This is a genomic window from Methanomassiliicoccales archaeon (assembly GCA_038740345.1).
Classification (GTDB): domain Archaea; phylum Thermoplasmatota; class Thermoplasmata; order Methanomassiliicoccales; family UBA472; genus JAJRAN01.
Window position 1 is genome coordinate 1 of the sequence record JAVYMA010000005.1, and the last position, 87157, is coordinate 87157.

Annotated in this window: 85 protein-coding genes and 1 tRNA gene; 43 read left to right on the forward strand and 43 right to left on the reverse strand. The window is 52.1% G+C overall.

Going from position 1 to position 87157, the window contains the following annotated elements:
- On the reverse strand, positions 1 to 1025 hold a 1025-nt coding region (locus QW520_02600; GenBank protein MEM0448693.1), incomplete at its 3' end, for a hypothetical protein.
- Positions 1026 to 1456: 431 nt separating this feature from the next.
- Between QW520_02600 and QW520_02605 the strand changes: the two genes are divergently transcribed.
- From QW520_02605 to QW520_02640, 8 genes are all read left to right on the forward strand, one after another.
- Entirely contained in the window at positions 1457 to 2419 is a 963-nt protein-coding gene (locus QW520_02605) for a transketolase (protein ID MEM0448694.1), read from the forward strand.
- Positions 2416 to 3357, forward strand: a complete 942-nt coding sequence (locus QW520_02610) for a transketolase family protein (GenBank protein MEM0448695.1) — start codon at positions 2416 to 2418, stop codon at positions 3355 to 3357. The genes QW520_02605 and QW520_02610 overlap by 4 nt, the downstream gene beginning before the upstream one ends.
- Positions 3358 to 3359: 2 nt before the next feature.
- The gene (gene fsa / locus QW520_02615; protein ID MEM0448696.1) at positions 3360 to 4007 is read left to right on the forward strand and encodes a fructose-6-phosphate aldolase; all 648 of its coding nucleotides are present in this window, start codon (positions 3360 to 3362) and stop codon (positions 4005 to 4007) included.
- A 345-nt stretch (positions 4008 to 4352) separates the two neighbouring features.
- Positions 4353 to 4913 (forward strand): hypothetical protein, encoded by a 561-nt coding sequence (locus tag QW520_02620; protein MEM0448697.1) that lies wholly within the window; start codon positions 4353 to 4355, stop codon positions 4911 to 4913.
- A gap of 315 nt (positions 4914 to 5228) precedes the next feature.
- A complete protein-coding gene (locus QW520_02625; GenBank protein MEM0448698.1) occupies positions 5229 to 5360 on the forward strand; it encodes a hypothetical protein in 132 nt (43 codons plus the stop codon).
- A gap of 108 nt (positions 5361 to 5468) precedes the next feature.
- The gene (locus QW520_02630; GenBank protein ID MEM0448699.1) at positions 5469 to 5660 is read left to right on the forward strand and encodes a hypothetical protein; all 192 of its coding nucleotides are present in this window, start codon (positions 5469 to 5471) and stop codon (positions 5658 to 5660) included.
- Positions 5661 to 5920: 260 nt separating this feature from the next.
- Positions 5921 to 7153 (forward strand): NAD(P)/FAD-dependent oxidoreductase, encoded by a 1233-nt coding sequence (locus QW520_02635; protein ID MEM0448700.1) that lies wholly within the window; start codon positions 5921 to 5923, stop codon positions 7151 to 7153.
- The gene (locus QW520_02640; GenBank protein ID MEM0448701.1) at positions 7140 to 8162 is read left to right on the forward strand and encodes a class I SAM-dependent methyltransferase family protein; all 1023 of its coding nucleotides are present in this window, start codon (positions 7140 to 7142) and stop codon (positions 8160 to 8162) included. Before QW520_02635 ends, QW520_02640 begins: the two co-directional genes overlap by 14 nt.
- Here the strand turns inward: QW520_02640 and QW520_02645 are convergent, their stop codons facing one another.
- A complete protein-coding gene (locus QW520_02645; GenBank protein ID MEM0448702.1) occupies positions 8163 to 9695 on the reverse strand; it encodes a hypothetical protein in 1533 nt (510 codons plus the stop codon). It abuts the gene before it with no gap.
- Positions 9696 to 9755: 60 nt separating this feature from the next.
- Between QW520_02645 and QW520_02650 the strand changes: the two genes are divergently transcribed.
- Positions 9756 to 10523: a DUF835 domain-containing protein gene (locus tag QW520_02650; protein ID MEM0448703.1), complete on the forward strand. Its 768-nt coding sequence runs from the start codon at positions 9756 to 9758 to the stop codon at positions 10521 to 10523.
- A gap of 63 nt (positions 10524 to 10586) precedes the next feature.
- Here the strand turns inward: QW520_02650 and albA are convergent, their stop codons facing one another.
- Positions 10587 to 10895 carry a DNA-binding protein Alba gene (gene albA, locus QW520_02655; protein MEM0448704.1) on the reverse strand — a complete coding sequence of 103 codons (309 nt, stop codon included), beginning with the start codon at positions 10893 to 10895 and terminating at the stop codon, positions 10587 to 10589.
- Between the two features lie 236 nt (positions 10896 to 11131).
- Between albA and polX the strand changes: the two genes are divergently transcribed.
- The 4 genes from polX (at position 11132) to QW520_02675 (ending at position 16723) form a co-directional block, all read left to right on the forward strand.
- Entirely contained in the window at positions 11132 to 12841 is a 1710-nt protein-coding gene (gene polX / locus QW520_02660) for a DNA polymerase/3'-5' exonuclease PolX (GenBank protein MEM0448705.1), read from the forward strand.
- 165 nt (positions 12842 to 13006) lie between these two features.
- Complete coding sequence (locus QW520_02665) at positions 13007 to 13936, forward strand: ribose 1,5-bisphosphate isomerase (protein ID MEM0448706.1); 930 nt, start codon at positions 13007 to 13009, stop codon at positions 13934 to 13936.
- Positions 13937 to 13946: 10 nt separating this feature from the next.
- Positions 13947 to 15206, forward strand: a complete 1260-nt coding sequence (locus QW520_02670) for a RuBisCO large subunit C-terminal-like domain-containing protein (protein ID MEM0448707.1) — start codon at positions 13947 to 13949, stop codon at positions 15204 to 15206.
- Positions 15203 to 16723 carry an AMP phosphorylase gene (locus QW520_02675; protein ID MEM0448708.1) on the forward strand — a complete coding sequence of 507 codons (1521 nt, stop codon included), beginning with the start codon at positions 15203 to 15205 and terminating at the stop codon, positions 16721 to 16723. Before QW520_02670 ends, QW520_02675 begins: the two co-directional genes overlap by 4 nt.
- On the opposite strand, the gene QW520_02680 is transcribed toward QW520_02675, so the two are convergent.
- Both QW520_02680 and QW520_02685 read right to left on the reverse strand, forming a co-directional pair.
- Positions 16704 to 17468, reverse strand: coding sequence for a hypothetical protein (locus QW520_02680; GenBank protein MEM0448709.1), 765 nt, complete (start codon positions 17466 to 17468; stop codon positions 16704 to 16706). The genes QW520_02675 and QW520_02680 overlap by 20 nt on opposite strands.
- A gap of 359 nt (positions 17469 to 17827) precedes the next feature.
- On the reverse strand, positions 17828 to 19066 hold the full coding sequence (locus QW520_02685; GenBank protein ID MEM0448710.1) for an MFS transporter: 1239 nt from the start codon (positions 19064 to 19066) through the stop codon (positions 17828 to 17830).
- Between the two features lie 237 nt (positions 19067 to 19303).
- On the opposite strand from QW520_02685, the gene QW520_02690 reads away from it, so the two are divergent.
- From QW520_02690 to QW520_02700, 3 genes are read left to right on the forward strand one after another with little or no spacing between them, the layout of a single operon-like run.
- Positions 19304 to 19915, forward strand: coding sequence for a B12-binding domain-containing protein (locus QW520_02690; protein MEM0448711.1), 612 nt, complete (start codon positions 19304 to 19306; stop codon positions 19913 to 19915).
- Positions 19916 to 20941: a uroporphyrinogen decarboxylase family protein gene (locus tag QW520_02695; protein ID MEM0448712.1), complete on the forward strand. Its 1026-nt coding sequence runs from the start codon at positions 19916 to 19918 to the stop codon at positions 20939 to 20941. It abuts the gene before it with no gap.
- A gap of 9 nt (positions 20942 to 20950) precedes the next feature.
- Entirely contained in the window at positions 20951 to 23140 is a 2190-nt protein-coding gene (locus tag QW520_02700; protein MEM0448713.1) for a GAF domain-containing sensor histidine kinase, read from the forward strand.
- Between the two features lie 3 nt (positions 23141 to 23143).
- Here QW520_02700 and QW520_02705 read toward each other — a convergent pair whose 3' ends face one another.
- The 6 genes from QW520_02705 to QW520_02730 all read right to left on the reverse strand — a co-directional run bounded on the left by QW520_02705 (position 23144) and on the right by QW520_02730 (position 30082).
- On the reverse strand, positions 23144 to 24349 hold the full coding sequence (locus tag QW520_02705; protein ID MEM0448714.1) for an MFS transporter: 1206 nt from the start codon (positions 24347 to 24349) through the stop codon (positions 23144 to 23146).
- A gap of 84 nt (positions 24350 to 24433) precedes the next feature.
- Positions 24434 to 25570: a molecular chaperone DnaJ gene (gene dnaJ / locus QW520_02710; GenBank protein MEM0448715.1), complete on the reverse strand. Its 1137-nt coding sequence runs from the start codon at positions 25568 to 25570 to the stop codon at positions 24434 to 24436.
- Positions 25571 to 25578: 8 nt separating this feature from the next.
- A complete protein-coding gene (dnaK, locus tag QW520_02715; protein ID MEM0448716.1) occupies positions 25579 to 27453 on the reverse strand; it encodes a molecular chaperone DnaK in 1875 nt (624 codons plus the stop codon).
- Positions 27431 to 28099 carry a nucleotide exchange factor GrpE gene (gene grpE, locus QW520_02720; protein ID MEM0448717.1) on the reverse strand — a complete coding sequence of 223 codons (669 nt, stop codon included), beginning with the start codon at positions 28097 to 28099 and terminating at the stop codon, positions 27431 to 27433. The genes dnaK and grpE overlap by 23 nt, the downstream gene beginning before the upstream one ends.
- Positions 28100 to 28193: 94 nt before the next feature.
- Positions 28194 to 29843: a thermosome subunit beta gene (thsB, locus tag QW520_02725; GenBank protein ID MEM0448718.1), complete on the reverse strand. Its 1650-nt coding sequence runs from the start codon at positions 29841 to 29843 to the stop codon at positions 28194 to 28196.
- Between the two features lie 89 nt (positions 29844 to 29932).
- Positions 29933 to 30082, reverse strand: a complete 150-nt coding sequence (locus tag QW520_02730; protein ID MEM0448719.1) for a hypothetical protein — start codon at positions 30080 to 30082, stop codon at positions 29933 to 29935.
- A 19-nt stretch (positions 30083 to 30101) separates the two neighbouring features.
- Here QW520_02730 and QW520_02735 point away from each other — a divergent pair, with 19 nt between their 5' ends.
- Positions 30102 to 30572 carry a DUF2240 family protein gene (locus QW520_02735; protein ID MEM0448720.1) on the forward strand — a complete coding sequence of 157 codons (471 nt, stop codon included), beginning with the start codon at positions 30102 to 30104 and terminating at the stop codon, positions 30570 to 30572.
- A 12-nt stretch (positions 30573 to 30584) separates the two neighbouring features.
- Here the strand turns inward: QW520_02735 and QW520_02740 are convergent, their stop codons facing one another.
- Entirely contained in the window at positions 30585 to 31085 is a 501-nt protein-coding gene (locus QW520_02740; protein ID MEM0448721.1) for a multiprotein bridging factor aMBF1, read from the reverse strand.
- Positions 31086 to 31418: 333 nt separating this feature from the next.
- Between QW520_02740 and QW520_02745 the strand changes: the two genes are divergently transcribed.
- Positions 31419 to 32636: a proteasome-activating nucleotidase gene (locus QW520_02745; protein MEM0448722.1), complete on the forward strand. Its 1218-nt coding sequence runs from the start codon at positions 31419 to 31421 to the stop codon at positions 32634 to 32636.
- Between the two features lie 56 nt (positions 32637 to 32692).
- On the opposite strand, the gene QW520_02750 is transcribed toward QW520_02745, so the two are convergent.
- The 5 genes from QW520_02750 to QW520_02770 form a co-directional block, all read right to left on the reverse strand.
- Positions 32693 to 32947 (reverse strand): hypothetical protein, encoded by a 255-nt coding sequence (locus QW520_02750; GenBank protein ID MEM0448723.1) that lies wholly within the window; start codon positions 32945 to 32947, stop codon positions 32693 to 32695.
- A 29-nt stretch (positions 32948 to 32976) separates the two neighbouring features.
- A complete protein-coding gene (locus QW520_02755) occupies positions 32977 to 33738 on the reverse strand; it encodes an ATP/GTP-binding protein (GenBank protein MEM0448724.1) in 762 nt (253 codons plus the stop codon).
- Positions 33739 to 34123: 385 nt separating this feature from the next.
- Positions 34124 to 36772 (reverse strand): hypothetical protein, encoded by a 2649-nt coding sequence (locus QW520_02760; protein MEM0448725.1) that lies wholly within the window; start codon positions 36770 to 36772, stop codon positions 34124 to 34126.
- A 207-nt stretch (positions 36773 to 36979) separates the two neighbouring features.
- Positions 36980 to 37053 (reverse strand) — tRNA-Lys (locus QW520_02765).
- Between the two features lie 77 nt (positions 37054 to 37130).
- A complete protein-coding gene (locus QW520_02770; GenBank protein ID MEM0448726.1) occupies positions 37131 to 37961 on the reverse strand; it encodes a hypothetical protein in 831 nt (276 codons plus the stop codon).
- 61 nt (positions 37962 to 38022) lie between these two features.
- On the opposite strand from QW520_02770, the gene QW520_02775 reads away from it, so the two are divergent.
- The 9 genes from QW520_02775 (at position 38023) to QW520_02815 (ending at position 48007) form a co-directional block, all read left to right on the forward strand.
- Entirely contained in the window at positions 38023 to 38376 is a 354-nt protein-coding gene (locus tag QW520_02775) for a DUF167 domain-containing protein (protein MEM0448727.1), read from the forward strand.
- A 625-nt stretch (positions 38377 to 39001) separates the two neighbouring features.
- Positions 39002 to 41176 (forward strand): catalase/peroxidase HPI, encoded by a 2175-nt coding sequence (gene katG / locus QW520_02780; GenBank protein ID MEM0448728.1) that lies wholly within the window; start codon positions 39002 to 39004, stop codon positions 41174 to 41176.
- Between the two features lie 168 nt (positions 41177 to 41344).
- Positions 41345 to 41836: a Toprim subdomain protein gene (locus QW520_02785; GenBank protein MEM0448729.1), complete on the forward strand. Its 492-nt coding sequence runs from the start codon at positions 41345 to 41347 to the stop codon at positions 41834 to 41836.
- Positions 41837 to 41890: 54 nt separating this feature from the next.
- Entirely contained in the window at positions 41891 to 43213 is a 1323-nt protein-coding gene (gene gcvPA / locus QW520_02790) for an aminomethyl-transferring glycine dehydrogenase subunit GcvPA (protein ID MEM0448730.1), read from the forward strand.
- Positions 43213 to 44697, forward strand: coding sequence for an aminomethyl-transferring glycine dehydrogenase subunit GcvPB (gcvPB, locus tag QW520_02795; GenBank protein MEM0448731.1), 1485 nt, complete (start codon positions 43213 to 43215; stop codon positions 44695 to 44697). Before gcvPA ends, gcvPB begins: the two co-directional genes overlap by 1 nt.
- Positions 44698 to 44739: 42 nt before the next feature.
- Positions 44740 to 45414: a dTMP kinase gene (gene tmk / locus QW520_02800; GenBank protein MEM0448732.1), complete on the forward strand. Its 675-nt coding sequence runs from the start codon at positions 44740 to 44742 to the stop codon at positions 45412 to 45414.
- Between the two features lie 24 nt (positions 45415 to 45438).
- Positions 45439 to 46644 (forward strand): bifunctional phosphopantothenoylcysteine decarboxylase/phosphopantothenate--cysteine ligase CoaBC, encoded by a 1206-nt coding sequence (gene coaBC, locus QW520_02805; GenBank protein ID MEM0448733.1) that lies wholly within the window; start codon positions 45439 to 45441, stop codon positions 46642 to 46644.
- A gap of 1 nt (position 46645) precedes the next feature.
- Positions 46646 to 47524, forward strand: a complete 879-nt coding sequence (locus tag QW520_02810) for a pantoate kinase (GenBank protein MEM0448734.1) — start codon at positions 46646 to 46648, stop codon at positions 47522 to 47524.
- Between the two features lie 36 nt (positions 47525 to 47560).
- Positions 47561 to 48007 (forward strand): hypothetical protein, encoded by a 447-nt coding sequence (locus tag QW520_02815; GenBank protein ID MEM0448735.1) that lies wholly within the window; start codon positions 47561 to 47563, stop codon positions 48005 to 48007.
- A 14-nt stretch (positions 48008 to 48021) separates the two neighbouring features.
- Here QW520_02815 and QW520_02820 read toward each other — a convergent pair whose 3' ends face one another.
- The 3 genes from QW520_02820 to QW520_02830 all read right to left on the reverse strand — a co-directional run bounded on the left by QW520_02820 (position 48022) and on the right by QW520_02830 (position 50390).
- Positions 48022 to 48315: a DUF357 domain-containing protein gene (locus QW520_02820; protein MEM0448736.1), complete on the reverse strand. Its 294-nt coding sequence runs from the start codon at positions 48313 to 48315 to the stop codon at positions 48022 to 48024.
- Positions 48316 to 48317: 2 nt separating this feature from the next.
- Complete coding sequence (locus QW520_02825; protein MEM0448737.1) at positions 48318 to 49895, reverse strand: ATP-binding protein; 1578 nt, start codon at positions 49893 to 49895, stop codon at positions 48318 to 48320.
- Between the two features lie 357 nt (positions 49896 to 50252).
- Entirely contained in the window at positions 50253 to 50390 is a 138-nt protein-coding gene (locus QW520_02830; protein MEM0448738.1) for a hypothetical protein, read from the reverse strand.
- Between QW520_02830 and QW520_02835 the strand changes: the two genes are divergently transcribed.
- A complete protein-coding gene (locus tag QW520_02835) occupies positions 50389 to 51237 on the forward strand; it encodes a ribose-phosphate diphosphokinase (protein ID MEM0448739.1) in 849 nt (282 codons plus the stop codon). The genes QW520_02830 and QW520_02835 overlap by 2 nt on opposite strands.
- 28 nt (positions 51238 to 51265) lie before the next feature.
- Complete coding sequence (gene proS / locus QW520_02840) at positions 51266 to 52741, forward strand: proline--tRNA ligase (GenBank protein ID MEM0448740.1); 1476 nt, start codon at positions 51266 to 51268, stop codon at positions 52739 to 52741.
- 24 nt (positions 52742 to 52765) lie between these two features.
- On the opposite strand, the gene QW520_02845 is transcribed toward proS, so the two are convergent.
- The gene (locus QW520_02845; GenBank protein MEM0448741.1) at positions 52766 to 52972 is read right to left on the reverse strand and encodes a hypothetical protein; all 207 of its coding nucleotides are present in this window, start codon (positions 52970 to 52972) and stop codon (positions 52766 to 52768) included.
- A gap of 210 nt (positions 52973 to 53182) precedes the next feature.
- Here QW520_02845 and QW520_02850 point away from each other — a divergent pair, with 210 nt between their 5' ends.
- The 8 genes from QW520_02850 to purQ all read left to right on the forward strand — a co-directional run bounded on the left by QW520_02850 (position 53183) and on the right by purQ (position 63533).
- Positions 53183 to 53386 carry a hypothetical protein gene (locus QW520_02850; protein ID MEM0448742.1) on the forward strand — a complete coding sequence of 68 codons (204 nt, stop codon included), beginning with the start codon at positions 53183 to 53185 and terminating at the stop codon, positions 53384 to 53386.
- A gap of 499 nt (positions 53387 to 53885) precedes the next feature.
- Entirely contained in the window at positions 53886 to 57650 is a 3765-nt protein-coding gene (locus tag QW520_02855; protein MEM0448743.1) for an AAA domain-containing protein, read from the forward strand.
- Positions 57651 to 57906: 256 nt separating this feature from the next.
- Positions 57907 to 58296 (forward strand): hypothetical protein, encoded by a 390-nt coding sequence (locus QW520_02860; GenBank protein ID MEM0448744.1) that lies wholly within the window; start codon positions 57907 to 57909, stop codon positions 58294 to 58296.
- Between the two features lie 310 nt (positions 58297 to 58606).
- On the forward strand, positions 58607 to 59380 hold the full coding sequence (locus QW520_02865; protein MEM0448745.1) for a tRNA (adenine-N1)-methyltransferase: 774 nt from the start codon (positions 58607 to 58609) through the stop codon (positions 59378 to 59380).
- Positions 59381 to 59407: 27 nt separating this feature from the next.
- Positions 59408 to 60067, forward strand: coding sequence for a MarC family protein (locus QW520_02870; protein MEM0448746.1), 660 nt, complete (start codon positions 59408 to 59410; stop codon positions 60065 to 60067).
- A gap of 60 nt (positions 60068 to 60127) precedes the next feature.
- Positions 60128 to 60367, forward strand: a complete 240-nt coding sequence (gene purS / locus QW520_02875; protein MEM0448747.1) for a phosphoribosylformylglycinamidine synthase subunit PurS — start codon at positions 60128 to 60130, stop codon at positions 60365 to 60367.
- 23 nt (positions 60368 to 60390) lie between these two features.
- Positions 60391 to 62703 (forward strand): phosphoribosylformylglycinamidine synthase subunit PurL, encoded by a 2313-nt coding sequence (gene purL, locus QW520_02880; protein MEM0448748.1) that lies wholly within the window; start codon positions 60391 to 60393, stop codon positions 62701 to 62703.
- A complete protein-coding gene (gene purQ / locus QW520_02885; protein MEM0448749.1) occupies positions 62670 to 63533 on the forward strand; it encodes a phosphoribosylformylglycinamidine synthase subunit PurQ in 864 nt (287 codons plus the stop codon). Before purL ends, purQ begins: the two co-directional genes overlap by 34 nt.
- On the opposite strand, the gene QW520_02890 is transcribed toward purQ, so the two are convergent.
- A complete protein-coding gene (locus tag QW520_02890; protein ID MEM0448750.1) occupies positions 63534 to 64205 on the reverse strand; it encodes a DUF120 domain-containing protein in 672 nt (223 codons plus the stop codon).
- Between the two features lie 266 nt (positions 64206 to 64471).
- Here QW520_02890 and QW520_02895 point away from each other — a divergent pair, with 266 nt between their 5' ends.
- Positions 64472 to 65299 (forward strand): DUF2099 family protein, encoded by an 828-nt coding sequence (locus tag QW520_02895; protein MEM0448751.1) that lies wholly within the window; start codon positions 64472 to 64474, stop codon positions 65297 to 65299.
- A gap of 24 nt (positions 65300 to 65323) precedes the next feature.
- On the opposite strand, the gene QW520_02900 is transcribed toward QW520_02895, so the two are convergent.
- Genes QW520_02900 through QW520_02910 form a run of 3 tightly spaced genes read right to left on the reverse strand, consistent with a single transcriptional unit; the run spans position 65324 to position 67317 of the window.
- Positions 65324 to 65683, reverse strand: coding sequence for a twitching motility protein PilT (locus QW520_02900; GenBank protein ID MEM0448752.1), 360 nt, complete (start codon positions 65681 to 65683; stop codon positions 65324 to 65326).
- Positions 65684 to 65689: 6 nt separating this feature from the next.
- Entirely contained in the window at positions 65690 to 66922 is a 1233-nt protein-coding gene (locus QW520_02905; GenBank protein ID MEM0448753.1) for a translation initiation factor IF-2 subunit gamma, read from the reverse strand.
- Complete coding sequence (locus tag QW520_02910) at positions 66922 to 67317, reverse strand: 30S ribosomal protein S6e (GenBank protein MEM0448754.1); 396 nt, start codon at positions 67315 to 67317, stop codon at positions 66922 to 66924. The genes QW520_02905 and QW520_02910 overlap by 1 nt, the downstream gene beginning before the upstream one ends.
- A gap of 197 nt (positions 67318 to 67514) precedes the next feature.
- Between QW520_02910 and QW520_02915 the strand changes: the two genes are divergently transcribed.
- Both QW520_02915 and QW520_02920 read left to right on the forward strand, forming a co-directional pair.
- Entirely contained in the window at positions 67515 to 68189 is a 675-nt protein-coding gene (locus tag QW520_02915) for a hypothetical protein (GenBank protein ID MEM0448755.1), read from the forward strand.
- Between the two features lie 129 nt (positions 68190 to 68318).
- On the forward strand, positions 68319 to 68987 hold the full coding sequence (locus QW520_02920; protein ID MEM0448756.1) for a hypothetical protein: 669 nt from the start codon (positions 68319 to 68321) through the stop codon (positions 68985 to 68987).
- Between the two features lie 334 nt (positions 68988 to 69321).
- Here the strand turns inward: QW520_02920 and infB are convergent, their stop codons facing one another.
- The 11 genes from infB to QW520_02975 form a co-directional block, all read right to left on the reverse strand.
- Entirely contained in the window at positions 69322 to 71070 is a 1749-nt protein-coding gene (gene infB, locus QW520_02925) for a translation initiation factor IF-2 (GenBank protein MEM0448757.1), read from the reverse strand.
- Positions 71071 to 71460: 390 nt separating this feature from the next.
- Positions 71461 to 71919, reverse strand: a complete 459-nt coding sequence (gene ndk / locus QW520_02930; protein ID MEM0448758.1) for a nucleoside-diphosphate kinase — start codon at positions 71917 to 71919, stop codon at positions 71461 to 71463.
- Entirely contained in the window at positions 71919 to 72338 is a 420-nt protein-coding gene (locus QW520_02935; protein ID MEM0448759.1) for a 50S ribosomal protein L24e, read from the reverse strand. Before QW520_02935 ends, ndk begins: the two co-directional genes overlap by 1 nt.
- A 24-nt stretch (positions 72339 to 72362) precedes the next feature.
- A complete protein-coding gene (locus QW520_02940) occupies positions 72363 to 72578 on the reverse strand; it encodes a 30S ribosomal protein S28e (protein ID MEM0448760.1) in 216 nt (71 codons plus the stop codon).
- Positions 72579 to 72594: 16 nt separating this feature from the next.
- Entirely contained in the window at positions 72595 to 72966 is a 372-nt protein-coding gene (rpl7ae, locus tag QW520_02945) for a 50S ribosomal protein L7Ae (protein MEM0448761.1), read from the reverse strand.
- 165 nt (positions 72967 to 73131) lie between these two features.
- Positions 73132 to 74469 (reverse strand): radical SAM protein, encoded by a 1338-nt coding sequence (locus tag QW520_02950; GenBank protein ID MEM0448762.1) that lies wholly within the window; start codon positions 74467 to 74469, stop codon positions 73132 to 73134.
- 44 nt (positions 74470 to 74513) lie between these two features.
- Complete coding sequence (locus tag QW520_02955; protein ID MEM0448763.1) at positions 74514 to 75317, reverse strand: sugar phosphate isomerase/epimerase family protein; 804 nt, start codon at positions 75315 to 75317, stop codon at positions 74514 to 74516.
- An 18-nt stretch (positions 75318 to 75335) separates the two neighbouring features.
- Complete coding sequence (locus QW520_02960) at positions 75336 to 77030, reverse strand: glutamate--tRNA ligase (GenBank protein MEM0448764.1); 1695 nt, start codon at positions 77028 to 77030, stop codon at positions 75336 to 75338.
- Between the two features lie 200 nt (positions 77031 to 77230).
- Positions 77231 to 78208 carry a thiamine pyrophosphate-dependent enzyme gene (locus QW520_02965; GenBank protein ID MEM0448765.1) on the reverse strand — a complete coding sequence of 326 codons (978 nt, stop codon included), beginning with the start codon at positions 78206 to 78208 and terminating at the stop codon, positions 77231 to 77233.
- On the reverse strand, positions 78205 to 79374 hold the full coding sequence (locus tag QW520_02970; GenBank protein ID MEM0448766.1) for a hypothetical protein: 1170 nt from the start codon (positions 79372 to 79374) through the stop codon (positions 78205 to 78207). Before QW520_02970 ends, QW520_02965 begins: the two co-directional genes overlap by 4 nt.
- On the reverse strand, positions 79368 to 80282 hold the full coding sequence (locus tag QW520_02975) for a 2-oxoacid:acceptor oxidoreductase family protein (protein ID MEM0448767.1): 915 nt from the start codon (positions 80280 to 80282) through the stop codon (positions 79368 to 79370). The genes QW520_02970 and QW520_02975 overlap by 7 nt, the downstream gene beginning before the upstream one ends.
- 464 nt (positions 80283 to 80746) lie before the next feature.
- On the opposite strand from QW520_02975, the gene QW520_02980 reads away from it, so the two are divergent.
- Positions 80747 to 81019 (forward strand): hypothetical protein, encoded by a 273-nt coding sequence (locus QW520_02980; protein ID MEM0448768.1) that lies wholly within the window; start codon positions 80747 to 80749, stop codon positions 81017 to 81019.
- Between the two features lie 98 nt (positions 81020 to 81117).
- Here QW520_02980 and QW520_02985 read toward each other — a convergent pair whose 3' ends face one another.
- The gene (locus QW520_02985) at positions 81118 to 82032 is read right to left on the reverse strand and encodes a branched-chain amino acid transaminase (GenBank protein MEM0448769.1); all 915 of its coding nucleotides are present in this window, start codon (positions 82030 to 82032) and stop codon (positions 81118 to 81120) included.
- A gap of 53 nt (positions 82033 to 82085) precedes the next feature.
- Entirely contained in the window at positions 82086 to 82448 is a 363-nt protein-coding gene (locus QW520_02990) for an ACT domain-containing protein (GenBank protein MEM0448770.1), read from the reverse strand.
- 17 nt (positions 82449 to 82465) lie between these two features.
- On the opposite strand from QW520_02990, the gene QW520_02995 reads away from it, so the two are divergent.
- Positions 82466 to 82642, forward strand: a complete 177-nt coding sequence (locus QW520_02995) for a hypothetical protein (protein MEM0448771.1) — start codon at positions 82466 to 82468, stop codon at positions 82640 to 82642.
- A gap of 78 nt (positions 82643 to 82720) precedes the next feature.
- On the opposite strand, the gene QW520_03000 is transcribed toward QW520_02995, so the two are convergent.
- From QW520_03000 to QW520_03020, 5 genes are all read right to left on the reverse strand, one after another.
- Entirely contained in the window at positions 82721 to 83512 is a 792-nt protein-coding gene (locus QW520_03000) for an amino acid ABC transporter ATP-binding protein (GenBank protein MEM0448772.1), read from the reverse strand.
- On the reverse strand, positions 83512 to 84183 hold the full coding sequence (locus QW520_03005) for an amino acid ABC transporter permease (GenBank protein ID MEM0448773.1): 672 nt from the start codon (positions 84181 to 84183) through the stop codon (positions 83512 to 83514). Before QW520_03005 ends, QW520_03000 begins: the two co-directional genes overlap by 1 nt.
- An 84-nt stretch (positions 84184 to 84267) precedes the next feature.
- Positions 84268 to 85119, reverse strand: coding sequence for a basic amino acid ABC transporter substrate-binding protein (locus tag QW520_03010; protein MEM0448774.1), 852 nt, complete (start codon positions 85117 to 85119; stop codon positions 84268 to 84270).
- A 116-nt stretch (positions 85120 to 85235) separates the two neighbouring features.
- Entirely contained in the window at positions 85236 to 85784 is a 549-nt protein-coding gene (locus QW520_03015) for a helix-turn-helix domain-containing protein (GenBank protein ID MEM0448775.1), read from the reverse strand.
- A 6-nt stretch (positions 85785 to 85790) separates the two neighbouring features.
- The gene (locus tag QW520_03020) at positions 85791 to 86060 is read right to left on the reverse strand and encodes a hypothetical protein (GenBank protein ID MEM0448776.1); all 270 of its coding nucleotides are present in this window, start codon (positions 86058 to 86060) and stop codon (positions 85791 to 85793) included.
- Positions 86061 to 86224: 164 nt separating this feature from the next.
- Between QW520_03020 and QW520_03025 the strand changes: the two genes are divergently transcribed.
- Positions 86225 to 87157, forward strand: a 933-nt coding sequence (locus QW520_03025) for a hypothetical protein (GenBank protein ID MEM0448777.1), incomplete at its 3' end; no start/stop codon positions are given.

The window sequence follows — 87157 nt, forward strand, 5'->3', positions numbered from 1 at the left end:
GAAACGGCCCCGTTATGGACATCAGAATTCTCATGCGGAGGTATTGTTCCTGTGAAGGGATAGCCCGGTGTACCCCGTAGCACCATGTTGCACCAGGCGAATGCTTTCTGCTCCAATAACCTTTCTTCGAACCACGCCCATCTCTGAAGAGGATAGACGTCATTCTTCGCCACCTCCCCCCAATGGAGGGGTTTGCCCACATAAGCGCTCCAATTGAGAGGATCTGTTATGAGATAAGTTTTCTCAACGCTGGCATACAAATGCAGATGACAGGTATCGAAACCTGTAAGACCGGTAATATTAAGGAAAGAGCCGAGGCCCCATTCTGACCAAAGTCCACCTGCACCAGCATATCCAGCCGTTCCCATCTCCACCATATTTTCGGTCAGAGGGCAGAGGGTAGAAGAGATATTCTCGGCCCAGTGCCTGAATTTCATCTGATCTCCTTTCCAATGAGCCTTATTAACTGAGAGGTGATCAGGCTCGTTCCAGCAATCGTAGGAGAAGATCGCTCGTGAATAATCGCTAGTGTCCATTACGGACATTATCGCTGCGCAGTATTCGATATAATTCACATAGGCCTCCGAGCCCACTTCGAAGACTGAGCCCTCCCCTCTAAAATTGTAAGCAGGATATTCTTGGCTCCCTGCGAGTACCAAGCAAACCCAAACTCCATGCTCGTTGGCCTGGCGAAGCATTTCATTGAGAACTTCATAGAAGCTTGACGTGCGGTCCCTCCACGCCTCGAACAGAACTTTTGTGCCCCACATGTCCGAGGCCCCCAATCGCACCAGGTTTAGACCATAGTAATTGCACAGCCAGAAATATTGGTGCCATAAATCTGCCAGAGAACCGCATTTCAAAACCTCGTCATCCGGGGAAGGGAAATTCATGTTCTTCCCCCAAAAGCTCGATTCTTCATAACAGTGAGCCAGCACGGCAAAGACCAATACTGTAGTATCGTCTACTCCAACGAAAGGCATAGACATAATGACTGAATTTTCTTTATCATCTTCGATTGCCATAGTACTCGCTTGAGCTAAGGATGAAAATACGATTAATAGCACCATTGAGAGTGCCGAGACCGATTCAGCGAGTCTGCTGGACAATTTATCTGTTGAACATATTATCTTGAATGATAAAGTCTTCGCATCCACTATTATAGAGGTAGCTCGCGTGGATGGGTTCCGTTTTTATCTAATGGAGCGTACGATATAAACTGGACTGCATTCGAATCCTAGGCTAACATCCCTTCATCTCATTCGCAGGATGCGATTTGTCTAAATTATTGGAAAATGACATACTTTCAGCTGTATTGAATTTGAATGCAAGAGCAGAGCTCTCCTAATCAGCGAACATGGGCATTCTCTTCCTTCCTCATAATCAAATTTCGTGCAGATCTCAGTACCTTAAGATGGCTCGCTTTAGACTAAGCCGCTTTCTGAGTGCAACGCTCATGCGATTCCTTGAGGAATCTTCGCTGGGCATCCTGGCATTTCCCGGTTCCCTAAATGGGAATGTGCCAAAAGGTTTAAACTGGTATCCTTATTATTCCCCACTCCTTGCCTTTGAGGTGCTTAGATTGACCGCCTACCCTGATGACGTCATCGCTGAGCTGGAGCGTAGAGCCAACCTTATTCGGCGGCACATCATCAGGATGACAAGGGCGGCCGGATCAGGACATCCCGGCGGTTCTTTATCCTCCGCGGATATCCTCTCCGCCTTATTCTTTAAGGTCATGCGCCATCGGCCAACTGACCCTAATTGGGAAGATCGCGATCGCTTCGTCCTTTCGAAAGGACATGCCGCACCCGCCTACTATGCAGCTTTAGCGGAGAGCGGTTATTTTCCGGTGGAGGAGTTGCTCACCTTGCGAAAGCTCGGAAGTCGCTTGCAGGGTCATCCCAGCAAAGGAAAGCTACCAGGGGTGGAGATGTCCACTGGTTCTCTAGGTCAGGGCCTGAGCGTAGCCAATGGAATGGCCTTAGCAGCGAAGCTGGATCGTAAATCATACCGCATTTATTGCTTGTGTGGTGATGGAGAGATGCAGAGTGGTCAGATATGGGAGGCAGCCATGTTGGGGGCTCATTATGAGCTGGATAATCTGACTGCATTCCTGGACCGCAATAAACTGCAGATAGACGGCCCCACCGAGAAAGTCATGTCCTTGGAGCCTTTGGCGGATAAATGGAGAGCCTTCGGCTGGAACGTCATCGAGATCGACGGTCATAACATGCGCGAGATCTTGGATGCGTGCGACAAAGCCAAGGAGGTGCGGAACAAGCCCACCATGATCCTGGCTCATACTGTCAAGGGAAAGGGTGTTAGCTTCATGGAGAATGCTCTCTCCTTTCACGGCAAGGCACCTAATGATGAGGAGATGAGGAAGGCGCTAAGGGAGCTGGGGGAGAAAATATGAAGTGGTCTTATGCCTCCCAAAGGAAGGAGTATGGGCGTGCTCTAGTAGAGCTAGGCAAGTCCCGTAAAGACGTGGTGGTATTGGATGCCGACTTGAGCAGTTCCACGCGCACCGCTGACTTCGCCAAGGAATTCCCTGAGCACTTCTTCAACTGCGGCATCGCCGAGCAGAACATGATGGGCGTGGCCGCCGGCCTTGCTGCCTCGGGTAAGGTCGTCTTCGCATCCACTTTCGCTGTGTTCGCTACTGGTCGATGCTGGGACCAGATAAGGCAATCCATCGCTTATCCTAACCTGAATGTCAAGATCTGCGCTACCCACGCTGGAATCACCGTGGGCGGGGACGGCGCATCGCACCAAACGGGAGAGGATGTGGCGCTCATGCGTACCCTGCCAAATTTCACCGTCGGAGTGCCCGCGGATGCCATAGAGACATACAAGATGACCAAGGCTTTCGCAGAATGGAGGGGGCCCTGCTACATGCGCATGGGACGGGTCGACTTCCCCAACGTTACGGAATGGGAGGATCCTTTCCAAATCGGCAAGGGAAGCATCCTTCGCGAAGGTGAAGATGTGACGCTCATGGGATGCGGGATAATGGTCTCTCGCTGCCTAGAGGCGGCCGAGCTGCTGGAGAAACGCAATGTTTCGGCAAAGGTCGTCAATATGAGCGCAATCAAGCCATTGGACGAGGCGCTGGTGGAAGATGCGGTAAGGAGCACAGGCTGCATCGTTACAGCAGAGGAGCATAATGTGCTCTCAGGTCTAGGTTCTGCGGTTGCAACTTTTCTGGTAGAACACCAACCGGTACCCTTGCGCAGGGTCGGTCTGATGGACACCTTCGGTGAGTCAGGGGAAGGGGAGGAGCTGATGCGCAAATATGGCCTGACAGCGGAGAGGATCGTGGAAGCGGCCGAAGAGGTAATGAGGAGGAGATAAGAATGAAAATATTCATAGACACAGCCAACTTGGAGCAAATCAAGGAAGTAGACAGCTGGGGAATATTGGACGGGGTGACCACCAACCCGACCTTGGTAGCTAAAGAAAAAGGGGATTTTAAGACCATCATCCGCCGCATATGCGAGATCGTGGGAGGCCCGGTGTCAGTTGAGGCTATGAGCGCCAAAGCAGAAGATATCGTAAAAGAGGCCAGAGAGCTCTCGAGGATACACGATAACATCGTCATAAAGATCGCTATGACCGAGGATGGCCTTAAGGCCACCAAGGCTTTGTCCAAAGAAGGAATAAAGGTTAACATGACTCTCATCTTCAGCGCCAACCAGGCGCTGCTGGCCGCCAAAGCGGGAGCAGCCTATGTATCACCCTTTGTCGGCCGTCTTGATGACGTGGGGCAGAATGGCATGGAGCTCATTGCAGAAATATTGGACATTTTCGATAATTATGATTTCGATACTGAGGTCATAGTGGCATCAGTGCGACATCCTATTCATGTGGAACAGGCAGCCAGGATGGGAGCTCACATCGCCACTGTTCCCTATGACGTGCTTAAAAAGATGTTCCATCATCCACTGACCGATGTCGGAATAGAACGTTTCCAGAAAGATTGGGAAAAGGTCATCAAAGGATGAGTCTAGATGGAGAATCTTTCATTCGACGAATAAGGGGCGCGTCCTCAATCATCAATTAGATTCGGCTCCTCGAAGTTAAATATGTACTCTCTTTCGAAACTCAGCCAAACTCTCCTCCCCTCTTGAGAAGGAATCTAACAGAACAGTGAAAGCGAGGATGATCGCATCCTTCCTCACATCTATTGACATAGAGGGAATGGAATCGGCTGTACTTCTGGCTTTTGGAGCGCATGTTGCCTGAGAATCAGAAGTGAAGCCTTAATTTAGGATACGTTGCTGTGAAGAAAGCATTTAGCCCGGGCCGGCGCACGTTGGATGTTGAGGAGGGGATTTCAGTTTTAAGAAGTGGAGCGCAGATTCCGGGACACTGCCGATGCTTCAAGTCCTACTGCCAAAGGATTGAAAGAGAACACATTGGCCGGGATGCTAGGCCAAAAGAGGGATGAGAAGAAGTTCCTGCTGCGCAGCCTAAGTGGTGGGATGCGCAACGGAGCCAGCGAAAGCATGCTGATAGAAGCCCTCGCCTTGGCCTGGGGAGCCTTGGGTGACGAGATTGGGGCGGCTCGAATGCGGAGAGGCGATTTAGCAGAGCTATGCCAGGAGCCTATGAAACTCGCAAAGTCAGTTTTGGCAAAAAATTCAATGGTCCGCATACTCACTCCTCTTCGTCCTATGCTAGCAGATGTGTGCTCTTCTCTGGTTGAGGCCATTATCCTCCTCAAAGGGACGATCTTGGAGTTCAAATGGGACGATGCAAGGTTACAGATTCACAGGATAGGGCAGGAGATTCGGGTTTTCTCAGGCAAGCTCATGGATAGGACATCCTGCGTAACAGAGATAGTGGATTTGACCAGAGAACTTCCCAGTGACCACGAACTCATAGTGGAGGGGGGTATATTTGCCTAATCCCATCGACCCTCCTCCCTTGCAGTAAGTAATTAGGGGGTAAATGCGAGTCCATCATATCCAGGTCACATATTAGAGCGTGTCCCTTCGTCTTTTCCTTTTCGATGCTCTCATCCGCGAGGACCAAAAAATCTATCCCCTACCTTATAGAAAGAGGTGGGAGGTACTGGAAGAGATCACTCCCCAAGAGCTTCTGGTGCTTCGATTAATCATCCATAGCCCGGGAATTTTACCACAGTTCTTTAGCAGAGGGGCATAAAGGCTTGATGGTCAAGGATCCTGCGAGTCCTAATTTGGCGGGAAGAGGGGAAAGCATTGGCTGAAGATAAGCCCTGCCACACTCTGGATGTAGTGATTCTTGGCGCGGTTGGGGGTATGCACGCAGAGAAGGATGGCTCAACGATTATTAACTTGGAACTAGGACAGAATCGGGATTCGAATGGGTAGGAAAGACTTTAAAGGGCCTCCCCGACCGGCAGTTTGAAGAGAGGACGAAGAAGCTGCTCTCGCTGGGGACATCGGAGAGCGGCTGGAAAATACAGGTCAGGCCTGAGGATGGTGGTAGAAGTGGCCTTCGATGAGGTGCAGTGTAGCTCAACATATCCATGCAAGCTTACGCTACGGTTCGGGCGTATTAAGGATTTGAGAGAGGACGAGCTGGCTCAGGAGGCGGATAGTGCCGATAGCGTATGGAGGATGTTGGAGGATGAGTTTGGCTTCAAGGCACGTCTTGATTTAGAGTGCTAGCTCTGATGCCCTTCGATCCTGCGCGCAGGATGACCTTGAACTCTAACTTCATATCAATTCAAAATTCAATATCGTTGATCGCTATCGACAATTTTGCGAAATAGAGACTTCCGCACATCCATGATAATGGTGGCCCCTCCCGGTTAAGGAAAGCCACAGGAAATTAGAAGTCTAACTAAAAAGGGAAATGAAAGAATATACGATGCGCCTACTACCTTGCATGCCAAATTTCCAAATAGCCATGCGTGCTACACCGTGATGTGAAGGAGTGCGATTTCCTAGTGGTTGGCGGAGGGCCAGTAGGCACGACCTTCGCTTCTGAAACTGCCTCCCGAGCCAAGGTGGTCATCGTGGAGGAGCATGAGGAGGTGGGCCTTCCTGTTCAATGCACCGGCTTGGTCACGCCACGGGTGGTGGAGATGGCCCAGGCCCAGGACACAATCATAAATCAGATCAGAGGCGCCTATTTCCATTTTCCTGGCGGCGAGACGGTAGAGGTGCGCTCCCGAGAGGTCAAGGCAGTGGTGATAGATCGAGCTGCCTTCGACCGCCGCAGGGCTGAATTCGCCATTGACAAAGGAGCGGAGCTGCATCTGGGCACGAGGTTCCTTTCGCATGAGCAGAGTGGCTGCGTATTGGTACGCTGCAGATTTAAAGGGCACATTCAGGAGTTCAAGGCCAAGCTGCTCGTGGGGGCGGATGGTTACAAGTCCAATGTGGCTCATTCCGCAGGCCTTTTTCCACCAGAGGATTTGGTAAGAGGACTTCAGATGGATCTAGCATATAGAGAGGAAGAGCAAGATATGCTTTTTGTCTACTTGGGAAGAGAAGTTGCGCCTGGCTTCTTCGCCTGGCGCATACCGTGCGGGGAAATGACGCGTGTGGGCCTGTGCGTTTCCATGAATCATAAGTCTCCCATGAGATACCTCACCAGCTTGCTGAAGCGAGTAGGACTCCAAGATAAGAGAAGGGTGCGAGTCATATCGGGCATGATACCTTTAGGCCCTGCCCCGAGGACATACGCTGATCGCCTAATGCTCATCGGAGACGCGGCAGGACAGGCTAAGCCCCTGAGCGGTGGAGGCTTATATACTGGAATGGTAGCAGCGCATTGCGCCGCTGAGACTTCGTTGATATGCCTCTCTCGGGATGATTACAGCGGAAGGACGCTATCTGAGTATCAAGAGAAGTGGAAAAGCCTCATAGGCAAAGAGCTGGAGAGAGGAATGCTGCTACGTCGCGCCTTCATCAGGCTAAGCGATGAGAAGCTTAAAGAAATTGGGCGCATCCTTTCCCGACCCGAGGTGGAATCTGTGCTTAACCAAGGCGATATCGATTACCCTATGGAACTGGCACCATACGTCCTCCGGGCCGCTCCCTCATTACTTAAATTCACGCCTTCCTTCCTAGGCACTTTCTTCTATCAACCAAGACAGAATTCCAGAAACGAGAGGATGTCTTCTTCAAGCGGGGGCCGAGATGAAGCTGGCTAAAGTCCCTAAAGAGAGGGCGGAGAGGGTGCGCAGGCGCATTGCTGCACTAGGCGCGCTGCGCCGGGATTACCGCATTTACGAGGAAGGCGGATATGTTCTCATTCCAGTGGAAGAGAAGAGGTTGCAAGGCATGGATACGCTCCTCGACCTGGAAATAGTGGAGGGTGAGCCATGCCCCCGGCCTTATTACGTTCCTCCAAGCGAGCAGGTGCGAAGGATGCTGACCCTGCCTACAGAACTGGAGAAGCATCTGCCTCAGAAATGGGAGCTTTTAGGCGATGTGCTGATAATTCGCATTCCTGAGGAGCTTTACCATATGAAAGGCGAGATCGCGCAGGCTTACGCCAAAGTGCTTCGTGCACGCACTGTCTGCCATGAGCGAGGACCTATATCAGGCCTGCATCGCACTCCCGACCTGGAGGTGATATGGGGTGAGGGCACAGAAACAGTGCATAAGGAGAACGGCATATTTTATAAGCTGGATACGGCAAGGATAATGTTCTCTTCAGGCAATTTCCCGGAGAAGGAGAGAATGTCCCGACTAGATTGCCGAGGGGAGACGGTAGTGGACATGTTCGCGGGCATAGGATACTTCACTCTTCCCTTGGCGAAGCATGCTCGCGCCCTGAAGGTGGTGGCCTGCGAGATAAACCCCTTAGCCCACAGATACCTGCTGGAGAACGTGCGGCTGAATGGATTGCAGGGAGTGGTGGAACCTTTCCTAGGGGACAACCGCGACCTACCCGGGGAGGGATTCGCCCATCGAGTGGTGATGGGCTATCTGGGGACCACTCACGAATTCCTGCCCAAAGCCTTCTCGTTAGTCAGGGCAGGAGGTATAATCCACTATCATGAGACCTGCCCCATAGACCAATGGCCACATCGCCCCCTGCGACGCATCGAGGAGGCTGCAGAGGGGCGAGATTGGGAAATCATCTACAAAGGAGAGGTCAAGTCCTTCGCCCCCTCCATATCCCATTATGTCCTGGACATAAAGGTACGAGGTTGATCATCTCTCAGCTTTCTGGAGCGTTTCGGATGCTCCGCAGGCCATGAGCACATTCCGTAGCGCCTCGTCGTATGCCTTTCCCTCGCTCTCGAGAAGTGTCCTGATGAACTCCGCCAAGTACTTCCCGAAATCCTTCTCCTCCGCCGTGAACTGCCAAGCACGCGAATCCGCCTCTCCTATAGCCATCAAGAATCCATAGACCACCGCCTTTGCCCTATGCTCCCTCGCAGGATAGCGGTCTATGGCGCGCACCATGCCGCTTCTTCCTTCGGTCTTGAATGCGCGCGCTAGATCATCGGTCATACTGCCGATGGGGCCTCTGAAAGTGTATTGCGGCAGCCTATCAATTATTCCCCGGCTCCTTTGCAATCTATAAGCTTCCTGCACCATCTGGCCGGGTGGCATGGAAGGGGCCTGTTGCAGCAGCGGCCTCCAAATTTCCTCCACGGACACCTGGCTAAGAAGGTTTTCTTTATGCTCTTGCCAAATATCAGCGATCACTTTGGAGGTCTGATCAGAGGAAGATAGGATCACCATGGGCTTGGCTCTCACCAAGCCAGATATAGCTTTGATCTCGCCCTCGCTACCCTTCAACGCAGCGATGAAGGCTTCCTTGTCGCTCCCATAGCACATGCTGCCAAGGATGTAGAGCTCACGGGAGGACTTGCGAAGGTTCGACTCGCGCTCGGCCAAATAGCGCTCCATAAGGGAAACGTCGTCAATCTCTCCTTTGCGATATCTCTCTCTCAGTGCCTGGCTCATGGAAAAGGGAGTTCTGGTAGGACAGACGGAGTGGGAGACGCAGAGGGGAGAATAGCGCACCTCCAGGGAGAAATCGTCCGTGGGGTCTCTAGCGGCGATCCTCGAGGTAAGCTCCTGCAGCAAGTTGACGCGCTCAGCGCAATCTGAGCAGATGGTGATGGTTATCCCAGCGGAGGCCCATGCCACCCGTAGGGTCAAAGGCGCATCACGATGTCCGCAGGAGTGCTGCTGATCAAGCTCGTAGGTAATGCTTTCCAAGGTCTCTTTGACGAAGGAGGGGGGTGCTTTTGCGGCTTCGGAGCATCTCAGCCCCTCCGTCTCAGAATATATATGCACATCCTCCTGCCTCGCTATGTCCCAAAATGCCAGGAGCCTCAAGTCTGGATCGTCGAAATGTTGCACTCCGATGAGCTTCTCCGCCTCCACCTTGCCTCGGACGGCGTAGGACACGTCTCCTATGGGAAGTTTGCGCACGGTCAAAAAAGGTATCTTCCCCGAAGCCTGGAGGGAGATGGTGGCAGCATAGGCTCGAACTAACTGATCGCCATGGCTTGCCAAGGATATTAGATACTCGGCATCCTCCTTATATCTCTGCACCTTTTCCATTTTTTTAAGCAGCTTATCGAAAGGACAGCGTCGGCAGCCCTGTTCACACTTGGGTATAAGGAGAGAGGGGTCCTCTGCCAAGCGGCGTGACCTTTCAAGCAGGTCCTTCTCCAATCCCTTAGGCGTGGCCTTTACTCCGCGGAAGCGTACCCGCCGTCCTTGCATGCGACGACCAAGTATGCGACAGCGATAAGTATCTTTCCTAAATAGGGAGGAGGAGAAGTTTTGTGTATTGGCAGGTTGCTTCTCTCCATGAAGGGGGATGCCATGGCACAGCGGAATTCCTATGCGGAAGCCTACATCAAAGGCTATGAGGATGGCCTTAGGGAGGCCTGGGAGGAGTTCCTCTCTTTGACCAGTAAGGGATTCAACAGCAGAGAAATGCAGATTCTTGTCAAAGGGCAGCGCATGGCGATAAAAGAGAAGGTGGAGAATAAAAGACGCCGGATGCCAGCTGAGGCGGACCTCTTGGAACAAGCCGATTTAGAAAGCAAACCCTCTCCCAAAACACCGCAAGAACCTAGGTTGGAAGCGAGACCCGCTAACCTCTATTTAATAAAGGACCGCGATCTGAACGGACCCATGGACCATCTTAAGAGACATTTGGCCTCGGGGGGGAAGGCCCTCTGCATCCTTCGCACTCCTCCAGATTCGGTGCGCCAACGCTTTGGCGTGGATTGTCAGACGGTCTGGCTAACCAAGACGGAGGTTTTGAGGCAGGAAGAAGGACTGACATGTGAGCTCGTTTCCCCCACGGACCTCCCACGCCTTAACACCATGATAAAGACCTTTCTGAGCGAGAACAAGGGAGGACACATAATCCTAGAGGGTATGGAATATCTTATCACGCAAAACGATTTCAAGAATGTGCTAAAATTCATCCAGGGAGTGCGTGATCAAGTAATACTAGCCAAAGGAATGATGATGATCCCAGTGGATCCTGGAGCTCTGGAGGAGCGAGAGCTCAAGGCCTTGGAGCGCGAGGTCGCTTAAAAGCTTCGCATGGGTAAATCAGTCAACCTAGACCGTTAAATTGGGTTCCGTAAGGCATCCTGGTCATTTGCTCATATATATCTCGATAGAGGAGACGTTTGCTTGAGCTCCTCCCTCTCCCTTGAGCGTCTCAGTATCTATTTTGATGTCCTTGATGGTTACCTCTTGAATGAAACGGTGCCTCACTATCTCAGCCACATCCACCGCCCGACTTATGGCACGCCCTCGAGCCTTTATGGTTACATGATTGCTTCCATTGTTGAACTGGGTGACCACAGCCAGCACATAGTTCATGGTGGGCTTGTTCCCGATGTAAACCGTATTCTCTTCAGCCACTGATCCTAGCCCTCCTTGACTGCCCTTCCTTATCATACAGAAGTTCAATATATAAATCTGTTGTCCAGCCTCTAATTATAACCTCCATCCACTACGAGATGCCATCAAAATCGTTATAAAATAGAGATGGAAGCTAGCTTCTTCGCTTAAATTAATCAAGCTTCATATATCCTTGAGAATCCACATTGTTGATCATTAGATGTAGTTTCTTGGACATCAAAAAAATCCTGACATTCATTTATAGTTAATAGAGGACTATTCCTTCATCTAAGATGCGGAATTCCGAGGTGGCCGCGGTCCTGTATGAGGTGGCGGATCTTCTGGAGCTGAAGGGGGTTCCCTTCAAGCCTAATGCATACCGTAGGGCAGCCCGCAGTGTTGAGACCCTCAAGCAAGAGCTGATGGAATATCGCAAGAGCCATAACCTAAGGGACATACCAGGGGTGGGAGAGGCCATCGCCAAGAAGATAGAGGAGCTTCTGGATACTGGCAAATTACGATATTTGGAAGAGCTTAGGGAAGAGTTGCCACCAGGCCTCCTGCAGATCATGCGCGTGCCTGACATAGGGCCTAAGACGGCAATGACGCTGTACCGCGAGCTCAGGATCTCCTCTCTTGAAGAATTGAAGCAGGCGGCAGAATCACATAGGATAAGGGAATTGAAAGGATTTGGTCCTAAATCCGAGGAGCGCATTCTTCAAGGCTTGTTACTAATGAGAAGAAGGAGCGGCCGGATGCTCTTGGGCTATGCATATCCTATGGCGGAGAGGATAAGGGAGCATATCACCAGCACCGCCGGAACAAGGCTCGTCAGCCTTGGCGGATCTTTGCGCAGGATGAAGGAGACCATTGGTGACATAGATCTGCTTGCGGCAACGGACCAGCCTGATAAGGTGATGGATGCCTTCGCTTCCTTCCCAGAGGTAGAAGAGGTGGTGGAGAGGGGCCCGACAAAATCAGTGGTAAGGCTAAAGGACGGCACGCAGGTGGATTTGAGAGTAGTGAAGGAGCGGGAGTTCGGAGCGGCCCTTCAGTATTTTACTGGCAGTAAGGAGCATAACGTTGCCTTACGCTCCTTAGCCATTGATAAGGGGATGAAGTTGAATGAATACGGTCTTTTCAGCAAGGGTGGCGAGCTTGTGGCCAGCGAGCGAGAGGAGGATATATATCGCGCCCTAGGGCTGGAGATCATGGCACCAGAGCTGCGAGAGAACAGAGGAGAAATTGAGGCCGCGATGTACGGCCGCCTGCCCCGGATAATAGAGCTAAGAGAGATCAAAGGTGATTTTCACGTGCATTCTCTAGCTAGTGATGGCTCAGCCAGCATAGAGGAGATCGCTTACGCCTGCAAGAGAAAAGGGTATGAATATGTGGGAATCACGGACCACTCTCAAAGCCTGAAGGTGGCCAATGGACTTAGCGTCGAGAGGCTCCGGAGCAATATCGACGTCGCACATAATGTATCGCAGCGGGTGGAGGGAGTCAAAATACTGATCGGGGCGGAGGTGGACATACTGGAAAATGGTGATCCTGATTATCCTGAGGATGTGATGAAGGAACTGGATTATGTCATTGGAGCCGTGCACTCCAGATTCAAGATGGGAGAGAGGGAGATGACAGAGCGAGTAGTAAGGGCTCTATCGAGCGGCTGGATGGATATATTGGCACACCCCACAGGCCGCCTGCTCGAGCAGAGGGAGCCTTATGCCATTGACATGGAGAAGGTCCTAGATGCCGCTAAGGAGAATGAAGTCTGCTTAGAACTGAATGCCGACCCCAATCGACTCGACCTTAGCGACTTAAACTGCATGAAGGCTCGAGAGAGAGGTGTCATGATCGCCATAGGCACAGATGCGCATTCCCTTTCCCAATTGGACAACATGGTGTATGGTGTGGCAACAGCTAGAAGAGGATGGCTGGAATCCAAGCATCTGCTGAACTCTCTTGGCGTGCAGGATCTGGTCGAAATTTTCAGCAAATAAAGCCTATACTTTCCCCTCTCGCTCTCCACCGAGGCTCGAATTCGTGTGATATCGGCGAACTAGCGTTGCTTAGCATGAATGGAGAGGACATTATCATTTCTTCTTCATAGCCCTCATCTCAGCCAATGTTTTATCATCGGCGAGCAAGATATGCCGTGATGGTGCGTGAGATTGAGCGTTTTGAGTACAGCTGCGGCCATAAGGTCTATGGAGATAAGAGGAGCCGCGGAAATTGCCAGGAAGGCGGCTGAGGCTCTGCGAGAGGAAGCCCAATCCTATGCCGGGAACAATCCTAAGGAGCTCTGGGGTCTGCTAGAGGAGGCTAAGTCGTCTCTATTAGCGTCAAGGCCCACCGCGGTATCGCTTTGGAATGGGGTACAGTCGGTATTCAGGAACGTGACAGTGGATATGAGCGTGGAAGAGATACGCTCCAAGATAGTCTCCAATGCCGAGGCATTCATCAAACGCTCCAAGGAGGCTGTGGATCTGATCGGCCGAATGGGGGCGAGGAGGATCCGCGATGGGGACGTGGTGCTGACCCACTGTAACTCCAAGGCGGCCCTCAGCATCATCATCCAAGCGCACAAGGAGGGGAAGAGGATCGAGGCCTTCGCCACCGAGTCCCGCCCTTGGCGACAAGGACTGTTGACTGTCCGCGATCTTTCCTATGCCGGAATCAAGCCTACTCTGATCGTTGACTCCGCCGTTAGGTGGCTCATGAAAGACGTGGATTTGGTGGTGGTGGGAGCCGATACTATATGCTCTAATGGGGCTCTCATCAACAAGATAGGCACGTCTCAGATTGCCCTAGCGGCCCATGAGGCTAGGGTACCTTTTATTGTCGCAGCCGAGACTTTTAAGTTCTCCCCCCGCACCATTTACGGGGAATTGGTGGAGATAGAGGAGAGGGATTCCTCAGAAGTGGTTAAGCCAGGAGAGGTCCCTGAGGACACGAAGATCTTAAACCCTGTGTTCGATGCCACGCCTCCCGACTACATCGACGCCATTGTGACTGAGGTGGGCGTAGTTCCTCCCTATGCCGCCTATGAGATCATCGTCAAGGAATTAGGGCATGAGTTCATATTTCGTGAATGAGCACAGGTAAATGAGCAAAGGTGAGAGCATGGAATATTCTGATAAGTACCTACATTTGGGAGAAAAAATAGACCTGGACGCGCATGTGGTATGTGTCTACAAGGTAAAGACGGAGCTGCCGATGAAGGTCGCAGCCGCGGCCATCGCCACCGAGCAATCCACAGGCACGTGGACAGACATCAGTACCTTAGACGAGAGGATATTTGAAGCCTACAGCGGGAAGGTTATCGACATCAAGAAGAACATCTGCACCATCGCCTTTCCCCTGGATGACTTCTCATTGGATATCGGAGGCGTGCCCCAGACTATGAGCGTAATATGTGGCAATCTCTTCGGATTAGAGGCTCTTCAGGGGGTGCGTTTGGAAGATTGTATCTTCCCCAAGTCGATGATTAAGGAGTTCAAGGGGCCAAAATTCGGCATCGCCGGAATGAGAAAGATATTAAAACGGCCAGAGAAACCCCTGGTAGGCACAATAGTGAAACCGAAGATCGGACTCCCTCCACAGGGTTACGGTGATTACATCTATGAGGCAGGGATGGGAGGCCTTACCAACGGCAAGGATGACGAGACGCTGACTAATCAGAAGTTCTGTCCATTGGAGGAAAGAGTGGTAGCAATCGCCGAGGCCATAGATCGAGTGAAAGAGGAAACAGGTCATCGAATGATGCATGCCATCAATGTCACCACTAGAGGCGAGAAGGTGCTGGAAGTAGCTGAGAGAGCACAGGAATTAGGGGCGACGGAGCTGATGGTGGACGTCTTGACAGCAGGATTCGCCGCCGTCCAGGTGTTGGCAGAGGATCCTTCCATCAAGCTTCCCATTCATGTGCATCGCACTTTCCATGCCGCATTTACCCGCAACCCAGACCATGGGGTAGCGTGGAGCGTTTTCGCCAAACTATCGCGCATGTGCGGTGGAGATGCAATTCACATAGGAACCTTCGGCGTGGGAAAGATGCACGGTGAGGCAAAGGAGGACCTGGCTTCCCAGAGAGCCTGCGTGGAGAAGATGGGATCGTTGAAGCCTGCACTTCCTGTTTGCTCCGGCGGTGTACATCCTGGGTTGGTAGAGAAACTGGTGAAGATAGGAGGAAAGGACCTCCAAATACAGGCTGGAGGCGGCGTCTCAGGTCATCCTCAAGGGGTGCGCGGAGGAGCACGAGCGCTTTCCCAAGCCGTGGACGCGGCCTCAGAAGGCATACCGGTGAAAAAATACGCCAAAGACCATGAGGAGTTGCGCCTGGCTCTGGAGAAGTGGATGAAATGAAGCTTAGGGCGAAATACATTGATATGGACACCGGAGAGCTCACAGCCCTCCTCCACACCACGGACGCGCTGGAGCTGGGGGTCAGGGAGCAGGACCGGATAAAACTCAAGCATGAAAACGACACCGTGACTGCCATTGTGCACACCACTGAGCGATACCTCAAGCCTGGAGAGGTCGGCTTGCTGGGAAAGGCATTCCAATATATCGGCCCTGAGGTGGGAGAGGTCCTGGAGGTGCTCCCTACTGGGAAGCCAGAATCGGTGGAGTACATAAAAAAGAAAATGGACGGCATGGAGCTCAGCACGGCGGAGATACGCGCCCTGATTCAAGACATCTCCTCTCACAATCTTTCACAGGTCGAGCTGGCTGCTTATGTCACCGCTTTGCACATAAACGGGATGAACATCCGCGAAACCGTGGACCTGACCATGGCCATGGTCGAAACGGGTGAGACCATTGAGTTCGATAGAGGCCCAGTCTTCGACTTCCATTCCGTTGGGGGCGTTCCTGGAAATAAAGTCACGCTCCTTATAGTCCCTATAGTGGCGGCGGCGGGACTGCTGATACCTAAGACGTCCTCCCGCGCCATAAGTTCGGCGGCAGGGACTGCGGACATCGTAGAGGTATTCGCCAACGTGAACTTCGACGCCAAGAGGCTCAAGAGCATAGCCGAATCGGTGGGAGGCATAATGGCCTGGGGAGGTGGGTTGAATCTCGCACCAGCTGATGACATAATCATCAGGGTGGAGTATCCTTTAGGAATCGACCCCCACGCTCAGCTCTTGGCCAGCGTAATGTCCAAGAAGAAGGCTGTGGGAGCCGACCACCTGCTCATCGACATCCCCATGGGCATGGGTACCAAGGTCCCCACCATGGATATGGCCAAGCAGTACGCCCGCGATTTCATTGAGCTAGGAGAGAAGCTAGGGATGAGGGTAGAGTGCGCAGTGACGTATGGTGGGCAACCAGTCGGCCGTGCTATAGGACCGGCCTTGGAGGCTCGTGAAGCAATCTCCATATTAGAGGGGGCCAAGTCGCCAAATAGTGTTATAGAGAAGACACTAACACTAGCTGGCATCATCCTCGAGATGGGCGGAATAGCTAGAGGCTACGACCGAGCCAGAGAGATATTGGAATCGGGGAAAGCGCTTGAGAAGTTCCGGGAGATCGTGCAGGCACAAGGAGGCAATCCCTCCATTAAATCAGAGGATATCCCCATAGGGAAGTATAGCGCTGATGTGCTGGCGAAGAAGTCGGGATATGTCGGAGCCATACATAACAAGCTTTTGGTGAAAATCGCCAGGGCTGCAGGCTCCCCTAAGGATAAAGGCGCGGGCTTGCTCATTTCCAAGAAGGCAGGCAGCAAGGTGGACGCGGGAGAGCCTCTCTACACCATTTATGCTGACAATGAGAACAAACTAGCCGAAGCCGTTGCCCTGTCAAAGAAGCTGGAACCAGTGGTGGTGGAAGGAATGGTGCTAGCTCGCATGCCTGGCATTACTCGCTTCCAGGTCTGATTCTGCGCTCACTGCGCCTCTGTTCAGCTATAGCCTGAGTTAAAGTAAGCTCTCCTAAGGCTACGGAGCGCGCCAGCCGAGAGGAGATGGTTACGCTCCCTTGGCTCTCCAAGCGGGAAAGGCGCTTAAGATCTTTTAGCTCTCCCGGTGTGGGCTCAATCTTTGGTGGCTCGACGAGGAGCTCTCCCTTGGTCATAGCGATACGTTTAGCCGCCTCAGCGTCAGGCTCCTCCGACCTGATGGTAGTGCCAGTTTCATCCACCAACTCTATCTCATCAAACATATCCCAGATTTCACGAATTATGAGGTTACCCTTGGTAGGATCACCGTGTCCTACCCTGGCAATGGCCTTGGAGAAGGTCAGGCATCTCAATATCTTGGCCACGGCCTTGGGGACCTCTGCCGGGGTGCGCACCGTCTCCGATGCTAGCATCCTGCCTTCACCGAAAACGGCCAGGCCCACATTCTTCCCAGGGTCGATTCCCACCACTACGGTATGGAAGCGGATGCCGCCTGCTAGCATGCACTTTGCCATGCTCACGGCCTCCTCCGGATCCTCTAACACCACGACATGCTCAAAGTCAACTTTTTTCCGCTCAGCCTCAGTGGTGATCACCACCCCCACGGTGGAGGGTACCTTGCCCTCTCTTCCCAAGGAGATGAAAGGCTCTCCTTTTTTCTTAAGTAGGCGCACCAGTTGGTAGAATCTCTGGAAATCCTCGGTATAAAGGCCTATCACCTTCACGAACCATCATTGAGCCTCTAGCCCTTAATTATTGTCAAAAGAGCATCATTGTTTTAGAACTTGATTGGATCTTAAAATTCGCCGAGGCCAGAGGATAGCTTTCAATTCGGTTTAGCCGTGAAGATGGGAGGGAGAAATGGAAATCTTCCTACATATCCCGACATATCCAGAAGGTTCATTTCTTTCCTAGATCGCTTCAGCATAAAATTGAGCTGGGACTTGATTCATTCTCCTCACTCAACCCTCATCTCGGCTACCTCCTTCTACTCCGTAGAAATCAGTTTATCTTCTTTTCACACTGGACTTTCTGATACATTAAAGTCCAATGAGCCAGCATACAGGACCATAAATTCTCCGCTCTAGGCCCGGCTACGGGCCCCTACCCTGTCCACGTTCTCACTGATTATGGTTTTGAGAGACAGGTATCCTAGAGCGCTAAATATGGCGAAAGATGCCACTCCTCCCCACAGTAAAAGGGGTTTCGAGCTGAAGGCATCATAGAGAACGCCTCCCACCGACGGTCCTAATGACCATCCTGTGGAGGTGAAAAGGCCGAAAAGGCCCATGTATCTGCCCCTCTCACTTTCGGGGGACATATTAGCTACCAGATTCATCGAGGAAGGTGAGGTTATGATCTCACCCATGGTTATGACCACCATGCTGCCTGCTAAGGCCCAGAAGTCCACAGCCAAGGCCACGGAGAGGTATCCTAAGGCATAAATGAGGGCTCCTGCCGCTGTCACGGTGCTCATGCGGAAGCGCACAATATAATGGGCTATGGGCAGCTGGATGAGTACTACCATTATACCGTTGAGGGCATAGAGATAGCCCACTTCCGTTACAGATATGCCTACCTTTCCCACAGCGAAAACCGAATACACGGAGGACATCTGAGCCATGACCAGCCATAGGAATATGGAGAAGAAGCTGAAGAGCAGGAAAGGAGTGGCCTGATTCCTGAGCTCCTTGATGTCCTTCAAGGATATGCGCCTGCGCTGCAGATCGCGACGGGAAGATTCCCTAACAAAAAGGGCCACCAGCATGGCCACCGCGGCGCAGCAAAGGGCAGTGAGCAGATAAAGGGTACTGTATCCCCAAAGAGCGAGGATCCCTCCGAGAAGAGGGCCTAGTGTCCATCCCACGTTCTGACCGATACGCATGAGGCCGTAGGCCTCCAATCTCCTGCTCGGCTCCACCACATCGGCCACCATGGCATTGCTAGCCGGCTCGAAGAGTGAGCCAACAAAGGAGGAGCAGGTAACCAGGGCCGCGATGCTAAGAAAATCATTACTCATCGCGATGATGATGCTTATGCCTAGAAAGATGGCGGCGCGAGAGGCCATGGCCAGTATCATAATCCTTCTGCGTCCATAGCGGTCCGCCACCTCTCCTCCCAATATCTGGCCAATGGCACCAGCTCCCGTGGATACTAAGAATACTAGCCCCACCGTGGTCATGGGCACGCCCAGCTCGTAATGGAAGTATATGCTCAGAAAAGGAATCACAATGGAGAAGCCGGTGGCAGATATAATACGGCCTAAGAACAGCGCCCATATCCTTTTATCGAACTGCCTAAGGTATTTGCTTCCGCCATCCATGAGCATTCCTTTTAATGAGAGTATAGCCGGGCCCAGCTTTTGGTCTCTAATAAAGTTATGCCTGTACCATGAAATATCATGACAAGCGAAGAATAGGGTTTAATCAAACGATCGAAGTCGCACACCCAGCGAGCAGATAATATGAAAGAATGATAGCGAAGAAGTCATGTATATATTGTAAAATCATCAATAATCTGACTGGGGTCTGATCGTATACACGCTAGAGAACTAGTTGATGTGCTGGAAAATGATCTGTTGACCCTCGATAGACAGGGAGTTGTGAATCTCGTCGAGAAAGCCTTTTCGGACATGACGCCCTTGGAGGTGGCCGAGCATGTAGTGGCTCCTGCCTTGCGCCGCATCGGTCAAGGATGGCAGGAGGGCAAGGTCGCCTTGGCACAGGTTTACATGGCGGGAAGCATTTGCGACGAAATTATCTCGAACGCCCTGCCCAAAACCACACCGATTGAGCACCAGGAGCCAAGATTGGCAGTCGCCAATTTGGAGGACTACCACAGCCTGGGGTTGAAGATAGTGACCTCCATGCTCCGCGCTACTGGCTTCCACGTCAAGGAATATGGGAGACAGGATGTGCGCTCGCTAGGAGAGTTGGTCAAGAGAGACCAGATAAACATCCTCTTTGTCTCCACCCTCATGCTGCGCTCCGCGCTGCGCGTCAAGGAGTTGCGCCGCTATCTCAAAAGTTTGGGATGCGAGCTGAAACTGGTGGTCGGAGGAGCGCCTTTCCTATTCGACCCTGTCCTTTATGAGAAAGTGGGCGCGGACCTCATGGGAAAGGATGCGTCTGAGGCTGTGACCATAGCCTTTTCCCTCAGTGGAGGTGATTGAATGGAGATGTCATCTTTGGAGCGTACTCTAACGGCTATGTCCTTCAAGGAACCGGATCGTGTGCCTATCTTCCTCCTCTTCACCATGCATGGAGCAAAGTTATTGCATATTCCTTTGAAAAGATACCTCACTAGCGCAGAGAGCATGGCCAAGGCTCAACTGCGTTTGCAGGAGATGTTCGGGCATGACTGTTTGTACAACTTGAGTTATGCTGCAGCGGAAGCAGAGGCCTTTGGGGGAGAGGTGATATTCTTCAACGATGGCCCTCCCAATGTCGCGAGGCCGGTGCTGACCAAAAGAGAGGATATCGATAGGCTAGAGCCCCCTGAGATAAGCCAGTGCATCTCTATGCAGCAGACGCTAAAATGCACTCGTTATCTAAAACAAAGCGCGGAAGGAGAAGTGGCTATAGTGGGAGTGGTGATGTCTCCTTTTTCGCTTCCTGTGATGCAGATGGGTTTCCAGGCTTATCTTGATCTACTACTACAGGATAGAGACCGATTCTGGTCCTTGATGAAGGTAAACAAACAGTTCTGCATCGAATGGGCTAATCTCCAACTTGAAGCTGGGGCTAATGCCATCGCCTACTTCGACCCTATGGCCTCCACCACAATAATTCCCAAGTGGCTCTATCTCGAAACGGGCCAAAAGGTAGCCAAAGAGACCTTGTCCTCAATCAAAGGACCTTGCGTGACCCACATGGGCTCGGGAAGATGCTCAGGTTTGGTGCAAGAGATTGCTGAGACCGGCTCGGTGGGCTTAGGAGTAAGCGCCTTGGAAGACTTAGCGCAATTGAAGCAGGAATGCTATGGCCGAATGACAGTCATTGGGAACCTGAACGGTATAGAGATGGTGCGCTGGACGAGGAAGATGACGGAGGAAAGAGTGAGACAGGCGATATCCAGTGCTTCCGCAGGAGGGGGTTTCATCCTATCAGATAATCATGGGGAGTTGCCGTTCCAAGTCCCTTGGGCGGTGATTAAATGGGTCATGGATGCCGCATTAAGATACGGTAATTACTCTTGAGGAAGGGGTATGGGCGGTACGAAAGTCTTCGTTGGCGATGTTCTGCGTCAAGAGGTGACATCAGCCCTTAAGTTGGAAAATAGGAAGGAGGTAGAAGTCATTGCCTACCCTACATGGCCCCCCGTCCCTTGTAGCCCGATGGAGGCGCTCCAGGCTGAACTTGATAAGTTGAAGGATGATGCTGAGGTGGTGATCTTGGGCTCTGAGTTTCTCACCGCTGCTCCCCCAAATATCCCTTCGCATTGGATCTTCGTCGCCGTGGGTGAGTGTGCGGAGCTCTTGCTCGGCCCCCATCGACTGAAAGAGCTGAGGAGAAAGGCAGCAGCCCTACTCACCCCAGGAATGCTGTCAAAGTGGAAGGAGAGCGGTGCGATGGCACCTCCATGGCTCCTGCATGAGGATGATGATGCAGCGGATAGGGAGACCATAGTGCTCGATACAGGAACTCATGAGGACCTTGTGAACGAGCTAAAAGATGTAAAGACATTGTCTCGTTCGCCGATATACCTCATCCCCTGCGATCTGGATTACCTGCGGTTGCAGCTCTCCCGAGCCCTCATGGAAACGGCTCTACTGGGACAACTGGAAAGGGCTCGTCTGGAAGCAAAAGCTCAAGCACGTCTGCGCTCTGACTACGCCCTGGCTCTTGATCTGCTGCAGAAGATGAGTCATAGCAATAACGAATCCGAGGTGATAGGCTCTATCATGGATGTGTTGAGTATGCTCTTCTCCCCCGCAGAGGCAGATTATTACTCTATCACGGAGGAAGGTGAGGTGTTGGTCTTCGATTATGCCGAGGGGGAACTGATGAAGGTAGAAGATTTGACCCCCGAGGACGTTCTTTCCCATGCCGGCGAGTGGGACGAGGCCAGCGAGGGATTCAAGCTCAAAATAGAGGATAAGAATCAAGCCGTTGGTGTGGCTTGTCTGCGCCATCTAGCCGCTCCAGAATTCCATAAAAGTTATCTGGAGTTAGCTTGGCAATTGTCCACTATCTTCGGTTTGGCCGTGGCCAACGCCAGGACTTATCAATCTCTGAGAGAGGCCGAACGAGAGATGGAGAGAGCTTTCGCTTTGGAGAGGACCATGCTAGAGATTTCCCAAGGACTATTCGCTCGTCAGGAATTCGATAAAGGCGTGCATGATGCCCTAGGACGTGCGGCAGAGGCCATGGGTGCATCACGAGCTCTGCTCTTCAGATTCTCCCGCGACATGACCAAGTTATGCGTGACGCATGAATGGCATTCCCCCGAAATCCCCTCCGCCAAGGAATTTTTCTCACAGATTGCCATAACAAAGAGAGGGTGGCTTAATGAAAGCTTGCAAGCCGAGGGCACAGTGCGCTTGATGGACCTGGATAGTACAGACCAAGGCCTAGGGCCGGAAATTGAACCTTTCCGTCGAGCAGGCGCGCGCAGCATGGCGCTTACCTCTTTGGCCGGGGACGGGAAGCAGCAGGGACTGGTATGCATGATGCACACGCGCCCCTCGCAGAACTTTGAAGCGGATGAGGCCAATCTCCTTCGCTTCCTGGGACAGACCATCAGCCTTGCGCTGCAGAAAAAAAAGAATCAGGAGGATTTGGCAGATATGGCCGAGGCGGTGAGCATGAGTAACAAGGTCCTTCGCCACGACATACGCAATGAGCTCATGGTGCTGACAGGTTCTTTACAGATTTATGAAATGAAGAGAGATAATAAACACTTAGAGAGAGCCAAGCGCTCCGCGGCGCGATTGGTGGAGATCCTGGAACATTTCAAAGAGCTGGACCTCTTCCTTCAGTCCAGCAAAGGATTGTTCGCGGTGGAGCTAGAGGAGGCCATCAAAGAGGCCATGGCCCATCATCAGATCAATTACAACATTAAAGGAAAGGGGAAAGTGCTGGCGGATTACGCCATCAATTCTATATTCGATAATCTGGCGAGAAATTCAGTTAAGCATGGGGAGGCCAAGAACCTGGACTTCATCATAGGACAGCAAGGACCATTCGTGGAGCTGTTGATTTCCGATGATGGACGTGGCATACCGCCTGAGATCAGACCACGCCTATTCCAAGAGGGGTTCAGCTATGGTCAGGTGCGGGGCACGGGCCTGGGGCTTTTCTGGATAAAGAGAACGATGGAACGCTATGGTGGCTGGGCCCGCTTCGTAGAGTCTGAGCGTGGGGCGACGTTCTCCCTTGGATTCCTCCCTGCCTGATTCTCAAACATTATCGCCGCTTGGAATTGGCTGGCGTAGACGAAGCAATGCCATTCCCGCTGCTGATACCACTCCCAAGGAGGCCAAGGCACCCCACAGCATGATGCTTGATTCCAGATTATCATAGAGCACTCCTCCCACCAAGGAGGATGAGAACCATCCCATCGAGGCTATGAGACCAAAGATGCCCATGTGCCTCCCACGATCCTCGGCATGAGAGTAGGCCGCAGTGAGGCTGGTGGAGACGGGAGTGACCACCATCTCACCCAGTGTGATGACGATCATGCTCGCTGCCAGCCCCCATTCCTCCCAGATGAAGGCTAGACTGAGGAAGCCTACGGCATATATCAACGTCCCGAAGAACATGGAACCGAACATATTGTAGCGCGAGAGCCATCTGGCCAGAGGCATCTGCAGGAGCGCCACCATCAACCCGTTCAGGGCGAAGACCAGGCCGATAGCGAATTGGCCTATTCCCAGCCTATCATTAGCAAATACTGGGAAGGTGGTACCGAATTGGCCCGCCATTACGAAGAGGGGGACGCAGAGAGCGCAGAAGGTGAGGAAAGAGAGGCTTATTCCGCTAAAGTCCAGGCTCAAGCGCTTCCGCTCTGCCTTAGATACCAGCATGTTGCTTTCGCTCAGATAGAGCATGACGATGAGCGCGGCCAACAAAGACACGAAGGCAGAAGATAAGAAGGCGAGTTCGTAGGAAAGCGAGGTTAATAAGCCACCGATGGCTGGGCCCGCTGCGAACCCTAGATTCCAGGCCACGCGCATGAGGCCATAAGCCTCTAGCTGCCTTGCCGGTTCCACCACATCGGCCACCATGGCATTGCTAGCAGGCTCGAAGGTCCCCCCAAGGAAGAAATTGAATGCCAAGAGTACAGAAACGAGCATCAGATCAGGAAATAAGGCCACGGAGAGAGCTATTAAAAGAAAGGTGAGGGTGCGCGTGATCATCGAAACCACCATCACCTTGCGTCGGCCATACGCGTCCGCCCATACTCCTCCCGCCAAACTTCCGGCTGCCCCCGCCACACCTGCCACGAGAAGCACCACCCCTACCAAGGTCATGGATGCGCCGAGCTGCTGATTCATATAGAGCGCTAAGAAAGGATAGACTATAGAGAAGCCAGCTCCATCTATCAATCGGGACCAGAATAGGACCCAAATCCTGCGATCGAAGCCGATTCTGATGCGGGGCATGCTCCTCACCTCCACATTGAGATGGAGAAGCGAAGCTGTGGCCCTTGATAACAATTTCCTGCCGCATGATATCAATTAAACTGCCTAACTCTTCTTGAGGCGGTCGAGAAAGCTCTTCTTAGGCTCCTGCTCCGCCAATTTGCGCAACAGAGCCCTCTGCTCCGAGGTGAGCTTGCGCGGGACTTTGATGCTTATGCGCACGAATTGATCCCCCTTCCCCCGTCCATCTAGACGCGGTAATCCGTTGCCCTTCATGCGAAAGACTGTTCCATCTTGAGTCCCAGCAGGGATGGACAGCATTGCCTTCCCTTCTAAGGTAGGCACCTCTACCTCTGCTCCCAGAGCTGCCTCCCAGTATTCCACAGGCATATCCAGCCAGAGATCGGCTCCATCACGCTTGAAATGCTCGTGCTCCTTGACATGTACCACCACATACAGATCACCTGGTGGCCCGCCATCCGGGGAGGCATCGCCCGCGCCCGCCAAGCGAAGACGCATACCTGAATCCACGCCTGGCGGAATCTCTATCTTTAACTTAGAGGTGGATAGTTTCATCCCTCTGCCATCGCACACAGGACACCTATGCTCGAACACCTTCCCGCTGCCACGACATCTCTGACAAGGGGTTATGGATACGAAGCGCTGATAGCCGCGCTGCTGCACGTTCTGGATCTGGCCTCGACCACCGCAGGAAGGGCAGCTCTGCACCTTTCCATCTTTGGCCCCGGTTCCCCTGCAGGCCTCACAACTCACAGTGCGAGGGACGGATATCTCCCTCTCACCTCCACTGGCCGCCTCTTCCAGGCTGATCTCGATGTCGTAGCGCAGGGATTGGCCCTTATGAGGCCCGGAGGCTCCTCGGCCTCCACCGAAGAACATATCAAAGATGCTGCCCCCAAAGCCAAAGGAGCCGAGGTCTCCGAATATGTCCCTAAGGTCGGAGGCGTGAGTGAAATCGCTCCACTGGAAGCCCCCATTGGAGAACTGACCGCTCAAACCCTGATGGCCATATTGATCATAGAGCTTGCGCTTCTCCGGGTCCGCCAGCACTTCATATGCCTCGGATATCTCTTTGAAGCGCTCCTCGGCCTGAGCCTTATCCTCTTTAGTCACGTCTGGATGGTATTTCCTTGCCAGCTCTCGATACGCCTTCTTAAGCTGTTCTAGGGTGGCGTTCCTGGGTACCCCTAGGACCTCATAGTAATCGCGCTTCTCGGCCATGGAAGGGGCTACTTATCCTCATCGACTATTTTATAGTCAGCGTCCATATAGCCGCCCTTGCCTCCTTGCCCGCCATCACCCGGTGGCGGGGAGCCGGCGCCGGGCCCGGCGCCTTGCTGGCCCTCGTCCTTCTTGGAACTCGCGGCATAGATGCGCGCCGATACCGCGTACATCTCTTTCATGACCGCATCCATTTTAGCCTTGATGTTGGCCACGTCCCCTCCCTTGACCGCCTCTTTGAGTTCCGCGATGGCCTTCTGAATCTTCTCCCTTTCCTCGGAGGACACTTTATCCGCGTGCTCCACGAGGGTCTTCTCGGTGTTGTAAATGAGGGAGTCGGCTTGGTTTATGGTCTCCACCTTTTCCCTCCTCTTCTTGTCCTCCTCGGCGAATCTCTCCGCCTCCTTTATGGCACGCTCCACCTCTTCCTTGGTCATTTTCTTAGCGGAGGTAATGGTAATCTTCTGCTCCTTACCCGTGCCCAGGTCCTTGGCGCTCACGTTTACGATGCCGTTGGCATCGATATCGAAGGTGACCTCTATCTGAGGCACTCCTCTCGGGGCCGGCAGGATGCCAGTGAGTTGGAACTTGCCTAAGGAGACATTATCCGCGGCCATCTCTCTCTCCCCCTGCACCACATGTATCTCCACCGCTGGCTGGTTGTCCACCGCAGTGGTGAATATCTGTGATTTCCTAGTGGGGATGGTGGTGTTGCGCTCGATGAGCTTGGTGGTCACGCCTCCAAGGGTCTCTATGCCCAGGGAAAGTGGCGTCACGTCGAGGAGCAGGACGTCCTTGACCTCGCCAGATAGCACTGCGCCTTGAATCGCAGCCCCCATAGCCACGCACTCCATGGGATCGACGCCTCTCTGAATCTTCTTGCCTACGATAGATTCCACGAAGCGCTGTATTATCGGCATGCGGGTGGGGCCTCCCACCAAGATTACGGCATCAATCTTATCCGCCGTCAGCTTGGCATCCCTCAAGGCGTTCTCCATGGGACCGCGGCACCTCTCCACTATAGGGGTCACCAGCTCCTCCAGCTTCGCCCTGGTTATGTTCATAGAGAGGTGCTTGGGACCGCTGGCATCGGCGCTGATGAAGGGGAGGTTGATCTCGGTGGTAAGGGTGGAGGAGAGCTCAATCTTGGCCTTCTCGCATGCCTCTCGCACCCTCCACATGGCCATTTTATCCTTAGTGAGGTCGACGCCAGTCTCATTCTGGAACTGCTTGACCACATATTTCACCAAAGCCTCGTCCATGTCTGTTCCACCTAGCTGAGTGTCGCCTGAGGTGGACAGCACTTCGAACACTCCGTGAGCGAATTCCATGATGGTGACGTCCAGCGTCCCTCCACCAAGGTCAAAGACCATTATCTTCTGCTCCTTATCGCCCTTATCCAGGCCGAAGGCTAGAGCGGCGGCGGTAGGCTCGTTAATGATGCGCACAACCTCTAAGCCAGCGATAGTACCTGCGTCCTTTGTCGCCTGTCTTTGGTTATCGTTAAAATAAGCAGGAACGGTTATAACCGCCTTGGACACCGTCTCCCCTAAATAAGCCTCAGCGTCCCTCTTTATCTTTTGCAAAATGAAGGCGGAAATCTGCTGTGGTGTATACTCCTTTCCAAACACCCGTACCTTGTAATCCGTCCCCATTTTCCTCTTGATAGCGGAGATCGTCCCTTCCGGATTGGAGACCGCCTGGCGTTTGGCCGGTTCTCCCACAAGGAGCTGGCCGTCCTTAGTGAAGGCCACATATGATGGGAAGGCCTTCCCTCCCAGACTGGTCCCCTCTGCGCTAGGTATGATGGTCGGCCTGCCGCCCTCCATGACTGCGGCGGCAGAGTTGCTGGTTCCTAGATCAATCCCTATTATCTTGGACATTTTGATCACCTTCCTGTTTGGCCTTGCCTACCTTCACCTTGGCGTGCCTTATTACGCGATCTCCCATGAAATAGCCCTTCTGATAGGTCTCATAAATCACTCCCTCCTCCCCCTCGCACGTTGCGAAGGCCTCATGGAAGGAGGGATTGAACTTGCAATCCATAGGCATCTCTCTTAAGCCATACGAGCGCAAAACGGAGAGAAGGTTGCATTGAATCTGTTTGATGCCTTGACGTAAATCCTCTTCATTTACATTAGAGGACAGAGCTCTTTCCAAATCATCTAAGGTGCCCAATAAATCGCACACCAGGCGATCATTGGAGGTCTTGATGCATTCCTCCTTCTCGCGCTTCACCCTTTTCTTGTAGTTATCGAATTCCGCCTGTATGCGTTTCGCTAGGTTCTCCCATTCCGCGCTGAGAGTCTTCTCTGATTCCAAGAGGGCGCGGAGGGACTCTACCTCCTTCTTAAGGTCCTCTAGCTCTGCCTGTGCGCTCTTCGCTAGGTTCTCCCACTCCTTGCTACGGGATTTCTCTGATTCCAAGAGGGCGCGGAGGGACTCTACCTCCTTCTTAAGGTCCTCTAAGCATCGACCGACTTCCGATTTCTCATTTTGCTTTACGAGTTCCGCTGCGCCCTCGGACATGAATCTCGACCCCAGGATGCATTCATGTTGAACGTCAGAATGTGAATTTAATGGTGTTAGGAGGGGGCTTGCGCCCCCTCAAAGAGATTGGCCCTCAGTCCATGTCGCCCAAGCCCTCATCCGAGCCTGGCATTCCGCCCTTACCGCCCGGACCGCCAGCTGGGGCACCGCCCTTGGCAGCGATCACGTCGTCGATCCTCAGGATCATGATGGCGGCGTCGGTGGCTGAGTTGATGGCCTGCTTGCCCACGCGCAAGGGCTCCAGCACATTCAGCTTGAGCATGTCGTCCACTTTGCCCTCGTAGACGTTCAAGCCAGCGTGCTTCTTGCCGTTCTTGTGCGCCTTGCGCATCTCGATGAGGATGTCAATGGGGTCCAGGCCTGCGTTCTCCGCTAGAGCGGTGGGGATGACCTCCAGGGCAGAGGCATAGGCATCGATGGCGATCTGCTCGCGGCCTCCCACTGAGGCGGAGTACTCCCGCAGCCTAAGCGCTATCTCCACCGCGGTGCTACCACCTCCGGTGATCATCTTGCCGTCCTCAATGGCTACGGCCACGACCGAGGTAGCGTCCTCCAGGGAGCGCTCGATCTCATCCACCACATGCTCGGTACCTCCGCGGATGAGAATGCTTACGGCCTTGGGGTTCTTGCATCCAGTGACGAAGGTCATCTCCTCCTCCTGGATCTTGCGCACCTCCACCAGCTCGGCGTTGCCTAGGTCATCGGAGTCAAGCTCATCCAGCTTGGTGACTATGTTAGCGCCAGTGGCTTTAGCGAGCTTCTCCATGTCGCTCTTCTTCACGCGCCTGGCGGCATAGATCTGCTCCTTGGCCAAGAAGTGCTGCACCAAGTCGTCGATGCCCTTCTGGCAGAATACCACGTTGGCACCTGACTTCTTGATCTTGGCCACCATGTCCTTGAGCATGCGCTCTTCCTCTTGGAGGAAGGCGGCCATCTGCGAGGGGTCTGTAATCTCGATCTTAGCGTCAATCTCCGTCTTCTTGATCTCCAAAGCTGCATCCAGGAGCAGAATCTTCGCCTTGGTCACCTTCTTCGGCATGGCTGGGTGAACTGGCTCCTTGTCCACTATGATGCCTTCGATTAGCATGGTGTCGTCCATGGAGCCGCCCTGCTTCTTGACCACCTGGATGTTGTCAGTGTCCACCACCCACTTGCCGTTGGTCTTCTCCGCCACTTTCAGGACTGCGCCCACAGCTACATCTGCCATGTGCTCCCTGCTTCCCACTACTGACTTGGACATCATAGAGGTCATCGCGATCTTTCTCAGGGTCTCCTTGTCCTTGACATCCACGTCTTCGGCTACCTCCTCCATGACCTCCAAGGCCTTATTGGCAGCCATGCGGTAGCCAGCGCTGATAATGGTTGGGTGGACATTAGCATCAATGAGATCCACGGCCTTCTTGAGCAATTCGCCGGCCAATATAACGGCGGTGGTGGTGCCGTCGCCGCACTCCTCGTCCTGTGTCTTAGCGACCTCGACCAGCATCTTGGCCGCTGGGTGCTCCACGTCGATCTCCTTCAGGATGGTAACGCCATCGTTGGTGATGACGACATCTCCCAGGCTGTCGACGAGCATCTTGTCCATCCCACGGGGGCCGAGGGTGCTGCGGACCGCATCAGCGATGGCTCGCGCCGCCATGATATTGTTGTACTGAGCGTCCTTGCCCTTGTCCCTCTTGGTCCCTTCCTTGAGGATGAGTATCGGTGTCTGACCCATTCCCATGTCACTACCTCCAGTTATTTTTACAAATATGTTATATCTAGCTCCTAGCTAGCGGGCAGTAGGATGTTTGTTCTTCTATATAATCATTTCTACAAAGATGAGAAAGGACAGGACTCCAGAATCTCCGAACTAGCCCTGATGTCAATAGGCCAAGCCATCCCAGCCTCTTGATTTCTGGTGAGGTAAATGATGGCGAATGAATCTGCGAAAAAGGGATAGTTCTTTATCAGGTCTGTCATTCTCCCATATTGGATATATATGGGAGACCTCGAGACCTGCCTTGCGTTGCTTTTCAAGCGCAAGGGGAAGCAGATTCTCTCCGAAAAGGAATTCGTTTTCTCGGCTAGCATGGACTTTCGCTGGTTCTCGCCCAAGGAGGCACAGACTTTGCTGGAAATAGGCGTCAAGCGAGGCCTGTTGGAGCGATCCGAGGGGATGGTTAAACCGACCTTCGATTACAAGAACATAGAGGTCCCCATCAACTACCGCCCCTGCAAGGATATTTTGAAAGATGTTCAGCCAGACGTCTCACTGTTCGGCCAGATATTGGACTCCATGGCCATCTCTACAGGGCTAAAAAAGCGCGATCTGGTAGCTCGAGTCAATAAGCTCCAAGATAGGTTAGGAGTTGATATAGAAGTGGCGGCCCTAGCGTTGGCCAAGGACCTGGGAATCGATATCATGCCTTTCATAGATAGAGTAAAGGCAGAGATCCTGAACCGAGGATGACTTCAGTTATTCTCATTCCTTCTTCTTGGCCTGCTTAAGGATGTGTTCGATGGTGAGTCCTCCTCCATAAGCTGGGCTTTTGGCCTCCGGTTTTATCATCGGCACCTTCTCGATTAGAACGATGTTTAGCTCCTTTTCCAACTTGGCTACCAGCGCATCGTCTGGCTTCAGATTGCCAGATTCCACCTTAGAGAGAGTGGAAGCCTTCTCGTTTATCTTGGCAGCGAGCTGGTCCGTCTTCCAACCTCTGGCGTTGCGAGCGTTCCGGATGCGGCCGGCATAGTCGTCCACCAGCTCATAGACCTCCTCCTCCTTGTAAATGTCCTTGGGTCGCATGCGGCGCTCACGTTGCTCCAGGCGGGAGGCGATGACAACTTTAGTCGGTGATGGTTTCGGTCCAACCTTGGCCTTGTCACCGAATCGCTGGCATTCCTTGCAGACCTTCATCTGCGCCCCTTCTATCCAAGTGGACCTGGTCTCCTGCACCTCCTTGCCGCAAAGCTCGCATATCATCCTAATCGCCTCTACTCAATTCCAAGTCCATAGATAATAGTTGCTGAAATAATTGCTGATGTACACATATGAAATCAAGATATTATATGAAATCAGGATATGCGGTAAACTCGATTGAGATTGGGACCGACCCCTCGCAGCCTCTAGAACTCCTAAATAATTATCCTATTTGATAATATAAAATTTATTCTCAAAACTAAACAAAACCACAATGCCAGGTGTCATTCTCACAGTTCGTTATCCTTATCGATAGGGATGCTGGTTAAGGAGGCTCTTTTAGAAGATTTCAAATAGCAGCCCTCTTTATATTGAGAAGTAAAATCATACGTTGAGGTGAAGCACACGAAGGAGCCCCAGGTTGAAGAACTCCTGAATGAGATGCGCGAGAAGATAGAGGTCCTGGAGCGAAGGAATACCGAGCTTCTCGATGAGATCAGGCGCGTTGAGGGGGAGAAGCGCTATGTCGAGAGCGAGCTGTTCCGCCTTCAGAAAGAGCTCAAAAGAATGCGTTCTGAGATGGAGCGCCTTAAATCGCCCCCCCTGATCATCGGCGCCATTAAGGATATTTTGGCGGATGGGCGGGTTATAGTGAAGAGCTCAACTGGCCCAGATTTCATTGTTTCCACGTCGGAGTACGTCCCGCCCGAGGAGCTTGAGGTGGGGGCAAGGGTGGCGCTCAACAAGCAAACGCTGGCGGTAATGGGCGTTTTGCCACCCTCCCTTGATCCCATCGTGATCGGTGCCGAGATAATTGAAAAGCCGTCTATATCCTATAAGGACATAGGTGGCCTGGATGAACAGATCCTGGAGGTGCGGGAGGCCGTGGAAGACCCCCTGCTCAGACCAGAACTCTATAAGAAGGTGGGCATAGAGCCTCCCAAGGGTGTGCTGTTGGTAGGACCTCCAGGAACAGGAAAGACTCTGATCGCTAAAGCGGTAGCTCACCAGACGAACGCCACCTTTATCAGGTTCGTGGGAAGCGAGCTGGTGCAGAAATACATCGGTGAGGGGGCGCGTTTGGTGAGGGAGCTGTTCGAGCTGGCCAAGGAGAAGGCTCCAAGCATCGTATTCATAGATGAGCTGGATTCCATAGGGGCCAAGCGGTTGGAGGTAGCGACCTCAGGTGACCGAGAGGTACAGCGCACACTGATGCAGCTGCTGGCCGAGCTGGATGGCTTCAATCCCATCAGTGATGTGAAGATCATAGGCGCCACCAACAGACCGGACATTCTGGATGAGGCTCTCCTACGCCCTGGGCGATTCGATCGCATAATCGAGGTGCCGATTCCCAATTATGAGGGCAGGAAGGAAATATTCCGCATCCATATGTCCAAGATGGCCATAGACCCCAACGTGAACCCTGCTGATCTGGCCCTTAAGACAGAGGGTGCCACCGGAGCCGATATCAAGGCCATTTGTACCGAAGCTGGAATGTTCGCCATTCGTGACAATCGCGAATCGGTAAGCATGTGCGATTTCGAGAGGGCCATCGCCAAGGTGCTGGAGATAGAGGAACCTAAATGCACCGAGTCGGGCGTCATGTTCGCCTGATCTCGGGCCTCAAATTTTTTTACCTAACCACATTTTTCATTTCTTTGGGGTGCATATCATTTCTTAAAACGCCCGAAAAATCTTCTGCGACTATTGGCTCTGTTACCCTCCTCGTCCTTTTTCCCCAAAACTTTTCTTGCTTCTTCCAATTCCTTGACCTCTTGTTCATTGAGCTCCGTTTCGATTATCACAGGCCCTATGTAATCGCAATCATGGCAACGATAAACCCTTCCGGTCAAGCCACCTAAATCATAGAAAACGTTCGTGCTCTTGCACTGAGGGCATTGCTGTACTACTACCATACGTGCCATATCGCAAAAATAAAGTTCTTATTACTATTTCAATCCGGTCTCAAATCCTCTCCACCCTGCGAATACTGCTGCACAGCGTTATAAATATCCTCCATTCCGAAGGGAGTCTCAGCGGACACGGGAGTGAGCTCACGATATACTCCCACGCTCTCCATAGCCCTCAAGAACTCGATGCTTTGGATGTTGCGAGCACTGAAATCCCCTTGGGTCAGGGCGGCGAAGAGCGACTCCGGCTCATTCGCCCATTCCTCCAGCTGCCTTAATTGCTCTTCTTCCAGGGTATCAGCCTTAGACAGAACGTTCAGGAAGGGGATGCTAAATCTGAACTGGACGGTGGCGCCGAGCATGAGGGTGGAGACGAAGCCATTGGGTGTTTTGGCGAGTGCAGGGTCGGAGAGGAAAACCAGGAAAGATTCCTCTCGGCCCAAGGCATCCACTATCACCTGACTAGACTGCCTGAAGGCAAAGAGCTCCATCTGCCCTGGCGTATCTATGAGTACATAAGGGACCTTGAAACCCTCTATAACCTCGGCCAACTCCTTTACGTTCAGAGCCATCATGTCAGCGCAGACGATTTGAGCACCGTTGGGGCCGAGGGCATATTCCTTCATCACCTCCTCTACCCGCACCCAATCGCGAATGTCGACGTCTGGGTCGTAGGGTATGTATTCAGCTCCAGGATCTAGGTTGACAGTTATGCAATCCAAACCCTGCAGGGTCATCCATTCCTTGAAGGCCCATACAAGGGAGGATTTGCCGCTTCCCGCTGTTCCTATGAAGTAGATATTCATCTTTTGCCTCCAAAGGGTCTACGAAGCTCCATGAGGGATTCAGGCTAAAAAGGTTAAGCGTAAAACGATAGGCATTAGTAGGTAAGCAAAGCCTTTTCTCATTATGAAGGCGATTGAATTACTTTTTGCTGTAATTTGTGCATTCCTTTGACCAGAAGTTACGACACAGATGTAGACTTGTAAAATCTTCCAGTTTTATAAGGATTGTAACTTCTTTAATTCTTTAACTCTATTAAAATTAACATATCTTATAAAAATTCAAAAATGAATCGCATATCAAACAAAATTTTTAGACTGCTTCAATGGACACTTCCTTCGCTTGTTTTATACTCTCTCATAAATTGCTACTGATTAAGCTAAGAAAAAGGTTTGGAGCTTTAATGGATTAAAAAACGAAAATGGACATCAGAAAGAATATAGCTAAAAGAGGAAGGAAAATAGCCACCCACAGCAATTTCTTCCATTTCAATACCTGCCTTCCATCCATAGGCTCAAAAGGCATGAAACTGTATACTGCAGATAAAAGGTTCATGGAGCATGCCAGTATGGCAATAGGGAGGAACCAGCCTCCCAAAGGAATGAATAACAGGAAGATGCTGAAGACGCCTAGACTCACGAGTGGGCCAGCTCCGAACACTATGGCCTGCTGTTTGGGAGTGAGTTTTTTCGGATCGTTTATGACCGTCTTGGCAGGATAAGCATATACCAGACCGAAGAAAAATGAGGTGATCACCATCAGCACCATGCCTAATCCCCAGAATCTGTATTCCGCCACTGCGCCATACCTAGAGGCAACGTACCTGTGCGTCAGATCATGTAATAGAATAGCGAAACCAGCCACGAGGACAAAGACCAATATGGTATTGGGATCCAACAGATCCTTCCGCTTCGCTATCATATAAGCGAAGCCCAGTAGGATAGAGGCCACAGCCACGACCATGATCTCCCTGAGTGAGAAGCCCATTAGGAAAGGAGGCCTATGCTGCGCTAATTGCTTCCTGTATTTGCTCTCCGCTTTCATGAGATAAGCACGAGATTGGAATCGTGCATAACCCTCCACGAAATCCTCAATCTTATCGAGGGGGAGCAGTTTTTTCGAGCCGGCAGCGATCTTTCCCAGCCACCGTGAAGTTGCCGAGGAATGAGTGGAACCTGCGGCGGAGCCGCTTGCATAACTAGAGGCAGAGCCTGCAGCAGCTGCCGCAAGCAGTCCGACAGTTGACCCCACCACCACCGCACCGACCGTGCCAATAACTTGTTGGCTAGCATCTCTACGAGATGGAATCGGGATTTCACCTAATGCGCCCCTTATACACATAACGAAAACATCGTCTGAGCCACTCGCATAAGTGTTGGTGTGGCCCACTGCTAAATAGCTCCCGTCCGATCTCTGGACCGCCACAGAGCCCGAGACCGGGAGTCCGGGCATTCCGAAGCTAGCCTCCCATGCCTTCTCTCCTTGCCCATCCACTCCAACCAGGTAGATGCTAGATAAGCCAAATGAGGTGGTCGAGCCGCCCAGCACGAAGCCGTCTGCCGCTTTGAAGAGGGAGGATCCTAGCTCCTCGCCTTGGCCTCCATAAGCCCTTTCCCACACTATTTCTCCTTGAGTCGTTGTTCTTACTACATAGAGGTCATTGCCTCCGCTTCCCATCCCATCTGTATGTCCAGAAACAATGAAGCCCCCATCCGTTAGCTCCATAACATCATAAGCATAGGTCGATCCCGGGCCGAAATACCTCTGCCATAGAAGAGTTCCGTTAGCTGTTGTCCTGATAAGATAAGCCTTAGGCAAGTTAGCTCGAGATGTGTCAGAAAATGATTGCGTCCAACCTGATATGGCATAGCCCCCATCCGATGTCTGTATAACTTTCTTCCCCCAATCTCTCCCCGCGCCACCAAACGTCCTCTCCCATTCTACTATCCCAATATCATTGGTTTTTATAAGATAGAGATCTGAGCTACTCCTATATCCCGTAACAGCGAAGCCGCCATCAGAAGTCTGGACAACACTAAAGGCGACGTCATTGATCCCTGTCCCTAAGGTCCTGCTCCATAGCATGGCGCCATCAATGGTCGTCTTGAAAAGCCAAATTCTGTACTGCTGCAAGTCGCTGCTCCAAGAGGCCCCAGCCACCACAAATCCTCCATCCGACGTCCTGGTCAAGCCATAGGTATAATCGCCTCCCCCATTGTCATACGTCTGAGCCCAAAGCACATTGCCAGAGTGGTCATATTTTATCAAATAAGTGTCATACTGATTCAGATTCGAACCTACTGGCTTTGTAATACCAAGAACCAAATATCCTCCATCCTCTGTGGCCAAGGCATTGAAACCCGCATCGCTATCTGGACCACCGACCACACTCCTCCAGGACGCCCAAGTGGAGCTCGCACTGTCCTTCTTCACTTCCTCGAAATGATAATAGTCGTATTGGGTTGTGGATAGCCAGGGGGATACTGAGTCCATGCCGATCGCCTGGGAAGGCGCATCGGTCTCAATGTAAGTTTCAATAAGAACCCCGTCGAGATAAAGGGAGAGGACGTTTTCAACCATGGTCATGGTCATGGTGTACCAGCGGTAGCGTTCTAAGACCACCTGGCCCCAGCGCATCACTACTGAGTTGTCCCTATACAAAGCGAAATTGCTATAATATCCATCGAGTGCCCAGCCGTAGTTATGGCCCTCTGTTACAACATTTATGCCTATGGCTCCTTTTCCAGGACCGAACTGTTCAATCCACATCCCTCTGACCTCGGCCATCCATTCAAAAATGCCAGGAGGGAACAATCTATGAGAGATGTAGGTAGGGGGCTCTGCAGTCATCTCCAAGACCACACAACTATGATTTAGGTAGGTATGTTGAGGGACGCCTACAGTCCAGCCAGAGGCCTCCATCTCCTCAAATGTAAAGTAGTCCATGTGATCCGTCCAAGAATACGCTGCCGATTCCGCTTTCACTTGTGGCAAGTCGATGACCGAAACTAAGACCAGCCAAGCAAGGAATACCGTGATAAGGAGCTGTTTTCTCAACTAGGCCCCTCCCCCTGAAATAAGAATAGAATCCAAGTGAATAATAGCATTATCGATTGAGAGAATGCTCGAATTTCATTTTGGGTTCAGTCATTAAGGTTCTGGATTATTTGTGAGATTGAAATACGCTCGATTCACGAAGACAGGAAAACTCATATAATTCCGAATTCGGCACTAAAAAATAAGATGACAGGGTATTTCTTAGAGCGGGCCCGGTGGGATTCGAACCCACGGCCCATCGGTTAAGAGCCGATTGCTCTACCTAGCTGAGCTACGGGCCCGTGCTTGCGCCAAATAGGATTGCCGTTAATAAAGATATCGTATTAGTTGTGATGTGATCATGAATTCGCCTGGACAATTATCCTTTATCAATTATTATCTCTTGTGCCTTGCCTCTTTTGATCAAGGCCTTCGCTATCTTGCTTGGAAGGGTGATGATGTCCTCTTTGCTCAACTCATATACCCCTGAGGTGGTCGTGAAAGGGGGAATGTTCTCCAACACGCGAACCAGGACCTCATCGGAATTTCGGCCTAAAGGCATGGAAGCTTTTGCTGACAAGCCTGATGCTTCCAATACCTCTTTTCTAGCATCGATGTTTTCTATGCTCAAAGGTTTTGCTTCATCCATCTCAGGAGGAGGGCTTTCCTTCAGCATGACCTCCACCTGTTCGGAGGGCGAAGGAGAGGGGATGGTTGGTTGAGAGCCTTTTTTAGGCTCTTCCGTTCTTATGTTTTGGACCTTGTCTTCACTTACTTGAGATGTCTGTGCTGAGCGAGAGAGGGGGATATAGGCAGGTCGGGGAAGATCCAAGAGACCGTTTCGCATCCCTTGCACCTGTGCCAAAGCGGTCTCGAACAACCTTCTTTCCTCATCTGTCAGGCGCGCTTGCTCCACCTTACCGCCAGCAGCAGCCAAGACGGCCATGTGCATGATCTTATCAGCCCTGATATCGAATATTTGCAAGGCTTTCTCTCGTACTTTGGAGATCATCTGACTGAGTTGTCTTGCCTTGGCTCCGTAAGAATCTATTGCCGCCTCTTTCTCGTATTCCCGCCGCAACTGTTCCATTAGCGTTCTCAGCGCTGAGTAGAAGTCCTGCCTTAGCGAGGTCAGACTGGCTGACTTCTTCTCCTCCCTATAAACGTTGGTCACGTCCTCATAGGTGAGTGGTTCCAGAGGCGGTGGCATTAAAGACACATTTGAATGAGGATATTTGATGGTTTAGGGTTTGTTTTATTCGTTTGTGCATATGAAACGGAAAACCTATTTCCCCGCATACTCCTTCTATGATTCCGTGGACGCTCATTCCATTCTCAGAGAAAAAGAGTCAGGAGTAGAGCTCGATATTATCGTCTCCCCCTCAAGCGCTAGGAGCGAGATTGTAGGTATTGATGAGTGGAGAAAGAGATTGTTAGTGAGGGTTTGCTCTCCCCCAGAAAAGGGACAGGCGAATCAGGAGCTGGTGTCACTATTGAGCAGGCTCTTCTCAACACCTGTGGAGATTGTGCGAGGACATTCCTCTAGGCAAAAAACCGTATTCATATCGACTTCGGTGGAAAAGGCAATGAGGATGGTCGAGGCGCTTTCGACAAAAAAGAGTTAGACCGCCTTCTGAAAAATTTTTCCTGGACTTAGGCTATTATAGATTCAAACCTCAATTAACGCTCAATATGTTGCAAATAGGAATGATTTGCCAGAACTCAAAACACATTTAATCGTTAGATGGTGAAAATACACTCAGAGACTGAGATGACCTTCCAAGTCTGTCCTACATCAACCTTTTCATCTACAAACTCCATCAAACCCCCATCCAGTAATGTCATTTCCTAATGGACTCATGTTTGAGTCAAAACGATATTGTCTTTGGGGATAGTTTGTCTTCTTGAGCATTACCGTATCTTTCTGGCACCTCGGAGGTATTAAACAATGCCACCCTGCAATTAGTTAGATGTGCATTTATGTCTATTTGAAAATTTACTTAGGTAGAAATGCTTATCTTGCCGCCGAGAAGGACTTGATAGGTAGCGACTTTTTCTATGTGGTCCTAAATATGAAGCTTTGAACAAGATTTTAAACGCTAAAGCTCCCGATTACGATTCTTTTGAGGTTTCCATTTTCAATAATAATAATTGTTAAATAATGCCGTTTCGCAATGATATCACGACCGCAGAAAATCGTTTTCAATCTTAATGAACGAGCTGTTGTCAAATATCTGGAGCAGTATGGAAATGAGAGAGGAGAATACACCTATTGAGAAGCCGAAGAGATCGAATCGAGACTGGTGGCCTAATCAGCTGGACATCAGCATCTTGCATAAGCCCTGTCCCTTGTCCAACCCCATGGGCAAGGATTTCTGCTACGCTGAGGAGTTCAAGAAGCTCGACCTGAAGGCATTGAAAGAAGATCTCTATACGTTGATGACCGAATCCCAAGATTGGTGGCCCGCTGACTATGGACATTATGGCGGATTGTTCATCCGCATGGCCTGGCATAGCGCGGGCACTTACCGTAGGGGTGATGGCAGAGGGGGCGCGGGCTCAGGGCAGCAGCGTTTTCCTCCGCTCAATAGCTGGCCAGATAACATTAACTTGGACAAAGCAAGGCGCTTGCTCTGGCCTATCAAGCAGAAATATGGGAGGAGGATCTCTTGGGCCGATCTCATGATCCTCGCTGGCAACTGCGCCCTTGAATCGATGGGCTTCAAGACCTTCGGCTTCGGAGGAGGACGCGAGGACGCGTGGGAGCCTGAAGAAGTCTATTGGGGTAGCGAGAGTAAATGGCTAGAGGAGAAGAGGTACAGCGGCGAGAGAGAGCTCGAGAACCCTCTAGCCGCGGTCCAGATGGGGCTTATCTATGTCAATCCAGAGGGACCCAATGGCGTCCCAGACCCGGTGGCCTCAGGTCGCGATGTGCGGGAGACCTTCAAGCGCATGGGGATGACGGAAGAGGAGACTGTGGCTCTCATAGCCGGCGGGCATACCTTCGGTAAATGTCATGGAGCGGGCCCTCCATCCCACGTAGGACCCGAGCCCGAGGCCGCGGGCATAGAAGAGCAAGGTTTGGGCTGGAAGAGCAGCTTCAGGAGCGGGAAGGGTGCAGACACCATCAGCAGTGGCCTGGAGGGGGCTTGGAAGCCTAACCCCACGAGATGGGACATGGGATATCTGAACACATTGTTCAAGTATGATTGGAAGTTGGTGAAGAGCCCGGCCGGCGCATATCAATGGATACCCACCGATCCCGCGGCGGCCTCCACCGTTCAGGACGCTCACGATCCTTCCAAGAGGCATTCCCCCATGATGACCACTGCCGACCTATCGCTAAAGATGGACCCCGTACTCTCTCCCATAGCCAAGAGGTTCCGTGATAACCCAGAGGAGTTCGCCGAGGCCTTCGCACGTGCCTGGTTCAAGCTCACCCATCGCGATATGGGACCTCGCACGCGTTATCTCGGCCCAGAGGTTCCGGCTGAGGATCTGATATGGCAGGATCCGATACCCCCAGTCGACCACGAGTTGATTACTGAGGAGGACGTGGAATTTCTGAAAAGTAAGATCATGACCTCAGGACTGTCCATTTCCAGATTGGTGTATACCGCTTGGTCCTCAGCCTCGACCTTCCGCGGATCCGACAAGCGCGGGGGCGCCAATGGAGCACGAATCCGCCTCGCACCGCAGAAGGACTGGGCCGTGAACGAGCCTGAGCAATTGAGCAGGGTGCTGCAGATTCTTATCCAGATACAAAGGGAATTCAACCACGCGCAGAAGGGGGAGAAGAAGGTTTCTCTGGCAGACCTGATCGTCCTAGCGGGGTGCGCAGCTGTGGAGCAGGCAGCTAAGAAGGCAGGTCACGATGTGAAAGTCCCGTTCACTGCGGGACGCATGGACGCTTTGCCGGAACAGACCGATGTCGAATCCTTCAGTGTGCTGGAGCCTGCCGCGGATGGCTTCCGCAACTATCAACGGGCTAGGTTCTCAGTCCCAGCAGAGGCCCTTCTAGTGGACAAAGCACAGCTGCTGACCTTGACCGCTCCAGAGATGACGGTGCTTATAGGAGGAATGCGCGCCCTGAACGCTAACTATGGAAATTCCCAGCATGGCGTTTTCACCAAGAGACCGGAAACGCTAGCGAATGATTTCTTCGTGAACCTTCTAGATATGAGGACAGAATGGAGGCCTTCAGCCAAGGAGCCCGATACATTCGAGGGCCGAGACCGGAAAACAGGGGAGCTGAAATGGATTGGTACGCGTGTAGACTTGATTTTCGGTTCTCATTCCCAGCTCCGTGCCATAGCCGAGGTCTATGCCTGCCATGATTCCCAAGAGAAGTTCGTAGCGGATTTTGTGGCGGCTTGGGATAAGGTCATGAGCCTGGATAGGTTCGATCTCCCCCGCCCGAGGTGAGCCCATAGATACCCCTAGCGGTGTTCCCCTTCAAACAACCTCAAACTGGAAAAGGCCTCTCCTTCCTTTGGCCAGGGCCCTGGCACGAATCGACCGCAGCAGGAGGTCTATACAGCCGATCACTCAATTAATATTCCGTCATCATTTACTAAACGGTAGGAGTTTTTCATGAGAGACCCCGAGGACACCTTAGAGGAGCTAACTTCCATCCTCGATGAACTGAGGGAAAGAAGCCACAGCATGGTGGTCCTGGTGGAGGGGCAAAAGGACAGGGCTGCCATGTCCTTGCTCGGTGTGGATGGTGAGGTTTGGCAGGTTCAGGGACCAAATGGCATATTTTCCACCGCGGAGAGGCTAGCCAAGGAGCGAAAGGGAGCCATCATTCTAACTGATTGGGATCGGAAGGGGGGCCAGCTGGCCCGCATGCTAAGGGAGGCTTTGAAGGCCAATGCCGTGCCCTATGACGACCAGATTCGAATGCGTCTCGTGATCCTGGTGAAGACAGAGATAAAGGATATCGAGTCTCTTCCTGCCTTCTTTACCAGATTGGTGTCTCTGTCCCAAGCTCAAGTCTTGGAAGTGCAAATCGAGGATCAGAGGGTGAGCGGGTCGACCAGTAAGCGATTATCTGGTTCTGGCAGAAAGGGTAGCAAGGAATAGGAATGCATCATCAGCAATATTTTTAATTTCGTATTGGGTAGCGAGGATGTTAACATGAAGCGCGCTGGAGAGATGCTTTCCGAGCTGGGGTTGACCAGCATCGACCAGTTGTTCGAGGATATACCGCCTGAAGTGCGCATCAACGGCCTACATCTACCAGCAGGGATTTCGGAGGCCGAGGTGCTGCGAGAGATCAGAACCATGATGGCCATGAATCTGGATGCAGAAGGGCGTCCCTGTTTCCTAGGCGCGGGCATATATAACCATTTCATCCCCTCGGCGGTAAAGACCATCGTAACCAGATCGGAATTCATCACTTCCTACACACCTTATCAGCCTGAGATCAGCCAGGGATTGTTGCAAGCGCTTTTCGAATACCAGAGTTACATTGCCGAGCTCACTGGCCTGGAAGCGGTGAACTCCAGCAACTATGATGCCTCGACCGCGCTGGGAGAGGCGGCTACCATGTGCATGCGCCTCAACGAGCGCAAACGCTTCCTGATCCCTGAGGCCATGAACTGGGAGAAGAAGTCCGTGCTTCAGAATTACTGCTCTGGTCCAGGTATAGAAGTGGTAGAGTATTCCTATGACCCTTACACGGGAGAATTGGACCTGGAGGATTTGCGCGCGAAGGTTACACCGGATACGTCTGGCATATATGTCGAGGTTCCGAATTTCTTCGGTGTCATCGATTCCCATGCTCCTCTCCTAAAAAAGGAATTCCCCGAAGCTGCTCTGGTGGTGGGGGTCAACCCCATCTCCTTGGGGATCCTAAAGGCACCTGGCGATTATGGAGCCGACATATGCATCGGGGAGGGACAACCTTTGGGCATACCCATGAACTTCGGTGGACCGCTCCTAGGTATATTCGCCTGCCGTCAGGAGCACGTGCGCAAGATGCCGGGACGTGTCATAGGCATGACCAAGGACGCAGAGGGGGAGAGGGCGTTCTGCATGACCTTGCAGACCAGGGAGCAGCATATCCGGCGCTCCAAGGCCACGTCCAACATATGCACTAATGAGGCTCTCTTGGCGGTGGCAGCGGCTGCTTACCTGGGCATATTGGGGAGGGAAGGATTGCGCACCCTGGCCAAGATAAACATATCACGCGCTCGTAAGCTGCAAGCTCTAATCGACCAATTGGACGGCTTTGACTCGCCCATCTTCGACTCCTACCATTTCAATGAGTTCGTGATCCGGACACCGCTGAGACCGGAGAAGCTGAACAAGCTGTTGCTTAGGAAGGGCATCCTAGGAGGACTACCTCTTCACCGCCATATTCGCCAACTTCCAGACCACATGCTGCTTTGCGCCACCGAGCTCACCTCCGATGAGGATATGGAGCGCTTGATAAGCGCGCTAAAGGAGGTGGTCTGATGTACCGCCAGGCCAGGCATGACAGACGCCTGATATTCGAGTTGGACGGTAAATCTGAGATCGACCTTCCTCATTCCGATGAGGTAGAAAGGCTGGAGGACTTGGCCCCCCCCGAGCTCCTAAGGGAATCCCTGGACCTCCCCTCCCTGCCGGAGAGGGAGGTGGTGAGGCATTACGTCAATCTCAGCCAGATGAATTTCGGAGTGGACAACGGCATTTATCCATTGGGATCCTGCACGATGAAGTACAATCCCAAATACGGGGATGTCCTGTCCTCGCTGCCAGGCGTAGCCAGCATACATCCCTATCAAGAGGAGGAGTCGATACAGGGTGCCTTGCGCCTGATGTACGAGCTGGAAAAGGCGCTGTGCGAGATATCGGGGATGGACGCGGTGACGCTGCAGCCCGCCGCCGGTGCGCACGGAGAGTTCACCGGGATGCTCCTGGCCAAAGCCTATCATGCCAAAAAGGGGGAGCAAAGAACGCAGGTGGTGGTGCCTGATTCCGCGCATGGGACTAATCCAGCTAGCGCGGCTATGGCCGGGTTCGAGGTCATAGAGATTCCTTCAGGACCAGACGGCTGCGTGGACTTAGAGGCTTTGGATGCGGCGGTGAGCGAGAGGACCGCAGCCTTCATGATCACAAACCCCAACACCTTAGGCATCTTCGAAGCGCGAATCAGGGATATTGCCAGGATAGTGCATGAGGCGGGAGCGTTGCTGTATTATGACGGGGCCAATCTCAACGCAGTCATGGGGAAGACCTCTCCTGGCATCATGGACTTTGACATCGTCCACTTCAACCTTCACAAGACCTTCGCCACTCCTCATGGCGGAGGGGGTCCAGGCGCAGGCCCAGTGGGCGTAAAGAAGAAACTGGAGCCTTTCCTCCCCGTTCCGAGGATAGTCCTGCGTGAAGGTCGCTATCATTTGGAATATGATATGCCGGATTCTATTGGCAAGGTGAGAGCCTTCTACGGCAACTTCGCCGTGTTAGTGCGCGCCTATGCCTACATTTTGAGACAGGGCGGGAACGGGCTTAAGGAGGCTTCAGAGAGAGCAGTGCTCAATGCCAACTATCTGAAGCACCGATTAGCCTCAGTCTATCCTGCACCATATAAAGAGCTAAGGAAGCATGAGTTCGTGGTCTCATGCAAGAAATTGAAAGAAGAGAAAGGTATAAGAGCGCTGGATGTGGCGAAGAGATTGCTGGACTACGGTATGCATGCCCCCACGGTATATTTCCCTTCTCTGGTAGAAGAGGCGTTGATGATCGAGCCTACCGAGTCTGAGACCAAGGGTACGCTGGACCGATTTGCTGAGGCTCTGCTGCGCATAGCCTCCGAAGACCCCCAGCTAGTCAAGTCCTCTCCCCACAATACCTCAGTCAAGCGTGTGGACGAGGTTCAAGCAGCAAAAGAAGCCATACTCTCATACCGCGCCTATCGGCGCAGGATGATGAGGGGAGCTGAAAAAGGGAGCTAAAGCAAGGAGAATTATTTTCTCAAAGAAGTCAATGGCTGGGATATGATGGCATCGACGGAGTGGGTAGAGGAGGCGAGGCAGGAGGCGGCCTCAGCGGAGCGACCGTACCATGGTCTTTTTGTGGTATTCGAGGGCATCGATGGCTCGGGAAAGACGACAGTGTCGAAGATTGTCTTCGAGGCCCTGTCTGCCTCCATGCCTGAGAGGGTTCTGCTCACCTCCGAGCCGACTCATTCCTTCATCGGGGAGGCGGTTCGCCGCGCCAATACCATGGACGTTGATCTTGTGGCTGAAGCCCTGCTATTCGTTGCCGACCGAGCAGAGCATACCCGCCAGATCGTACGATGGCTGCAGCAAGGGAAGCTGGTGATATGCGATAGATACTATGCCAGCACTATTGCTTATCAAGGAGCTTTACTCCCTTCTCGCTTAGGAGGTAGAGGAAGGGCAGTAGAATGGCTCAAATTGGTCAACGAACCTGCCATCGTGAAGCCTGACCTCACTCTGCTTCTCTCCCTGCCTGTGCCCTTGGCCTTGGAGAGGTTGAGCGGCAGGAGGGGGCTAACCAAATTCGAGTACGAACACTACCTGCGCGAAGTCGAGGTCATCTATCGCCAGTTGGCCGCAGAGGACAGTTCTTTCGTCTCCTTGGACGCCTCCAGATCAGTGGAAGAGGTGGCGCGAGAGGCATTGCGACATATAAGAAGCAAGATTTAAGCAAATCATCGGGGATGGCTCCTCATGCACCCAAGCGAGATGCTGCGTGGAACGGCCTCAAAGGATTTGGATGGTAAACGGATAGTACTGGGCGTGACCGGCAGCATCGCAGCCATAGAGAGTTTCGGATTGGCGCGCGAGCTCGTGCGCCATGGCGCGCATGTGCAGGCGGTGCTGACCCCAGACGCGGCCAAGCTGGTCACTCCTTGGGCCTTGGAGTTCGCCACAGGCAATCCAGTGATAGAGGTGATAGACAGTAGAGTGCAGCACGTAGCACTCCTGGGAGACGTTCCGGACCACGCCGATCTGCTGCTTATCGCCCCTTGCACTGCCAACACCATCTCCAAGATCGCCAGCGGAATAGATGATACCCCCGTAACTACCATGGCCAGCACTGCCCTAGGATCCAATATACCTGTCATGGTAGCCCCGGCCATGCACCTGACGATGTATCAGAATCCCTTCGTGGCCAAGAATCTTAAAGCTCTGGAAAGCGAGGGCGTGGAGATCGTAGGGCCTAGGGTGGAGGGAGGGAAGGCCAAGATAGCGGAGATGGAAGAGATAGTGGCCAGGGTGATTAGACGAATCGGCCGTAGAGACTATCTAGGGAAGAAGGTGCTGGTCATAGGTGGTGCAAGCGAGGAGCCAATTGATGATGTGCGCGTGATCACCAATCGCAGCACAGGCGAGACTGCGGTGCTCTTGGCCAAGGCCGCTTTCCGACGGGGGGCTGAGATCGAGCTGTGGATGGGCAGGAGCTCAGTGCAGGTGCCTTCCTATATCACAACGAGACGCTTCTCCAGCGTAGATGAGCTGATAGCCTTGAGTCAAGAAGCATCCCATGACCTGATAATCGTACCTGCAGCACTGGGCGATTATGCCACGACAAAGGTGGAGGGGAAGATTCCTTCCGGGAGGGAAGAGCTAGTGCTACGGCTTAGGCCCCTACCCAAGGTTCTTAAAGCGCTTCGTCCCAAAGCCAGAACGCTTATAGGATTCAAGGCCGAGCATGCTGCGGAGCGCGAGCACCTCCTTTCCCGCGCCTCTTCACGGCTGAAAGAGATACCTCTGGACCTCATAGTGGCCAACGATCTGCGGGATGTATTGCCGGGAGAGACCAAAGCCATAATCCTGGATGCCGAGGGTGTTAGGATGGAGTTTAAGGGCAGTAAGAGAGAGTTGGCAGACCGCATCTTGGACGAGGCGAGGATGTTAGGGAGAAGGGCATAGGATGAGAGCCAAAGCCTTCTGCCCCGCTCATGTGACAGGCTTCTTCCAAATCTGCGAGCACCGCGACCCCATGCGTTCCGGATCTAAGGGCGCGGGGATGTGCCTCAGTCTTGGCGCAACCTCCACGGTCCGGATAGAGGAAGGCAATGGAGAGGTCATCGTGCGCATCGATGGGAAAGAGGCAAGGGCGCCAGTGACTGAGGCGGCGGTAAGCAATGTGATTCTGGAGCGGAAAGTGGATGTCTATGTGGATATCGTCCAGGACCTGCCCTGCGGCCAAGGTTTCGGCATGAGCGCAGCGGGAGCGCTTTCTGCGGCGCATGCCACCTGCGACATTCTAGGCCTGCCCTTCCGAGCGGCCCTGCGAGCGGCGCATGAGGCCGAGCTGTCCCACCGCACTGGCCTAGGGGATGTGGCGGCCATGTCCCGGGGAGGCATCACCTTCAGGCGCAAGGAGGGGCTTCCTCCCTATGGTGTGATAGACCGCATCAACGCTGAGCCAGAGGTGGTGCTCTGCGTGGTAGGCGGACCCTTGGCAACCTCATCCATCCTCTCAGACCCGGGGAAAAGAAAAGTGGTGAACGAGGTGGGCAAAGATTGCGTTAAGCGCATGTCTCTTTCTCCTACCCTAGCGACGCTGATGCGACTCTCAAGGGAGTTCATGAGTCGAACTGGGCTAGCGACTCAAGAGGTGGAGCAGGCGGTCCAGGCTGCAGAGGAGTTTGGTCCCGCCAGCATGGCCATGCTAGGTAACTCCATCTTCGCTGTAGGACATGTGCCAGACCAGGACCGCTTGCTATCGGAGCGGGGCACAACGTACCGCTGCAGGGTGGATTGGAGAGGGCCGCGGATCATAGATTCCTCTAAGGATGAAGAGTAAGCTCTTTTATGAGTTCGTAACTCTTCAATCACTTGCATGCAGGTGGATCAGGACGGGCCAGCGGGTCGGCTGGCATGGAGATTGGGGGGCAGCCTCTTCCTCGGAGCCCTGTGGCTCTCGTTGATTATCATATGGCTTTACTTCATGGCAGGCCAGTTCAGCGTATACCAGAACTTGGCCGTAATTCTGCTCTCCCTAACCCTGGTCGCGGCCCTACTCCTGATTTTATGGGGCAGGTATGGCATTAACCTTGCTCGGCAGATAGAAAAAATCGAGATAGATTGGAAGGGCAAGAGCGGATTTTCAAGAGGGCGGCTCTCGATCACCTTGCTAATATGGGGTACCTGGATGGCATCAGTGATAGCTTGGCTGTGGCTGTTCGCCGAGGGGTATAATGCCTATCAAAGCCTAGCAGTGATCCTAGTTTCTCTCATCATAGCAGGTGGCGCGGTTGCTATGCTATGGACCGTGGTGAAGGGATGATTATCGCCCCCTCATCATTCGAATAAGGTGAATAGCTGATCATCTTCACCCACATCGAAGAGACCGATGCGCGCTCCCGCATCAAGCCATGCATGCGCATAGTTGACGCAGGCAAAGGCGTTCACATAATCCCCTTTCTGAGAGAAGTGTTGAGCATCCTCAAAATAGGACTTTGCCATATCCAAGAATGATTCTGCCAGCCTGCGATTGAAGGAGCGGGGAGGAGCTGCTATCCTGGCCTTGGAAAGAGCTCTTTTAGTCTTATCCAAATAATTAGATAGCTTCTCTTCCGTGATCCGGTCCTGCATCTCTACCTCTTGGTGGGGATTATTTCCACCGACTCTCCTCCATGCCTGGATTCGCGCGGGCGAACTTCTACGAACAGAGGCATCTGGATGTTACCTCCGATGATTAGAGCTACACCCACAGGCAGGCGCTGTATCTCTTCCTCCATGCCCTCTGAGAGACCCTCGAGGGAATTGGAGATGGCTTTTAGGTCATTGGGATTGGTGACCTTGAGAATCATCTGGGTGTTGCACTGTGAGAGGACGTTTTTATCTATCTTCGCCGCCCTCTGGGATATCACTGTCAAGCCTAATCCGAATTTTCGCCCCTCTGAGGCTATGGTGCGGAAGATCTTGGAGGAAGCTGCCAGGCCCTGCTGAGGACAGTAATTATGAGCCTCCTCACAGACTATCATCATGGGCGGTATCTTATTGGCCTTGCGCAGCTCGAAACAGGCGGTGGCTATGCGACTGACCACTAGTTCCTGTATGTCTGGTGGCGTGCCTTTGAAATTGATTATGGTGGTCTTACCTTTGACTATCAACTCGTCGAACCTAGTGCCCTGAGGGGCGAAGATGTTGATCTCGTTCAGATATTCCAGCTCAGCGATGAGCGCGTTGTTTTGCCCCTCTTCATCCCCCTCCAGCACCCTGATGATGTCCTTCAGGGAGTACTCCTTCTTGGCGGTGCGAACCGCATCGATGGCCTCGCGCAAGGCCTTCAGATACGTGGCTCCCTTCTTTATGTTAGTCAGTTCCAGAAGATCTCTGGCCTCGAGATTGGCCAAGGTGAAGCGTAGAGGCTTGGCCTGTGGATTGATAGTAGTATCCGTGGCGAACTCGATGATTTGCTCCGCGTAACCTCTCGGGGTCACGTTGAAGCAGCGGTGCGTGGAGGGTTGAGGGCCTTTCTCCCTCATCGCCCCATACTCACCATGGGGGTCGAAGATCAAGGTGGTGACCCCATGCTTCATCAGCTCCTCGATGAGATCCCCGCAGAGGAAGCTCTTGCCTCCTCCCGTCTTTGCCAGTATGCAGACGTGCTTCTGTACCATAGCGTTTATATCTATCTCCACCCGGATGTCGTGACCGTAAAGCAGACCGACATAGGCCCCTGTCTCCATGTTCTCCTTGATGCCTATCACTTTCTTGATCAGCTCATCCGTGGCCTTGTACACGTGATCTCCCGCCCTAAAGGGAGTGCGAGGCACTTGTAAAAGTCCTCGATCGTCGCGAAAGCCTACTATGTCCACCTTGGCTATGACCTCCTCGTCGATCTGCACCTCCTCCCCGTCCTGGATCATCTTAGCACGGTCTAGAGAGAGATTCGTCTTTCTCTCCATGGAAGAGACCCGGCCCAGAACCCAGCCCTCATGCTGATGCTCTACCTGCACATATTCCATGGTTTCGATATCCCCGAAGACCCGGCAATGGAACTCACAGGTGCCGACGTTGCCGAAGATTATGCCCACATGGGAAAGCCCTTCCTTCTTTGGTCGCTTACCTTGATTGATAGGGGCTATAGGCGAAGCTGGTTCGAGGTGCATCTCGGCCGTGCTGGAAGAGGGCGGAGTCCCCATGGTAGAATCTATTTGCATTCCCATCCCAGCGGATGATATCCAGCGTTTGGGATAAATATATTGCGACTTATATGAAGGATTGCGACGGAGAGGCTTTTGACATCGAGAGCTAATTAGCTTATTTATTATAATTTATTTAAAAAAATTTATCATACATACATTTTCACACGAACCAGGCTATAATCAGCATTTTTAACACTGCTGTCTTTCGTGGAAGATGGAAATCATGCCCCCTGCTAGCCATTAACGGTCCTAACATCACCTGACTCGCAAGTTCATGATGGCCTTAGCTTGGTTCAACATGTTTTCTTTTCGCGCAAAATGCGATATATTCACTTCGAGGCCAGGACAATCTCAACGAGCCTATTCCTTCCTCTTCGTTCAAGCTACGCTTTCCATAGCCAATTGTGCTGGGTCTTGCCGAGGAGCAGACCTTCTACAATTTAATAATGCATCAAGGAGCATGGGCTTACTGCACCCCCAATCCTTTAATTCCATTATCGGGATTCCCTCTGCCATGATAATTCTCTGCGGCTCGACCTCAAGATCCTTGGCCCAGGACCTTTCTGCTATGTTAGGGGTAGAGTTCGTCCAGGCAATAACCAAGAGGTTTCCTGACGGCGAGGCCTATGTCCGCATTGAGCGCCCCGCTTTGGAGAAGGAAGTAGTGGTGGTTCAGAACACCTATCCAGATAACAACCTGGTGGAATTGCTGCTGCTCCTGGACGCCGCCCGAGGTCTAGGTGCAGAGAAGATCACCTGTGTCATTCCCTATTTCGGCTATGCCCGCCAGGATAGGAGATTCAATCCTGGTGAGGCGCTGAGCGCCAAGGTTATGCTACGCCATTTAGAGATGGAGATGGACCGCCTGATCACCATCGATCTGCATAAGCCTGATGTCTTGGAGTGGTTCGCCCGCGCTCCTGCCCAAGATCTTAAGGCTGCTCCCGCGATAGGAGAGTACTTCTCATCTTGTGGAATAGATTTAGTCCTGGGACCAGATGCAGGGGCGGCACAAAGAGCCAGGGAGACGGCCAAGGTGATAGGCTGTGAGAGCGATCATCTGTTGAAGACGCGCATCAGCGGCACGGAAGTCAGGATCACGCCCAGCCATGTTGACGCCCGCGATAAGACGGTATTGATAGTAGATGACATAATCTCCACTGGAGGGACCATAATCGCAGCCACCAATGAGCTAAGAAGGCTCGGGGCTAAGAAGGTCTATGCCTCCTGCACGCACGGCCTTTTCACTGGCGGTGCGGTTCCCAAGCTTCAGCAGGTATGCGATAGAATCGTATCTACCAATACCTTAGAAAGCGAGGTCTCGGAGATATCCGTGGCCAAGGTAGTTAGTAAGGCTCTCTGATCTTATTTTCCCTTCTGATGCGTCTCTATTGACTGAGAAGCCTCTCCTTCCAAAGCATATAAAAGCGGAAGCACATTCCCACTTCGCCTTGGTGCAGACAATGGTGGTCAAGAAGTCCGAGGATTTCAGCGAATGGTACAACGAGATCGTAGAACTCGCGGGGCTGACTGATAAGCGCTACCCTATCAAGGGCATGAATGTTTGGAGACCTTATGGATGGAAGATAATGCGCCTCATCGATGAGTACATTCGACGCGAATTCGACGCCACCGGCCATGATGAGGTCTGCTTTCCCCTCCTGATACCGGAGACGGAATTCAAGAAGGAGAAGGAGCATATCAAGGGCTTCGATTCCGAGGTGTATTGGGTCACGCATGCCGGCCTTAACCAATTGGACATCCGTATGTGCCTGCGCCCCACTTCGGAAACGGCTATGTATCCTATTTTCGCACTCTGGATCCGTTCCCATTCCGACCTTCCGTTGAAGACCTATCAAATCGTGAACACTTTCCGCTATGAGACGAAGATGACGAGGGCTTTCATCCGGGTGCGAGAGATACACTTCTTCGAATCTCACACCTGCCATACCACCGAGGAGGATGCGCAGCGACAGGTGGAGGAGGACTTCGTTATCCTTGAGAAACTGATGAGACGTCTAGCCCTTCCCTATTTCCTACTGGTGCGCACGGAATGGGATAAGTTCCCCGGTGCCTACTATACCGTGGGTGTGGATTGTCCCTTGCTTGAAGGCAGATCTTTGCAACTTGGCTCCATACATCACTATCGCGAAAATTTTTCTCGCCCCTTTGAAATAAAGTATGAGGACGTTGATGGCACGCTCAAATATGTGCATCAGACGACTTTTGGCATGAGCGAGAGGTTAGTCGGATGCATCGTAGCTTTTCATGGCGACGATAAGGGCCTGGTCCTTCCACCAGATGTGGCTCCCTATCAAGTAGTGATCGTGCCCATCTTGGCCAAGGGTAAAGTAGAGGAGGTTACGACCGCTGCTAGGACATTGAGGGATGAGCTGCTGAAAGATGGTATTAGGGCTCATTTAGATGAGAGGGATGAGCGCCCCGGTAGCAAATTCTATGATTGGGAGATGAGAGGGGTGCCGCTACGTTTGGAGCTCGGTCCCAAAGATATCTCTGAGGGGAAAGTAAGCTATGCCGTGCGCCACGATGGCTCCAAGGGTTGGTTCCCTAGAGGGACGATATCTCAGGAAGTCAAGGTGATGCTGCAAAAGATAATGGAGGATATGAATGCCTCAGCCTGGACAAGGTTAGCCAACGCCGTGGCCACTATCGACACCCTGGAGAACCCGCCTAAGAAGATACTCAGGTTCGGATGGTGCGGTGCGGAGCAATGTGGCCGCGAGATAGAGACCAGAACCGAACTTAAGATACTTGGAACTCCCTACATCAAAGAGGATTTTCGAGCTAGATGTTTGGTGTGCGGCAAGGAGACCGAGCGAGCTACATATGCTGCGCGCGCCATGTGAGCTTAAACTACGCCTTCGAGGCTTTCATCTCTGCTTCCAAACGAGAAGCAGCCCGAGCATCCCCAGACCTAATAGAGTTACCACGATGGCGTACACTCCCATGCTCTCCCTCTCGAAAATATTCCAGGTGCCATACATCAGGCCCCACCCCCACCACATGGCGAATCCCCCTAGGATAAGGAGGAGGGATAGCCATAATTTCGCTTTTTTAGGGAAGACGTTCTCTGCCATCGGCAGCGCTCAATGCCATGAGCATATAACTATTTTGCTGCTTTAATTGGAATAGCGAGTGACATACACAGCTGCATAAAGCCAATTGGGACTTAACCGCCTCCTAACCGAATTCTTCTATTTTTGGCTGATAAGATGACGAAACCTATATCCTAAGGTGGATGCCATAATATTTAACATGGCCCGCTTGGGCCGAGTGGAGGGGTTGAAATGACCAAGAAAAAAGGCGAGAAGTACGAATGCCCAGAATGCGGGCTCGTAGTAGTCATCGAGGACGATGGATGCGAGTGCGGCGAATGCGATGTCATCTGCTGCGACGTGCCCATGGAATTGGTGGTGGAAGAAAAGCCAAAAAAAGCAAAAGGGAAGGCGTCGAAGAGTACGGCGAAAAAGAGCAATGCTACTAAAAAATGAGAGTAAAGACGGACGATTTGAAAATGCGCTTTTCGTGAAACTCGTTACCAACCACCTTTTTCTCTGCATAACTTCTCTGCCAAGGGAGAAATATCTCCAGTCCAAAGGTTGGGTGATTTAGGGAATTAATCAGCGTTCTTGATCTTGATGTCTGCTTTGCTGAAATCGAATTCAAGACCGAAAAAGAAAGAATGGTCAGAGTGATCAATAATTCTTAACAATACCTAGCTATCGAACTTTAAAAAGATTAGGGACGGAGCCTTAAATTTTGAAAAAAAAGTTGCGATTCAACAGCCTGTGGCCTCGATAGAGGTAGAACGCTATCATCTTTCCTAGAGAATCTGAGATAAACAAATCGCGGGTCCACTGCGAGGTGAGAGGAAACGTCCCATCCATAATGCGCTAGAGCCCCAAAGGGATTCATGAGGCTTAATTGACATTTCTAGCTCTGCGCACTGGCTCCAAATGATTAATATCCCTTTGTAGCCTTTTTAAGGGCGTGGATGGGAAAGTAGGGGATATGGAGGGGACAGAGGTTCTAATCTCCCGGCTCAAGGTATACCAGGACAGGCTCTTGCATACTGATTGGCGTAACCGATCCATATTCCTGAGGCGAATAGACAAGAAATTCGTTTTGGATCTTGGAAGGCTGTGGAATGGGGACGTCAAGAAAGCAGATGATTGCTTGAGGAAGGCTTTGAGGACCCATTCCGAAATCCAACTGGTCAAGGATTCGGACCGGAGCGAATGGGCTGACCAAGTACGCGCCAACTGCTCCGCCCTGGATAGGACGGCAAGAACTATAGAAGAGGAGATGGGGCTTAGCGACCTCTATCTTGGATTCCCTTTCCTGGCGGGGAGGCCTTGTCCCGAGGGTTATGTGCGCGCCCCGCTGCTCCTTTTCCCGGTGAGGCTGGAAAGGGTACGTTCCGAAGGGATACCCGGTTGGTATCTCACCTTCCAAGATGAGGAGCCTATTCTTAACCGAGCTCTCCTGGCAGCATTGAGGAGGCTGTGCGGCATATCTCTACCAGATGATCTGCAGGAGCGAGCTTTGGATTTAATAGAGACTTCCCCCAAAGATGGACTTCCAGATTATCTAGTGGAGCGTTTCCAGGCCTTACTATCACCCTACCTTAAGCTAGAGCCAGCAATACCAATGGACAAAGTGCCACTGCTAAATGATCTGACAACTAGCGACCTCGATGGTTTTGATAAGGTGGAGCTAGCCTTGGTACCTTTTGCGGCGGTCGGTATCTTCCCTCAAGGCTCTACTGCCATTTACCAGGATTACGAGCGCCTCCTCGAGCGCGTGCAGAAAGGAGAGACAGATCTCGGATTCTTGGATGATCTCTTGGAAGTCCATCATCTACGCGCTACCCCTCCCTCCATACCAAATGTGGACATAGATTCCACCCCGGATAGAGAGCTTAATAATATTCTCCCCTCGGACTCGAGTCAAGATCAAGTGTTGCTAGAAGCACAGAGGGCTGAAGCAGTGGTGGTGAGGGGGCCACCGGGGACAGGAAAGTCCCAAGTCATAACCAATCTCATCGCCAATGCCCTGGCGAAGGATCAGAAAGTGCTAGTAGTGTGCCAGAAGCGGGCCGCTTTGGATGTGGTGCACCAGAGATTGGGTAGGGTGGGGCTCTCGGATGTGGCGGTAGTGCTGCACGACTCCCGTGCAGATAGGGCGAAGATGTACGCCATGCTCTCCCAGAGACTGAACGGAGACCCTCCTCTGCGGGATGAGGGACTAGAGAGAAGATTCGCGCAGGTCAGCTCGGAGATCGACTATGTGGTTCAGGAGTTGAATGCCTTGGTCAAGCCTTTATGGAAGGAGATGCCTAATGGCGTTCGTCCGAGGGAGCTCTATCTCAGGGCTGCGCCTAGTTATGTGCCGAGGATGAACCTTGGTTCTCTTCCCTACCGTCTCACCGCCTCTGAGCTTGATTCCCTAATAGCCAAGCTGCCTGAACTGCAATTAGGTTTTTGGCGCTTCGACCGTGCACCATATCCATGGCAAGCTAGGATTCCCTTTTCCCAGTTCGAGCTCAAGGAGCGTTTCGAAATTGATGCGGCCCTGCTGCGCGCTATCTCTTTCTGCCTGCAGGAGACTTTGGTCATCGGTGATCCACAGAAGCAAAGCGAGGCGCTTAGCCTTATGAATGATTACTTTTCTTTGGAGGGAAAGTTCCTACATCAAATCCGTCCTAGATGGCGGTCCTCTCTCAAGCTGCTCAGTTCACTCCGAAATCAGTTCCCCAGCGATCCCAGGGTAAATGACGCTCAGCGCACGAGGGATGCGCTTTCCCTAGGGCTGGAATTGATGCAATCCGTGCAAGATTTAGGGCGGTGGCTCAGTCCCAGAGGATTAAAAGAGCTTTTGGACATGGCTTCGCAGCCTGGCATCTTGCGAGAAAGGCTGGAGGCGATGCGCAGCGCACTCAAAGATTTCGATGCCATGAAAGAGCATGATAGGCGCGTGGCTTCGCTGAGCCCTAAGGAGCGCGAGGCCTATGATCTTTGTTCGGCTCAACTCCCGGCGGATGGTGAGCCTTGGAAGCTCGTCCTGGAGCAGGAGATGCTGCTTTCCTGGATATCCGAGTTCGAGAGGACACATCCTCTTCTGTCAGGCGACCCCCTCTCTCGTTATCGAGGCCTGAGCGCTAGATTGGCAGAACTTCTGGAAGAAAGAAGAGAGCTTTTACGCCGTTGGCTTGCTTGGAAGGCCCTCGATTCCTGCAGAAGGAGGCGCCTGCCTCCGGGAGAGCATCATCCCAACAAAAGACCGGAGACAGAATGGAACAGACTGTTGGACGAGTTGAACAAGAAACGAAGAGTAAAGTCTGTACGCCAGCTAATGGAGCTATATCCCTTCCAGCTCATGACCGCAGCCCCTGTATGGCTGGTCAGCCCGGAGGTGGTTTCCGAGGTATTCCCCTTACAGAAGGGGCTCTTCGATCTGGTTATATTCGACGAGTCTAGCCAGCTGGCAGTAGAAAGGGCCTTACCGTCCATATACCGAGGGAAGAGAGTGGTCATAGCTGGTGATGAGAAGCAGCTTCGTCCATTCGACCTCTTCCGCAGCCAGGACGAGGAGGAGCTAGACGAAGTCACCGAGGCCGAGAGCCTGCTGATGCTCGCCATGCGGAATGTCTCTCCTCGCTACCTGAGTTGGCACTATCGATCTAAGTTCCAGGAGCTGATAGATTTCAGCAATTACGCCTTCTATGAAGGGAATCTCCAGATAGCGGCCAATGTGCAGCGACTCTTCGAGCGCGCCCCCATTGAATTTGTCAAGGTGGAGGGAAGATGGGAGGATAGGAGGAATAAGGTTGAGGCGGAGAAGGTGGTGGATCTGATATACAACCTTCTCTCTGAAGGGGAGCGAAAGGGCAGGATTCCCTCTATAGGCGTGATAACGTTCAACGAACGGCAACGCGATCTGATAGAAGATGTGATAGAAAGCAGAAGGATTACTGACAAAGAGTTCGACAGGCTTTTCGCCCTCTCCTCCTCACCCTCCCGGAACCTGGACGATAGGCCGTTCGTTAAGAACATCGAGAACGTGCAGGGCGATGAGAGGGATGTAGTAATCTTCTCCGTGGCCTATGCCAAAGACTCATCTGGAAAGTTGAGGGTGCAATTCGGACCCCTCAATCTGGAGGGGGGTGAGAACAGATTAAACGTGGCGATAACGAGAGCTAGAGTGAAGGTGATAATGGTCGCCTCCTTCGACCCCGCAGAACTACCGGTGGAAGAGGTCAAGAACCTCGGCCCCAAGCGTCTAAAAGACTATCTCCTCTATGCCCAGGCGGTCTCCCGAATGGATAGGGAGGAGATGAAAGATGTACTGAAACGTGTGGGGACCTTTAAGTCCGAGGGAGCTCCTGAAGAGCGTGCACCCCTGAGCCTTGAGAGCATGATCAAGACCGCCTTGGAAGCCCAAGGACTGTTGGTGGAGGAAAGAGTAGGGTTCTCCGGATACAAGGTGGACCTAGCTGTAGTGCACCCAAAAGACCCTTCGCGCTATATCCTAGGGATTGAGGGGGATGGGTGGTCCTTCCAAAGCGCCAAGAGCGCCAGGGAGAGAGACGTGGTCAGGCCCAAATATCTCATTGAGAGAGGGTGGAATCTAGAGAGGGTATGGTCCAGGTATTGGTGGAGAGATAGAGAAGGCGAGGTTCACCGCCTAATAAGAAGGATAGATGCGCTCTGCAAAGAAGTTGAATTCACTGCAAAAAGGCCCTTAGAGCCATAGAGAAATTTGCGAGTGTGGAAGGTGCTTCATCATTGGGGCTTGTATCCGACCTCAATGATGGAGAAGGGATGTATAATTGCTCAAGGAGACAGGTGACTTGAGGTTCGCCCGGATGTGGAGGGGATCTAAAACTCTTTTAACATGTCAAGGTGGACAGCGGAGAAATTAGCGAAATATAATTCCCTTTGAGTGCACACCAAGGATTTTTCTAAAAATCTTTTTATAAGACGTCAGACATTTATCAGACAGTGATGGGATGCTGGAATCGTTTTTTCTCCCTTCGGCAGCATGGTTGATATTAGGTGTGGTGATAGCGGTCCTGATCTTTCTGAATCAGAAGAAGAACGGCGAGAAGGGCTTGCTTTGGCCCCTCTTAGGCTTTCTCCTAGGCCTGATCGGCCTCTTGCTTTGGTATTTATTGGTCGTGCGTAAAAGAAAGACAAAAGCAACTCAGTACCCTGCCAGGCCATCATATGGCGCACCCAATTATAAATTCGAGAAGAAAGAGGAGTCCGCAACGAAGACCGAGCAGGAAGCCAAGAAAGTCGTGCATCAAACCGAGGGGGCACCGCGTTGTCCCTCCTGCGGCGCAGCCATCTCCTTGCACGACTTAAAGTGCCCTGGCTGCGGCAAGGCCCTGAGGTGACACTCCAGCAGAGAGTTGGCCCACGGGGAGAGCAACAGCCTGAGAATTTGGTGTAGCTCAGGCCCTGATTTCGTGAGCGGAGCTGCTTTTCTTTCCTATCTCTTTCACGAATTTGCGTAGTGGGTAGGGCTCAAAGATATGGCAAGCGAACGTAATTGGTCTGTAATAGAGTTTTAATGTAAAAACAGGCCTTTGCCCTCTTTCGTTTGGATAACATGTGCTTCTTAACTGTGCCATCCTTTATCTTTACGTTTCTGACCCACTAATATAGCCAGAGACTTTATGTTCGTCTCCCGTCATAGCCTCAACGATGCTACGCGAGGGCGAAATCATCTACCTTCTGGACGATAAGGGCAGGAGGCATTTCCTCACTCTATCCAAAGATATGGTGAAAATTCCAGGTCTTGGTGTCATAGACGGCTCTAAGTTGGTTGGTGCGCCTGAGGGGTCCATGCTCAGGCTGGGAGACAAGATATTTCATGCACTCCGTCCTGGAGCCAACGAATTGATGGAGTCGTTGGAGAGGGGGCCGCAGGTCATCACTCCCAAGGACGCCGCCGCCATTGTTTTCCGTCTCGACCTGAAGCCAGGTGATGTAGTCCTTGAATCAGGTGTGGGCTCTGGCTCGCTTACCACCGCCTTACTGAACGCGGTAGGGTCCGAAGGACTCGTGATCTCAGTGGAGATGAGAAGTGAGTTCGCGGCCAAGGCGCGCAAGAACGTTTCTCGCTCTCCCTTCGTCAAAGCCTGGGACCTGCGCATCGGAAACATCAACGAAATCAGATTGGAAAAGGAGCTGGATGCAGTCGCCCTAGACGTTCCAGAGCCCTGGTCGGCCCTCAGTAACCTAGAAACGTTCCTGCGTCCTGGAGGAAGATTCTGTGCTTTCGTGCCTAACGTCAATCAATTAGAGCAGACGGTTTTATCCTTGCGTCGCAGAGGCTACTTGGAAGTGGAGGCCCTGGAAATCATGCAAAGACGTATGGAGGTGCACCCTGGAGGAGTGCGGCCTGCTTTCGAGAGCCTCGGTCATACCGGTTATCTCATCTTTGCTCGTCGGGCCTTGAGTGTAGGCAAAGGATAAGTATATCTCAGAGCGTCCTATCGCCGAATGAGCTGGGAATTCGCCATCACAGCCTTTGCTGCCATCTTCGCTATCGTCAATCCCATAGGCAACATTCCATTCTTCGTCACTGTTACTGAGGGTTACACCAAAGAGGAGAAGCATAGGGTTATCGTCAAGATATGCATAGTCATGCTCGCTGTCCTCTTCGCCTTCGGCATCTTCGGTCAATACATCTTCATGCTTTACGGCATAACCATTCCCATGTTCAAGATAGCAGGAGGTCTGCTGCTCTTCTCCGTGGCCTTCGCCATGATGAGAGGGGAGCGCTCCCGAGCCAAGATCACCGAGGACGAGCGGCAGGAAGCGTTGGCTAAGGAGGAAATAGGTGTGGTTCCATTAGGGATACCTCTGTTCGCTGGCCCGGGTGCCATTACCACCGTCATGATCTACATCTCCTACGCCATGGATTCCCCCGACATGATCTTTGATCTGGCCTCGGTGTTCATCTCTATCTTGGCGACCGCAGCCATTAGCTATGTCCTTCTCATCTACTCTCAACCCATCTTCGAACGCATGGGCCGAGGGGGGGCAGCCGCCTTCGGTCGCATCATGGGCCTATTGCTGGCCGCAGTGGCGGTGGGATTTATCATGAACGGGGTCTTCGATGCCGTCACGCTGTACATCGAGAGGGCGCCTTGGACATGAGAACTCCAACAACGGCCAACTGTTAAGTATGGCAGGTGAGATTCCACGACGGGTGCGTCATTGGTAGTCGCTGAGATCAGGATAGAGCTTAAGCATGGCGTGGCTGACCCTGAGGGACAGAACACCAGGAAGGCCTTGGAACTTCTGGGTTTCAAGGATGTGAAAGGTGTGAGGACAGTGAAAGTCTTCGAAATCGATATCGAGGCTTCCCCTGAGAGGGCGGTCCTGGAATGCGAAGAGATGTGCCGCAAGCTATTGGCGAATCCAGTCATACAGAAATACAAAATCACAATCAAGTGATCAACATGTCGATCGATCATTTGATGAGCAGAAGGCCACTCCCCTTCGAACTCTTCGACATCGATATCCTCGCTGCTAGCGATGCCCAGCTCCTTGAAATTTCCTTGAGATTGGGACTCAACCTTTCATTGGAAGAAATGAGGACAGTGCAGAGGTATTTCGCCCAGAGGATGCGCAGGCCCACGGATGTGGAGCTGCAGTCGATAGGGCAGGCGTGGAGCGAGCACTGCTGCTACAAATCATCCAAGAAATTTTTGCGCGAACACATATTCGGCCTCTCGCACCCAGACATTATCGCCAAGGGCGATGCAGGAGTCATGTCCTTCAATGAAGAATATGCCTATGCGCTCCGTATCGAATCGCATAATCACCCCTCAGCCATAGAGCCGTATGGTGGTGCTGCCACAGGCATCGGGGGTATCGTGCGCGACGTACTCTGCATGGGGGCTCAGCCCATAGCCCTCATCGATCCCTTATTCTTCGGACCTCCTGACTATTCGGGCGAGGTCCCGGCGGGGGTGAAGCATCCTAAATATCTTTTTGGAGGAGTGGTCGCGGGCATACGCGACTACGGGAATAGGATTGGTGTGCCCACGGTGGCTGGCGGCGTTTGGTTCGATGAGAAGTATGTGGGCAACTGCCTTGTTAACGTGGGTTGTGTTGGCATTGTAAAGAAGAGCGATGTGGTGCGCAACTCCGTGCGGGGAATAGGTGACGTGCTAATATTGGTCGGGGGTAGGACTGGTAGGGATGGGATACATGGAGTGACCTTCGCTTCGGCCGAGCTGCACGAGAAGTCAGAAGAGGAATCAAGGGGAGCGGTTCAACTGGGCGATCCGATAATGAAAGAACCTCTTATCCACGCCTGTCTGGAGGTCAATTCCAAGAAGCTGATCCATGGGATGAAGGATCTAGGAGGGGGAGGGCTCTCCTGCGTAGTAGGCGAGATGGCCTTGGCCGGGGGATGTGGAGCCGAGGTACAGTTGGACAAAGTACCATTGAAGGAAGAAGGACTGGCACCCTGGGAGATATGGGTATCAGAGTCGCAGGAGAGGATGATGCTAGCTGCCCCGGAGAAAAATGTTAAGCGCATCTTGGAAGTCTTTGAACTATGGGACGTCCCGGCTACGGTCATTGGCAGGGTCATCAAGGAGCAAGTGGTGCGACTCACATTCGAGGGAGTGAAGGTCTTCGAATTGGAGCTGGACTTCCTTACCAAAGGGCCTGAGTACTGCAGGCCTATGCGCATCCAGCCCATGCCATCCGCCGTGGAGGAGGAGTTTCCAGAGCTTCCCCGCGATATGACCGATGTGCTTTTGCGCCTTCTGTCAGACCCCAACATAGCTTCGAAGGAATGGGTGATCCGTTTCTACGACCATGAAGTACGCGGAAACACAGTCATAAAGCCTCTACAAGGCAAATTGGGCATGCGCGGGCCCGGCGATGCCACGGTGATAAAGCCTTTGGATGATTCCTATCGTGGATTGGCCATAGCCGTGGGAGTCAACCCCTGGTTCACCTCCCTTGACCCCTACAAAGGAGGCATGGCCTCAGTAGACGAGGCTTGCCGCAACATCGCCGCCGTGGGCGGGGCTCCTCATTCCCTCACGGATTGCCTGAACTTCGGGAATCCAGAAAAGCCCGAGAGGTTGGGCGAGTTCCGCGAGGCTGTGCGAGGGATAGGGGACTTGGCTGCAACACTTGGCCTTGCCTGTCCCTCCGGCAACGTGAGCTTCTATAATGAGACTGCAAAGGGGGCGTGTCTCCCTACCGCCACGATATTGGGTGTGGGTATAGTGAGCGATATCCGCAAATGCGTTACCACGGACCTTAAGCAAGAAGGAGACCCCATTTACCTGGTGGGCGAGACCAGGCATGAAATGGCAGGCAGCGCCCTTTATCGACTTTATGGGGGTCGGGGTGGACGAGTGCCAGACGTATCCCCAAGCGCTCTCTCTTTATCCCTTTCCTGCCTGCATGAATGCATCGCCCGCCGTCTAGTAAGGGCTTGTCATGATGTGTCGGATGGTGGTTTGGCGGTGGCCCTGGCGGAAATGTGCATCGCAGGCGACGTGGGCGTGAATGCCGACCTCTCCTCAATGGATAAATTGCCTTCGCCAGTGAAGCTGTTCTCTGAATCCAACTCCCGTTGGCTGGTGGAAGTGGCAAGAGAGAAAGAAAGTGAGTGGCTGGCATGCATGCGGGCTCCCCTCTGCAGGATAGGTACGGTGGGCGGGGAGATGCTTGTGATAGAGGACAAGGACGTCCTAGTAGATGTGGAGATAAAGGAGTTGAGGAGGGCTTGGTCGGAGCCATTGTGGAAGGTGATGGGATGAGACAGGTGAGAGTTTGCGTTCTTCGCATAGAGGGCACGAACTGCGAGGACGAGACGGCTCGAGCCTTCAGAGAGGTTGGGGGGGCACCAGAGATGGTGCATCTCAAGCAATTGCTGCACCAGTGCCCCAAGGATATGGAAAGGGACCTAGAGGATTATGACATCCTAGCCCTTCCAGGAGGATTCTCCGCCGGCGATTACGTCAGGGCAGGAGCGATCTTCGCGGCGCGCCTTCGCTCGGCCCTTTCTCACCAGCTCAAGGATTTCGTGCGATCGGGAAGGCCAGTGATAGGCATATGCAACGGCTTCCAAATACTAGTGGAATTGGGTCTGCTGCCCGCCATAGAAACGGCCATGAGTACGGAGCCTGAGGCCGCTCTGTACGTAAACGATTCCGCTAGGTTCGAATGCATACCCACGCTGCTTAAACATGAGAACGACGGTAGTTGCGTGTTCACCCGCACCATTCCAAAAGGGAAGGTAGTCATGTTCCCCAGTGCCCATATGGAGGGGAAGCTTATGTTGCCACAAGGGAAGGAGGGGGGGGTGCTGGAAAAGCTAGAGGAGAGAGGGCAGATAGTCTTCCGTTACGTGGACCCTCAAGGTCGGTATGCCGGCTATCCTTGGTCCCCCAACGGCTCCGTTTCCTCCATCGCTGGCTTGTGCAACCGTGAAGGTAATGTACTAGGCCTGATGCCTCACCCCGAGAGGGCGTTCTACCGCTACACCCATCCCGACTGGACTCGTACTCCCACGGACCCATCAGGAGAGGGGGATGGCAGGGCCATATTCCAATCCGCCGTGGCGTATTCGCGCTCCCTGAGCAGGTGATCAGCGGAGGGGGATGCGAACCTCAACCTCGTCTCCATCCTTGAGCCCTAGAGTTCGCCTGAGATGATACTTGCATAATATCTCTATAACATCCTCATAATGCGAACGGGTAGGCACCACTATCGCGCACTCGATGTTCTGCAGCATGGCCATGTAGCAGATAACGTCCCCGAAGGTCCTCCCGTCGCGCTCGAAGCCTTTTATCCTTATCCCTTGGGAATCACGCAGGGAATCTAAATGATGAAGGTCTTCCTGCCTCACTCGCAGATTCAAAGTGCCCTCGTAGGGCTTGAAACCCAAAAGCTCCTGGAACTGCTCTGAATATCCTTCCAAGGTGACATAGTATTGACCCTCTCCCATACCCGTGACCACCTTGCCTCTGATGAGGATATGATCCCGGGTCTCGAAAATTCTCTGAAATTCCAAGTACTCTCGCCTCAGGGCTTCCAAACCTTTCTGCGTGATCTTGATTCGCTGACGACGGGCCCCTAGATCTCGTACAATCCATCCCTGAGCCAAGAGTTCTAGAATTCGCTTGGAGGCTGACTGTTGGCTTATGCCTAAGGCCTCACCTAATTCTCTGGAGGAGAGGGAGATGTAATCACGCGCTCCTCCCATGAGCGCGATCCTGCGTAGGGCCACAATCGACCGCCAATCGCTTTCCTCCATCATAGTTCCTACCTCTCCGTGTAATCCGCTATTGATATTTGACAAGTATAAATTGAATGTGGCTTTCTTTCGTTACCTTAAGCTGTAAGCCTCAGGGGGCAGAGACCTTAATCCCCCGAGAAACACCTCGCTTATTTATGATGGACAATACCCTTGAGGATGAACTTTGAAATGGGTTTTCCCTTACCAATCGATGACAGGGAAAATTTCGTATCGCTTCCAGTGAGGACTCGATTCCTTTTTTAACCGGCCGCCAAATAGACGCAGTCATGAGCGCCAAGGACCGGCATGTCATCGAGGCCATGGGGAAGACCGTAGTGGTGATAGAGAATGGTAAGGTAATTCAGGTAGGCAAGCCATCCTTATCCTACTGCCCCCTTTTCATGAAACATAGAGGTATCAGGGAGATAACGCCTGAGATTGTGAAGCAGAATGTGGAATTCAGGATCCAAGACTTCGGCATGTGCACCCCCGCCAGGAAGCTGCGCATGCGCGACTTCCTCACCTATGGAGTCTCAGAGCTACTGGCCATGGCCGTCAGCATTAAGATGCTTGATTGCGCGGTGCTGGTGGCCGACGGGGCCGGCACGGTGGTGGTCACCGATCCTGAGCTAATACAGGGGATCGGGGGGAGGATTTCAGGCATCATCGAGACCACTCCCATAGCAGAGGTGGTGGAAACTATAGGCAGGGAGAATGTGTTGGCGCCCGAGGAAGGCAGGATAGATCAATTCGAAGGCGCTCATCTTGCCTTCTCCAAAGGATACCGCAATGTGGGCGTGACCTTGGCCAAGGCTCAGGAAGCACGCATGCTGCGCGACGGCTTCGGCTCCTCTCTCATGCTGTTTGCTGTACACACCACAGGTGTGGACCAAAGAGATGCTCGCACATTCTTCGAGACCTGCGATATCGTGACCGCCTGCGCTTCCAGGTGGGTCAGGGAGGAAGCTAAGGGTCGCGCCCTGCTTCAGGTTGGCAACAAGGTGCCGATATACGCGGCCAGCGAAAAAGGCAAGAAGCTGCTTCAGGCCAGGATAGAGCAGCTGGGAGGAAGGAGAGAAGAAGGGGCTGAGGACCCTCCTCGCCCTCTTGTTTGAACGCACTCCTTACCCTCACCTTAGTCAATAATCCCCATCGAAGGCCAGGTGATTGCCTGAGCGAAGAAATATTGTCCTCATCCCCAGCTTACGCAACCTGGAACGTATCAAAGCGTCATTGGTGACTACGAAAGCCTCCAAACGACGCGCTGCCTCTATCACTCCCTCATCTCCCTGCTCCTTGGTCTCGGCTATAGGATATTTGCGCGCCAATGATAAGGCAGCAGAAGCGTGCTTGCTACTAGACCTCTTCAGCTCACCTATCACGCAACCAGGCACATAGGCCTGAAAATCCCCTAGGAGCCGCCTCAATTCAAAATCTATGTTAATGTGGAACTCAAAGGGCATGAGGAGCGCATTAGTATCAAACACCACCTTTTGCATACTACCTCATTGCACGATGCCATATCCTATCAGGCGCCACTTGCCTTGAATCTTGCGCGAGACGGCTACGCGCTGAGCCTTTTCCGCGCAAACCGGGATCTTCAGCGAAACCTCAGACTCATCCCCTCTAGCCGAGGTTACCACCCCGACCGTGGTTGCCGTGCCTACCGAGAGCATCAGGGGCTCATTGGTCTTGATGCTCTCCACCGCCAGGTCTTGAGCTGTTCCTACCACCCTGTCCAGCAGCTTGGTCTTCATCACGAACTTATGCATCACGGGAGGGAGTGTACCAGGCTTCCCAACCACCCTTCCTGTGAGGCCGTCAGATTTGGTGAGGGAGGGATCCAACTTGGTGCCGATGGCAATCAGCCCGCCAGGTTTGGCCACCTCTAATTCCATTTCCCCTGCGTGCAACGATTCCACGGTAGTGGTGATCTTTTCCCAGATCACTTCCCTGCCTTGCTCCACCTTGCGGCCTGGAGCGATCTCAATCTCATCCCCCACCTCTAGCTTCCCTTGGATAAGGGAGCCTCCTAACACACCCCCCTTCAAAGACGAGACGTCGCTTCCTGGTATGTTAATGTCGAAACTTCGCGCCACATACATGCGCGCTGGTTTCTTGATATCCAACTTGGGGGTGGGAATGACCTTCTCGATGGTCTCGATCAATTTATCAATATTTACGTTGTGATTAGCTGAAACAGGAATTATAGGGGCTTTCTCCGCCACTGTCCCCTTAACGAATTCCTTTATCTGACGGTAATTCTCTAAGGCTTCTTCCTTGGTCACGATGTCGATCTTGTTTTGTACGATGATTATCTTATCCACACCGATTATAGTCAAGGCCATCAAATGCTCTTTGGTCTGGGGCTGAGGACACTCCTCGTTTGCCGCCACAAGTAAGAGCGCGCCATTCATCATGGCCGCTCCGGATAACATGGTGGCCATCAGTGTCTCGTGGCCAGGTGCGTCCACGAAGCTGACCGCCCTGAGGAACTCAGCCTTTCCTCCGCACTCACCGCAGGTGGGTTGGTTGGTGTAAGCCTTCGAACCCTCGCATGAAGGGCATTTGTAGAAGCTCACATCCGCATATCCCAATCGGATGGAGATGCCTCTTTTGATCTCCTCGGAATGACGGTCGGTCCATTCCCCGCTCAGCGCTTTGGTCAATGTGGTCTTGCCGTGGTCCACATGACCGATCATCCCGATGTTGACCTCAGGCTGGCGGATGTCGTTCATCACTTCTTCTTCTCCTCGACCTTAATGAGCTCCTCAAGGGCCTTAGGGCCATATTGAGTGATCTTCATATTCAGCTGGGCTACCTCGGGAGAGATGGTATTCCCCCGCAATGACTTACGCATCCTGAGTCCTTTCTCTCTGCTGCGGAAACCAATACCCCTCGTTATCAGAACCCTGCGCCTTTTTACGCCTGGAAGGTCACGTCTCATGGGGAATCCTTCCTTATCACTTCCCCCCGTGATGGCCAGCTTATATCCAGGTAAGCCCACGAAGATACCGTCCACTACCTCTCCGATCCTTTTCCCGATCAAAGAGTTGGCATGATGACCTGTGACTGATACCTGATAGGACCTGCCCGTCTTCACATCGTTGATGACGGCCTTGAACTCGACCATATCAAACACCTTGAGTGAACCGCCTTAATGTTGTTCTTCTTAAATAACTATTGGTGGTCTTGCGATGCAAGGCGAAGCCCGAACTGGGATGTGGATACGAAGACATTCGTAAAAGTCTAAGAAAACAAATGACAAAGATGTGATAAATCAGTTAGGTTTAAGCACTCTGCCGAGCCTCATTATATTGGGGGTTTAGAATGTTAATGGCGAGGAGATGCGCTTTGGCACTGGTTCTGGGAGCGCTTCTGATCATTTCTTTCGCTCCCTCCGTCAGTGCTGGGGTGATATATGATTCAGGGCTGAGGAAAATCGATGCTGGGGATTATTATATAGTGAAGGGGTTTAAAGCCCTTGATGATGCTGGCATGAGCTATTCGATGAGCGTGCAGTACGGTCCTAATATTGACATCCTCCTTTTAGAGTCGGAACAATTCGAAGCGTACAAGCGCGGAGACTCCTTCTCTTATATGCCTATGAGCCGTCTAAATGTGCGTGTCAGCGGCTTTGTAGAATCCAATCCTGGGGAATTGGTGAGCGGGAGAGTGTACTACCTGCTGATCGACAATAGTGACAAGCCGGTAGGGGGAGCTTCTCCCTCCAATCCTGAGGATGAGGTCATGGTAGATTTCGAGATGGGCGGCGGAAATGTAGAGAGCGTGGCAGTTGGCTCTAACTTTATGCTGCTCTTCGTGCTCATTGGGGCAGGAGTTATAGTGGTAGTCATCGTTGTTCTTTTCTTTATCTTCAAGGGTGTCAAGACGAAGGGAGGTATGACAAAGGGATATCCGACGGGACAGAAGTTCTGCCCAAGATGCGGGACAGTAGCGCCACCTGAATATTCCTTTTGCCCTAAATGTGGCAATCGCCTCTGAATGAATAGAGAATAGAAATGCAACTCAGGGCACTACAGGTGCCAGGGGCAATGCGGAGCGATGCTAGCAGAGGCTGATTAGGACAAATTATATGCTAGCGCCAGGGCCTTACTCTCAAGGGATGCCCTGGTGAGAGCTTCCGTTTACCTTATTGTTTTCTTTACCTTCATCCTCGTCTTTAGCACCTTGACATCATCAACCCAAGGGTTCAACGCCGCGCCCATTAAAACATCTATGGAAGGGACGATTACTATCGCCCCAGGCAAGTTCATGATTCTATTGCATTTTACCTCATCTGATGAAGGAATGATGACATACTCTTTTTTTGAGACCAAAGGAAGACCGCTGGACATCATGTTAATCGATGAAAAACGATACCATGCCTTGCGCGCCGGAGCCAATGTGACGTGCATGCCTGGTTCGACTCTAAACGCACCTTCGGCAGAAGTTATGCTCTCGGGATTCGAACCAAGCGTCCAATACTATCTGCTAGCTGATAACTCCGTTAGTCCGTATGGAGGGGCTATTCCCACTGAAGCAGTGGAGATCAGTTATCGATTAGAGTTGCAAGGGATTCAGTTGATTGAGAAGTCCCAGGCTCCTTGGGCAATCCCTTACATGTTGTCCGGCATGGTAGTGCTCATAATAGTGGTGTCATTCTTTGTGATCAGGCACAGAAGTGGAAAGGAAATTAATGAGCCTGCTAGCACCAGCCTAGAGATGCGATACTGCCCTAGTTGCGGTGCTGCCATGGCCATGTTCGAGCACGAGTGTAAGCGGTGTGGAAAAAGATCGTGAAGCAAATCGTGATCACCAAAGCCCATAGTTGAAATGAAGGGCTTTGATTCCCATGTTCTCATTGAAAATTGCCCCAAATGGTTTTCTCCCTATCAGGCTAGTAAAAGTTGAAGCGTCCCGGTCGATGGAATAGTTGGCATGTTTGAAGTCGTAGGTCTATCAGGCTAGTAAAAGTTGAAGCGTCCCCCCATTCCTTTACAAAGCCCGCTCCTCCATCATTCCTTCACCCTTACTTATGTCTCAAAATCGAGCCTTTACGAGGTTAAGAGGAGTGCTCCGCTAGCACTCGCACTTAATGGCTGCAGATGAGAGTCGATTCTTAACCTTTATAAGTTCACATACCCCAGAACTTATCCTTCTTACGCTTAATCTCGATGAGTTCTTCCAGCACCATCCTTTCATCGACGTTGAGATCGTAATCCGATATGCTGTGCACCTCGCTCTCCTGAATGTCGACCCAAAGTGCATCCTCTACATCGATCTGCCTTCCCACCGTGGGCCCCTCGATAGCGATCGCAACCTCCTGACCTGCTACCGCTTCTTTCAAGGCCTCTTCGCCGCTGCGGATAGAGCGGATCCTCCCCACCTCGTTGCCCTCCTTATCCACCAAAGTCTGGCCCGTCCGAATCCTTCCGCCCAAGACTCTGACTCCAACTATGGCAGGCTTGCTCACGCGGAAAACGCAGTTAGGAAGGATGCGTATCTTGCCTGGGAAGGACGTAAGGCTGCGCTTGGCTTCCTCTGCCTTGCGCTTCTCCTCCGCGACCCATGCCTTGTAATCATCGATGAGGCCATAGACGACATCATTTAGGAATACCTTTACTGGAAAGTTTGGAAGCGCCTCCTTGGCGTCAGGCAGCATTTGCACGTTGAAAGCCAATATGGCTCTATGCAGCGGATCGTTATACGCAGAGACCTCGATTATGTCGCGTCTTGATACGTCCCCGACCTCGAATTTCCTTATAGGTATCTCCGCCCTGGCGGCCTCGAATGCCAGAGCCTCCAATGAACCCAACGCGTCAGCCTTGATATATACCCCCGCATCGGCTGTCTGGATGTTTACCTTGGTCTCCTGGGCGATCTCCTCAAGGATCTTGCTGCGGTTGCCCTTTATCGCTCTTAAGGGAGCTCCAGCCACCACGCCATCAAGGGTTTGGCAAAGAAGCTTGACCCCAGCCGCGGCATGTATCTGATCCACGGAATCGAACTTATCACGAGGATCGCGAATCTCGTCCAAAGGACGTGGCTTCAAGATTGCCTTCACTTTAGTTATCAAGGGATTCGCGCTCGTCCCAAGCGCTACCTGATCTCCTTTGGACAAAGTGCCAGAATAGATTATCACATCTATGGTGGGGCCTAGTCCTTTCTCCTCCTTCACCTCTAGAATCGTGCCCTTAGCTGGGCCTTCCTCAGTCGCCAGCCTCGCTTCCAAGAATTTTTGAGCCAGGCCGATGAGGACTAAAAGCAGATCGGGGACTCCCTCCCCCGTTTTGGCGCTGACCGGTATCAAAGCCACATTCTTCGTGAAGTCCTCGATGCGATCATAGCGATCAGTGGAAAACCCTTCCAAAGAGAAGCGCTCGATGACTTTGTACATCTTCTCCTCGAAGGCGGCCATAGCTTCCTCCGTCTGCTTGCGCATGTTGAGGACGAAGGGCGCTCCCTTCTCTGATCTCCATCCTTGCACCAGATCTATCTTGTTGAGGGCGATTACGAAGGGGGTACGATACTTGCGCAAGATATTCATCGATTCTATGGTCTGAGGCTTTAGACCCTCATTGATATCCACTACCAGCACGGCTAAGTCGGCTAGGGAACCTCCTCTGGCACGTAGAGTGGTGAAGGCGTGATGACCAGGAGTGTCGATGAATAGCAACCCTGGTACACTGAACTTTCTGTTCCCGATGAGGGGGCCGCAGACCTTTTGAATGTGTTCCAGAGGGACCTCAGTAGCGCCGATGTGCTGCGTTATGAATCCTGCCTCTCCCTTCCAGACAGCCGTTCCCCTGATATAATCAAGTAAGCTGGTCTTGCCATGATCAACATGGCCCAGCACGCTGACTATTGGCTGCCTGATGGTCATGTGCGTGGGATTAGGAATGCCTATTATAATCTTTCCTAAAAGGATTCCAGCTATTCATGGCTGAAAGCTATTAGGGGGTCAATATTATTACGAAAGAGGGGAAGGCATCATTCACAAGAAGAAAGTTCTGGATCTCGAGAGCCTTAATCATTAATGATTTTTGTAGGGTACTCATATCGAAGATCTACGAACCTGAGCGCAAACTTTGCCCAACGAGGTGGAGTTGTGAGCGCTCATATTCCAACCCCTGAAGGAACCATATGCCCTTATTTCGCTGGCTCGAGTGGATGCACTTATAGATCCATACAGAGAAGGGATATCACGGCCCTGCTGATGTAACGGGCTGGGCATTCGCAGGATAGAAGGAAAAAGAAGCGAAAGGATTTGCTATCACTCGAAGAGCCAAGGATCGATGGACCTCTTCCAATCTACCAGCTCATACTCATTAAAGAAGAGCTGTATCTCCCGCTTAGCGGATTCCACTGAATCCGAGCCGTGCACGAGATTGCGGCCAGTCTGCTGAGCATAATCACCTCGAATAGTGCCATAAGCAGCATCCTGAGGATTGGTCTTGCCCATTAGTTCCCTGACCGATTTAACGGCATTCTCGCCTTCCCAGACCATGCAAAGGACCGGGCCTGAGGTAATGTAATCGATGAGTCCTGGGAAGAAGCTCTTGCCTTTATGCTCGCCATAGTGCCTCTCCGCTAGCTCTCGGGGGATGCGCATGAATTTCATAGCTATTGGCTTGAGGCCTTTGCGTTCCAGCCTCTGCACTATTTCTCCAATGAGCCCTCGCTGCACCGCGTCCGGCTTGAGCATAACATAGGTCCGCTCCAGCATGGCCATCACTTCTTCTCGGCCTTAGACTTCTTTGCTTTAGGCGCCTCTGCCTCGGCAGCTTGTTCCTGTACCGCCTTTCCAGCGGCCTCGGCAGCCTCAGCCTGGGTGGCCTCTGCTTTGCTTTCAGGGCTCTCTGCTCCAGACGCGGTTTCAGTATACTTGGGCTCAGCCTCCCTGGCAGCCTTCCTATCCGCCCTGACCTTCCTGGCTTCTCCCGCCTCTGGGGCGTGCATGCGCACCTCTTTCTCCCTGGCATAGGCACGTGTCCAAGTGACGGTGCGTGGGACGCGGTTCATGTCGATCATGTTCTTGGAGCACTTGTTGGTGCAAAAGAGATAGACGGTGCCGTCCTTTTTGACATACATCTTGCCCGTGCCGGGCTCCATCTCCTTTCCACAGAACGAGCAGACTCTGAGCTCGACCATTTAGTATCGCCTCTCTTCTCTCGCTCAGCGGAGGGCCAGCTTCCTGGCCTCACGGGAGGTCTCCCTGAGCATGAGGATGTCCCCCATCCTCATGGGGCCCATTACGTTGCGAGTGATGATGCGCCCCTTGTCTCGGCCTTCCAGGACGCGTACCTTCACTTGGGTGGCCTCTCCAGTCATGCCAGTGCGGCCGATGATCTCTACCACTTCGCAAGGTATGCTCTCGTCTCCCTCAGCCATGTCCAGCACCCTTTTTTCACTTCTTCAGTTTCTTGACCTGCTCGGCCAATGAGTCGATCAGTGGCTTTGCTTTCCCTGCCTCCACCACCGCCACGGACGCGGTAGGCTTCTCCAGCCCGCAGGCGTTGCCCAGCTCCGCCTTCGACGCTACATAGGCGTAGGGTATGCCCCTCTCCTCGCAAAGCAAGGGCATATGCGCCAGGATCTCAGGCGGCTGGACATCCTCGGCCATGACCACGAACGAGGTCTCTCCCCTCTCCACCACCTTTGTTACCTCATTGGTTCCTTTCTTAACCCTTCCAGTGTCACGAGCCAGTTCGATGATCTCGTAAGCCTTGTCCTGCAGCTCCTTAGGCATCTCGAAGCGCACGTATATCGATTTTGCCAAATTGATACCTCCTTCTGATGTTCGATGAACATCTTCATCATTCATCGGCTCTGAAGAGCATCTGTCCCAAAGTTATGGTCATATAAAAGGTTTGTCGCAAGCTATCGGCCCTAGGATGCGTCGAGTAAATGCTTTCCAGAACAACCCAGTCATGCTCATTCGTTCTCATGATGTAGCCATAACATCCGTCATCGGTCCCTTAGGAAGGCAGGATGCTTCGACCAGCTTGGCCGATTGTCGAATCATTTCATTGGTCTTTTCAAGTGTGGACATGGCTATCCTCTTTGTGGCGGAGCTGCCAAGGGCGAGCGCACGGTCCGTCAGGAGGAGTTCATTCTCCTCCTCCTTAACCAAGCCTAGCATTCTCATAAGTCTAATATAACGGTAAATCTTAGAATCCTCTTTGGCCAGCACCCTAACTCTCTCTTTAGATATTCTACCTCGATAGAGACACCGGGCAAAGGAGCCTAAAGCGTGCTTTCGCATGGGAGAGTACGCAAATAGGGGGAGGAAACCCTCCTCCAAACGTGAGAGGTAATCAAAGATATTGCTAGTATTAAGCGTCAGATTGCTCCCTATCATACCCCATGCCCTAGGTCCCACACCGATGAATTGGGAATGCTCGTATGGACCCTCATAAACCTCTGGCGCAGTGGAGAAGGACCATATTGTCCTCATCTTATATCCATGAAGCTTCATTGTGTCCAGTATCTCTAGGTATTGCTCTCTCTCCAAGGCAGCATCCTGCAGCTTTGCTACTTTCCTACCCTCAGTAGCTTCCTCTTGTCTAATCTTTTTTGTCATGTTAGTGTATTCTAAGAGCATGAGAGGATATGTGGAAATGCCATGGAACCCCAGGCCGCAAGCAGTCTCTAGGTCCTGGCGCAAGGAAACCTCGTCCTGCCCAGGAAGGGAGAACATCAGATCGATGTTGACGTAATCGAACCCCATAGACATGACCCTTCGCAGCGTTTCGATCATCCTCTGCCTAGAAATGTTGCGTCCTAATCTCCTTTTCAATATCTCCTCGTTAAAGGTCTGAACGCCAATGCTTATCTGAGTTACTCCAGCTTTGAGGAGATTGGTCATGACCTCAAGAGTCAAATCAGCTGGTGATGCTTCCATGGCGATGATAGGAGGTTCATTGAAATGCTCTTGGACCAAATATGACAGTTTGCCCAGATGATGATGCATAAGTGAAGGCGTTCCTCCAGAGATATAGAGCCTCTCAACCTTGGGACGGCCTAAGTAGTTCGAATATATGCTCAGCTCCTCGCTCACCGCTGCTAAGAAGATTTGGGCTTGCCCCTCATCATATGATTGCCCTGGTAAGGCGCAGTAGGTGCACTTGAAGGCACAGAAGGGTATGCGCACGTTTATGGCGGTGCTGGAAATGCGCCCGGGTAGCACCTCCTCGATACGCTTCACCTTTTCGAAAACGACACTGTCCGCAACACGCTGGGATAGCTTGTCGACATACCTCTGGGCAAGGTCCAAGGGCAAGGAAACACCTCCCCTTGTAACGTTTGCATGGTATTCAATCATTTCTAAGTCGCGCTGAGCAATCGCCTCACAGCAGAAACAGATTCTGACAGCGAGTCGACACTCTTAGTCTCTATCAACACACGCAAACCCTGCCTGATGGCTATATCAAGAAAGTGTGGTATGTCCACCTCTCCTGTGCCGGGGACCTGATGATCTGAGATTCCATTGTAATCGTGCAGATGCATGTGCTTTACCCTATCTAAATGACGCATTATCACCTCTTTCTCCTGATATCCAGTCCTGGCATCGTGACCAATATCCCAAGTGAGGTTGAAGCCTGGAAGGCCGCAGAGCTCGTCGATTGCCTTTGCCACGAAGGGTATGTGGAAGTTTGCTACGTTCTCCGTGCATACCATGATACCGAATTGCTGCGCGTATTCGATCACCTTGGAATAGGCCTCCCGCAGATTGCCTAAGAATCTGTCCTGATAGCGTTCGTATATCCACACCTTCCTGTCAGGCAGGGTAAAATATATTCCTGGGCTGAGGTGAAGGTTTATCAAGGCCGCGCCTGCCTCAGCTGCCCAGCGAGCCGTCTCTCCGAAGCGAGCCATGTGGCCTTGGCGAATAGGGTCGTGGAAGGATGCCAGGTCGGTATCATCTGGCATATGGATAGTGAATTCCAGGCCTGTTTCCTCTCTGCAAGCGCGAATCTCTTCAGCGCTCAATTGCTCGGGACAGAATTCTGGCATATTCATGTTAAGCTCGACGAAGTCCACTCCTAGCTTTTTTGCCAGCGTAACGGTAGCTTGGAATTTGGGTAGCTCTATCAAAGTAGGGATGCCCAGACGGACTTTTTCTTTCATGATTCCCTCTTCACCGCATCATCTGTGCGTATAGAAGGCCGTCAGGTTTCCATCCCGATCTCTGCTATGCAGTGAGACGAAACCGAAGCGTTCCATCTGGACCACAGTGCCCATGGGCATTTCTCTGAGGTTAGGTTCGCCCTTACCCTTCACCATCTCTCCATCTACCATCATGACCTTCATATCGATTAGCTTATCTTCATTGGCATTGAGCCAGGTTATGCGGGGAAGATCCTTGTTCTCCACTGAGACAAAAATGGCCCTAACGCCTTGCAGCACGACATTGCAGAAATCCTTCAATCGCACTTCCTTTCCCTGCAACGCCTCGAAATCGCTCCGCGCTAGGAGCACACTCTCTGAAGCGCTCAGCACCCTCATTCCCATTTCCGGGCGCTCAGGATGAACTGGCATTCGCACCTCGTTGATACCCGGCGGTAGTCCCGATATCTCCACCCGCACAGGGTCTTTTAGGAAGGTGGAGCGAGGCGCTGTTGGGTCCACTATGGAGCGGTTGTAGGCATACATGTTCTCCGCTGGTGTGGAAATGTCCGAGAGAGACATGCCCATATCCACTATGAATCGTCTTATGGCCTCAGGGCGGAAGCCCCTGGCCCTTAAGGACTGCACACTCCAGGTGCGGGGGTCTTCCCATCCTATGTACTCGCCTGAGGTTACTTCCTTGTACGCCTTCGACTTAGATATCTTGGCATCCTCCACTCTCAGCATGCCGAAGTGCAGGAATTGAATATCGGGATCTAGACCTAGCAGTTGCCAGATATGTTTCTCCATTTCGTCCTCGATCATGAGGTCCTTGCCTCTTATGACGTGAGTAATCCCTAAAAGATAATCATCCACCGCCCAAGTCATCTCTAGCAGCGGCCAGACACGATATTTTTTGCCCACCCGCGGATGCTGCTTCTCTGAGATGCGGAAGAGTACACGGTCCCGGAAGGCGGGGTTCTTATGCCGCATATCAGTCTTGACCCGAATCACCATGCTGCCTTCGGCATATTTTCCCGATAGCATGTCATCCCAGATGTCCAGTTGCTCCTCTAAGGGTCTGGAACGGTGCTCACACTCCACTCCCCTTTCCCTATTACTACGCAGAGTTTCCGCATCGCAAGAGCAGGCGTAGGCCGCACCTTTCTCAATCAACCTCTTTCCCCATTCATAATACAATTCCATACGGTCCGATTTGTGATAGGTGCCGTGATACTCTATGCCCAACCATCTAAGGGCATCTTTAATGAGATCGTAAGACTCAGGCAGAACCGCCTTCTCATCGCTGCCAATGGTATCATCGTAGATGAGGAGGAGTTTTCCGTTGTAGCGCTTGGCATACTCATCATTCAGTATGAAAGAGCGTAAGTTACCGATATGAGGGGCGCCAGAGGGAAAAGGTGCCAGACGAAGGACTACTTGCCGCCCTTCTCTTACTTCAAGAGGACGTAACTTCGGCTCTGCTGGCCCCTCCTTCCTAGCCAGCAGCTCCGGTGCGCAGTGCTCCAGCTCGGCCCTTTGCTGTTCAGGGCTCAAAGAGTTCACTTCTTGCACTATCTTATTTATCAGTGGCACCCACCTACCCATCTCGTTCCTGATCTCTGGATGTCTCCCAATGACCTTGTTTATGACGTTCTTGGCCTCTGCTCTCCCGTTGTGCAAAACGGCATTTTGCAAAGCGAACTGGCGGATGCTATCCTCTATGGAGCTCATGCGCCCCATCCAAGTAGATGGGGTTATTTGAAAGCTACGAAACGCGAGAAGTCTGTTCCCTAGTCATGATAACAGCTGTCTACGGGCGGATTTTGGGGAGAGAGTGACTAACTCTGAATCGATTATTTTCTAATGAACGATAGGTAGTTGCGAAAAAAGAAGTCTCATCATATAATCAAGAATCTTTCTACTACTCAACGCTACACCCCATGGAGTGGGTCGCCATCATGGGCTAGAGGCCTTTCCGCTTCGAACATCCGGCAGGGGGGAGCCTCTACCTGGTCCTTGTAATGTATCCACCACTTCATGCACAACCATCTCTGCAGAGTGTTCACGTCCTCTTCAGTCATATTGGAGAACCTGCCCTGCAGCTTCAGGTATTCGGTTACGGGCTGCATGACAGAAGGCTTGTACGTCACTCTAGATTCGTTCTCGTAGGATTCGAATAGAGTCCACATGCCGGTTTCGACGGCCAACCTCGCGATCTCCAGCGTACGCGAGGACTCATATTTCCATCCTGGCACGCAGGGAGTCAGCACATGTAGGAACCTGAAACCCGCTATCGCCTTAGCACGCTCCACTTTGCGAACGAAATCGTTGAAGTGCGCGATGGACAAGGTCGCTAAATAAGCGGGGTCATGCGCTGCCACTATGTGATCAAGGTCCTTCTTGAAGCGGCGCTTCCCTTTGATTTTTTTACCGATGGGAGAAGTGGTGGTCCACGCTCCGAAGGGCGTGGCTCCCGACATCTGTATTCCTGTGTTCATATAGGCCTCGTTATCTAAACACAGGTACAACACATCCTCTCCCCGGTCCGCCGCGCCCGATAACGCCTGGAGACCGATGTCGTATGTCCCGCCATCCCCCGCAAGCCCTACCACTAAAGCGTTCTTGCCTTTGCGCCTCAAGGCCGCTTTGATGCCGCTGATCACTGCACCTGTGTTCTCGAAGGCTGAAAAGAAATAGGGCACGTCAAAGGAGGAGAAAGGATATTGCGCCCCGAAAACCACCAAGCAGGAGGCAGGGACGTACACAATGGTTTCAGGGCCTAGGATGCGCATGATGTTCTTCACGGCGATGGCCACTCCACAGCCGGGGCAAGCTCCATGCCCCCATATGAAGTAATCCTTGTTGGGCACGTCCCTGATGGTGAGTTTTTCCACTTCCTTCTCTCTCATTTTCTCCTTCTCCTTAGACCGTACCAATTGGCTCCGTCCTGAACTGCTTTACCCAAGGCGATGTCCGAATAAATCTCCCTGATATGCTCCAAGGTTACATCCCTGCCCCCGAGACCGCCTATATGATCACTTAGAGCGATCCCTGAGGAGGAAAGCGCCCCTCTCACCTCTGTGAATACCGGTCCAAAGCCATTCATGGAAAGCGAGCGATCGAATACCCCCAATGATCTCAAGTCCTTCGTCACTTCTTTGAGTTCCTTCTCCGGGAAGGGACGCATGAATCGCAATTTTATCAGTCCTGCTTTCTCACCCCGAGAGCGCAGCTCGTCCACCACCGCTCGAGCTGTGGTGGTGACCGTCCCTAGAGAGAGAAGAGCATACTCCGCATCCTCCATCTTATAAGTCTGAAGAAGCCCTCCATACCGGCGACCGAAGGTCCTGCCAAAGAGTTCATCCACCTCAGCAATCACCCTACGTGAAGCGTCTATGGCGCGGTCCAGTTGATAGCGCATCTCCATGGCGTAGTCGGGAGGCACGATGGGGTTTATCAGCTGCGGCTCCGACGGATCCAATGTTACGCAGGGGCGAAAGCGGGGCAGGAAATAATCCACCTCTTCTTGGCCCGGTACTTCCACTCTCTCTACCGTATGAGAGAGGACAAAACCATCCAAGCACACCATTAGAGGCAGCATCACCCTCTCATCCTCTGCGATACGGTAGGCTTGCAGGACCATGTCCAGAGCTTCCTGGTTGTCCTCCACATAACATTGGAGCCACCCTGACTCTCGCTCAGGCATGGAATCGTTATGTTCCAGCCAAATACCCGCCGCCGCGCCTAAGGAGCGATTGACGTTGACCATGACAATAGGGAGACGGACCTGCGGCGGTACATAGAGCATCTCGTGCATTAATGCCAGTCCCTGAGAAGAGGAGGCCGTAAAAGTCCTGACGCCACCTACCGAAGCGCCTATGGCCACGCTCATGACGGAATGCTCGCTTTCGGCCGCGATGAATTCGGCATCCAATTCACCATCGTTGATGAACTCTGCCAATAATTCCATGATTAGGGTTTGCGGGGTTATTGGGAATGCGGGAATCACCTCTACCTTGGCAAGCCTTACCGCCCAGGCCACAGCATGGTCGGCAGAAATGACCTTTACTACCATTCTTTTGTCCCCCTCTTCATCTCCACGGCTTTTGCCGGGCAGATGTTAGCGCAAATGCCGCATCCCTTGCAATAGCGGTAATCCCATCGCATATAATCGTCATCCAGGCGTTTTATCGTCCCCTCCGGACAGGCCCACCAGCAGCGCAGGCAGCGCACGCATTTTTCCTGGATGTAGATGGGTGTCTGTGTCCTCCAGGTCCCCGTAAAATTCTGCCATGAGCTGCCAGGGCCTATCACTACACCTTCCTTGGAACCCACTATGAGAGCTACACCTGGGGGAATGTCTTCCCAGGAGGGAAGCCATTGCTGACCTTTCCTTAAGATGCGTTCGCCTCTGCATCTCCCAGACATCACCTGAGAATAGGCGGCCTCGGCGGCCTCGAGGTTAGCTTTTGCCGCTCTCTCTCCCAGTCTCTCCCCGAACTTATCCATGATGGCGTCGAGGATGCATTTTAAAGGCACCATATCCTGGGCTCGGGCTATCGCGCCTAGTATCGAGGTGTTAACGATCGGCGCCTTGAGCTTCTCGAGAGCGATGGTGGTGGCGTCCACGGTAAAGCATTCAACCTCAACACCCAAATCGTACTCCTCGGGAGGAAGTGAGGTATTGATCACCGCCCTCCCCTCTGGCTTCAAGCCCTCGGCAACAGGCTCGATGGAAGGGAGACCTTCATCCAGGATCACCAATAGATCGGGTTGATATATCTGGCTTTTCAGCGCGATCCGTTTTGTGTCTATGCGCGTGAAGGCTTTGACGGGAGCACCTCTCCTTTCGGCTCCGAAGTAGGGGAAGGCCTGAGCGAAATAACCTGCAAGAACCGCTGCCTCGGCCAAAGTCTGTGCCGCCATGACCGCGCCTTGGCCACCTCTACCATGGAATCGGACTTCGAACAACCTTGCACCCACTTCTCCAATATTCACGCCTCGTCATATTTAATCCTAGCAAGAAAATTGATGTCATAGGAACGAAGAGCCTCGGAGACAATAAAATATCCTCCAGAATCTGATTCAGGTCCTCCAAGATTAATTATCCAGAGGAGATGCGCCTATTAACTGAGTTTATATGTCCATTTTTTCGCTATAATCCTGAGCTTTTCCTATCACGCGCATCAAATGATAATTTAGAATATAAACGAAAGAAGTAAGTTTTCTAGAATTCATGGATAGAAAAGAAGCCTCAAAATTATTCTTGAAGAAGCATGAGCTGGCTTTGCACAACAAATTCCTAATTTAGCAATTTCAACTCTGACTATGGTCGTTCCGTTGTGAGATATTTTTATATCATAACAATGATGAATTGTAAAAATGAGACATTTACGAATGCATATAAAGAAAGTTTTTTGAACCTCAGGCTTCCAAATCTGCATTAGGTGCAAATGATGAAGGTAGAGATCAGATGGTTGGAGGAGAGTCCCGATGGAAAAGTGCCCAAGGACTTCAGGTCGTTCATAAAGAATGTTGATGAGAAAATAACCCCTGTGGCGGTGGAGGAAGCGTTCAAGTCCTGGCTAAAGGAGAAAGTAGAGGGACGTAATGTAGTCATATCTGACCTGGAGATCACGGTGGATGACCAATTCTACGTTCTGGAAAGAGAGGAAGAGAATAAGCTATTCCAAAGGATAGGCGCGGCTTCGGGTAAATGAGTGTTTAAAAGGCTGGCTTTCCTGCTCTAGCCATGAAAATTCAATGTAGACAGGGTAAGAACGAATTCATGCTCAGGACAAAGAAGAGAGGAGGCTCGCTAGACGAAGTCCAGCCACCTGATGTATCTGGGATCTTTTCCCCTAGCGGCGTCAGCATATGCCTTCTGCAGCTTTGTGGTGATGGGGCCTGGTCTTCCCGCCCCGATCAATATATTATCGATGGAATATATCGGTTGTACCTCCGCCGCCGATCCAGTCATGAACACCTCGTCGGCAACGAAGAGCTCACCTCTTGTGATATCCCTCTCGATGACCTGCATCCCCATGTCTGAGGCGATGGTCATGACCGAGTCTCGGGTTATGCCCTCGAGTATACCGGCTGAGATGGGGGGGGTGTATATCTTTCCCTTCCTCACCATGAAAATATTTTCTCCCGTGCCTTCTGCCACATTTCCTTCGGAGTTGAGCATGAGGGCCTCATCTGCTCCCTTGCTCACGGCCTCCAACCTAGCGAGGACTGAGTTCACGTAATGACCGCATACTTTAGCATTGACCGGTAAGGCCCGATTGGAAGGCTTTTCCCAGGAGGAGGTAATGAGCTTTGCTCCTTTTGTCATCTGCTCCTCGCCCAGATAAACCCCCATGTAGACAACGGCAATGGCCACTTTTGTTGGCAGCTTTATTGGGTTCAGACCATATGTGCCAGTGCCAAAATAGGCTATGGGACGGATATAGTCGACTTTAACCTTAGAGTTGGCCTTGACCGTTTCTTTGACCGCATCGCACAGCTGCTCCAAGGTGTAAGGTATCCTCAAAGATATTATCTTGGCCGAATCCAGGAAGCGCTGCATATGCTCCCTCAGGCGGAAGACCGCCCTGCCTCTCTCAGTCTCATAGATGCGCAGGCCTTCGAAAACCCCTCCTCCATAATGGAGGCAATGTGTCATTATATGCACGTTGGCCTTTTCATAATCGATGAGCTCGCCGTCCATCCAGACTTTCTGTTCGGACATCTGAGTTCTCTCCGTCATTGTCATGATTCGATTGTATTATTAAATAGACGCTTTTAAAGCGCGTTGACCGCCCTGATAAAGGCATCGGGCTTAGTAGCCTCGATCATCTTGTCGACCTCGTCCAGGCTTCCCACCAATCTAGCCTTCCCAGCTGAGTTGGAGACCAAGGCATACGCCTCGTGACGGGTGCTGTCCACTACTTCCACGTGTACCACATCATGGAGCCTCTTAAGATCAGCCACTGCCACATTCGCCATCTGTATGTCCTTCACCGTAAGCACGATGCGTGATTTGCCCGCGATCTCGCATCGGCCTACGACGATGGTGTCAACATTGATCTTCTTGCGCGTGAATACTCCCATCACCCTTTGCATGACGCCAAACTCGTCATTGACGACCATCGAAATTACTTCCATTTGTTTTCCCTCCTTTAATGACGCATAAAGCGAACGGCATGAACTCCCCTGATGTATCAGCCGAAGATGGCGCGGCCATAGCTCCAATCAAACTCATCCTACAACACTCCTCGGGGACTGCTTTCCATTGGAAAGTGTCCCCTGTTCAGATGACCAAAACCTGCAAGCTGAGAACTCCAGAAGCATCCTGGTAGGCCGCAGGGCTTGACATAGCAAGGCGTATCCCCAAAACAATATTTATAAGTTGGCAAAGATAAGAAGCGAATTACCAATCACTGGATTCCTTGGACGTCGTATTTGGGCTTAAGCGGGTCCAAGTTATCTATTTCATTGAGAATACGCCTAAGGAAAGCTCGTGTCCTCTCATTCTTGGGTTTGACGAATATCTCCTCTGGAGGTCCTTCTTCCACGATGAGCCCATCATCCATGAAGAAGACCCAGTCCGCCATCTCTCGAGCGAAGCCCATTTCGTGCGTTACCACCACCATGGTCATGCCCTCCTGCGCCAGGCGCTTCATGACATCGAGGACTTCGCCGATTAGCTCCGGGTCTAGGGCAGAGGTGGGCTCATCGAACAGGATTACCTTCGGCTGCATAGCCAAGGCGCGAGCGATCGCCACGCGCTGCTGCTGACCTCCTGAAAGCTGACCTGGATAGGCATCGGCCTTCTCCCTCAGCCCCACTTTAGTCAAAGCTTCTAAGGCCCGACGGTCCGCTTCTTGGGCTGGCAGCTTCTTAACTTTCCTCAGGGCCAGAGAGATGTTGTTCTTCGCGGTTAGATGCATAAACAGGTTGAAGCTCTGGAACACCATGTTCATCTGGGCTCGGATGAGATTGATGTCGAGGTTGGGATCGGTTATGTCATGCCCCTCAAAGATTATCCTTCCCGCCGTAGGTTCGTTCAGGCGGTTTAAGCACCTTAAAAGGGTGCTCTTACCGCTTCCGCTCGGGCCTATGATGACTACGACGCTCTGGGGCATTATCTTGATTGAAATTCCTTTCAGCACTTCGTGCCCTTGAAAGGATTTTTTCAGGCCGATGGTCTCGATTATGGGGGTGGTCATCAATCTACCCCCATCATCCCTGGAATGGCCGTCTTCCTTTCTACCTGCCTTAGGATGCGTGAAGTCGTATAGGTGAGGACGAAATAGACCACAGCGATGAAGATGTACACCACAAACGGCTGAAAGGTCTCGGCGATAACGATCTTTCCACGCATGGTCAGCTCATAGACTCCAATTATCATTACTAGCGAAGAGTCCTTGATCATGGTGATGAACTCATTGGTATAGGCCGGCAGCGCATTCCTCAGCGCCTGCGGAATGATAACATAAGCCAGGGCTTGGTTATTAGTCAGGCCCATGGCCCTGGCTGCTTCCATTTGGCCTTTAGAGATGGATTGGACGCCTCCGCGGAAGATCTCAGCCTGATAGGCGGCGCTATTCAGGGAAAGCGCCAGTATCCCTGCAGTAAGGGGATCGAATTGTATACCTAGCGAGGGGAGACCAAAGAATATCAAGAAAATTTGTATAAGCAACGGCGTTCCTCGGAAGGCCTCTACATAAGCGGTAGCAGGATAATATATGGCTTTGTTGTTAGATATTCGCGCCATACCAATCAGCAGACCTCCAAGGAAACCTAACGAAATGGAGACCACGCTGACGATCAGGGTCCACATCAGACCCCCCATGAAGAAGACGAAGTTTTGGGGTATTACGCTCCAGTCCAGTTGCATCACGGATCACTCTCCACTCGCAGGTCCTGGTAAAGGGCTGCAAGAAAAGGTTTAGGGCGAATAGGTTTGGCTCGAGACTTGACTTTAGTCAGCATTCCATTTGACCAAAATGGCTTGCAGACTGCCATCGTCCTTCATCATTTGCAATACCCTATCCACGAAAAACTTCAGAGCGGTGTTGCCCTTGGCGATGGCAATGCCATACTCTTCGTTCGTGACTATGGTAAAGCCAACTTTTAACGTGTACGATGGGTCATCAGCGTAATTGTTCGCCACCGGGGTATCGCATATCACCGCATCGATCTGCCCCTGCTCCAAGGCTACTACGGCTGATGGGATGTCCTGGTATTGAGAGATTATGGAAGTTGGTAGGTTGTCTTGAGCCCAATAGAGGCCTGTGGTGCCGAGCTGAGCACCTACTTTCTTCCCCGCTAGGTCGGCGGCTGAGCTAATGGCACTGCCCTCCTTCACTAGGACCCCTTGATTGGCACTATAATAGGGAATGGAAAAGTCCACGGCTTTAGCTCTCTCAGGGAGGATGGTTATTGAGGAGATCGCCAGGTCTGCTTGTCCAGACTGAACTGCACCAATCACGGCATCAAAGGACATGGGCTTTATCTCCAGCTGCACTCCCAGTTCAGCCGCAATCCTCTCCACGATCTCAATGTCGACGCCTTCGTATTTCTGGCTAGTAGAGTTATAGATCTCGAAAGGAGGCCAGGTGGTATCCGAGGCCACGATGAGCTTGCCTCGTTTCAAGATCTCGTCCAAATTTGCATTAGCCCTCTCAGCTGGCTTCGCCAAAGCAGCCCCAATGAAATAGCCGACCACTAGTCCGACTACAAGCATAATGGCGACCAGCGCATACATAGTCGTCTTGCTGCCCTTCTTTCCATAGGGCGAGGACGACTGCGGCTCCCCCGCTGCTCCCGACATGTTTTGTGGGGAACGCTTTTGGTTGATTTAAATATGCTGGACTCTCTTCACGATTAACGTAACAATATTTCTAATTTCGAATTTAGAACCATGAGTAATACAACTTCTCAAGCAGATTACCCGTCTCGACTCCTTTCCGCCACCCTTCCAAGCTCTTCCCAAATCTGAGTAAAACGATCAACAACATCGCATTTTAGCCCTTCACGCATAGCAATAATCAAATCTGCGGTGGCATCTGCATCCCTTATATCGTACCATGATTCTCTGTCCCGCTTCTCCAAGCTGAGTATTCCCCGATTTACCATACGTTTTAAATGATACGAAAGGGTGGACTTCGCGCAGCCTATTTCCTGCAATATTTGATTGTAGGAACTTTTTCCGTGAATAAGCAGATACATCACTATGCGTCTAGGAGTAGGCTGCATCAGCACCGATATGGTCCGGCGGTCACGGATGTGAAAGCGATCGGATGGGAAATAGCGCTTCCAGTATCCATCATCCTCCACCCTTATCACATTCCTTTTCTCCATGTAACGAAGGTGGTAGGATAGCACTCCTGTCTCCATCCCTAGTTCCCTCTCCATCTCCCGAAGATATGTTCCAGGATGGGATTTGATGTATTGATAGATCCTCCTTCGATTCTCCAGATTCAGGACCTCATCCATCGATTCTCATCTCTTCAAAATCGCCAGATATAGCAGTGCTAAGACCAAAAGCTGGAATAACACCACGGTCGCGCTCATCTCGAATTCTCTCAACCCCATGAAGCTAGAGAGAAAAACTAGCAGAGCGAGAATCGCGAAGAGCAAGAATGAAGCGGAGACCAGGGCTATGCGAACTTCTTTGGACCTTTTAAGCGCAAACAAGGATATTGTCACTAATATGATCGAGAATCCGACGAAGCAAAACCGAAGGAAGAGATCTATAGGATCAGGGTTCACACTTCCAATTCAACCTAGGTTTTCTTAAAATGTTCGTTCCATTTCACCCTAGAGCGATATTCTTGACTAAAAAAAGATTCACCAAGGCGGGCGCGAATAGAGTTCGAGGCTTGAGCCAAAAAAAGGATTATGCAGGTAATCCCTTGTTAATAAAATGAAAAACCATGACAGGCAAAAAATCGATAGCAATAACAATTCTTCTGCTTTCATTCATACTAATCATCGCTTCAGCTTCCTCGGCCCTGGCAGGAGGAAGAGTTCATGGAGAGGAGTCTAATAGCTGGGGGAAATGGGGACAGGAACAGGGAAAGAATGCTTCAGGTTTTTTAAACGGTCGGCCAGAAGATCTAGGTCATGAGCGTTTAATGAGCATGAGGACGAGGGGCGCCACGCAGGGATTGTTTGGCGGGTTTGACTTTGTAAACGAATCAGTAAAGGGCAGATTCGTGACATTTGACTTGTTATCGGAACCTTGGCGAGTGGTCAACTATACCTTGAAAGGAGATGATGTGGAAGTGAGCGTTTTCGATGCCATAGCGATTTCTGGTTTCAGCGCCAACGAGAAGGTGGCTCATGGCTCAGTCGTCATTCTGCGGGACGAGCTCACTTCCGCATTGTTGCATGATAATCCGACCGGAATGCTGAGTATAATGACCAACGCCACCAACGTGAGCGTATCGTTCCTTCTGTCTTCGGGAATGGTGGCAGTATCATTGCCGCCCGCTCTCAACCACAGTTGGAGCCATGCGGTGGTGGCCATCTACGGCAGGGGGATGATGGGGATAATCGCCAGTGACGGAGCAGAGTTGGTGGTTGAAACTGCCAATGCACGAACCTTCATCAATGTTAGCCTGTCTCACGATCGAGTGATGTTTAGGGCTAAACCGCTGCTTTCATATCATCAAGCGCATGGGGATGTCATACTGAATGCGATAACCCAAGGTCGCGTGGCGGGGGAAATCTCAGTGATAAGGATGTATGGCATAACCGCTTTCGATGCCATGCATTACAATAAAGGATTTATGATGTGGCCCACGAGCTCGGAGAATAATCGCCTTAGGTTTATGGTGCAAAACGAGGAGCACACAGGCAAAGTT

Coding starts and splice junctions, on each gene's coding strand:
- infB (MEM0448757.1), bottom strand. CDS start 71,070: ATGACCATCAGGCAGCCAATAGTCAGCGTGCTGGGCCATGTTGATCAT.
- QW520_02640 (MEM0448701.1), top strand. CDS start 7,140: ATGAAGCTGGCTAAAGTCCCTAAAGAGAGGGCGGAGAGGGTGCGCAGG.
- QW520_02825 (MEM0448737.1), bottom strand. CDS start 49,895: ATGGGAATGCAAATAGATTCTACCATGGGGACTCCGCCCTCTTCCAGC.
- coaBC (MEM0448733.1), top strand. CDS start 45,439: ATGCACCCAAGCGAGATGCTGCGTGGAACGGCCTCAAAGGATTTGGAT.
- QW520_02985 (MEM0448769.1), bottom strand. CDS start 82,032: ATGTCCGAACAGAAAGTCTGGATGGACGGCGAGCTCATCGATTATGAA.
- QW520_02700 (MEM0448713.1), top strand. CDS start 20,951: ATGGGCGGTACGAAAGTCTTCGTTGGCGATGTTCTGCGTCAAGAGGTG.
- QW520_02675 (MEM0448708.1), top strand. CDS start 15,203: ATGAAGCTTAGGGCGAAATACATTGATATGGACACCGGAGAGCTCACA.
- QW520_02645 (MEM0448702.1), bottom strand. CDS start 9,695: ATGCAAGGACGGCGGGTACGCTTCCGCGGAGTAAAGGCCACGCCTAAG.
- fsa (MEM0448696.1), top strand. CDS start 3,360: ATGAAAATATTCATAGACACAGCCAACTTGGAGCAAATCAAGGAAGTA.
- QW520_02705 (MEM0448714.1), bottom strand. CDS start 24,349: ATGCCCCGCATCAGAATCGGCTTCGATCGCAGGATTTGGGTCCTATTC.
- QW520_02605 (MEM0448694.1), top strand. CDS start 1,457: ATGCGATTCCTTGAGGAATCTTCGCTGGGCATCCTGGCATTTCCCGGT.
- QW520_02890 (MEM0448750.1), bottom strand. CDS start 64,205: ATGATGGAGGAAAGCGATTGGCGGTCGATTGTGGCCCTACGCAGGATC.
- QW520_02810 (MEM0448734.1), top strand. CDS start 46,646: ATGAGAGCCAAAGCCTTCTGCCCCGCTCATGTGACAGGCTTCTTCCAA.
- albA (MEM0448704.1), bottom strand. CDS start 10,895: ATGATAAGGAAGGGCAGTCAAGGAGGGCTAGGATCAGTGGCTGAAGAG.
- dnaJ (MEM0448715.1), bottom strand. CDS start 25,570: ATGGCCGAGAAGCGCGATTACTATGAGGTCCTAGGGGTACCCAGGAAC.
- QW520_02845 (MEM0448741.1), bottom strand. CDS start 52,972: ATGGCAGAGAACGTCTTCCCTAAAAAAGCGAAATTATGGCTATCCCTC.
- QW520_02740 (MEM0448721.1), bottom strand. CDS start 31,085: ATGATATGCGAGCTTTGCGGCAAGGAGGTGCAGGAGACCAGGTCCACT.
- thsB (MEM0448718.1), bottom strand. CDS start 29,843: ATGGGAATGGGTCAGACACCGATACTCATCCTCAAGGAAGGGACCAAG.
- gcvPB (MEM0448731.1), top strand. CDS start 43,213: ATGTACCGCCAGGCCAGGCATGACAGACGCCTGATATTCGAGTTGGAC.
- QW520_02830 (MEM0448738.1), bottom strand. CDS start 50,390: ATGGCAGAGGGAATCCCGATAATGGAATTAAAGGATTGGGGGTGCAGT.
- QW520_02965 (MEM0448765.1), bottom strand. CDS start 78,208: ATGAGAGAGAAGGAAGTGGAAAAACTCACCATCAGGGACGTGCCCAAC.
- gcvPA (MEM0448730.1), top strand. CDS start 41,891: ATGAAGCGCGCTGGAGAGATGCTTTCCGAGCTGGGGTTGACCAGCATC.
- QW520_02865 (MEM0448745.1), top strand. CDS start 58,607: ATGCTACGCGAGGGCGAAATCATCTACCTTCTGGACGATAAGGGCAGG.
- QW520_03005 (MEM0448773.1), bottom strand. CDS start 84,183: ATGCAACTGGACTGGAGCGTAATACCCCAAAACTTCGTCTTCTTCATG.
- QW520_02670 (MEM0448707.1), top strand. CDS start 13,947: ATGAGCAAAGGTGAGAGCATGGAATATTCTGATAAGTACCTACATTTG.
- QW520_02895 (MEM0448751.1), top strand. CDS start 64,472: ATGAGCGCCAAGGACCGGCATGTCATCGAGGCCATGGGGAAGACCGTA.
- QW520_03000 (MEM0448772.1), bottom strand. CDS start 83,512: ATGACCACCCCCATAATCGAGACCATCGGCCTGAAAAAATCCTTTCAA.
- QW520_02935 (MEM0448759.1), bottom strand. CDS start 72,338: ATGGTCGAGCTCAGAGTCTGCTCGTTCTGTGGAAAGGAGATGGAGCCC.
- QW520_02630 (MEM0448699.1), top strand. CDS start 5,469: ATGGTGGTAGAAGTGGCCTTCGATGAGGTGCAGTGTAGCTCAACATAT.
- QW520_03015 (MEM0448775.1), bottom strand. CDS start 85,784: ATGGATGAGGTCCTGAATCTGGAGAATCGAAGGAGGATCTATCAATAC.
- QW520_02815 (MEM0448735.1), top strand. CDS start 47,561: ATGCAGGTGGATCAGGACGGGCCAGCGGGTCGGCTGGCATGGAGATTG.
- katG (MEM0448728.1), top strand. CDS start 39,002: ATGAGAGAGGAGAATACACCTATTGAGAAGCCGAAGAGATCGAATCGA.
- QW520_02860 (MEM0448744.1), top strand. CDS start 57,907: ATGCTGGAATCGTTTTTTCTCCCTTCGGCAGCATGGTTGATATTAGGT.
- QW520_02775 (MEM0448727.1), top strand. CDS start 38,023: ATGAAACGGAAAACCTATTTCCCCGCATACTCCTTCTATGATTCCGTG.
- QW520_02785 (MEM0448729.1), top strand. CDS start 41,345: ATGAGAGACCCCGAGGACACCTTAGAGGAGCTAACTTCCATCCTCGAT.
- QW520_02735 (MEM0448720.1), top strand. CDS start 30,102: ATGGGAGACCTCGAGACCTGCCTTGCGTTGCTTTTCAAGCGCAAGGGG.
- QW520_02835 (MEM0448739.1), top strand. CDS start 50,389: ATGATAATTCTCTGCGGCTCGACCTCAAGATCCTTGGCCCAGGACCTT.
- QW520_02870 (MEM0448746.1), top strand. CDS start 59,408: ATGAGCTGGGAATTCGCCATCACAGCCTTTGCTGCCATCTTCGCTATC.
- QW520_02995 (MEM0448771.1), top strand. CDS start 82,466: ATGACGCATAAAGCGAACGGCATGAACTCCCCTGATGTATCAGCCGAA.
- tmk (MEM0448732.1), top strand. CDS start 44,740: ATGATGGCATCGACGGAGTGGGTAGAGGAGGCGAGGCAGGAGGCGGCC.
- QW520_02685 (MEM0448710.1), bottom strand. CDS start 19,066: ATGGATGGCGGAAGCAAATACCTTAGGCAGTTCGATAAAAGGATATGG.
- ndk (MEM0448758.1), bottom strand. CDS start 71,919: ATGGCCATGCTGGAGCGGACCTATGTTATGCTCAAGCCGGACGCGGTG.
- purL (MEM0448748.1), top strand. CDS start 60,391: ATGAGCAGAAGGCCACTCCCCTTCGAACTCTTCGACATCGATATCCTC.
- QW520_02695 (MEM0448712.1), top strand. CDS start 19,916: ATGGAGATGTCATCTTTGGAGCGTACTCTAACGGCTATGTCCTTCAAG.
- QW520_02905 (MEM0448753.1), bottom strand. CDS start 66,922: ATGAACGACATCCGCCAGCCTGAGGTCAACATCGGGATGATCGGTCAT.
- QW520_02750 (MEM0448723.1), bottom strand. CDS start 32,947: ATGGCACGTATGGTAGTAGTACAGCAATGCCCTCAGTGCAAGAGCACG.
- QW520_02960 (MEM0448764.1), bottom strand. CDS start 77,030: ATGAGCTCCATAGAGGATAGCATCCGCCAGTTCGCTTTGCAAAATGCC.
- QW520_02990 (MEM0448770.1), bottom strand. CDS start 82,448: ATGGAAGTAATTTCGATGGTCGTCAATGACGAGTTTGGCGTCATGCAA.
- grpE (MEM0448717.1), bottom strand. CDS start 28,099: ATGTCCGAGGGCGCAGCGGAACTCGTAAAGCAAAATGAGAAATCGGAA.
- QW520_02820 (MEM0448736.1), bottom strand. CDS start 48,315: ATGCAGGACCGGATCACGGAAGAGAAGCTATCTAATTATTTGGATAAG.
- dnaK (MEM0448716.1), bottom strand. CDS start 27,453: ATGTCCAAGATAATAGGGATTGATCTAGGAACCAGCAACTCTGCCGCC.
- QW520_02770 (MEM0448726.1), bottom strand. CDS start 37,961: ATGCCACCGCCTCTGGAACCACTCACCTATGAGGACGTGACCAACGTT.
- polX (MEM0448705.1), top strand. CDS start 11,132: ATGCGGAATTCCGAGGTGGCCGCGGTCCTGTATGAGGTGGCGGATCTT.
- QW520_02850 (MEM0448742.1), top strand. CDS start 53,183: ATGACCAAGAAAAAAGGCGAGAAGTACGAATGCCCAGAATGCGGGCTC.
- QW520_02910 (MEM0448754.1), bottom strand. CDS start 67,317: ATGGTCGAGTTCAAGGCCGTCATCAACGATGTGAAGACGGGCAGGTCC.
- QW520_03010 (MEM0448774.1), bottom strand. CDS start 85,119: ATGTCGGGAGCAGCGGGGGAGCCGCAGTCGTCCTCGCCCTATGGAAAG.
- QW520_02970 (MEM0448766.1), bottom strand. CDS start 79,374: ATGGTAGTAAAGGTCATTTCTGCCGACCATGCTGTGGCCTGGGCGGTA.
- QW520_02955 (MEM0448763.1), bottom strand. CDS start 75,317: ATGAAAGAAAAAGTCCGTCTGGGCATCCCTACTTTGATAGAGCTACCC.
- QW520_02610 (MEM0448695.1), top strand. CDS start 2,416: ATGAAGTGGTCTTATGCCTCCCAAAGGAAGGAGTATGGGCGTGCTCTA.
- QW520_02755 (MEM0448724.1), bottom strand. CDS start 33,738: ATGAATATCTACTTCATAGGAACAGCGGGAAGCGGCAAATCCTCCCTT.
- QW520_02730 (MEM0448719.1), bottom strand. CDS start 30,082: ATGACAGACCTGATAAAGAACTATCCCTTTTTCGCAGATTCATTCGCC.
- QW520_02900 (MEM0448752.1), bottom strand. CDS start 65,683: ATGCAAAAGGTGGTGTTTGATACTAATGCGCTCCTCATGCCCTTTGAG.
- QW520_02915 (MEM0448755.1), top strand. CDS start 67,515: ATGTTAATGGCGAGGAGATGCGCTTTGGCACTGGTTCTGGGAGCGCTT.
- QW520_02940 (MEM0448760.1), bottom strand. CDS start 72,578: ATGGCTGAGGGAGACGAGAGCATACCTTGCGAAGTGGTAGAGATCATC.